General features: G+C 70.8%; 86 protein-coding genes and 6 pseudogenes. 51 read left to right on the plus strand and 41 right to left on the minus strand.

Going from position 1 to position 99,877, the window contains the following annotated elements; all coding sequences use genetic code 11:
- Positions 1-120, minus strand: a pseudogene (locus AB0D93_RS33310) (DNA-directed RNA polymerase subunit alpha); the annotation flags it as partial.
- 216 nt (positions 121-336) lie between these two features.
- Here AB0D93_RS33310 and AB0D93_RS33315 point away from each other — a divergent pair.
- On the plus strand, positions 337-558 hold the full coding sequence (locus AB0D93_RS33315) for a hypothetical protein (RefSeq protein WP_362127600.1): 222 nt from the start codon (positions 337-339) through the stop codon (positions 556-558).
- Positions 559-719: 161 nt separating this feature from the next.
- Here the strand turns inward: AB0D93_RS33315 and AB0D93_RS33320 are convergent, their stop codons facing one another.
- Entirely contained in the window at positions 720-2,171 is a 1,452-nt protein-coding gene (locus AB0D93_RS33320; protein ID WP_362127603.1) for an amidase, read from the minus strand.
- A 143-nt stretch (positions 2,172-2,314) separates the two neighbouring features.
- Between AB0D93_RS33320 and AB0D93_RS33325 the strand changes: the two genes are divergently transcribed.
- The gene (locus tag AB0D93_RS33325; RefSeq protein WP_362127606.1) at positions 2,315-3,502 is read left to right on the plus strand and encodes a cytochrome P450; all 1,188 of its coding nucleotides are present in this window, start codon (positions 2,315-2,317) and stop codon (positions 3,500-3,502) included.
- Between the two features lie 40 nt (positions 3,503-3,542).
- On the opposite strand, the gene AB0D93_RS33330 is transcribed toward AB0D93_RS33325, so the two are convergent.
- Genes AB0D93_RS33330 through AB0D93_RS33340 form a run of 3 tightly spaced genes read right to left on the minus strand, consistent with a single transcriptional unit; the run spans position 3,543 to position 7,919 of the window.
- Complete coding sequence (locus AB0D93_RS33330; protein ID WP_362127609.1) at positions 3,543-4,949, minus strand: extracellular solute-binding protein; 1,407 nt, start codon at positions 4,947-4,949, stop codon at positions 3,543-3,545.
- The gene (locus AB0D93_RS33335) at positions 4,949-7,552 is read right to left on the minus strand and encodes a substrate-binding domain-containing protein (RefSeq protein WP_362127612.1); all 2,604 of its coding nucleotides are present in this window, start codon (positions 7,550-7,552) and stop codon (positions 4,949-4,951) included. The genes AB0D93_RS33330 and AB0D93_RS33335 overlap by 1 nt, the downstream gene beginning before the upstream one ends.
- Positions 7,553-7,556: 4 nt before the next feature.
- On the minus strand, positions 7,557-7,919 hold the full coding sequence (locus AB0D93_RS33340) for a hypothetical protein (RefSeq protein WP_362127615.1): 363 nt from the start codon (positions 7,917-7,919) through the stop codon (positions 7,557-7,559).
- A gap of 220 nt (positions 7,920-8,139) precedes the next feature.
- Here AB0D93_RS33340 and AB0D93_RS33345 point away from each other — a divergent pair, with 220 nt between their 5' ends.
- Entirely contained in the window at positions 8,140-8,262 is a 123-nt protein-coding gene (locus tag AB0D93_RS33345) for a hypothetical protein (protein ID WP_362127618.1), read from the plus strand.
- 21 nt (positions 8,263-8,283) lie between these two features.
- Here the strand turns inward: AB0D93_RS33345 and AB0D93_RS33350 are convergent, their stop codons facing one another.
- A complete protein-coding gene (locus AB0D93_RS33350) occupies positions 8,284-8,706 on the minus strand; it encodes a YjbQ family protein (RefSeq protein ID WP_362127621.1) in 423 nt (140 codons plus the stop codon).
- Between the two features lie 321 nt (positions 8,707-9,027).
- Here AB0D93_RS33350 and AB0D93_RS33355 point away from each other — a divergent pair, with 321 nt between their 5' ends.
- Positions 9,028-9,486, plus strand: a complete 459-nt coding sequence (locus AB0D93_RS33355) for a DoxX family protein (RefSeq protein ID WP_362127624.1) — start codon at positions 9,028-9,030, stop codon at positions 9,484-9,486.
- A 235-nt stretch (positions 9,487-9,721) separates the two neighbouring features.
- Here the strand turns inward: AB0D93_RS33355 and AB0D93_RS33360 are convergent, their stop codons facing one another.
- Positions 9,722-10,627 (minus strand): universal stress protein, encoded by a 906-nt coding sequence (locus AB0D93_RS33360; protein ID WP_362127627.1) that lies wholly within the window; start codon positions 10,625-10,627, stop codon positions 9,722-9,724.
- Positions 10,628-10,834: 207 nt separating this feature from the next.
- On the opposite strand from AB0D93_RS33360, the gene AB0D93_RS33365 reads away from it, so the two are divergent.
- Together AB0D93_RS33365 and AB0D93_RS33370 are read left to right on the plus strand one after the other, a co-directional pair.
- On the plus strand, positions 10,835-11,491 hold the full coding sequence (locus AB0D93_RS33365; RefSeq protein WP_362127630.1) for a CBS domain-containing protein: 657 nt from the start codon (positions 10,835-10,837) through the stop codon (positions 11,489-11,491).
- A gap of 133 nt (positions 11,492-11,624) precedes the next feature.
- Complete coding sequence (locus tag AB0D93_RS33370; protein WP_362127633.1) at positions 11,625-12,317, plus strand: response regulator transcription factor; 693 nt, start codon at positions 11,625-11,627, stop codon at positions 12,315-12,317.
- A gap of 168 nt (positions 12,318-12,485) precedes the next feature.
- Here the strand turns inward: AB0D93_RS33370 and AB0D93_RS33375 are convergent, their stop codons facing one another.
- Positions 12,486-12,890, minus strand: coding sequence for an Hsp20/alpha crystallin family protein (locus AB0D93_RS33375; protein WP_362127636.1), 405 nt, complete (start codon positions 12,888-12,890; stop codon positions 12,486-12,488).
- Between the two features lie 310 nt (positions 12,891-13,200).
- Between AB0D93_RS33375 and AB0D93_RS33380 the strand changes: the two genes are divergently transcribed.
- Positions 13,201-14,280, plus strand: a complete 1,080-nt coding sequence (locus tag AB0D93_RS33380; RefSeq protein WP_362127639.1) for an NAD(P)-binding domain-containing protein — start codon at positions 13,201-13,203, stop codon at positions 14,278-14,280.
- Between the two features lie 12 nt (positions 14,281-14,292).
- On the opposite strand, the gene mltG is transcribed toward AB0D93_RS33380, so the two are convergent.
- A complete protein-coding gene (mltG, locus tag AB0D93_RS33385; protein ID WP_362127642.1) occupies positions 14,293-15,189 on the minus strand; it encodes an endolytic transglycosylase MltG in 897 nt (298 codons plus the stop codon).
- 63 nt (positions 15,190-15,252) lie between these two features.
- Positions 15,253-17,061, minus strand: coding sequence for an ABC transporter ATP-binding protein (locus tag AB0D93_RS33390; RefSeq protein ID WP_362127645.1), 1,809 nt, complete (start codon positions 17,059-17,061; stop codon positions 15,253-15,255).
- A 114-nt stretch (positions 17,062-17,175) separates the two neighbouring features.
- Between AB0D93_RS33390 and AB0D93_RS33395 the strand changes: the two genes are divergently transcribed.
- A complete protein-coding gene (locus AB0D93_RS33395) occupies positions 17,176-17,625 on the plus strand; it encodes a MarR family transcriptional regulator (protein ID WP_362127648.1) in 450 nt (149 codons plus the stop codon).
- 263 nt (positions 17,626-17,888) lie between these two features.
- Here the strand turns inward: AB0D93_RS33395 and AB0D93_RS33400 are convergent, their stop codons facing one another.
- Both AB0D93_RS33400 and AB0D93_RS33405 read right to left on the minus strand, forming a co-directional pair.
- Complete coding sequence (locus tag AB0D93_RS33400; protein WP_362127651.1) at positions 17,889-19,499, minus strand: peptide-N4-asparagine amidase; 1,611 nt, start codon at positions 19,497-19,499, stop codon at positions 17,889-17,891.
- Positions 19,500-19,818: 319 nt separating this feature from the next.
- Positions 19,819-20,556, minus strand: a complete 738-nt coding sequence (locus AB0D93_RS33405; RefSeq protein WP_362127654.1) for a L,D-transpeptidase family protein — start codon at positions 20,554-20,556, stop codon at positions 19,819-19,821.
- Positions 20,557-20,876: 320 nt separating this feature from the next.
- Here AB0D93_RS33405 and AB0D93_RS33410 point away from each other — a divergent pair, with 320 nt between their 5' ends.
- The 4 genes from AB0D93_RS33410 (at position 20,877) to AB0D93_RS33425 (ending at position 25,789) form a co-directional block, all read left to right on the plus strand.
- Positions 20,877-22,682, plus strand: coding sequence for an ABC transporter ATP-binding protein (locus AB0D93_RS33410; RefSeq protein WP_362127658.1), 1,806 nt, complete (start codon positions 20,877-20,879; stop codon positions 22,680-22,682).
- A complete protein-coding gene (locus AB0D93_RS33415) occupies positions 22,679-24,460 on the plus strand; it encodes an ABC transporter ATP-binding protein (RefSeq protein WP_362127661.1) in 1,782 nt (593 codons plus the stop codon). The genes AB0D93_RS33410 and AB0D93_RS33415 overlap by 4 nt, the downstream gene beginning before the upstream one ends.
- A gap of 553 nt (positions 24,461-25,013) precedes the next feature.
- The gene (locus AB0D93_RS33420; protein ID WP_362127664.1) at positions 25,014-25,484 is read left to right on the plus strand and encodes a DUF5709 domain-containing protein; all 471 of its coding nucleotides are present in this window, start codon (positions 25,014-25,016) and stop codon (positions 25,482-25,484) included.
- A gap of 41 nt (positions 25,485-25,525) precedes the next feature.
- Positions 25,526-25,789, plus strand: coding sequence for a type B 50S ribosomal protein L31 (locus AB0D93_RS33425; protein ID WP_362127667.1), 264 nt, complete (start codon positions 25,526-25,528; stop codon positions 25,787-25,789).
- A gap of 52 nt (positions 25,790-25,841) precedes the next feature.
- Here AB0D93_RS33425 and AB0D93_RS33430 read toward each other — a convergent pair whose 3' ends face one another.
- A complete protein-coding gene (locus AB0D93_RS33430) occupies positions 25,842-26,636 on the minus strand; it encodes a metal-dependent hydrolase (protein WP_362127670.1) in 795 nt (264 codons plus the stop codon).
- A gap of 145 nt (positions 26,637-26,781) precedes the next feature.
- On the opposite strand from AB0D93_RS33430, the gene AB0D93_RS33435 reads away from it, so the two are divergent.
- Positions 26,782-29,295 carry a DUF3516 domain-containing protein gene (locus AB0D93_RS33435; protein WP_362127673.1) on the plus strand — a complete coding sequence of 838 codons (2,514 nt, stop codon included), beginning with the start codon at positions 26,782-26,784 and terminating at the stop codon, positions 29,293-29,295.
- A gap of 40 nt (positions 29,296-29,335) precedes the next feature.
- A complete protein-coding gene (locus tag AB0D93_RS33440; protein ID WP_362127676.1) occupies positions 29,336-30,205 on the plus strand; it encodes an acyl-CoA thioesterase II in 870 nt (289 codons plus the stop codon).
- Positions 30,206-30,631: 426 nt separating this feature from the next.
- Here the strand turns inward: AB0D93_RS33440 and AB0D93_RS33445 are convergent, their stop codons facing one another.
- Positions 30,632-30,787 carry a hypothetical protein gene (locus AB0D93_RS33445; protein ID WP_362127679.1) on the minus strand — a complete coding sequence of 52 codons (156 nt, stop codon included), beginning with the start codon at positions 30,785-30,787 and terminating at the stop codon, positions 30,632-30,634.
- Positions 30,788-31,280: 493 nt separating this feature from the next.
- Between AB0D93_RS33445 and AB0D93_RS33450 the strand changes: the two genes are divergently transcribed.
- Positions 31,281-31,415, plus strand: coding sequence for a hypothetical protein (locus AB0D93_RS33450; protein WP_362127682.1), 135 nt, complete (start codon positions 31,281-31,283; stop codon positions 31,413-31,415).
- Here AB0D93_RS33450 and AB0D93_RS33455 read toward each other — a convergent pair.
- From AB0D93_RS33455 to AB0D93_RS33470, 4 genes and pseudogenes are all read right to left on the minus strand, one after another.
- Positions 31,352-31,769, minus strand: a pseudogene (locus tag AB0D93_RS33455) (VanZ family protein); the annotation flags it as partial. The gene AB0D93_RS33450 and the pseudogene AB0D93_RS33455 overlap by 64 nt on opposite strands.
- 522 nt (positions 31,770-32,291) lie before the next feature.
- Positions 32,292-32,822: a DUF2267 domain-containing protein gene (locus AB0D93_RS33460; RefSeq protein WP_362127684.1), complete on the minus strand. Its 531-nt coding sequence runs from the start codon at positions 32,820-32,822 to the stop codon at positions 32,292-32,294.
- Positions 32,823-33,045: 223 nt separating this feature from the next.
- The gene (locus AB0D93_RS33465) at positions 33,046-34,212 is read right to left on the minus strand and encodes an AI-2E family transporter (RefSeq protein ID WP_362127687.1); all 1,167 of its coding nucleotides are present in this window, start codon (positions 34,210-34,212) and stop codon (positions 33,046-33,048) included.
- Between the two features lie 170 nt (positions 34,213-34,382).
- Positions 34,383-34,559: a hypothetical protein gene (locus tag AB0D93_RS33470; protein WP_351219353.1), complete on the minus strand. Its 177-nt coding sequence runs from the start codon at positions 34,557-34,559 to the stop codon at positions 34,383-34,385.
- Positions 34,560-34,761: 202 nt separating this feature from the next.
- Here AB0D93_RS33470 and AB0D93_RS33475 point away from each other — a divergent pair, with 202 nt between their 5' ends.
- Together AB0D93_RS33475 and AB0D93_RS33480 are read left to right on the plus strand one after the other, a co-directional pair.
- Positions 34,762-35,001, plus strand: coding sequence for an STAS domain-containing protein (locus AB0D93_RS33475; RefSeq protein ID WP_362127691.1), 240 nt, complete (start codon positions 34,762-34,764; stop codon positions 34,999-35,001).
- A 237-nt stretch (positions 35,002-35,238) separates the two neighbouring features.
- Positions 35,239-35,688 (plus strand): hypothetical protein, encoded by a 450-nt coding sequence (locus tag AB0D93_RS33480; RefSeq protein WP_362127692.1) that lies wholly within the window; start codon positions 35,239-35,241, stop codon positions 35,686-35,688.
- Positions 35,689-35,981: 293 nt separating this feature from the next.
- Here AB0D93_RS33480 and AB0D93_RS33485 read toward each other — a convergent pair whose 3' ends face one another.
- The gene (locus AB0D93_RS33485; RefSeq protein ID WP_362127695.1) at positions 35,982-37,409 is read right to left on the minus strand and encodes a non-reducing end alpha-L-arabinofuranosidase family hydrolase; all 1,428 of its coding nucleotides are present in this window, start codon (positions 37,407-37,409) and stop codon (positions 35,982-35,984) included.
- A gap of 914 nt (positions 37,410-38,323) precedes the next feature.
- On the opposite strand from AB0D93_RS33485, the gene AB0D93_RS33490 reads away from it, so the two are divergent.
- The gene (locus AB0D93_RS33490) at positions 38,324-39,754 is read left to right on the plus strand and encodes an endo-1,4-beta-xylanase (protein ID WP_362127697.1); all 1,431 of its coding nucleotides are present in this window, start codon (positions 38,324-38,326) and stop codon (positions 39,752-39,754) included.
- 367 nt (positions 39,755-40,121) lie between these two features.
- Here the strand turns inward: AB0D93_RS33490 and AB0D93_RS33495 are convergent, their stop codons facing one another.
- Both AB0D93_RS33495 and AB0D93_RS33500 read right to left on the minus strand, forming a co-directional pair.
- Positions 40,122-40,526, minus strand: a complete 405-nt coding sequence (locus AB0D93_RS33495) for a cupin (RefSeq protein WP_362127700.1) — start codon at positions 40,524-40,526, stop codon at positions 40,122-40,124.
- Positions 40,523-41,971, minus strand: coding sequence for an MFS transporter (locus AB0D93_RS33500; protein WP_362127703.1), 1,449 nt, complete (start codon positions 41,969-41,971; stop codon positions 40,523-40,525). Before AB0D93_RS33500 ends, AB0D93_RS33495 begins: the two co-directional genes overlap by 4 nt.
- A 56-nt stretch (positions 41,972-42,027) precedes the next feature.
- Between AB0D93_RS33500 and AB0D93_RS33505 the strand changes: the two genes are divergently transcribed.
- Positions 42,028-42,696 (plus strand): TetR/AcrR family transcriptional regulator, encoded by a 669-nt coding sequence (locus tag AB0D93_RS33505; protein WP_362127706.1) that lies wholly within the window; start codon positions 42,028-42,030, stop codon positions 42,694-42,696.
- A gap of 439 nt (positions 42,697-43,135) precedes the next feature.
- Entirely contained in the window at positions 43,136-45,406 is a 2,271-nt protein-coding gene (locus AB0D93_RS33510; RefSeq protein ID WP_362127710.1) for a PAS domain S-box protein, read from the plus strand.
- 126 nt (positions 45,407-45,532) lie between these two features.
- Here the strand turns inward: AB0D93_RS33510 and AB0D93_RS33515 are convergent.
- A pseudogene (locus tag AB0D93_RS33515) lies at positions 45,533-45,640 on the minus strand (type I glyceraldehyde-3-phosphate dehydrogenase); the annotation flags it as partial.
- A gap of 25 nt (positions 45,641-45,665) precedes the next feature.
- Between AB0D93_RS33515 and AB0D93_RS33520 the strand changes: the two are divergent.
- Positions 45,666-45,956, plus strand: a pseudogene (locus AB0D93_RS33520) (BON domain-containing protein); the annotation flags it as partial.
- Here the strand turns inward: AB0D93_RS33520 and AB0D93_RS33525 are convergent.
- The 3 genes and pseudogenes from AB0D93_RS33525 to AB0D93_RS33535 form a co-directional block, all read right to left on the minus strand.
- Entirely contained in the window at positions 45,910-46,602 is a 693-nt protein-coding gene (locus AB0D93_RS33525; RefSeq protein WP_362127713.1) for a response regulator transcription factor, read from the minus strand. The pseudogene AB0D93_RS33520 and the gene AB0D93_RS33525 sit on opposite strands and share 47 nt — an antisense overlap.
- A gap of 516 nt (positions 46,603-47,118) precedes the next feature.
- Positions 47,119-47,901: pseudogene (locus AB0D93_RS33530) on the minus strand (DUF6397 family protein); the annotation flags it as partial.
- Positions 47,902-48,027: 126 nt separating this feature from the next.
- Positions 48,028-48,441 carry a roadblock/LC7 domain-containing protein gene (locus tag AB0D93_RS33535; RefSeq protein ID WP_362127716.1) on the minus strand — a complete coding sequence of 138 codons (414 nt, stop codon included), beginning with the start codon at positions 48,439-48,441 and terminating at the stop codon, positions 48,028-48,030.
- Positions 48,442-48,532: 91 nt separating this feature from the next.
- Between AB0D93_RS33535 and AB0D93_RS33540 the strand changes: the two genes are divergently transcribed.
- Positions 48,533-48,961, plus strand: coding sequence for a PPOX class F420-dependent oxidoreductase (locus AB0D93_RS33540; RefSeq protein ID WP_362127719.1), 429 nt, complete (start codon positions 48,533-48,535; stop codon positions 48,959-48,961).
- 8 nt (positions 48,962-48,969) lie between these two features.
- Here the strand turns inward: AB0D93_RS33540 and AB0D93_RS33545 are convergent, their stop codons facing one another.
- The 5 genes from AB0D93_RS33545 to AB0D93_RS33565 all read right to left on the minus strand — a co-directional run bounded on the left by AB0D93_RS33545 (position 48,970) and on the right by AB0D93_RS33565 (position 54,036).
- A complete protein-coding gene (locus AB0D93_RS33545) occupies positions 48,970-49,572 on the minus strand; it encodes an ATP/GTP-binding protein (RefSeq protein WP_362127722.1) in 603 nt (200 codons plus the stop codon).
- A gap of 218 nt (positions 49,573-49,790) precedes the next feature.
- A complete protein-coding gene (locus AB0D93_RS33550) occupies positions 49,791-50,201 on the minus strand; it encodes a DUF742 domain-containing protein (RefSeq protein ID WP_362127725.1) in 411 nt (136 codons plus the stop codon).
- Between the two features lie 19 nt (positions 50,202-50,220).
- Entirely contained in the window at positions 50,221-50,658 is a 438-nt protein-coding gene (locus AB0D93_RS33555; RefSeq protein WP_362127727.1) for a roadblock/LC7 domain-containing protein, read from the minus strand.
- Positions 50,655-53,222, minus strand: a complete 2,568-nt coding sequence (locus AB0D93_RS33560; RefSeq protein WP_362127730.1) for a nitrate- and nitrite sensing domain-containing protein — start codon at positions 53,220-53,222, stop codon at positions 50,655-50,657. Before AB0D93_RS33560 ends, AB0D93_RS33555 begins: the two co-directional genes overlap by 4 nt.
- A 40-nt stretch (positions 53,223-53,262) precedes the next feature.
- Complete coding sequence (locus tag AB0D93_RS33565) at positions 53,263-54,036, minus strand: MHYT domain-containing protein (protein WP_362127733.1); 774 nt, start codon at positions 54,034-54,036, stop codon at positions 53,263-53,265.
- Positions 54,037-54,187: 151 nt separating this feature from the next.
- Here AB0D93_RS33565 and AB0D93_RS33570 point away from each other — a divergent pair, with 151 nt between their 5' ends.
- Positions 54,188-54,787: a class I SAM-dependent methyltransferase gene (locus AB0D93_RS33570; RefSeq protein ID WP_362127736.1), complete on the plus strand. Its 600-nt coding sequence runs from the start codon at positions 54,188-54,190 to the stop codon at positions 54,785-54,787.
- 27 nt (positions 54,788-54,814) lie between these two features.
- Here the strand turns inward: AB0D93_RS33570 and AB0D93_RS33575 are convergent, their stop codons facing one another.
- Positions 54,815-55,570 (minus strand): alpha/beta hydrolase, encoded by a 756-nt coding sequence (locus tag AB0D93_RS33575; RefSeq protein WP_362127739.1) that lies wholly within the window; start codon positions 55,568-55,570, stop codon positions 54,815-54,817.
- 111 nt (positions 55,571-55,681) lie between these two features.
- Here AB0D93_RS33575 and AB0D93_RS33580 point away from each other — a divergent pair, with 111 nt between their 5' ends.
- The 3 genes from AB0D93_RS33580 (at position 55,682) to AB0D93_RS33590 (ending at position 57,648) form a co-directional block, all read left to right on the plus strand.
- Positions 55,682-56,227, plus strand: a complete 546-nt coding sequence (locus tag AB0D93_RS33580; RefSeq protein WP_362127836.1) for a PadR family transcriptional regulator — start codon at positions 55,682-55,684, stop codon at positions 56,225-56,227.
- A gap of 115 nt (positions 56,228-56,342) precedes the next feature.
- The gene (locus tag AB0D93_RS33585) at positions 56,343-56,648 is read left to right on the plus strand and encodes a hypothetical protein (protein ID WP_362127839.1); all 306 of its coding nucleotides are present in this window, start codon (positions 56,343-56,345) and stop codon (positions 56,646-56,648) included.
- Between the two features lie 139 nt (positions 56,649-56,787).
- Entirely contained in the window at positions 56,788-57,648 is an 861-nt protein-coding gene (locus tag AB0D93_RS33590; RefSeq protein WP_362127742.1) for a hypothetical protein, read from the plus strand.
- A 131-nt stretch (positions 57,649-57,779) separates the two neighbouring features.
- Here the strand turns inward: AB0D93_RS33590 and AB0D93_RS33595 are convergent, their stop codons facing one another.
- Entirely contained in the window at positions 57,780-57,962 is a 183-nt protein-coding gene (locus tag AB0D93_RS33595) for a hypothetical protein (RefSeq protein WP_362127745.1), read from the minus strand.
- Positions 57,963-58,266: 304 nt separating this feature from the next.
- On the opposite strand from AB0D93_RS33595, the gene AB0D93_RS33600 reads away from it, so the two are divergent.
- The 3 genes from AB0D93_RS33600 (at position 58,267) to AB0D93_RS33610 (ending at position 63,894) form a co-directional block, all read left to right on the plus strand.
- Positions 58,267-61,152, plus strand: a complete 2,886-nt coding sequence (locus AB0D93_RS33600; RefSeq protein ID WP_362127748.1) for a DEAD/DEAH box helicase — start codon at positions 58,267-58,269, stop codon at positions 61,150-61,152.
- A complete protein-coding gene (locus AB0D93_RS33605; RefSeq protein ID WP_362127750.1) occupies positions 61,149-62,423 on the plus strand; it encodes an SWF or SNF family helicase in 1,275 nt (424 codons plus the stop codon). Before AB0D93_RS33600 ends, AB0D93_RS33605 begins: the two co-directional genes overlap by 4 nt.
- Before the next feature lie 130 nt (positions 62,424-62,553).
- The gene (locus tag AB0D93_RS33610; protein WP_362127753.1) at positions 62,554-63,894 is read left to right on the plus strand and encodes an esterase-like activity of phytase family protein; all 1,341 of its coding nucleotides are present in this window, start codon (positions 62,554-62,556) and stop codon (positions 63,892-63,894) included.
- Between the two features lie 87 nt (positions 63,895-63,981).
- Here AB0D93_RS33610 and xylA read toward each other — a convergent pair whose 3' ends face one another.
- Positions 63,982-65,148 (minus strand): xylose isomerase, encoded by a 1,167-nt coding sequence (gene xylA, locus AB0D93_RS33615; RefSeq protein ID WP_362127755.1) that lies wholly within the window; start codon positions 65,146-65,148, stop codon positions 63,982-63,984.
- Positions 65,149-65,281: 133 nt separating this feature from the next.
- On the opposite strand from xylA, the gene xylB reads away from it, so the two are divergent.
- The 8 genes from xylB to AB0D93_RS33655 all read left to right on the plus strand — a co-directional run bounded on the left by xylB (position 65,282) and on the right by AB0D93_RS33655 (position 75,099).
- Positions 65,282-66,736 (plus strand): xylulokinase, encoded by a 1,455-nt coding sequence (xylB, locus tag AB0D93_RS33620; protein ID WP_362127758.1) that lies wholly within the window; start codon positions 65,282-65,284, stop codon positions 66,734-66,736.
- A 34-nt stretch (positions 66,737-66,770) separates the two neighbouring features.
- Positions 66,771-67,979 (plus strand): ROK family transcriptional regulator, encoded by a 1,209-nt coding sequence (locus AB0D93_RS33625; RefSeq protein WP_362127760.1) that lies wholly within the window; start codon positions 66,771-66,773, stop codon positions 67,977-67,979.
- 28 nt (positions 67,980-68,007) lie between these two features.
- Positions 68,008-68,502, plus strand: coding sequence for an NUDIX hydrolase (locus tag AB0D93_RS33630; RefSeq protein WP_362127764.1), 495 nt, complete (start codon positions 68,008-68,010; stop codon positions 68,500-68,502).
- Positions 68,503-68,737: 235 nt separating this feature from the next.
- Complete coding sequence (locus AB0D93_RS33635) at positions 68,738-70,222, plus strand: APC family permease (RefSeq protein ID WP_362127767.1); 1,485 nt, start codon at positions 68,738-68,740, stop codon at positions 70,220-70,222.
- A 173-nt stretch (positions 70,223-70,395) separates the two neighbouring features.
- Positions 70,396-71,409, plus strand: a complete 1,014-nt coding sequence (locus AB0D93_RS33640) for an acetamidase/formamidase family protein (RefSeq protein WP_362127770.1) — start codon at positions 70,396-70,398, stop codon at positions 71,407-71,409.
- 100 nt (positions 71,410-71,509) lie between these two features.
- Positions 71,510-72,154 (plus strand): N-acetylmuramoyl-L-alanine amidase, encoded by a 645-nt coding sequence (locus AB0D93_RS33645; protein WP_362127842.1) that lies wholly within the window; start codon positions 71,510-71,512, stop codon positions 72,152-72,154.
- 57 nt (positions 72,155-72,211) lie between these two features.
- Positions 72,212-73,519: a GAF domain-containing protein gene (locus tag AB0D93_RS33650; protein WP_362127773.1), complete on the plus strand. Its 1,308-nt coding sequence runs from the start codon at positions 72,212-72,214 to the stop codon at positions 73,517-73,519.
- Between the two features lie 56 nt (positions 73,520-73,575).
- Positions 73,576-75,099, plus strand: coding sequence for an aldehyde dehydrogenase family protein (locus tag AB0D93_RS33655; protein WP_362127776.1), 1,524 nt, complete (start codon positions 73,576-73,578; stop codon positions 75,097-75,099).
- Positions 75,100-75,156: 57 nt separating this feature from the next.
- On the opposite strand, the gene AB0D93_RS33660 is transcribed toward AB0D93_RS33655, so the two are convergent.
- The 3 genes and pseudogenes from AB0D93_RS33660 to AB0D93_RS33670 form a co-directional block, all read right to left on the minus strand.
- Complete coding sequence (locus tag AB0D93_RS33660; RefSeq protein ID WP_362127779.1) at positions 75,157-76,638, minus strand: HAMP domain-containing sensor histidine kinase; 1,482 nt, start codon at positions 76,636-76,638, stop codon at positions 75,157-75,159.
- Positions 76,635-77,138, minus strand: coding sequence for a hypothetical protein (locus AB0D93_RS33665; protein WP_362127845.1), 504 nt, complete (start codon positions 77,136-77,138; stop codon positions 76,635-76,637). The genes AB0D93_RS33660 and AB0D93_RS33665 overlap by 4 nt, the downstream gene beginning before the upstream one ends.
- A gap of 336 nt (positions 77,139-77,474) precedes the next feature.
- Positions 77,475-77,855 (minus strand): annotated as a pseudogene (locus AB0D93_RS33670) (helix-turn-helix domain-containing protein); the annotation flags it as partial.
- A gap of 318 nt (positions 77,856-78,173) precedes the next feature.
- On the opposite strand from AB0D93_RS33670, the gene AB0D93_RS33675 reads away from it, so the two are divergent.
- Positions 78,174-79,709 carry a sulfatase gene (locus AB0D93_RS33675; RefSeq protein WP_362127782.1) on the plus strand — a complete coding sequence of 512 codons (1,536 nt, stop codon included), beginning with the start codon at positions 78,174-78,176 and terminating at the stop codon, positions 79,707-79,709.
- An 89-nt stretch (positions 79,710-79,798) separates the two neighbouring features.
- On the opposite strand, the gene AB0D93_RS33680 is transcribed toward AB0D93_RS33675, so the two are convergent.
- The gene (locus AB0D93_RS33680; protein ID WP_362127784.1) at positions 79,799-81,049 is read right to left on the minus strand and encodes an ROK family protein; all 1,251 of its coding nucleotides are present in this window, start codon (positions 81,047-81,049) and stop codon (positions 79,799-79,801) included.
- A gap of 319 nt (positions 81,050-81,368) precedes the next feature.
- Between AB0D93_RS33680 and AB0D93_RS33685 the strand changes: the two genes are divergently transcribed.
- The 5 genes from AB0D93_RS33685 to AB0D93_RS33705 all read left to right on the plus strand — a co-directional run bounded on the left by AB0D93_RS33685 (position 81,369) and on the right by AB0D93_RS33705 (position 85,864).
- Positions 81,369-82,568: a beta-1,3-glucanase family protein gene (locus tag AB0D93_RS33685; RefSeq protein ID WP_362127787.1), complete on the plus strand. Its 1,200-nt coding sequence runs from the start codon at positions 81,369-81,371 to the stop codon at positions 82,566-82,568.
- Positions 82,569-82,594: 26 nt separating this feature from the next.
- Positions 82,595-83,425, plus strand: coding sequence for a thaumatin family protein (locus AB0D93_RS33690; protein WP_362127790.1), 831 nt, complete (start codon positions 82,595-82,597; stop codon positions 83,423-83,425).
- A 257-nt stretch (positions 83,426-83,682) separates the two neighbouring features.
- The gene (locus tag AB0D93_RS33695; RefSeq protein WP_362127793.1) at positions 83,683-84,402 is read left to right on the plus strand and encodes a chitinase; all 720 of its coding nucleotides are present in this window, start codon (positions 83,683-83,685) and stop codon (positions 84,400-84,402) included.
- 129 nt (positions 84,403-84,531) lie between these two features.
- Positions 84,532-85,359: a glycoside hydrolase family protein gene (locus AB0D93_RS33700; RefSeq protein ID WP_362127795.1), complete on the plus strand. Its 828-nt coding sequence runs from the start codon at positions 84,532-84,534 to the stop codon at positions 85,357-85,359.
- A gap of 70 nt (positions 85,360-85,429) precedes the next feature.
- Positions 85,430-85,864: a septal ring lytic transglycosylase RlpA family protein gene (locus tag AB0D93_RS33705; RefSeq protein ID WP_362127797.1), complete on the plus strand. Its 435-nt coding sequence runs from the start codon at positions 85,430-85,432 to the stop codon at positions 85,862-85,864.
- Positions 85,865-86,125: 261 nt separating this feature from the next.
- On the opposite strand, the gene sigJ is transcribed toward AB0D93_RS33705, so the two are convergent.
- Complete coding sequence (gene sigJ / locus AB0D93_RS33710) at positions 86,126-87,037, minus strand: RNA polymerase sigma factor SigJ (protein WP_362127800.1); 912 nt, start codon at positions 87,035-87,037, stop codon at positions 86,126-86,128.
- Between the two features lie 101 nt (positions 87,038-87,138).
- On the opposite strand from sigJ, the gene AB0D93_RS33715 reads away from it, so the two are divergent.
- On the plus strand, positions 87,139-87,567 hold the full coding sequence (locus AB0D93_RS33715) for a hypothetical protein (RefSeq protein ID WP_362127803.1): 429 nt from the start codon (positions 87,139-87,141) through the stop codon (positions 87,565-87,567).
- A gap of 83 nt (positions 87,568-87,650) precedes the next feature.
- Here AB0D93_RS33715 and AB0D93_RS33720 read toward each other — a convergent pair whose 3' ends face one another.
- The gene (locus AB0D93_RS33720) at positions 87,651-88,580 is read right to left on the minus strand and encodes a LysR family transcriptional regulator (protein WP_362127806.1); all 930 of its coding nucleotides are present in this window, start codon (positions 88,578-88,580) and stop codon (positions 87,651-87,653) included.
- A gap of 91 nt (positions 88,581-88,671) precedes the next feature.
- Between AB0D93_RS33720 and AB0D93_RS33725 the strand changes: the two genes are divergently transcribed.
- Positions 88,672-90,072 carry an MFS transporter gene (locus AB0D93_RS33725; protein ID WP_362127809.1) on the plus strand — a complete coding sequence of 467 codons (1,401 nt, stop codon included), beginning with the start codon at positions 88,672-88,674 and terminating at the stop codon, positions 90,070-90,072.
- Positions 90,073-90,139: 67 nt separating this feature from the next.
- On the opposite strand, the gene AB0D93_RS33730 is transcribed toward AB0D93_RS33725, so the two are convergent.
- Positions 90,140-90,505, minus strand: coding sequence for a hypothetical protein (locus AB0D93_RS33730; RefSeq protein ID WP_362127812.1), 366 nt, complete (start codon positions 90,503-90,505; stop codon positions 90,140-90,142).
- A 187-nt stretch (positions 90,506-90,692) separates the two neighbouring features.
- On the opposite strand from AB0D93_RS33730, the gene AB0D93_RS33735 reads away from it, so the two are divergent.
- From AB0D93_RS33735 to AB0D93_RS33745, 3 genes are read left to right on the plus strand one after another with little or no spacing between them, the layout of a single operon-like run.
- Complete coding sequence (locus AB0D93_RS33735) at positions 90,693-91,535, plus strand: vWA domain-containing protein (RefSeq protein ID WP_362127815.1); 843 nt, start codon at positions 90,693-90,695, stop codon at positions 91,533-91,535.
- A 25-nt stretch (positions 91,536-91,560) separates the two neighbouring features.
- Positions 91,561-92,415, plus strand: coding sequence for a hypothetical protein (locus AB0D93_RS33740; protein ID WP_362127819.1), 855 nt, complete (start codon positions 91,561-91,563; stop codon positions 92,413-92,415).
- Entirely contained in the window at positions 92,415-94,661 is a 2,247-nt protein-coding gene (locus AB0D93_RS33745) for a hypothetical protein (RefSeq protein WP_362127822.1), read from the plus strand. Before AB0D93_RS33740 ends, AB0D93_RS33745 begins: the two co-directional genes overlap by 1 nt.
- Before the next feature lie 419 nt (positions 94,662-95,080).
- Here AB0D93_RS33745 and AB0D93_RS33750 read toward each other — a convergent pair whose 3' ends face one another.
- On the minus strand, positions 95,081-96,322 hold the full coding sequence (locus tag AB0D93_RS33750; protein WP_362127824.1) for a SpoIIE family protein phosphatase: 1,242 nt from the start codon (positions 96,320-96,322) through the stop codon (positions 95,081-95,083).
- Positions 96,323-96,560: 238 nt separating this feature from the next.
- Here AB0D93_RS33750 and AB0D93_RS33755 point away from each other — a divergent pair, with 238 nt between their 5' ends.
- The 3 genes from AB0D93_RS33755 to AB0D93_RS33765 all read left to right on the plus strand — a co-directional run bounded on the left by AB0D93_RS33755 (position 96,561) and on the right by AB0D93_RS33765 (position 99,822).
- Positions 96,561-97,211: an HAD family hydrolase gene (locus tag AB0D93_RS33755; protein ID WP_362127827.1), complete on the plus strand. Its 651-nt coding sequence runs from the start codon at positions 96,561-96,563 to the stop codon at positions 97,209-97,211.
- A 287-nt stretch (positions 97,212-97,498) separates the two neighbouring features.
- Positions 97,499-98,125: a hypothetical protein gene (locus tag AB0D93_RS33760; RefSeq protein ID WP_362127830.1), complete on the plus strand. Its 627-nt coding sequence runs from the start codon at positions 97,499-97,501 to the stop codon at positions 98,123-98,125.
- Positions 98,126-98,361: 236 nt separating this feature from the next.
- Positions 98,362-99,822, plus strand: coding sequence for an MFS transporter (locus tag AB0D93_RS33765; RefSeq protein WP_362127833.1), 1,461 nt, complete (start codon positions 98,362-98,364; stop codon positions 99,820-99,822).
- The last annotated feature ends 55 nt before the right edge of the window (positions 99,823-99,877 follow it).

Below are 99,877 nucleotides of genomic sequence, written 5' to 3' on the forward strand. Positions count from 1 at the left end.
ACGACGGAGAGAGTTGCCGAGGGTGTAGCCGAAGCCCGGCTCCAGCGGCTCGATCACGAACCGGGAGCGGAACTCGTCGACGACCTCTTCGGTCAGTGACGGACGCTGAGCGATCAGCACGAGGTATTGCCTCCATGGTTTGGCGCCCGCTATGTGACGCCGTAGACAACACGAAGGGTACGGGCGGTTCGGTCGTCTGTGAGGCCGAACCGCCCGACCCCGTCCGTCTTCCGACCGGTCGGCGGGCTCAGCGCACACCGGAGTGAGTCCAGCGTTCAACTACTTCTGCCCCTGAGAGTCACCCTCAGGGCAGTGCGTAGGCGCATACTGGAGACAATGACAAAGCCTGCTGCACCCAAACGCCATCTGCCCACCAGCCCCTTCAAGGCCCCGGTCACGCCCGCCCCCAAGCACTTCGCGGTGGGCGACCAGGTCACGCACGACGTGTACGGACTCGGCCGAGTGATCGGCATCGAGGACGGAATCGCGGCTCTCGTGGACTTCGGATCGTCCCAAATGCGGATCTTGAGCCCGTACGCCAAGATGACCAAGCTGTAGCCCTGCCCGGACACGGCACCATCAGGCCCCCTGAGGGGCCTGCGACTGAAAGCGGACCAACCACCTCACATCGATCTGACGTCGCTGTTCTCCGCCCTGGAAGCGAGCTCAGGGCGGCGAATCGCGTGGGCGTCTCCCCCTCCATGAGGGGTCGGTACGCCCTACTCGGGTGGCTGGAAGCCGCCCATCCTCTGCTCGAGCAGTTCAGCCAGCCGAAGCGGGGTGCGGTCCCCGAACATCGGACCGATGAGCTGCACTCCCACCGGCAGGCCCTCGGGGGACCGGCCCGCTGGTACGGCGGTGGCGGGCAGGCCGGGCATGGTGGCCAGACCGGCCCAGACCAACTGGTCGAAGTAGGGGTACTCGACGCCGTCGATGTCGATCCGGCGCTCCCTCGGATCGGGACTGTGGTCGTGCGGGAACGCGGGAGTGGGTGTGACCGGCGACACCACGGCGTCGAACTCGGCGAAGAGCTGCCGCCAGCCGTGGCGGTGGAGCTCGCGACGGTTGTTCGTCTCGACCCAGTCACGGTGACTGAACACCATTCCGCGCAGCCGCGCGGCATCGAGACTCCGGTCGTCCGGGCTCAGTCCGGCGGCACGGGCGCGAAGCTGCTCGTACGGTTCGACAGGAAAACGTGCGGTGGAGCCCGAAATCAGCAAGTGCATGTACAGCTCCGCGGCTTCGGCCAGATCGGGGAGCAGCGGACTGTGCCGTTCGACGTGGGCGCCGCCGTCGGCAAGCGCGTCGGCAACCCGGTTCACGGCCGCCCGCACAGCGGACCCGGTCGGAATCATCGGGTGCTCGTCGAGGACCAGGACCCGGAAGTCGCCGAGCCGCTCGTGGCGCGCGGGCGGCAGCTTCAGGTCGTACGCCACACCGAGCGTCAGCGGATCCGGTCCGGCCATGACGTCGAGCAGGAGGGTCAGGTCGCGGGCACTGCGCGCCATCGGACCGACGACCGCGAGGTCGAGGTCGACCGGCAGTGCCGGCGCGGACGGCGCGACCATCCCACGGTTCGGAGCCAGCCCGAGGCTCGGCTTGTGTGCGTAGACACCGCAGAAATGTGCGGGGGTGCGCAGCGAACCGGCGAGGTCGGAGCCGATGGACAGGGCGCCGAATCCGGACGCCAGGGCCGCCGCTGATCCGCCGGAGGATCCACCCGACGTGCGACCGTGATCCCAAGGGTTGTTGGTGGTGCCGTAGATCTCGTTGAAGCTCTGCACGTCTTGCAGCCCCAGGGGCACATTGGTCTTGCCGAGCACCACCGCGCCTGCGGCCCTGAGCCGCAACACCTGCACCGCGTCCTCGGCCGGCAGGTAGTTCCGGTGCGGCGGCATGCCCCAGGTCGTGGGCAGCCCGGCGACGTTGTAGGACTCCTTGACCGTCACCGGGATGCCGAGCAACGGCCCGTCCTCACCGCGGGCGCGCGCTTTGTCGGCACCGCGCGCGGCGGCCCGTGCGCGGTCGAAGTCCGGCACACAGATCGCGTTGATCGCCTTGTCGTCCCGCTCGATTCGAGCGATCACCTCGTCGGTCAGTTCCACCGAGGTCACCTCACCGGCACGCAAGGCAGCCGCGAGTTCTTCGGCCGTCTGAAAAATCCGCTCCATGGGCCGGACCGTACCGGCGTCGAGAGCAGGCCACGAAATTCCTTTTCACGCAACGGGGTTGGACGTCCCCCGTCGTAGAGACGCATACGCTCTCAGTGGGCCGGGGCAGCCGGAATCCAGGAACGGGAACAGGGAGAGCTTCCATGGCGAGAGCGCACCGGTTTCCGCTCGGCTCCGCGACCACGCTCAGCGAGCTGGAGGACGACCCGCACCCCCGGCTGGCCCTGCTGCGCGCCAGCGAACCGGTTTCGTGGCTCCCCTTGCTGGGCGGCTGGCTTGTGACCCGGCGTGACATCGCACTGCGTGTGATGCGGGACGCGGCGACCTTCACGGTGGACGACCCCCGCTTCTCCACCGCGCGGGTGGTCGGCCCGAGCATGCTCTCCGTGGACGGCACCGAGCACAAACGGCACCGCGCCCCGTTCACCGACCCCTTCCGCGCGCAAGACGTCCACGACCGGTTCGCGGGGTTCGTGGAGCAGGAAGCCGCCCGGCTCGTGGAAGGCATTCGGCCGCGTGGCAGCGCCGAACTGCGCCGGGAGGTGGCCGGGCCGCTGGCCGTCGCCGTCGTTGCGGAGTCGCTGGGTCTGGTCGGCGCGGGTGCCGAGGCGGTGCTGTCCTGGTACGACGCCATCGTGAGCGCGGTCTCCGACATCACCGCCGGGCTGCCGGCGAACCCCGCCGGGGCGGCGGCGTTCGACCAGCTGCGGGGAAGGGTCGAGGCGACGGTCGCGGCAGGAAGCGAGGCGTCGCTACTGGTCAGGGTGGCCGGGAGCGAACGTCTGAAGCTGCCGGAGGTGGTCGCCAACGCTGCCGTGCTGATGTTCGGCGGTATCGAGACCACCGAGGGCATGATCGCCAACGCCGTACTGCACTTGCTGGCACACCCTGGTCAACTCGCCCTCGTGCGGGCCGACCCAGACCTGGTCGACGCGGCGATCGAGGAATCGCTCCGCCTGGAGCCCGCCGCGACGGTCGTGGACCGCTACGCGACCGCCGACGTGACGATCGGCGGCGCGGACGTGAGGCGTGGTGATCTGGTGGTCGTCTCGCTCGCCGGCGCGAACCGCGATCCCGAGATCTTCCAGGACCCCGACCGTTTCGACCTGCGGCGGGACAACTCCCGCCTCCAGCTTGCCTTCGCGCACGGCCCGCACTTCTGTCTGGGCGCCCACCTCGCCCGCCTGGAAACCCGCGCCTGCCTCCTCGCGCTCCTCGACCGTCTCCACGGCCTGCGGCTCGACTCGGCCTCGCCCAGCACGCCCAAGGGCCTGGTCTTCCGGAAGCCCCCGGCTCTGCGCGTCCGCTGGGACGTGCCGGCACAGCGCTGAGACGATGCGGGGTCACCTCCGCTGTGCGCGCGCGTGGCCCTCAGTTCGGCAACGCCCTCCGCAGCGCCCGGTCCAGGCTCTTCGCCAGTTCCGTGTCGCTCGGCGGACTGGAGCCGAAGAGGGGGCCCAGTTGGGCGTCGAAGGTCTGGGTGAAGGCTCCGTACAGCGGGGTGCGTGGGCGTTGGAGGGCGTGCTGGAGAGACGGGAGGAGGATGGTGCGGGCGTAGGCGGGGCGGCCGGCGGTGTCGCGGGGCATGCGGTCGGTCTGCTCGCCGGTCGGCGAGGCCGAGGGCGTGGTCGTCGGGCCGACGCCCGAGGGCCTCGCGGACGCGCAGGTCACGCCGTCGTCGACGTACGCACTCTGCCGGGTGGCGGCGAAACCGGCGTCCAGCAAGCAGCGTTCGCTCTCTTTGCCGGTGAGGAAACTGATCAGTTCGGACGCCTTGCCAGGCCGCTCCGACGCCTGCGTCACCGCCAGGTCCTGGCCGCCGAGCACGGCACGTCCGGGCAGCGGGGCCACGCCGAGCTGCCCGGTGCCGAAGGTCTGGTGGAGCGTGCGGTAGGCATACGGCCAGTGGCGCAGGAAGGCCGTCCTGCCGTCGGCGAAATCGTTGAGCGAGGTGGTCTCGTCGGAGTGGACGGCGTTGTCGAGGGTGTACGCCGGCTCGGTGCGGCGGCGCAGTTCGGCCACCCCGGCGGTCAGCTGGTCGACTGTGGCGGTGTAGTGGCCGGAGGAGTTGGTGAGTGCGAAGTCGGGAACGGCCGACGCGAACGCCTCGACGGCGTTCACCGTACGGCCCTCGTACCCGGCGAGCTGCGTCGTCCAGCCCTTCTCGTAGCCCTTCGGCGGGTGGCCCTCGATGCTGTCGATCAGCTCCCGCATCCGGTCCCAGGTGAGCCCGCCGCTCAGGTCGGTGTGCTGGACCCCGGCCTCGCGGAGGTAGTCGCGGCGGTAGTAGAGCAGTCCGACGTCGCTGTTGAACGGCACCGCGTACACCTTGCCGCCCCAACGTGCCGTGTCCGCCACCGACTTGATGACATCGCCGGTGTCGATCGCCGAGTCCGGCAGCGCCCGCACGAGATGTGCCTCGGCGAACTCCGGTACCCAGGTCACGTCGAGGTTGACGACGTCGTAGTGGGCGCTGCCCGACTGCAGGGCGCCCAGGAGCTGGCTGCGCTGTTCGTCGGTGGAGCCGGGCAGCTCCACCAGGCGGGCCCGGTAGTTGCTGCCCTCCTTCTCCTGCTGCCGGTTCCAGGCGTCGATGAGCTGCTGGCGAATGCCGTTCTTGCCGGTGACGTCCCGCCCGCTGGCGACCACGATCTCGCCGGGCGTGTCGGCGGGCGCCGAGGTCGTCCCGTTCCCGCCGCCGCTCGTGCAGGCGGCCGACAGCAGCAGCGCGAGGAGGACGCTCAGGCGGCGAACCACCGACGCACCTGCGTTTCTCATCAGCCCTCACCCGTCCCGGTGCGCGACACTTCGTCCTTGAGGCCGGCCCCGAGGTCGCCGCCCGCGTCCAGACACCGTCCGCCGCTCGCCTGGGAGACCCGCGCGTCGGCCTGGCCCGCGGCGCAGCCGCCGCCCGCGAGGGACACCATGGCGACCGGCACGTTCACCGCGCGTGCCTTCTTCAGGACGTCGTCGAGGCCGGCGCCCGTGAGGCGGTTGTTGTCCTCGTCGTCGGTGATGTAGACGATCAGCTGAGGGTAGTCGTCGTCGATGCCGCGGTGCGCCATCTCGTCGAGCGCGGCCAGCAGCGCCGCGTGCGGGTCGGCCTCGGCGTCCCGCACGACGGCCCTCTTGTCGATGGTGTGCTCGGCGTCCGTACGGCGATGGCGGTCGAAGGGCAGCAGGACGGTGTGGTTGGCCGCTCCGGCGGTGCCGGCCACCTCCCACACGCCGTACTCGTCCTGGTCGCCGAGTCCGACGAGCGACTGCTTCACGAGGCCGGGGCCACCGCTCGGGCCGTCCCACCAGGCACCCATCGAACCCGAACCGTCCAGCAGGAACAGCACCCTGCCGGGTCCGTTGGCGCCGCGGTACTCCGTCAGAACCGTGTCCATCGCCTGCTGTCCGGTCGTCTCGGGCAGCGGACCGGGAACGCTCACGATGCCGCCGCCGACGTGCTTGGTGTCGAGCAGGGCGTGGCCCTCCCCGGTCGAGCGGAAACCGGCGTCGGCGAACGCGGCGAGCCCCTGCCTGCCGGTCAGCCACTCACGGAAGCCGGCGACAGCCGCCTCGCGGGCCTGCCTGTCGCGGTCGGCGTCGCGCCAGCGGACCCGGACGAAGGTGGGGGTCAGGCCGGGTACGTCGTCGGGGTACTCGGCGACGCGCGGCACCCGCGTCGTACGGTCGCAGCCCACACCGCTCTTCAGCAGGAACTCGGGGGCCAGGGCGGCGGTGCGCTTGTCCACCGCGTAGTCGTCGGGCAGCGTGCACAACAGGTCGGCGGCGGTGGACGAGGGCGGCCCGGCTTGGGCGACCCGTTGTTCGGCCGCTCCCGCGTCGGTCGCCCCGGTACCGTACAGTCCGACCGTCGCCAGCAGCGCGGCATCGGTGAACTCCGGCTCGGCGCGGCGCACTTCGGCCCCCTTGTCCTTGTTGTGCAGGTCGTCCATGAAACGGGCCAGCGGGCTGCCGACCCGGTCGGCGTCCGTCGTACCGGCAGCGAGGTTCCGCGGCACGGCCAGCACGAGCGGTGAGTACGCGAAGGGGCCGGCGTCCGGGAACAGTTGGGCGTACGCGCGCGTGTCCTGTTCGGCGGTGACCCGCGCCACGTCCGTGGTGGCGGCCGGAATCCAGACGTCCGGCTGCGGACCCACGTCCCGCTGCGGGTTGGTGTCCTCGTCCCGCGGCTGCTGCCACGCGTCGGTCTGCTCGCGCAACGCGGTGACAGCGTCTGCGGCACGGGCGCTGTAGACGGTGATGCCGGTACGACGGCAGCCCTCACCGGTCGTGTTCTCCTGCGCCGTCAGATAGGCGTTCGCGGCCGTGCGTACGGTGGTCTCCAGGTCCGGGTCGGTCAGGACGCGCAATTCCAGGGGCGGGGCGCAGGCGCCGCGGGCTGCGCCGAAGACGGTGACACCGCCGAGGACGAGGCCGGCGAGCAGGCCGAGCGCGGTGGCGATGACGATGACGCGCCCGAGGACGCCGCGGCCGAGGAACCAGGTTCGGGCGGCGCGTGCCCAGGCGGCCAGGGTGGCCAGGACGGCGGCGCCGGCGTTGCGGATGGCGTTGAGGAGCCTGCGCCACCAAGGCAGGCGTGGGGATCCGGACTTGGGCTCCTCTTCCGGGTCCTGCTCCCCTGCCGGGCCTGTGGCCACCGCCAGCAGTACGTCCGCCTCCGGTTCCGTCCTGCTCTGCGGCTCCCACTTCGCGTCGCGCAGCGTCCGGTGGCCCGCCTCCTTCATCCTGGCGCGCACCGCCTCTGCAAGGTCCTGAAAGCCCCACTCCCGTCCCTCGCCGAGCAGTCGGACGAGCTCGGCGGTGAAGGGCGTCGGGGAGGTGTCGTCGCCCGCGTCGACGCGGTGGTTGGCCTGCACGCTCATCAGCAGCAGAACGCGCCGTCGGCCGGACTCGGCCTCCCACAGCCGGGCCGCGTTGCCCGCGAAGCAGCAGTCGAGAACCACCACCACGTGACGCGCCTTGGCACTTCCCAGCACGCCGAGGACGTCGGTGAACATCTCCGAGCTGCGGAACACGGCGTGATCGCCCGCGATGACACGCGCGTTGCGCAGTTGCAGGAACAGTTCGTCCGCCGCACTGGGGATGGCACCGTGCCCGGCGAAGTAGACCAGCAGCAGCCCTCTGGCCTCGTCGACGGCGGCGTGCAGGGCGTCGACGAACTCGTCCTGGGTGGGCGAGTCGGAGACGACGATCTCCGTCTCGCTCAGCACACCGCCCAGCAGCAGCGCGCGCCTCAGCTCGGTCAGGTTGTGCCGGACGGCCGGCAGGCTGCCGGGCACCCCGTGCGGCGGCTCGGTGTTGTCGTAGTCGGACACGCCGACGAGCAGCGCCCGGTTCACCTGCCCACGCGGGTCGAAGGGGTCCACCGGACTACCTCGCGTCGGGGTGCACCGGTCCGACGCTGCTGGTCGGCGGATCGCCGTCCTCCACCTCGCGGCGATTGTTCCTCCAGGCCTCCACTGCCTGTTTGACCTGGGACAACACCTCGTCGAAGATCGTCTTTGCCCCCGCGCCGACCAGGGTGAGGACGAGGTCCATGCCCACGCCCATCGGGGCGCCGTCCTCGTCCGTACGGGGCCGCTCATGGATCTGCAAGAGGCCCTCGTGCACCCGCGTCTCGATCGGTGGCTCGCGCTCCAGCCACTTCTTCAGCGCCGCGACGTCCCGCTCGCTCGCGGTCCCGTCCAGACGCACACGGATCTCCCGGTAGGCCACACCATCCCCCTCAGCCATAACTCCCCATCATGGCACTGTCGTTGGCCACCCGGGAGGGCCCGGCCCAAGCCTTACCCAAGCGCTTCACAACCGTTACGGCCGTGCGCCTGCTGCCGAGGCCGGTACATCCAGGGCCAACGGGTGCCCACGGCGGCCCGACGTCGCACGCCTGCTCATCGATCGCCCTCCGGTTCGGCCTGGCCACGGCCACGGCGGCACTCACGCTGACGGGCGCGGCGTGCAACAGCGGCGCGAGCGCGGGCTCCTCGGCAACTGGCTCGCCGCCGGGGGCCTCGGCGCACCCGGGCGGCGGCTCACCAGCGTGACCGGCCTCCACCACAACGCGGCAGCCCCGCCCTAGGCCCGCGGTTCCGACGCTGCGTCAGCCGAGGAAGCTCAGCCGCACCTGACGGTTCGGGTTGTCCTTGTTGGTGTCGACCAGGCAGACCGACTGCCAGGTGCCCAGCTCCAGACGGCCGCCGATGACGGGGAGTGTGGCGTGGGGCGGGACGATGGCCGGGAGAACGTGGTCGCGGCCGTGGCCGGGACTGCCGTGGCGGTGCTGCCAGCGGTCGTCGGCCGGGAGCAGCGTGTGCAGGGCGGCGAGGAGGTCGTCGTCACTGCCGGAGCCCGTCTCGATGACGGCGATCCCGGCCGTCGCGTGCGGGACGAAGAGATTGAGCAGGCCGTCGCGGCCGTCCGCCGCCTCCCGCAGGAAGTCCTCGCAGTCACCGGTGAGGTCGACGACGCGTTCCCGGGAACCGGTGGAGACGTGCAGTGTGCGGGTGGTGAAGGCATCTGGCATGGTCCCATCCTGACCCATACGCCGGTCTGCACGCTCCGTGGCGCGACCGTTTGCCGGTACGTGGGGTCCACGAACCGAGACCCCCATTGACCCCACTCGGTTCAGCTTCACCTCGGCCGACGGCGGTGCGGTCAGCCCACACTCGAACCGGCGACGTGGCAGACGTCGCGCCAGACCTTCTGAAAGTGCCACACCTCAGAGGAAGTTCAGAGCTTCTGGCCGCTGGCGCACACCCGCTTCCCGAGCTACACGTGAACTGTCATGTCCATGACTGAAGGCCTGAACCGCCGGCAGGCTTTCCCGACCTGAGGAGTAACCCCCATGAACTTCTCGTCGACGCCCACGTTACGCACCGTGCGCCCGGTCATGCAGGCCGCGTTCCGCCTGGTGACCGGTTTTCTGTTCGCCTGCCACGGCGCCGCGTCCCTGTTCGGCGTCCTGGGCGGAGCCCATGGCGGCGGTACCGTACCCACCCTGCAGTGGCCCGGATGGTGGGCCGCGGTCATCGAACTGGTCGGCGGGACCTTGGTGGCCCTCGGCCTGTTCACACGGACGGCGGCCGTCGTCTGTTCCGGGTCCATGGCCTACGCCTACTTCAGCGTCCACCAGTCGAACGCGCTGTTCCCGATCGACAACGGAGGCGAGCCGGCCGTCATGTTCTGCTGGACGTTCCTGCTCATCGCCTGCCTGGGGCCCGGCGCCTACGCGGCCGAGACACTGCTGAAGAGAGGCGCGACCGCCGAAGCGGACGACGGCATGGCGCCGGTACCCACCCCGTAGTCCGCACGCCCGGCCCTCGGCCGGACGTGGGGCGAGCGCACGAAGGCCCCTCGGCGTCGCCGAGGGGCCTTCGTGCGTCCGTCACACATGAAACAGCCGTGCGGGAGGGCGGATCACGAACCGCCCTTCTCCCCCGTCGCCGTGTGCGGGCGCGCTGGGTCGGGCTCATGGGCCGAAGAGCCCCGCCTGCGGTCCGGGCGGCCCGTCGACGCACTCATGGTTTCTCCTCTTCGAGTCAGCTGTGCGCGACGACCGCGACGGGAGCGGCGATGTGGTGCAGGGCGGCGTGGGCGACATGGCCGATGCGGGCACCGAACGAACTGGTGCGGATGCGCCGGCCCACGACCACGAGAGAGGCGTCGCGGGAATCGTTGACGAGGACCTGCGCGGCGCTGCCGCACCGGCTTGCCTCGGACACCTCGACGTCCGGGAACTTTTCCTTCCAGGGACGCAGCACCTTGCCCAGGAGGGCGGCCTGACCGCGCTCCATCGAGTCGTAGAGTTCGGCGTCGCCGCTGAAGCGGTAGAAGGAGGTCGGCGGTTCGGGCCAGGCGTGGACGGCCCGCAGGGGGGCTCTCCGGCGTGCGGCGGCGTCGAAGGCGAACTCCAGCAGGGTGTCGTCCGCCTGATCGATGTCCAGGCCGAGCACGACGGGTCGGAAGGGCGCCGCGACGGACGGCACTCCTGCCGGCTCCATCTTGTGCTCGTCGGCGGCCTCCTCTCCGGCGCGCACCAGTACCACGGGACGCTCGGCGCGGGCCACTACGGCCAGGCTGACCGAGCCGACCATGAATCCCTCGAGCCCGCCACGGCCTCGTGCCCCCAGCACCAGCAACTCCGCGAAGCCCGCGGCCTCGCACAGGACGTCGGCCACGGTCCCTGTGAGCTGCTCGGTGACCACCTCGATGCCCGGGTGGCGAAGCCGGATGCCCTCCGCGGTCTCGCGTGTCAGCTGCTCCGCCCAGTGCCGGTACCTCTCGGGGTCCAGCAGTGGGGTCCGGGCCACGAACCAGGGAGTCGGCTCCGAGACGTACACGATCTTGAGGGTCAGGCCACGCAGCACCGCCTCGCGCGCCGCCCACTCGGCGGCGGCCCGGCTCTCGGGAGTGTCTTCGACGCCTACGGTGATCGTTCCGGACATGGTCTCGCCTCCGGGGTGAGGTTCCCGGTACCAGCGTGGACCCGCGGCGCCGACGGCGTCAGAGGCCACCCGGCCCCATCGGGGACCGACCGACCCTCTCCGGTCCGGACGGTCCGCTCCAGGGCCGGGCGGCCCATGGCGCTTTCCCGGTTTCCCGGCACACCTTGGAAGGTGCCGGACAGTTCAGCGAGTTCCTTCGGAGTAGCCATGTACGGCACGCATCTCATCGTCAGCGATGTCATGACGCGGACCGTCGCAGTTGTCGGCCGTCGGGCCCCCTTCAAAGAGATCGTGGACCTGATGGACGACTGGCGGGTCAGCGCCCTGCCCGTGATCGAGGGCGAGGGGCGGGTGGTCGGTGTGGTCTCCGAGGCCGACCTGCTGCCCAAGGAGGAGCTGCGGGACGACCCCGACGCGGGCTGTCTCCAGTTGCGCCGGCCGGTCGACGTCGCGAAGGCCGACGCCCGCACCGCGGGCGACCTCATGTCCTCCCCCGCCGTCACGGTCCGGGCCGACGCCACCCTCGCCGAGGCCGCGCGCCTCATGGCGCGAGAAGGCGTCAAGAGGCTGCCCGTGGTGGAGGACACCGGTCTGCTGGCGGGGGTCGTCAGCCGGGCCGACCTGCTCAAGGTCTTTCTGCGAGACGACGAGGCCATCGCCGAGGAGGTGCGGCGCGAGATCGCCTCGTCCCTCTTCGCGCCGCCTGCGTCGGCCGTGCGGGTGGAGGTGAACGACGGTGTCGTGACGCTCACCGGGCGGATCCGGGACACCGCCCTCGTCCCGGTGGCGGCGCGGCTGATCAGGGCGGTCGAAGGGGTCGTCGGCGTGGAATTCGACCTTGCTCACGACAGCGCCACGCGATAGCCGGAGCGAGTTCCGCCGCATGGTGGCCGGGGCCGGTCGGTCCCGTCGGTCCCGACCTGACCGGTACGGACACATGATGACCGACCTTTGGAGCAGCGGCAGTCTGTCACCGTCCATAGAACGTGGGGCCGTCATGACTGAGACACGTACCTTCAGTGAGCGGAACCCGATCCGGGTGTTCCTGCTCGACGACCACGAGGTCGTACGACGCGGCCTGGCCGACCTCCTCGACGCCGAACCCGACATCTCCGTGGTCGGTGACGCCGACACCGCCGAACACGCGCTGGTCCTGGGCCCCGCCCTGCGCCCCCATGTGGCCGTCCTCGACGTGCGCCTGCCCGTCGGCGACGGCATCTCCGCCTGCCGGGAGCTGCGCGACCGGATGCCGGAGCTGGCGTGTCTGATGCTGACCTCGTTCGACGACGATGAGGCTCTGCTGGACGCCATCATGGCCGGCGCGTCGGGATACGTTCTGAAGCAGATCAAGGGCTCCGACCTGGTGTCGGCGGTGCGCACCGTCGCCTCGGGCCGGTCGATGCTGGACCCCGCGACGACCGCACGGCTCATGCGCTCCCTGCGCACCGACCCGGACGAGGTGCCGTCGCCGACGTCCGAACTGGCCGCTCCGTCGTCCCGCGAACGGGACATTCTGGCCCTGATCGGAGACGGCCTGACGAACCGCCAGATCAGCGAGAGGCTGTACCTGTCGGAGAACACCGTCAAGAACCACATCTCGCGGCTTCTGGCAGAACTCGGGGTGCGGCGCAGGGTCCAGGCGGCCGTCCTGGAGACTCACCTGGACCAGCACGAATGCGACCGGCGATGAACCCGGCCCGCACGAAGGAACGAGCGGATTCTTCACCTCGATGACGTGAGTGACCTCGATGATGCGGGTGACCTCGATGACGTGGGCGACACCAGCAGTCCCGGACGAGCCGACGAGCACGCCGACGGCGGGGCAGTCGGCATGCCCGCCGGCCATCGCCGGCCGGTGTCAGTCGCCGTGCCGGATCTCGATGTGCTTCGCCTCCGCCTTCTCGGCGCCCAGGCCCACGCTGATGGTGAGCATGCCGTCGGTGTAGTCGGCCCGGACGTCGTCCTCGTCCGCACCGGGCGGCAGGGTCAGGCTGCGGCTTACCGCGCCGTACCGGAGCTCGCTGTGGTGCTTGTCGATGTCCCGTTCGGTGCGCTCGGCCTCGACCGTGAGTACCCCGTCGCTGATGACGACGTCGATGTCCTCGGCCGCCATGCCGGGAAGCTCGGCGCGCATGACGTACCGGTCGTCCTCCGTGTAGTCCTCGATGCGCAGAGCGGGCATCGAGAACTTGCTGGGGATGGTCTCGAACCAGTCCGGCATGTCCGGGAACGAGAACCTCTGCCTCCGTGCCAGTGTGGCCATCGCCGTACCTCCTCGGCGGTCGTCGCGTCTGCCGACACTCCCAGTGCAGCGCCCCCGGTCCCCGGGCGCTGAGGCCGAACAGCCCATGTCCGATGCCCTGAAGTCCCTTTTCTCCCGCGTGGGCGGTCGGACCGGCGGCAAGGCAACACGATCCCGGCGGCGGGACCGGAACCCGCCCGGCCGGCCGGAGGGGCTCGGGGGGCCCCTCCGGGGACCTGTGGCCCCTGGCAGGCCGCCGGTGTCAGAGCCTTCCATGGAGCCCTGCAGAACCGCCGGGAAGATCCGCCGCGCCTTCCCGGTTGGTAGAAACGTGAACGAATTGCGTGAGGTCGAGGTCGTCGTCATCGGCGCTGGTCAGGCCGGGCTGTCCGGCGCCTATCACCTGCGGCGCGCCGGCCTCGCGCCGGACCGCGACTTCGTGGTCCTCGACCACTCCCCCGCGCCGGGCGGCGCGTGGCAGTTCCGGTGGCCGTCGCTGACGTACGGCAAGGTGCACGGGATGCACGCGCTGCCCGGCATGGAGCTGACCGACGCCGATCCCGCGCGGCCCTCGGCGGACGTGATCGGCGAGTACTTCGACCGGTACGAGCGCGCTTTCGACCTGCGCGTGCGACGCCCCGTCGACGTACGGGCGGTACGGGACGGGGGCGGTGGGCGGCTGCTCGTGGAGACCTCGGACGGCACCTGGTCGACCCGGGCGCTGATCAACGCGACCGGCACCTGGGACCGGCCCTTCTGGCCGCGGTATCCCGGTCAGGAAACCTTTCGCGGGCGGCAGTTGCACACGGCGCAGTACGCGGGGCCCGAGGAGTTCGCGGGACAGCGGGTCGTGGTCGTCGGCGGCGGCGCCTCGGGCACCCAGCACCTGCTGGAGCTGGCCCCGTACGCGGCCGCGACGACCTGGGTCACCCGGCGGCCTCCGGTGTTCCGCGAAGGCCCGTTCGGCCAGGAGGCGGGCCGGGCGGCGGTCGCGCTGGTGGAGGAGCGGGTGCGTCAGGGGCTGCCGCCACGGAGTGTGGTCTCGGTCACCGGGCTGCCCCTCAACGACGCCGTCCGGCAGGGGCTCGCGAACGGGGTCCTGGACCGGCAGCCGATGTTCGACCGCGTCACCGCGGACGGGGTGGAGTGGAACGACGGACGGCACGTCACCGCCGATGTGATCCTCTGGGCGACCGGGTTCCGGGCGGCGCTGGACCATCTCCGTCCGCTGCGGCTGCGTGAGCCGGGCGGCGGGATCCGGGTCGAGGGCACCCGGGCGGTGGCCGATCCACGCGTCCACCTCGTCGGCTACGGCCCCTCGGCCAGCACCATCGGCGCCAACCGGGCCGGCCGCTCGGCCGTCCGGGACATCAGGCGGCTGCTGGCCGAGGAGCAGCCGGTCGCCGCGTGACGCCCCACCGGCTCAGCGGGCCGAACGCTGCCGGACGACCGCGGGCCCGCCCGGGCTCGGCCTTGGGCTCCGTCCCTGCGCCGCGCCCTGGTGCAGGGCGTTGAAGTCCGCCACATTGCGCATGTGCGTCGCGTAGTCGGAGGTGAAGCGGGTGTCCCCCGGCTTGACCGTGACGAAGTACAGCCAGTCGCCCGGCGGGGGGTTGAGCGCGGCGCGCATCGCCTCCACTCCGGGGTTGTCGATCGGCGTCGGCGGCAGGCCCATGCGCTGGTAGGAGTTGTAGGGGCTCTCGATGCGGGTGTCGTCCTGGCTGGTGCGGACGGTGGCGCGGTTCAGCGCGTAGTTGATCGTCGAGTCCATCTGCAGCGGCATTCCCCGGTCCAGCCGGTTGAAGACGACCCGGGCCACCTTGCCCATGTCGTCCGGCTTCGCCGCCTCGGCCTGGACGATGCTGGCGATGGTGAGGATCTGGTACCCGTTCATCCCGCTGCGTGGCGCTCCGGCCGCGTGCGGCGCCGTGTCGAACCTCCTCTTGGCGGTCTCGACCATGGAACGCAGCAGGGACTCGGGGGTCTCTGCGTTCCGGACGGGATACGTCGCCGGGAACAGATAGCCCTCCGGGTTCCCTTGGGCGCCGGCCGGCAGCTTCAGACCGGCCTTGTCGACGGACTTGCGCGTGCTACCGGGAGGGAGCTTGAGGGCCTTGTCGATCTCGTCGTACACCTGGCTCGCGCGCAAGCCCTCCGGGACGACCAGCGCGGCGTGCGGTGTCTCGTCGGGAACGCTCTTCAGTGTCAGCAGCGGCACCGCCACGGCGGTGCCGGCCATGACGGCGCCGGCCACGACGAGGGCGAGCCTGCCCCGTCGTGTCAGTCGAATCCTGCTCCGCGGCGGAATGTGCGTCTGCATGCGGGAACGGTAATACGCATATCCCCTTAAACCCGGCATATGTTCAGCTTGTCGGCCGCAGCGTCAGCTCGTCGGTTCCAGCTGCGCGTCCCGGCGTACCAGTGCGGCGTATCGCCCGTCCCGCTCCAGCAGCTCTTCGTGGCTGCCGCGCTCGGCGACGCGGCCGGACTCGAGGACCACGATCTGGTCGGCGTCGCGGATCGTGGACAGGCGGTGCGCGATGGTGATCGTCGTGCGGTCGGCCGACAGGGCGTCGATCGCCTCCTGGACGGCGGCCTCCGTGCGCGTGTCGAGCGCGCTGGTCGCCTCGTCGAGGATGAGCACCGGCGGATCGCGCAGGATGGTGCGGGCGATCGCGAGGCGCTGCTTCTCACCACCGGAGAAGCGGTGACCGCGTTCACCGACGACCGTTTCGTAACCGTCGGGCAACGCGGCTATGTGGTCGTGTATCTGCGCGGCCTTGGCCGCCGCGTGCAGTTCCTCGTCGGTGGCGTCCGGTTTGGCGAAGCGGAGGTTGTCGGCCACCGAGGCGTGGAAGAGGTACGTCTCCTGCGAGACGACTCCGACCGCGCGGGCGAGGGTGTCGAAGTCGAGGTCCCGGACGTCGACGCCGTCCAGGGTGACGCGGCCGCCGGTGACGTCGTAGAGGCGGGGCACCAGATAGCCGAGCGTGGACTTACCGGCGCCGGTCGGGCCGACGACGGCGAGGCTGCCGCCCGCCGGCACGGTGACGTCGATGCCGTCGAGAACGGGGCGGGTCCTGTCGTCGTTGTCGTAACGGAACTCGACGTCCTCGAAGCGGACTTCGCCCTTGACCTGGTCGAGATGGACGGGCCGCGCGCGCTCGGTGATGTCGATGGGCAGGTCCAGATACTCGAAGATGCGCTGGAAGAGCGCGAGGGAGGTCTGGATCTGGACGCCGGTCGCGAGGAGACTCACGGCCGGGCGGAACAGTCCCTGCTGGAGCGAGACGAAGGCCACGATGGTGCCGAGCGAGACCTTGGGGCCGCCGAACTGCAAGGCCAGGCCTGCCGTCCAGTAGATGACGGCGGGCATCGCGGCCATCACGATCGTGATCACTGCCATGCGCCAGCGCCCGGCCATGTTCGACCTCACCTCCAGGTCGACCAGGCGCTCGGACTCCTCGGCGAAGGAGGCGGTGAGCGAGTCGGAGCGGCCCATGGTCCGGCCGAGCAGGATGCCGCTGACCGAGAGCGACTCGGTGACGGTGGCCGCCATCGCGGCCATCTGTTTCTGCCTCTCGGTGGTGATCTTCTTGCGTTCCTTGCCCACCCGCCGGCTGATCCAGACGAACACCGGGAGCAGGAGCAGCGAGACGATGGTCAGCCGCCAGTCGAGGGCGACCATCGCGACGATCGTGGCGACGACGCTGGTGGCGTTGGAGACCAGAGAGGTGGCCGTGGAGGTGACGGTGGCCTGCATACCGCCGATGTCGTTGGCGATGCGGGACTGCACCTCGCCCGTACGCGTGCGCGTGAAGAAGGCGAGCGACATGCGCTGCAGGCGGCCGTAGACGGCGGTGCGCAGGTCGTGCATGACGCGCTGGCCGACGGTGGTCGAGATCAGCGTCTGGAGCACGCCGAAGACGCTGGAGAGGACCGCGCTCAGGATCATGCCGAGCGCGAGCAGGCTGAGCAGGCCGGTGCGGCCCTGGGGTATCGCGACGTCCAGGGTCTCCTTGAGCAGGAACGGCGTGGCCACCGAGACCAGCGAGGCGGCGCCGACCAGCAGGCCGACGATCGCGAGCCGCCCGCGGTAGGGACGGAAGAGCTTCAGGATTCGGCGCACCTGCCGGGGCTGCTCCTTGGCGTCGGCAGGCGGGGTCCAGGACGTTTCACGGTCGGGATGCATGGGCTCCTACGGAGGTGAACGGGCGCCGGTCGGAGGTCGGCCGACGATGACGAACGGATCGTAGCTCATTGTTACCTATACTCACAATGAACGGCATCCTGATATTGTTCCCGCATGACCACCCCAGATCCCGACGGCCTGCTCGCCGAGCAGTTGCTGCGGCTGACCCGCCGGGTGCACCGCATCCAGAAACGCCATCTGGAACGGCACGACCTGGGCGTCACACCGGCCCAGTCCCGGCTGCTGCGCACCCTCGCGCACTACGCCTCACCCCCGCGCATGGCGGACCTCGCCGAGCGCCTGGAGGTGGTGCCGCGCGCGGTGACGACGCTGGTCGACGGTCTGGAGGCGAACGGGAAGGTACGGCGGGTGCCGGATCCGGCGAACCGGCGGGTGACCCGGATCGAGCTGACGGACGAGGGGCGCACGACCCTGCGCGAGCTGCGCGGGGCACGCCGCCTGGCGGCCGAGGAGATCCTCGCCCCGTTGACGGAGAAGGAGCGCCAGGTGCTCGGCGTGCTGCTGGACACCCTGATCGAGGGGGACGGCGGCAAGACCTGCTGAGCCCGGTGCCCCGCCCCCGGCGTACGGAGGACGGTACGCGCGGGGCGGGGCGGGTCGGGGGCCGGCGATCGCGGAGGCGGCCGCGTCGTCCGCGGTCGGCTCCGGACACGGTTTCCCGGCGGCGGTGCCTGGCGCGAGGGCAGAGACGACCCGCAGGGACTGCGACACGGGCGCGCGTAGGGGACATCGAGCCCCGCTGAGGCCACGCCCGTGTCACAGCGGTGACCATCACGCCGCGAGGGGCGCCGTGCACACCACCGCGCTCAACAGCGCTCGCGGTCCTCCGTCAGCACTCCCTGAACCGTGGTCAGCGAACGGTCGTAGCAGCCGTCGGAGCCGTACTGCCGATAGCGCTCGCTCGACGTGCCGACCGCATGCCGCTGGTCGCGCGGGACGTTGACCGCGTACGACGCGTCGCCACTGTAGGTGTCGTCGAGCCGCGACCACGCGGTACGCCGGTCCCCCTGCAGTTCGTCCACCGACGCGCGGTCGCCGAGCGTGAGCACGGTACGCAGCCGGTTGTCGCTGCCGATGGTCGTCGCGCCGTTCATGGTGTACGTCCGGTGCGTGTGCGCGGTCCGCGCGGGACCGTCTCCCGCCGCGGTGACCGTCTGGTCGTCGGTCCACGTCGCGTCCAGCCCGTCCGTGTTCTCGCCGTCGGTCCAGCGGTGGACCGAGGTGTTGGCGAGCGTCCGGGTGACCGTGGTGGTCACGCGGCCGTGCGAGGTGTCGAGGTATCCGGACAGGGTGAGCCGGTGTCCTGCCTCGGTGTTGACGCGGTTCTCCGAACCGGGCATGTAGGTGGAGGAGTTGGTGATGTCCGTCGCCTTGTCCGCGGTGAGCGCTCCGGTGACGTGGGCGCGGTGCGCGTCCTGCCAGACCAGGACGTTCACCGGCGCGCCCCAGCCCGACTGGCCGGCCGGCACACCGACGACGGAGACCTCGACACGGTGCGGACGCCCGTCGTCGAGCAGGCCCGCGAAGGGCGTGAGGTCGTACTCGATCGGCCGTACGTCGAAGGCACCCGGCGCCGGAAGCACGTACCACAGGAAGGGGTTGGACCAGCCGCCGGTCCAGACGTTCGGGAACGGCGCGGCGATTCCGGCGAGTTGGCCGTCGACCCTGACCTGCACCTCCCGGTAGGGGCCGTGATCGGCCTTGCAGGAGTACGACGCCGGGTCGGCCACGGTCAGGTACCAGAACTCCTCGCAGCCGCCACCCGAACCGGTCGCGTAGACCTCGGCGACGATCCGCTCGCTGTTGCGCGGGGTGGTGAGGGTCGTGCCGTCGGGTGTGTCGGCGAGCGTGAGGACCCGGTCGGGGGTCCGCTCGGCGGGGCGGCCCGCGTAGAAGGTCAGCGTGACGTGCACGTCGATGACGCCGGTGTAGGTGTCGTCCACGACATTACCGATGAGCATCTCGACGTCCTGCGCGCTGCGAAAGGTGTTGCTGTAGCGCGTGACGTCCTTCTCCACGTGCCATGCGATGCCGTCGGGCGAGGGCTCCGGTGTGGAGGTGCGCAGGATCTCGACCCCGCCGACGTGCAGATAGCCGAGGCGGTCGTACTGGCGGCCCTTCACCTTGCCGTCCAGGCGCAGGACGACCTTGCTCCAGTGGTCGCCGCAGCCCTCGGGCGGGGTGTACGTGCTCCGGTAGGGCGTGAAGTCGCGGAACCGGGCATCGGCGAGGGTGACCTGACAGGACTTGGCGTGCGGCCGGTCGACGGGCGGGGCCGCGGTGAGCGGGTCGTGCCAGTCGGTGCCGAACTCGGCCGGGACGTCGGCCGCTTGGGCCACCCCGACCCCGGTGCCGAAGAACGCGCTCACCAGGAGGGTCGCTCCGGCGAGCATGGACATGACTATCCGTCTTCTCATGGCCGGTGTTCTACGGGGAGTCGGGGTCGGCCCGCAATGACGCCTCGGGAGAACGGCGCGATCCGGGCCGCGCGCCGCGTGCGCGCCGAGGTGCGGTTCGGCCGCGCCGGTGCCGAGGGCCCACGGCTGACGCGAACGTGCGGGGGCGCGCCGGCATCGGGGAGCGCGCGTCGGACGCGTCCGCACCGGGGCACTTCGAACGCGCCGGTGCGGTAGGGGCACTTCGCGCGCGTCCGCACCGGGGCGCTTCACGCACGCCGATGCCGCAGCAGGGCTTCGCGTGGCCGCGTCGCCCGTGACGGCGGCGCGCGTCGACGCTTCAGGCGCGCAGTTCCGCCCGGTCCCCTATCACCATCACGGGATGCCGGGCCGGGTCGAGTGTCCGCAGCAGGAACTCCATGGCGTCCTTGGAAACACTGATGCACCCGGACGTGCCGTCGCGGTGGTCCAGGTGCAGCCAGATGCCGCCACCCTTGTAGTCACCCTCGGGGCGCGCAGCATCGTCCGGCGGGGTGCCCGGGCGCCGGTTGTAGTCGATGGCGATGACGTAGTCGAAGTCGTGCTGGTGCGCCTCGTCCCAGGTGTTCAGTGGCGCGTAGGCGTACTCGTCCCGGTCGTACGGCAGCCTGGTGCCGGGGTCGTCGAGGACTCCGCCCGCGTCGGAGAGGCCGAACACGCCGACGGGACTGCGCTCGTCACCCTCGCGGTGGTCCGTGGTCCAGCCCCTGCGGCCGTTGTGCGCCTGCCAGCCGGCCACCCGCCGCCACCGCGGGCCCTCCCGCGTGTACAGCACGGCTGTGGACTCGGGCGAGTCCACACCTTCGCCGTACACCACGACGATCTGGCCGGAGTCAGGGGGGATCCGCCCTAACAGCCGGTCACCGACGCCAGGGATTCGGGCCGGGCCGGTCGTGGGGGCGGTCGACGCCGTTGGACTGCGAGCCGCCTGGCCACGGGGTCCCGCCACACCGCCGGCGCGAGCCGGCTCGGACGCGTCGGCGCCGCACGCCGACAGAGCCGCCAGGAGAGTTCCAAAAGCCGTCACCGCGACCGTCATTCGCCGCGCCCTGTGGATCCGCACGTGACCATCGTGGCATCAGATACCGGTTGATTGTGCGCTCTTCAGGACATTCGGGTGACACGGGCATGCACCGCCCGACCGGGTCCGTCCGCCTGACCGGTGCGAGCCCGCCGGGGCGTCCCGGCCGGCGCCGGCCCCGTGCCCCTGGCCGGAAGCCGGTGGATCTCGCCGCTCCGCCGGGAAAACCGTTTGAAATTCACCACTCGGCGACGCGAACCTTTCACGGCTTGTTACCGCTTTCCTGCCATCCCCCTCCCCCCTTCCCTTCCCTCCCTGACACGAGCCACTGGGACGTCATGCAAATTCAAGACCTTCCGTACTCCGATCCGGGGGTTCCGGACGCGCGTTCGGGCCCCCGATTCCTGTGGTGGCTCTGGCGGAATCAGCTGGGTGGACAGCTGAAGTCCCTCGCCTGGGGCCTGCTTCACTTCGTCTCCGTCTCCGTCCTGCCCTTCTGCGTCGGCCTCGCCGTCCAGGCAGTCGTCGACCGCTCCGGCACCCGGCTCGCCCTGACGGGTGGTCTGATGCTGCTGTGCGGCACGGGCATCGCCCTCGGCGACACCTTCCTGCACCGGACCGCGGTCACCAACTGGATCACGGCCGCCGCCCGCGTCCAGCAACTGCTGGCACGCAAGGCCGCCCACCTGGGCTCCGCCCTCACCCGGCGGGTCGCCGCGGGCGAGGTGGTAGCGGTGTCCACCGGCGACGTCGAGAAGATCGGCTGGTTCGTCGAGGCGGTCTCCCGGTTCACCGCGGCCGCGCTGACGGTCGTCGTGGTCTGTGTCAGCCTCCTGGTCTACCAGCCCGCCCTGGGCGTGGTCGTCGCCGTCGGTCTGCCCGTCGTGGCCCTCGCGGTGCTGCCGCTGCTGCCCCGGGCGACGCGCCGCGCCGACGTGCAGCGCGAGAAGGCGGGCCGGGCCACCGAGCTGGCCTCGGACACCGTCGCCGGGCTGCGTGTGCTGCGCGGCATCGGCGGCGAGGAGCTGTTCCTCGACCGCTACCGCCGCGCCTCACAGGAGGTACGGCGAGCCGCGGTGCGCAGTGCCCGGATGTGGTCGCTCATCTCCGCCATCCAGGTGCTGCTACCCGGACTGCTGCTCATCGCCGTCGTCTGGCACGGCATCCACCTGGCCCGCCAGGGCCGGATCACCGTCGGCGAACTCGTCACCGTCTACAGCGCGATCATGGTTCTCAACTACCCGCTGCGGCACTTCGAGGAGATCGCCATGGCGTACTCCTTCTCACGCCCGTCGGCCAAACGGGCGGCCCGCGTGCTGTCGCTGGAGCGGTCCACGGCCACCGGGGGCACCCGCGCGGCGGAGGTGCCGAGCGGCGATCTGTACGACCCCGGAACCGGTCTGCTGGCTCCCGCCGGCCGTCTCACCGCGGTGGTCTGCGGCGACCCGGACGCGGCCGGCAGGCTCGCGGAGCGGCTGGGCGGCCATCCGACCGAGCCGGGCCGCTCGGTGCTGCTCGGCGGGGTCGCCCTGGACGAACTCCCCCTGGAGAGCGCCCGCACCGCGGTCCTCGTCCAGGACAAGGACCCCGTGCTGCTGTCCGGCACCCTGCGCGAGCTGCTCGACGTGCCCGCCTCGGGGACCGTACGGCCCGCGGAGGCGCTGACCGCGGCGCAGTGCGACGACGTGCTGGACGCGCTCGTCCAGGGATCGCTGGACACGGCCGACCCGATGGACGCCCGCATCACCGAGCGCGGGCGGTCCCTGTCCGGTGGCCAGCGCCAGCGGCTCGCGCTGGCCCGCTCGCTGATCACCGACCCCGAGGTGCTGGTGCTGGACGAGCCGACCTCCGCGGTCGACTCGCACACCGAGGCACGGATCGCGGACGGACTGCGCCGGCTGCGCTCGGGACGCACGACCGTGGTGTTCACTTCCTCGCCGCTGCTGCTCGACCGCGCGGACCGGGTCGCCCTGATCCATCAGGGCGAGGTCGTGGCGGTCGGGGTGCACCGAGAACTGATCGACAGCGAGCCGCGGTACCGGGCCGTGGTCACCCGGGAGACGGACGACGAACTGGCCGCGGCCGACGAGGGCGCGCTGGTGGGCGCGCGCCAGGAACGGGAAGAAATCGAGGAGAGCGCATGATCGGCGTTGCGCCGCCGGCCTACGACCCGGCGGCCCCGACGACCGCCACCACCCTGCCCGTCGGTGCGGCCACGACCGTGCGTGCCTACGTGGCGGAGCTGTTCCGCCGGCACCGTCGGGCCTTCCTGCTGCTCATCGGTGTCAACACGGTGGCCGTGATCGCCTCCATGGTGGGTCCGTACCTGCTCGGCGGTCTGGTCGAGCGGGTGTCCGACCGGTCGCGGGAGCTTCATCTGGGCCTGTCCGCCGGGTTGTTCGTGCTGGCGCTGGCCGTGCAGGCCGTGTTCGTCCGGCAGGTGCGGCTGCGGGGGGCGATGCTCGGCGAGCGCATGCTGGCCGACCTGCGCGAGGACTTCCTCGTGCGGTCGGTCGGGCTGCCGCCGGGCGTGCTGGAACGGGCCGGAACCGGCGACCTGCTCTCCCGCATCACCACCGACATCGACCGCTTGGCCAACGCGATGCGTGAGGCCGTGCCACAGCTGGCCATCGGTGTCGTATGGGCCCTGCTGCTGCTCGGCGGGCTCGTCGTGACGGCTCCGCCGCTGGCGGCAGCCGTACTGCTCGCGGTCCCGGTCCTGGTGGCCGGGTGTCGCTGGTACTTCAAACGGGCGCCTTCCGGCTACCGCTCCGAGGCCGCCGGGTACGCGGCCGTCGCCGCCGCCCTCGCCGAGACGGTGGACGCGGGCCACACCGTCGAGGCGCACCGGCTCGGCACCCGCCGCGTCACGCTGTCGGAGCGACGGATCAAGGAGTGGACGGCGTGGGAGAGGTACACGCTCTGGCTGCGGTCCGTGCTCTTCCCGGTCATCAACGCCGTCCATCTCATCGTGCTCGGCTCGGTCCTCATGGTCGGCGGCGTGTTCGTCCTGAAGGGCTGGATCGGGGTGGGTCAGCTCACCACGGGCGCCCTCGTCGCGCAGATGCTCGTCGACCCGGTGAACCTGATCCTGCGCTGGTACGACGAGGTGCAGGTGGCCCAGGTGTCGCTGGCCCGTCTGGTCGGAGTGCGCGACATCGAGCCGGACGCCGGGGACGCCATGCTGGCACCGGACGGGCGGGACGTGCACGCCGACCGTGTGCACTTCGGCTACCGCGAGGGCGTCGACGTGCTGCGCAAGGTGTCCCTGGACGTCGCCCCGGGCACCCGGCTGGCCCTGGTCGGCCCCTCGGGCGCGGGCAAGTCCACCCTGGGCAGGCTGCTCGCCGGGATCTACGCGCCCCGCGACGGCCGGATCACCCTGGGCGGCGCGGAGCTGTCCCGGATGCCGGCCGAACGCGTCCGCTCGCACGTCGCCCTCGTCAACCAGGAGCATCACGTCTTCGTGGGCTCCCTGCGCGACAACCTGCTGCTGGCGCGCACGGGCGCCACGGACGCCGAGCTGTGGGCGGCCATGGGCGCCGTCGACGCCGACGGCTGGGCGCGGGCGCTGGACGACGGACTGGACACCGAGGTCGGCTCCGGCGGTGTCGCGCTCACCCCGGCGCAGGCCCAGCAGATCGCACTGGCCCGGCTGGTGCTCGCCGATCCGCACACCCTGGTCCTGGACGAGGCGACGTCGCTGCTCGACCCGCGCGCGGCCCGCCATCTGGAACGCTCCCTGGCCCGGGTCCTGGACGGCCGCACCGTGGTCGCCATCGCCCACCGACTGCACACGGCCCATGACGCGGACGTGATCGCCGTGGTGGAGAACGGCCGCATCAGCGAGCTGGGCAGCCACGACGAGCTGGTCGCCGCGGACGGCGCGTACGCGGCCCTGTGGAGGTCCTGGCACGGGTGAGGTTCCGCTGGGCGCGCGGGCGACCGGTACTGCGGGGCAGCGCCCGCCGCCGGCACCGCAACGGCACCGCCGGCACCGGCCAGGAGCGCCGCGCGGGAGGGGGCCCGTGGCTCCGGCCGCCGGGATTCGCCGGGTGCCAGGCCCACGTCCGTCGGTCCGCGAGGCGTCCGAGCCGCGGGGAGGCGCGCGGTGAGATCGCCGGAGACGGCGGCACACGGCGGAACGGGCGCGTGGGGAGGCCCGCCGGTGCCGACGGGAGCCTGGTCGCGGCGGCCTACGTGCCGGAGGATCCGCTGACGCGGGACGCAGGCGGGCGCACCGCGCACAGGCGCGCGACGGGGTCCCTCCGGGGCCGGTTCGCGGGCGTCGGCCCTGACCAGCGCCCGTGCCGTTGCGCGGTGCCGAGCAGGGGTGGAAGGCTGGAGAGCGGCACCGGTACGGAAAAGGCCGGGGAAGCACCCGGTTCCCGGTGTGTGACATCCGTGCCGCGCGTGCCGGCGGCCCGCCACCCACTGCGGTGACACTCGGCCGTCCTCACGACCTGGAGGTACTCGTGGACAGCGCCGACGGCTGGGGGGACGACGTCTACCAGCCCGATCCCTCGGAGATCCGGGAGGACTCGGGGGTGCTCGACGTCGAGGACACACTGGATTTTGACGGCGTCGACGACCCGCTCGACCGCGGCTGGTCCCCTCCGGAGCGACCCTGGGCGGTGGAGCACACCGGGGTGACGGCTGCCGAACGCCAGGCGGGCGAGACGCTCGACCAGCGGCTTGCCGAGGAGCAGCCGGACATGGCCACGGTCGACGGCGACGGCCTCGGCGACTGCTCCAGCACCGACGGGGAACTGCTGGACAACGAGGTCGGCGATTCCCGCTCCGGTCGGCTGGTGGCCCCGGACGAGGGAGCGCACGAGGACGAGGAGGCCGCCCTCGTCGCCACCGACGTCGGCATCGACGGCGCCGCAGCCTCCGCCGAGGAGGCCGCGATGCACGTCGTCGACGAGGACTCCCTGTCCGGCTGACCCGCACGCCCCTGCCCGTCCGCCCGGCGCGAGGAGGCGCCATGCCGCAGGACAAGCACCCCGACTACCACCCCGTGGTCTTCCGTGACCGCGCCGCCGGCTACGCGTTCCTGACCCGGTCCACCGCGCAGAGCGAGCAGAGCATCGAGTGGGACGACGGCCGGACCTACCCGGTGATCGACGTGGAGATCTCCTCGGAGAGCCACCCCTTCTACACGGGCAAGGCCCGGACCGTCGACACGGAGGGCCGCATCGCCCGTTTCGAGCGCCGGTACGGCGGGGCGGAGACCGGCGAGGCGACCTGAGCCCGAGGAATCCCCTGGGCAGGTCCCGGACGCCCCGGATGCGGCGGCCGGTTCAGATCACGTTGAGGGCCGCCGCGCAGCCCACTCCGCCGAGCAGCATGAAGACCGGCATCAGCACCTTCAGCTCCACCCAGCTTCCGGCGCGGAACCGCATCGCCTTCGGGGGCCCCAGCGGATACCAGCGCTTGCGGCCCAGGGGAATCGGCCACAGGATCGGGCAGCCGGACACGGTCAGCGCGTCCCCGATGTCGTGCACCAGCGCGCCCAGCACGATCGGCAGCCCCAGCCACAGATACTGCTGGCCCGGTGCGGTGAACAGCCAGTCGGAGCCGTTGCCCGGCTTGTCCAGGACGCCCGCGAGAATCCAGGCGGTGGTCGCCGCCAGCAGCCAGACCAGGACATCGCTGCTGGAGCCCCGCGCCGCCCGCCACAGCAGGCCCTCGATCGCCAGCACCATGTGCACGAACAGGATCGCCAGCACCGCCCAGCGGCCCCCCGCGATCGCCGCCGCAGAACAGCCGGCACCGATCAGGACCGCCCACAGCCAGGTGTGCGTCAGCGTGCGGTGCCCTCCGGAGCGGCGCGGGTCGCCCTTCATCCTGGTCGCCTTGTAGACGGCGTACGACAGCTTGTCGACGATCTCGCAGATCCAGCGCGAGATCGGCCCGAAGGCACGCGAGATCGTGGCCGCCTTGTGGTCGAGGTCCGGAGCGAGCGCGGCACCGGCGCAGATCAGAGCGCCGGAGAGGAGGACCGGCCAGGGCATCGGATGCCCGGCAGCGGCAGCGGCCGCTCCGACCCCGAGCCAGGCCGCGGCCCCCGACAGTGAGTGTGCTGGTCCCATCATGGCCGCTTTCCGCCCCATTCCTCGTGTGCCGTTGTCCAGTTGACCTGGTGCGCTGACGTTCCGTCGGCGCCACAGCGTAGCGGCCGTGATCATCACCCCCGAAGCCGATTCCCCTCTCGGGGACAAGGCCAGGCAAGATGGGGGCGTGACCCTCATCGATCAGCTGCCGCCGACCGCCGACCCCGACGCCCTGTACGAAGCCTTCGAGTCGTGGGCGCAGGAGCGCGGCCTCACCCTCTACCCGCATCAGGAGGAGGCGCTGATCGAGGTGGTCTCCGGGGCGAACGTGATCGTCTCGACGCCCACCGGCTCCGGCAAGAGCATGATCGCCGCGGGCGCTCACTTCGCCGCGTTGGCCCGGGACGAGGTCACCTTCTACACGGCACCGATCAAGGCTCTGGTGTCGGAGAAGTTCTTCGAGCTGTGCAAGCTGTTCGGCACCGAGAACGTCGGCATGCTGACCGGCGATGCCTCCGTGAACGCCGACGCGCCCGTGATCTGCTGCACCGCCGAGGTGCTGGCGTCGATCGCACTGCGCGACGGCAAGAACGCGGACGTCGGCCAGGTCGTCATGGACGAGTTCCACTTCTACGCCGAGGGCGACCGCGGCTGGGCCTGGCAGATCCCCCTGCTGGAACTCCCCCAGGCGCAGTTCATCCTGATGTCGGCAACTTTGGGCGATGTGTCCTTCTTCGAGAAGGACCTCACCCGCCGCACCGGCCGGCCCACTTCGGTGGTCCGCTCGGCGACCCGCCCGGTGCCCCTCTCCTACGAGTACGAGCTCACCCCGCTCACCGAGACGCTCACCGACCTGCTGGAGAGCAGGCAGGCACCGGTGTACATCGTGCACTTCACCCAGGCGCAGGCCGTGGAGCGGGCGCAGGCGCTGATGAGCATCAACATGTGCTCGCGCGAGGAGAAGGACCAGATCGCCGAACTGATCGGCAACTTCCGCTTCACCACCAAGTTCGGCCGCAACCTCTCCCGTTACGTCCGCCATGGCATCGGCGTGCACCACGCCGGCATGCTCCCCAAGTACCGCCGCCTCGTGGAAAAGCTGGCCCAGGCCGGGCTTCTGAAGGTCATCTGCGGCACGGACACACTGGGCGTAGGTGTCAACGTGCCCATCCGCACGGTGCTGTTCACGGCCCTCACCAAGTACGACGGCAGCCGGGTGCGCACCCTGCGCGCCCGCGAGTTCCACCAGATCGCGGGCCGGGCCGGCCGGGCCGGTTTCGACACGGCGGGGCTCGTCGTGGCGCAGGCGCCGGAGCACGTCATCGAGAACGAGAAGGCGCTGGCGAAGGCGGGCGACGACCCGAAGAAGCGGCGCAAAGTGGTGCGCAAGAAGGCACCGGAGGGCTTTGTCGGCTGGACGGAGAACACCTTCCAGAAGTTGATCGATTCGGAGCCGGAGCCGCTGACCTCGCGCTTCCGGGTGACGCACACGATGCTGCTGTCGGTGATCGCCCGCCCGGGCAACGCCTTCGAGGCGATGCGTCACCTCCTGGAGGACAACCACGAGCCGCGCAGACAGCAGATCAGGCACATCCGCCGCGCGATCGCGATCTACCGCTCGCTGCTCGACGGCGGCATCGTGGAGAAGCTCGACCGGCCCGACGCGGAGGGCCGTATCGTCCGGCTCACGGTCGACCTGCAGCAGGACTTCGCGCTCAACCAGCCGCTGTCCACGTTCGCGCTCGCCGCGTTCGAACTCCTCGACCCCGAGTCGCCGTCGTACGCCCTGGACATGGTGTCCGTCGTCGAGTCCACCCTGGACGACCCGCGGCAGATCCTCGTCGCCCAGCAGAACAAGGCGCGCGGCGAGGCCGTGGCCGCGATGAAGGCGGACGGCGTCGAGTACGAGGAGCGCATGGAGCGCCTCCAGGACGTCACTTACCCGAAGCCGCTGGAAGAGCTGCTCTTCCACGCGTACAACACCTACCGCAAGAGCCACCCGTGGGTCGGTGACCACCCGCTGTCGCCGAAGTCCGTCATCCGGGACATGTACGAACGGGCGCTGTCCTTCACCGAGTTGGTGTCCTTCTACGAACTGGCCCGCACCGAGGGCATCGTGCTGCGCTACCTCGCCAGCGCCTACAAGACCCTCGACCACACCATCCCGGACGACCTGAAGTCCGAGGACCTGCAGGACCTGATCGAGTGGCTCGGCGAGATGGTGCGCCAGGTCGACTCCAGCCTGCTGGACGAGTGGGAGCAGCTCGCGAATCCGGAGGAGATGACCGCCGAGGAGGCCCAGGAGAAGGCCGACGAAGTCAAGCCGGTCACCGCCAACGCGCGCGCCTTCCGGGTGCTGGTCCGCAACGCCATGTTCCGCCGCGTGGAGCTCGCCGCGCTCGACCAGGTCGAGGAGCTCGGCGAGATGGACGCCGAGTCCGGCTGGGACGCCGACGCCTGGGGCGAGGTGATGGACAAGTACTGGGACGAGTACGAGGACCTCGGCACCGGCCCCGACGCCCGCGGTCCCAAGCTGCTGGTCATCAAGGAGGAGCCGGAGAACGGCCTCTGGCGCGTCCGCCAGATCTTCGACGACCCGAACGGCGACCACGACTGGGGCATCAGCGCGGAGATCGACCTCGCCGCCTCGGACGCCGAGGGCCGTGCGGTCGTCCGCGTCACCGATGTCGGCCAGTTGTGAGCCGTTCGCGACGAGTTGTGAGCCCAGGAGAAGCCCACCGATGACGAACCCGGCCGAGAGACTGGTCGACCTGCTCGACCTGGAGCAGATCGAGGTCAACATCTTTCGTGGGCGCAGCCCGCAGGAGTCCCTGCAGCGGGTCTTCGGCGGCCAGGTGGCGGGCCAGGCACTGGTCGCCGCCGGCCGCACCACGGACGGCGACCGCCCGGTGCACTCGCTGCACGCGTACTTCCTGCGCCCGGGCCGTCCCGGGGTGCCGATCGTGTACCAGGTGGAGCGGGTCCGCGACGGCCGGTCGTTCACCACGCGCCGGGTCACGGCCGTGCAGCACGGCCGCACGATCTTCAATCTGACCGCCTCCTTCCACAAGCCCGAGGAAGGACCGTTCGAGCACCAACTGCCGCCGGCCCGCGAGGTTCCGGCCCCGGAATCGCTGCCGACGGTCGCCGAGGAGGTGCGCGCCCACCTGGGCGCGCTGCCGGAGCAGTTGGAGCGGATGGCGCGCCGCCAGCCGTTCGACATCCGATATGTCGACCGGTTGCGCTGGACCGCCGAGGAGAGCGAGGGAGCCGAGCCGCGCAGCGCCGTGTGGATGCGCGCCGTCGGTCCGCTCGGTGACGACCCGCTCGTCCACACCTGCGCGCTGACCTACGCGAGCGACATGACCCTCCTGGACGCGGTCCGCATCCCGGTCGAACCCCTGTGGGGTCCGCGGAACTTCGACATGGCCTCGCTGGACCACGCCATGTGGTTCCACCGCCCGTTCCGCGCGGACGAGTGGTTCCTGTACGACCAGGAGTCGCCGATCGCGGTGGGTGGCCGGGGTCTGGCCCGGGGCCGCATCTACAACCTGCAGGGGCAGCTGATCGTGTCCGTGGTGCAGGAGGGACTCTTCCGCAAGCTGGGCTGACCTGCGGTTTCACCGATCGTGGACAGGCCCGCGGAGCGTCGTGCGACGCTCCGCGGGCCTGTCGTCGCAAGAATGAGTGGCCGTGGAACGGCGGTTCTGCAGGCCGGACACCAGGACTGGCCGCATCTCGCCCGCTGGGCGCCCACATACCGTGGGAGTGCGTTTACCACCCGACAGCCCATCTCATGTGTCGCGCATCGGCCTCAGCCGCTTCGGCGACCAAATGGGGTGCTACGGCGTTGCAGCCTCATCACCTTCACCACGTAGGCCGTCGGGACAGCCGTTCGGGTGACCACGGCGTCATCGCGAGCGCCGAGGGTAGGCGCGTCACTACAGCCGAAAGAACACGCCTCGCTGGGACGACCCGGCGAACCAGGAATGTCACACGGGCCGACGTAGCGGCGCGCGATCTCCGCGAGCCGGCCTTCACGTGGCTGACCGGACGGGAAAGAGAAGATGGACAACCTTGCACGACTGATCCAGCAGACGATGCGCCGCCGCCATTTGACGGCACAGGCCGTCGCCGAGCAGACCGGTATTCGCACTCCTCGGATCAAGGCATTCGCAGAAGACGGTGCCCATGGCCCCATCCATCCCACGGACGACGAGTTGAGGGTACTCGCACGCACACTCTCACTGCCGCTGTCGGCGGTTCTGGGCGTCGCACACCCCGCGGTCAAGTCGAAGGCGGCTTCCGAAGCGCGAAGGCTGCGACAGCACGCCGGTGGTCGTAAGACACCAGCCCGGAGGTCTCACTAGCATGGCGAGCTTCCGATCTTGCGTGACGCCTCACGCCGCAGTCCCGAACAGCGGGCCTCCCCCGCAGGCTCGGCGGGCGGATCGGTACGGATGGAGCGAGATGACTTCCGAAGACACCGGCGACAGCGAAGCCCCGCCCGTTGGCGTACGCCGATGTGGTGACGTCGAGACCCTGCTCGATGACCTAACACGCGGACATGGTGCCGGCTCGCCGCAGTTTCAAGCGGGAGAAGTGGCCGCATTCGAGTGGGCACTGGGACGTTCCGAGAGTTCCCCAGTCACTGGCCGGGAGGTTCCTTGCGCCCCGGACCTGGCGGTGCTGACCGCCGAACTGGACGCAGTGACAGTCCAGCTGGAGAACCCCAGCAACTCGCCCGGCAGCAGCGACTACCTGCGAGGGATCCACGCGGCGCTCAACTGGGTGTGCGGATACGACACCGGGCTGCTCTGACCCCCTGTTGGCTGCACTGCTGATGCAGTGCAGCCAACAGGGGGTCGTGTGCGCCGGCCGGATACCGGTTCGGGTTGGTCGAATGCCTCCGGGGACATGGCAGAGAGGCCGGGACACGAACCCCTGGCACGTGCGGTGGCCTGTCGTGCCGGCCATGCTCCCTGGGCTCGCATGCGGCGACGCCCCTTGAGCACAGTCGCCCCCGCCTTCATGGTGAGCGCGGGGGCGATGCGGTGCCACCAATGGCGTCGCCGTGGGTGGAACGGCTCGGCCGAGGCGGCGGCCCAGCAGCAGGTAGGCCAACAGGACGCCTGAGGTCTTGAGGAGTACATCGTCGATGTCGAAGGCCCGCCCAAGCCTCCTCGGCGACGGACCCTCCGGACCGGCGATCGTGGCAGCTCATCAACCTCGTGCCCTGTCGGTCGCAGAGGCCCGGTCATCACCGCACACCCACGCCAGAGCTGTCCGCACCCCGCGCAGGAAGTCGAGGCTGCCGGGCTGATCCTCGGGGATTTCGAGCAGAGCGGCAGCCGCGGCCAACTCGGATGTCAGTTGGGGCAGATCAAGCGGGCCCCGGCCGCCTCGACCGGTTACCGGAGGGTTCTCGATGCGCCCGAGAGCCCACTCGTATGCCGCGGCCGCTCCGATGGAGAACTGCGACGAGCGCACCCTTCCGTGGACCGCCAGGTCGTCAAGTGCACGTTCGACTTCGGCGTAGGGTCGCGCGCCCACTGGCGCGACACCGCCTCCGTTCATGTGTTCAGGCAATGTCACATCCTCGACATACCCTTCCGCGCCTGTATCCGGCTCCGCCCTTCGGGTGGGCTGGTCCAGGCGCGGCGAGTACCGGCGCAGCACCGGCCGACGAGCGGCTCGTCAGGTGCGAACCGGATGGCCGAACAGCAGTCCATAGCCGGGAGGCAGTTGGGCGAGAATCTGCTGTACAAGCTTGCTGTCGACGCAGTCCGCCACGGCGTTGAGGACCGCGCTGGTATCCCAGCGCGCAGTTTCCTCGGCTGCACCGTCGATGAGCAGAGCCACCGCCGCGACGAACTCCGTCGGTGTCATGGGCCTGGTGGCTGGCAGCGGATCGAGCAGGAGCGGCTTACACCTGGGCGGTAGCTGCGCTGCCAAGTTCGTGCGGGCTTCGCCCTCAAGTTGGGCACCCAGCGCAGCCAGGACCGCACGGACGACCCTCTCGGCCTCCTTGTCAGTGGTGTACGCGCCGCTCTCACGCACGCGGTCAAGAAACAGATCCCACGACTGGTTCATTCGAACGCCCCTTTCGCGTGTCATGTCCGTTGGGTGCGTCGCGTACCCCTTCAGCCACCACGGATGCCCTGGCTGCGCCGGTCGGGTGACGGAACGATCAGGCGGGATGCCCACCACACCCTTCACCGTCTTCACGCTGGTGCTGCTGGCCTGATCCTGCTGAGCCGGCGGATTCGGCCGGTGCGTCGCCCTGCTCTCCGTGCGGCGCCCTCACTGTCTCGGCCTTCGATGCCTGGCGCGCCGAGGCGGGTCAGAACCACAACCCAGGTGAGTGAGGGCCGCCTGGAGCCGGAACCGCCGAGGCGATCCCCGAACGGTCACTCGCGTCCGCGCCGCCGCGAGCCCCGCGTCGATGCCGTCACTTCGCGTCGGTGCCGGGAAAGACGTACTCGTCCAGCAGGATGCCGATGGCAACGGCGGCTGGTACGGCGATCAAGGCGCCGATGATGCCCAGCAGGGCGCCACCGACGAGCACACCCACGACGGTGACCACGGGATGCACGTCGACGGCGTACTTCATCGCGCGAGGCATGATCAGGTAGTCCTCGGCGAGGCGGAAGCCGACGTAGAAGCCGGCTGTGGCACCCGCGATCGGCAGGGAGACCGACAGGGCGACCAGGCTCACGGCAACCCCGGCAATCGTTGAGCCGACGACCGGGATCAGATCCATCAGCGCGACGAAGAAGCCCAGGGCGGCCGGGTACGGTACGCCGATGGCCGCGCACCAGGCGAAGGTCGCGAGCCCGGCGATGCCCGAGGTAGCGAGGTTGGCCAGCATGAAACGGCCCGTCCGGGTCAGGATCTCGTCCGTCACCGCCTCGACCCGCGCGCGCTTGCTCGCGGCGACGAAGCGGAATCCGAACTGCTTGATCTCGGGCAGGGCGACCATCAGGTAGATGGTCACGACCACGACGATGACCACCGACGTGACCAGACTGAGCACCATCTTTCCCGCACCCAGCAGCCCGCCGAGGACACTCGGGCCGCCCGAGGCCAGAGCGCTGCGGACCTTCGAGATCAGGTGGTAGCGGTCTTCCAGGTGGCCGAGGAAGGTGTGCCGGTCATGCAGCTGGGTCAGCCACTTGGGAATCGTCTTGACCAACGAGTTGACCTCGTCCGCAACCGGCTGGGCGATCAGCGCGACGAACCCCGCCAGGCACAGCACGAAACCGAGGAGCACGATCAGAACCACCCAGCCGCGACGTACGCGGTGCCTGGTCAGTAGGGCGACCAGCGGCTCCAGGCCGATCGCGACGAAGACGGCCGCCAGGAACAATGACAGCAGCTCTCCGATCTGCAAAACGGTGTGCACCAGCAGCCAGGCCAGAGTCGCACCGAGTCCCAGAGCAAAGCCCGCCCGCAGCCACGACCCCCTCCGTTCACCGGGCCGTGCCCGGATGCTTCCGAGTCCTCTCCTCCCCTGCCCGCCGATTCTTGGCGCCCTGACAGTGGCCTGGGTTCCCCGCGCCGATGTTCTCGCGGCCCGCCCACGACGGCGTGCGCGGGCGGCGTAGCTGCGTTCCATGAGCAGCCCTCCTCAGCGCGGGTCGGATGGTCTTGGTCGACGTGCCGAGCCGCGGCCCGTGCCCAGGCAGTCTTCCCATCCTCCCCGATCCTGTGTCCCTCAAGGCGTATCCGCGCGTCGGTGGCGGGCCGTCGGGGAGGTGCCGGCAGGCGGAGATCCCTGAGAGATCTTCAGCGTCTGCGGCCGCGGACGGTCCAGCCGCCTCCGAAGCCTGCGAGGTGCAAGGCCAGAACCGTGAGGCCAAGGAGCATGACGTTGGTTGAGGTGAAGGTGTGGTTGGTCGAGATGTCTGCTGCGTTGATCAAAAAGGCGATGAAGAACAGGGCAGCCGAAAAGATGGCCAGCATGGGTTTCGGTCTCCTCGTCGAGTGACGGCTGTGTTGCACTGCACTCCGAATTCCCGCGGCCTGGCAACTCACACCGTGCGGCATCGCGCAGGTCTGACGACTCTCGTCGGCGCTGCGTCGGTTGGGCGGGGACATTTAGGACAGGCGCACCTTCACGGGCGCGAACTGCGTGCCGTGGGGAATGACGGGGGAGGGCGTCTGAATGTCCAGTGTTCCTTCGGTCGCGAAGTCCCGTGTCGGCCACTGCCTGGTGGCTGCCTTCAGCGGTGACATGGATTACCTGAATGGGCCGATGTTTCGAACCGAGTTCTTGAGCCTCATCGATTTCGGCGAACGGTTCATCGTGCTGGACCTCGCCGGTGTCCCATTCTTTGGCGTTGGCCAGGGTACAGGGGCAGCCACGACAGCTACTGAAGCTCACTGGCGTCGACAGGATTCTTGACGTCTATGACGCCACGGAAGACGCCGTGACGAACCTTGCAAGCCACCGCGGTGACAATTCGCGGAATGAGAGAAATTCCGGTCCCCAAACAAGGGTCGCATCACCCAGATGACCGATCAATTCTACATATTATTCATCCCCCGCCCCAGCTCATAGCATTTTCGAACACATAGGCGGGGCTGACGCTCCTTCGGTCGGGTAAGCGCGTATTCAACGGCATCGAGGAAAGGGGAAGCCATGTCAGTGGAACCCGAACATGCCGAAGCGAGTGCTGCTGCGGAACACGTCGCCGAAGCGATGATCAAGTTGTGGCAGCAGGCCCATGCGGACGTCGCCCCCACGGTTTCCGAGGAGCAGATGCGAGGCCTGCTCGCCCTGGGCAGCGAGCCAACCGATCCTGACCAGATTGCCCGGGACCTGTGCGTCAGCGCCTCATGGGCGACCCGGTTGCTTGACCGCTTGGAGCAGTGCGCGCTGGTACGGCGCCTCCCGTCCGGCGAGTTCTCCCTCACTGGCGCCGGAAAGTGTGTGCTCGAAGCGACACGTCAGCGCCGTCGTCAGCTTCTGGAACAGACACTGGTGACCGCCGCACCACCGGACCGCCCTGTATTGCAGGACACGTTCAACCAGCTGTACGGGGTTGTGAGCCCTTTGGCGCGGGTGCCTCGTAGCCGCTCGCCGCTCTGATCGTGGTTCTTGTTTCACGGGCTGCCCCGGAGAGCTTGCGGGCAGCAGCCCGAGCGCACTGAAACAGCTGCTGCCCGCGGGTACCACTCTTGCGTGGGAAGGCAAACCCCGCTACTCAGGCGCCGCCCCTTGGACGTACGCCATGCTCAGCCCCTGTCTGAGGCCATCACAGAACCGGACCTACGGGGGGCTGCGGGTGGAGGACGACTCGTTCCTCCTGCTCTTCAACGGCCCACCGGCCCGCCTTCGGACCAGCTGAAGTACACACGCGGCACCCAGCGCCACAGGCCGGTTCAGCGCTGCAGGGTGAGGACACCCGGTCGCCACGGCAGTTGGTCGTAGGGGCCGGTCGCGGTGGGGGACTTGCCCTGGTAGAGGAACTGCAGGTTGCAGGGGTCGATGGTCATGGTCTGGTCGGGGTTGTTGCGGACCAGGTCACCGTGGCTGATGTCGTTGGTCCAGGTGGCACCGCTGTTGGCCTTGCCCGCGAAGGGGTTGCTCTCGCCGGCGGCCTGCGGAGTCCACGAACCGCTCAGGCTGGTGGCGGTGAACGAGCGGAAGTAGCGCTGCTCGTTCGCACCCCGCGCCTCGACGATCATGAGGTACTGGTTCTGACCCTGGACCTTGTAGACCTGCGGCGCCTCGAACAGGTTCTTCGTCGTGTCGCTCATGACCGTCGTGTACGACGAGCCGAAGCTGCCCGGGAAGTTCCCGATCGGCATGCTCGCCCGGTAGATGTTGCCGTTGTCACCAGCGAAGAACAGGTACATGTTCTGGCCGTCACCGATCAGGGTCTGGTCGATCGGGGCGGATCCGGGGATGCTGCCGGTGAACAGCGGCTGCGGCGCGGACCAGCCGTTGGGGTTGGTGGGGTCGCTCGACGTGCGGTAGATGAAGGGCCAGGCACCCCACTGGTACGCCAGCACCCAGATCTTCTTGGGCGCGAAGTAGAACAGCGTGGGCGCCACCGCGGACTGGCTCATTCCGGTCTGGCCGGCCGAGGCCATGTCCGACCAGTTCGTGAAGGGTTGGAACATCATCGAGCCGTACGACGATCCCGACACGTTCGACGCGTAGACCAGGTGCTTGCCGTTGTACACCACGTTGGTGAAGTCCTTCAGGGAGACCCACCCGTTCGCCGGCTGGGCCAACGCACCCGTCGACGTCCACCGGTACGTCGACGGAAGACCACACGTGCCGCCGCCCGGCGGGGTCGAGGTGCCGGACAGGCCGGTCCACTTCTGGTTGCTGCCGCCGTCGCACGTCCAGATCTGCACCGCTGTGCCGTTGGCCGTACCGGCGCCCGTGACGTCCAGGCACAGCCCGGACTCCACGCCGACGACCGTGCCGTCGAGGTTCACCCGCCACTGCTGGTTGGCACCGCCGGAACAAGTCCAGATCTGCACCCGGGTACCGGCCGCAGTGGCGTGGCCCGGAACGTCCAGGCACTTGTTGCCGTACACGGTGAGCTGGTTGCTGTCCGTCAATGTCCACTGCTGGTTGGTCCCGCCCCAGCAGTCATAGATCTGCAGGTATGTGCCGTCGGTCTGGCCGGCGCCCGGCACATCGAGACACCGGCCGGAACCAGCACCGCGCAGGGCGCCGCTGGAAGCCGCCTGGGCCGGGGCGGCGACGAGCATCGCCGCCAGCGCGGCCAGGGCCGCAACCACGGCGGCGAGCACCACAGAGGGATGTCTGCGGCTGAAGCTTCCTCGGTGCATGGACACTTCCTCCAGCTTGAGTAGGCGGTTCCGGTTGTTGACACAGCCGAAGAGGGCGGTAAGGGACGATTGGCAAGGTCATGACATACACGCTCCGAGACGTTCGTAATGTCGAACAGATGTCGGAGTGTCGAGCAATCCGAATGATAGAGAGCCAGTGAACGGCGTCAATACCTCTCGCATGCATCGCTACGAGCGCCGAAACATTCGCAGCCCCTGCGCATCGCACACAGCACATCACACCGTCAAATGACTGGCCATTACGCTACTTGACTTCGGAAGCGGTACGGACGGTGCCGACGCTCGATCGACCCTGCCACCGAGTTTCGGCCGCATCGGGGTGCCCGCCATCCGGCTATCCTGATTCCGAAAGTTTCGCATGAGGTGCCGCAATCTTTTTGTGCGGGGTGTATTGACGATCCATGGTCACCACCTCAATCATCCCTCTCTGAGAAACCGGCCCTAGTTCGAGATTCCGAACCATATCGACCTGGGCAATCCGTGCGTGCTGCATGGCAGATCCACGATCAGCCGCACGACAGATCCGCGCACCACAGCACCTGCGCCACCCCGTTTCGATCCGGTGAGGTTCGCACCAGCGCATCCTGGCTCTTCGCGCAATTTGGAGAGGTACGCGAGGCCGCGTGACGGGCCCCCGGCTGAGCCGCGATGGAGTAAACCCATGCCTGTGTCGAGACATGCCTGTGTCGAGACGCCGCCGCCCGCCGTACGTCACCCGACGGCCGGCCGGGTGCGGCCCATGCCGTTTGGGATCGTCCCGGTCCCGTAACCGCGGTGTCCGGTGATTCCGTGCTGCCCGGGCTCCGGCCCGCCCCGTCCGTCTGCCGATTGGGAGCGGACGACGCATCCCTGCACTTCAGTCCACCCGTGATTTCTACCTCGGAGGCACAGTCATGGGCTCGTATGCCCTTCCCAGAACCGTTATCCACCGGAAGATCCGCGGCCTGCTGCCGGCTCTGGTCGTCGGCGTCCTCGCTGCGGTCACCCCACTGGTCGCGCCGCCGACCGCACATGCCGCCGAGAGCACGCTCGGCGCCGCGGCGACGCAGAGCGGCCGCTACTTCGGCACCGCCATCGCCTCGGGCAGGCTGGGCGACTCGGCGTACACGACGATCGCGGGCCGTGAGTTCAACATGGTGACGGCCGAGAACGAGATGAAGATAGACGCCACCGAACCGCAGCGGGGCCAGTTCGACTTCAGCGCCGGTGACCGCGTCTACAACTGGGCTGTGCAGAACGGCAAGAAGGTGCGCGGTCACACCTTGGCCTGGCACTCCCAGCAGCCCGGCTGGATGCAGAGCCTCAGTGGCAGCTCGCTGCGCCAGGCGATGATCGACCACATCAACGGCGTGATGGGCCACTACAAGGGCAAGATCGCCCAGTGGGACGTCGTGAACGAGGCCTTTGCCGACGGCAGCTCGGGAGCCCGGCGCGACTCCAACCTGCAGCGCACCGGCAACGACTGGATCGAGGTCGCCTTCCGCACCGCGCGCGCCGCGGACCCTGCCGCGAAGCTCTGCTACAACGACTACAACATCGAGAACTGGACCTCGGCCAAAACCCAGGCCGTGTACGCCATGGTCCGAGACTTCAAGCAGCGCGGCGTGCCGATCGACTGCGTCGGCTTCCAGTCGCACTTCAACAGCGGCAGCCCCTACAACAGCAACTTCCGCACCACCCTGCAGAGCTTCGCCGCTCTCGGCGTGGACGTGGCCATCACCGAACTCGACATCCAGGGCGCCCCGGCCACGACCTACGCCAACGTGACCAACGACTGCCTGGCCGTCCCGCGCTGCCTCGGCATCACCGTCTGGGGTGTGCGCGACACCGACTCGTGGCGATCGGAGCAGACGCCGCTGCTGTTCAACGGCGACGGCAGCAAGAAGCCCGCCTACACCGCCGTCCTCAACGCACTCAACGGCGGTACCTCCACGCCCCCTTCGGATTCCGGACTGGTCAAGGGGGTCGGTTCAGGCCGCTGCCTGGACGTGCCCGGCGCCAGTACGGCCGACGGTACCCAACTCCAGCTGTGGGACTGCAACAACGGCACCAACCAGCAGTGGACGTACACCGCCGCCGGCGAACTACGGGTCTACGGCAACAAGTGCCTGGACGCCGCCGGCACCGGCAACGCCGCCAAAGTCCAGATCTACAGCTGCTGGGGCGGCGACAACCAGAAATGGCGCCTCAACTCCGACGGATCCATCGTCGGCGTCCAGTCCGGCCTCTGCCTCGACGCCGTCGCAGGCGGCACCGCCAACGGCACCCTGATCCAGCTCTACTCCTGCTCGAACGGCAGCAACCAACGCTGGACCCGCAGCTGATGCGACCTGCCACGAACGAAAGGGTGAACTGACCAAGCGCACCGCAAGGCGGCAGCGCCCCGGCTCCGTCCCGTGCACCGCAGCCGGCAGCCCCCTCCACACGAACCGCGCCGGCTAAGGTCACCTGTGCGGAGCCAATCCCTTTTACTCATGGGCGGAGAGGGTTGTTCCGACCGTGCACCATTCCCCGATATCGCTCGCCCTGACTGATCACACCGAGTATGTGACGCCCGGGGCTCTGGGCTCCAGCCGGGGTGGACGGATTCCAGGGGACTGATCAACGGGCAGGCATCCTGCGGCGACCGCTTTCCTCGAAACAGTTGCCGCAGGGTGGCCCGGCGGCAGGCGCGACCGGGCCACCGCGCTGTCAGCGAGTGTCGGTACGTTCTTCGAGGCGGGTGCCGTGGCGAAGGGTGATCGACATCAGGTCGCTGGGGGCGTCCAGTTCCAGGCGGTGCCAGCGGCCACGGGGGACGATCACGGCGGTGCCTGGCCGCAACTGCACCACGTCCTCGGTGTCGTCGGGCCTGGTGGGACGGAAGTAGAGGCGGATACCGCCGGTCAGGCAGCACACCGCCTCCTCGGCCTGCGGGTGCATCTCCCAGTGGTCGGCGTGAACATCGGCGTCGGTCTCCACGTGGAACGTCGCGACCTGCCAGGCGCCGGAGTCGCTGCCCGTCATCTGTCGTTCGGCGGCTCGGACGTCGCCGTCGGGGTGGATGTGCAGCGCCGAGGCGAACAGGTCGATGGGTGAGAGGGGTGTTGTCGTCATGACGGCGTTCCTTCCAGTCGGTTCTCTGGGGTGGTGGCGAGTTGCGGGGCAGGTGTCTCGGCCTGGCGGCGGGGCAGCACGCAGATCGCCACGATGGCCGCGAGCACGAAAAAGGCGGCGGCGATGACAAGGCCCAGGGAGTAGCCGTCGTTGATCGCGGCGGGGTCGGTTGCCGTGCCGGTGCGGTGTGCGGCGATGGTGGCCAGGGCGGCCAGACCGATGCAGCCGCCGAGTTGGCGGGAGCTGTTCATGAGGCCGGAGGCCATGCCGGACTCATGAGGGCCGACGCCGGTGGTCGCGGCGGCGACGATCGGGGCGATGACCAGTCCGACGCCGATGCCGGTGATGACGCAGGGGCCGAGCACGTCGGTGAGGAAGCCGCCGTCGGGGCTGATGCAGGCGAACCAGGCCAGGCCCGCGGCGGCCAGCAGGGCGCCGGGCACCAGGGACGCACGGGGGGTGCGTGCCGCGGTGACGCGGGTCGCGACGACGCCGCCCGCGACCAGGCTTGCGGAGAAGGGCAGGAAAGCGGCACCGGTTGCTGCGGCGCTCATGCCCAGAACCTGCTGCATGTACAGGGAGACGAAGTAGAACGCCGCGAACTGTCCAGCGGTGGAGAAGAAGACCAGCACGTTGGCGCCGGCGACCCAGCGGCTGCGCAGCAGGCCGAGGCGCAACAGCGGTGAGGGAGCCCTGGACTCGGTGACGACGAAGGCAACCAGGAGCGTGGTGGCGGCGACGAGCATCGTCCAGGTGGCCGGGGAGTCCCATCCTTGGGCGTCGGTGCGCACGACACCGGTCACCAGCAACCCGACTCCACCGGTGGCCAGGACGGCACCGAGCACATCCAGCCTCTCGCGCCGGGCGGGGCGTGCTTCGCCGGGCACGCCTGCGCGGACCAGAGCGAGAGCCACCGCGACGATGGGCAGATTGATCAGCATCACCCAGCGCCAGCCCGCGTACTGGGTCAGCAGCCCACCCGCCAGCACGCCCAGCGCTCCGCCTGCGGCGTTCACCCCGCTCCACACCCCGAGCGCGCGCACGCGCTGCGGGCCTTCGGGGAAGGCGGTGGTGAGCATCGCCAACGTGGCCGGCGTGGCCGCGGCGGCCCCCAGGCCCTGGCCGGCGCGCGCGGCGATCAGTTGCCAGGGCGCCCGGGCGAGCCCGCCCGCCAGCGAGCACAGGCCGAAAACGACCAAGCCGAGCACGAACAGCCGTCGGCGGCCGTAGAGGTCACATGCGCGGCCTCCCAGCAGCAGAAATCCGCCGAGCGTGAGCGCGTAGACATGCACGACCCACGACAGGTCGAGTGGTGCGAACTTCAGCGCGGTGCGGATCGCGGGCAGGGCGACGTTGACCACGGATAAGTCCAGGGCGACGGCGAACTGGGCGACGGCCACGGCTGCCAGCACCACTCCGGGTCGCCCTCGCGAGTTTTTATACATGTAAGGAAAGTAGCGTCAGGGATCGCCGTTGTCGACACCTGGGGGATGATGAGGGCATGCCGCAACCATCCGCACCGCGCAAGACCCTCGGTCGGCCTCCCCGTATCTCCCGCGCGGAGGTCGTCACAACGGCCCGTCGGATCGTGGACGCGGAAGGCGTGGACCGGCTGACCATGCGGCGGCTGGCCACGGAGATCGGCAGTACGCCGATGGCGCTCTACCATCACGTCCGCAACAAGGAAGAATTGCTCGTCCTGTTGCTGGACGACTACGCCACGCGGACCCTGCACCGACCCGAACTTCCCGCTCAGCCTCGCGAGCGGATCGTCGTCGCCGCTGCCACGATCCACGACGCGCTCGCAGCCTGCCCGTGGATCGTGGAGGTGCTGACGGCCGACGATCTGATGGCCACATCCGCCCTCTGGTTCGTGGAGCAGATCGTTGACGGCCTGGTCACCTGCGGCCTGTCCCCCGAGCGGGCAGTACACGGCTACCGCGCGATCTGGTACTACACCGCCGGAGAGATCGTGGTCCGTATGTCAGCGGCCCGGCGGCGCGCAGACGACGACCGTCCCACCTACCGGGAGCGAGTCTTCGCCGATCTCGACCCGAGCGAGCTGCCCCGCTTGGCGCAGGTCGCGGACCAGTGGTCACCACTGACGGCAGAGGACACCTACCTGGAGGGGCTCCGAGCTCTGGTGGACGGCCTCCTGACTCCCCGTTGACCTGCTCTTTCAGTTCACAGTCGAGCGCCGATCCGGTGCCAACCCCTCCGCCCCGGATCCTCGCGAAGCTCTCGCGCATGCCGGACAGGCAGGCGATCACGATCCGGCAGGACACCTGAACGAGGTCGCTTCGCACGGCCACGCCCGGTCCCGGCGGGGTGCACCGTCCGCCAACAGGGCATGAACCGGGGGGCGGTTGAGCACGGCATCCGACATCAGGGCTCTCCTCCAAGCCGCCGTGACCGGACGGACGCCGCCAAGGAACGGTCACCGCGGTCGTTGTCCGCGCACAAGTTCGGGCACTGGGGGCCACTACATGACTTGTCATGACAGAGCCGCCAGGTTTGCGTTGGGATGACCTGTCTCAACGTGAGCCTGGGGGGCGAGGACGGGAATGAACGACTTGACCGAAGCAGCACCACCTGATCCCGTCGGCCCGGTGGAACCTGGCACGTGCCGGTGCGCCGCCCCGGCTCCCGGTGGCGTTCCGGGTGCCGCCGAGGAGAGGTTCCGGGGGCTGCTGGAGGCGGCACCGGACGCCATGGTCATCGTCGACGACACCGGAACGATCAGACTCGTCAACGCACAGACGGAAGCCCTCTTCGGCTACCAGCGCGAAGAACTCCTGGGCCACCCCGTCGAACTCCTCGTCCCCCACCGCTTCCGCACCCACCACACCGCACACCGCAACGGCTACGCCCACAACCAGCAGGTCCGCCCCATGGGCGCCGGACTCGACCTCTACGGACTACGCAAGGACGGCACCGAGTTCCCCGTCGAAATCAGCCTCAGCCCCCTGGAAACCACCGACGGCCTCCTCGTCTCCGCCGCCGTACGCGACGTCAGCGAACGCAAAGCCGCCGAAGAGAGGTTCCGGGGACTGCTGGAGGCGGCACCGGACGCCATGGTCATCGTCGACGACACCGGAACGATCAGACTCGTCAACGCCCAGACCGAAGCCCTCTTCGGCTACCAGCGCGAAGAACTCCTGGGCCACCCCGTCGAACTCCTCGTCCCCCACCGCTTCCGCACCCACCACACCGCACACCGCAACGGCTACGCCCACAACCAGCAGGTCCGCCCCATGGGCGCCGGACTCGACCTCTACGGACTACGCAAGGACGGCACCGAGTTCCCCGTCGAAATCAGCCTCAGCCCCCTGGAAACCACCGACGGCCTCCTCGTCTCCGCCGCCGTACGCGACGTCAGCGAACGCAAAGCCGCCGAAGAGCGCATCAACGAGCTCGCCGCGCTGGTCGAATCCTCCCAGGACGCGATCCTCGCGAAGACCCTGGACGGCCGCATCACGTACTGGAACGCCGCGGCGCAGCGGTTGTACGGGTTCACGGCGGACGAGGTCCTGGGACGGCACGTGTCGGTGCTGGCGCCGTCCGCGAGGAAGAACGAGATCACCGCGCTCCTGGAACGGCTGCGCCGGGGGGAGAAGGTCGAGCACTTCGAGGCGTTGCGGCTGACCCGCTCCGGAGGGCTGCTGGACGTCGACGTCACCCTGTGGCCGACCCGGGCGGCGGACGGCTCGGTCGTGGGGGCGTGCGCGATCGTCCGGGACATCAGCGACCGCAAGCGCGCCGAGGCGGAATTGACGGAGCTGTACGAGCAGCAGCGGCACATCGCCCTGACGCTGCAGCGCAGTCTGATGGGTACGCCGCCGGCCATCCCCGGCCTCGCCACCGCTAGCCGCTACCGGCCCGCGACCCAGGGGGCCGGTGTCGGCGGTGACTGGTTCGACCTGATCCCGCTGGGCGCCGGCCGGGTGGGTGTGCTGATCGGTGATGTGATGGGCCGGGGTCTCGAGGCCGCCGCCGTCATGGGGCAACTTCGCTCGGCGGCCCACGCGTTGGCCAAGACGGGGCTGCAGCCGCGGCAACTGATGCAGGCGATGGACACCGTCGTCGCCGATCTGGACGTCCCCGACCAGCTGGTCACCTGCTGCTATCTGGTCATCGCCGCCGACACGGGGGAGGTGACCGTGTGTTCCGCCGGCCACCTGCCGGTTCTCGTCGCCGTCCCCGGCGCTCCGACCGGGACGCTGGCCGCACCGGTGAACGCCCCCCTCGGCGTCGGCGGGGTGATCTACGAGCAGGGTTGCAGCACCATCGAGCCGGGCGCCACACTCGTGCTCTACACCGACGGTCTGATAGAAACGCCCGGAACCGATATCGAGGACAAGCTCACCCAGCTCGTCGCCACCCTGGACGATCTCCCGACCGCGGTGCCCGACCTGGAGAGCGCCGCCGACCATGTCCTGACGACGCTGCTGCCCGACGCGGACGGCCACGACGACGTGACGCTGCTGCTGACGCAGCTCCCCGCGGCTCCGCTGGCCACGGCCACCACGGACCTGCCCGCCACGCCCGCCTCGGTGCCGGCGGGCCGAGACTTCCTCGCCAAGGCACTGAGCACCTGGAACTGCGGCGGCACGCCCGACGACGCGCTCCTGCTGCTCTCCGAGATCCTCACCAATGCCGTGCAGCACGCCCAGGGCCCCATCGGGGTGCACGTGTGCCGTACGGACACCGATCTCACCGTGGAGATCAGCGACCGCAGCCCCCACCTCCCCCAGCCGCGCCTCGCGGCGGAGGACGACGAGTCCGGGCGCGGCCTGCTGCTCGTCCGTGCCCTCGCCGACGACTGGGGCGTGCGTCCCACCGACGAGGGGAAGACGACGTGGTTCAGCCTCAAAGTGTGAGCACGCGCAGGAGGCCGGGTCGCCGATGACGTCGTGGGGAGACGATGCGCGCCGTCGAGACGCGCAGGATGCCGCGCAGCGGACCCCCGGACGGCGATCCCGTCCGGCGCGCATGCTCAAGGCTGGCGAGCGGGCGCGCCGCAGGTCCTTGCGGGGGCCGTCGAGCAGGGACTGGTCGTTGGTGTAGCCGTGGACGGTGGTCAGCAGGCCCCGGCCGAGGCCGAAGTTCTCGTCGGCACCGTGGCCACCGCTGGAAGCGGGCATCGTCAGCCGCGCGGGCCTGCTCAAGGTGTTCCCGCGGGACGATGAGGAGATCGCCGAGGATCCGGCGGGAGGTCGTGGCGCATCTCTTCCCTGCGCCGGTGTCAGCCGTGGAGGTGGAAGTGTGCAACGGCGTCGTGAGGCCCGTCGGCCACGCCCGGGACACGTCCCTGGCCCGGTGACTGCGCGCCTGGTCCGTGCCGTCGAGGGCGCGGTCGACGTGGAGTCCCGGCGGCCCCGGTTCAGTGCCCTTCCTGCCGCTGCCGGTCCTGGACCTGGGTGGCGATGACGGCGGCCTGGATACGGCGCTCGACGCCGAGCTTGGCCAGCAGACGGGAGATGTGATTCTTCACCGTCTTCTCCGCCAGGTACAGTCGCTGGCCGATCTGGCGGTTGGTCAGACCCTCGCCGATCAGAGCCAGGATCTCCCGCTCCCGCTCGGTCAGGCCCTGCAGTCCGTCGGGCTGCTGCTCCTCCCGCTGGCCGCCGCGCAACCGGGCCATCAGTTTGGTGGTGGCGCTGGCATCGAGGAGGGACTGGCCTCCTGCCACGGTGCGCACGGCGGACACCAGGTCCGAGCCCTGGATCTGCTTCAGGACGTATCCGGAGGCGCCCGCCATGATCGAGTCGAGCAGTGCCTCCTCGTCATCGAAGGAGGTCAGCATGAGGCAGGCCAGCTCCGGCATGCGGGAGCGCAGATCCCGGCACACGGTCACGCCGTCGCCGTCGGGCAGACGGACGTCGAGCACGGCCACCTGTGGGCGCAACGCGGGGACACGCACCAGCGCCTGCTCCACCGTGCCGGCCTCGCCGATCACCTCTATGTCCGGCTCGTCGTTCAGCAGGTCGCGGACCCCGCGCCGTACGACCTCGTGGTCGTCCAGCAGAAAGACCCGAATCGGGTTGTCGACGCCGGGCTGCTCACTGTCCGCCATCAAACTGCTCCCTGGTTCCGCGCTCCGTACCGAGTCCGCTCATGGATGGAATCGGCCCTCCCCTCCGTACAGAGATGCTTTCCCTTGTCGGGCCGAGGGGCCAGGGCCGGTCGGCCCTGTTGTCCGCCCATGGCTTCCCGCCGCCGTGCAGTAGTCAGAAGGCGTGGGCGCAGGCTGTCCCGCACGAGGACGACGGGCCGTCGGCTGCCGGCCACGACTGCCTGTGGGGGCGGACCCGACCAGGAGTCCGGCTACGGCGCCTGGGCCACGTGAGCCCAGCACCAACAGGTCGGCTTTCCCAGTCGCGCCGAGCGAGGCGGAGACGGGTTCTTCGGTGGACGGTCGGTGGTGAGCTGCAGGCCCGGTACCGCTGTCCGGCTCGGCCGGTCCGGGCTCCGCCCCGGGATCCGACCGCGGCGGCACAGTCTGCTCCACAGCTCGCGTGACCGTGCGGGTCATGGGCGGGATGGGTCGTGCGACCGCCCTCAGGACCGGCGCGGCAGGGCGGGCGGCACGGCGAGGGGCCGGTGAGAAGGCGCGGGCCTCCTCGAGCATGTGGGCCAGGTCGCTGCGCAGCCACTCGATCTCGTCCGCGTCCTGCGCCGTCGTGATCCGCTCGGCCCGGTGCGCCGCGGGCGATCCCGGGGTGCCGTGTCCGGGCAATGCGGGCCGGAACCGGTTCAGACGGGCACGCTCACAAGGGTCCTTGACGAGGTCGGCGATCTCGACGGGCGAGAGGAAGGCCGCCACGGCTCCGGCCCGGGCCCATGGCTCCTCCCCGGCCAGGCGCAGTAGGAACCCGAGGTGGCGGCCTCGCCAGTTGCGGGCGCGCAGGTCCACTCCGGCCGCCAGCTGACCGCGCAGAGTCTCGGGTGTACGCCCTTGGAGGAGGTGTGCGTTCGCGGTGTCCGAGGCGAAGGTACGCAGGTCTTCGGCCAGATGGAGCCAGACCACGGTGCGGTAGCGGGTCAGGTGCCACTTCACCGGCACGAGCAGGCCCAGACGGGCGAGTCGGGTGAACCGGCCGACAGGGATCTCCATGAGGCCGGCGCCCTCGGTGGTCCCCACCACCCGCACGCGCTCGCGCAGGGTTTCCGCGCAGTCCTCCCGCGCGCTCAGGCGGTCGATCTCCGCGCGCTCCACCCTGCGGCCTCCTCCCCCGCCCTCGTCGGGCACGGTCCGGATGTGGCCGAGATGCACGGCGAGGTCGAACTCGCCTCGTTTGAGGCCCAGTTCCCTTGCGGCCCGGCTCGGGCTGCAGGTGGCGGGCCGGGGTGGGCTGAAGGTGCTTGGCGACATGGTCGTACTCCCCCGTGGAGTCGTCGGCTCACGCCCTGCGCGTTCGCCGTGCACACACCGTAGCCAATGTGGCGCCGACCGTGGCGAGCCTGTGGACAACTCCGCAGAGGAAGGAGAAGTTGCAGGTCAGACGTCTACGATGGGGGTTCGCTCGGGCTGCCTCGCGTCGACGCCGAGGTGTTCGCCGACCCGGTTCACGAGCAGGGTCATCTCGTAGGCGATCTGGCCGATGTCGGCTTCCGCTCCGCTGAGTACGCACAGGCAGCTGCCGGTGCCCGCCGCCGTCACGAACAGCACGGCGTCGTCGTACTCGATCATGGTCTGGCGTACCCGGCCCGCGCCGAAGTGGCGTCCCGACCCCTTGGCCAGGCTGTGCAGCCCGGACGCCACGGCGGCCAGATGCTCGGCGTCCTCACGGCGTAGGCCCGTGCTCGCACCCGTGACGAGTCCGTCGTTCGACAGGACCAGTGCGTGCCGCACGTGGTCCACGCGCTCGGTCAGGTCGTCCAGGAGCCAGCCGAGTCCCTGGTTCTGCGCCATTTCCCTCTCCCCGTGCGATGTCTCCCCCTGGCTGGAGGAACTCCCAGCCAGCCTTCCCCACGACCGGCGTGCGGGCAAGCAGGATGGGCTCATGGCACAGAAGATGACCGACGAGGAATGGCGGGCGTTCGTCACCGACGGCACCCGGACCGGCAAGCTGTCCACCGTTCGCGCCGATGGGAGCCCTCATGTGGCCCCGATCTGGTTCCTGCTGGACGGCGACGAGCTGGTCTTCAACACAGGCAAAGACACCGTGAAAGGGCGCAATCTCGCCCGTGACGGACGGATCGCCCTCTGTGTGGACGACGATCGGCCGCCGTTCCACTTCGTGGTGCTGAACGGCCGGGCCAGGCTGTCGGAGGATTTGGACCAGGTGCGTCACTGGGCCACCCGGATCGCCGCCCGGTACATGGGCGAGGACCGCGCCGAGGAGTACGGTGCCCGCAACGGCGTTCCGGGTGAGCTGCTGGTCCGGGCGCCCATCGACCAGGTGGTCGCGGTGAAGGATCTGGCGGCCTGACGGCGCGCTCAGCCGACCGAGTCCAGGAGCCGGGCGGTGTGCATCCGCCCGGCGTACTCGACGAGCCGGATCAGCACCTCCTTGCCGGAGTCCCGGTCGCGCGCGTCGCACAGGACCACGGGTGTGCCGCGGTCGAGATCGAGGGCGCGGGAGACGTCGTGTGCGCCGTAGGTGCGGGCTCCCGCGAAGCAGTTGACGGCGACCACGAACGGGATGCGCCGGTGCTCGAAGTAGTCGACCGCGGGGAAGCAGTCCTCCAGGCGCCTGGTGTCCGCGAGGACGACGGCTCCGAGGGCGCCCTGGGAGAGTTCGTCCCAGAGGAACCAGAAGCGGTCCTGTCCCGGGGTGCCGAAGAGGTAGAGGGACAGACCGGAGCGGATGGTGATGCGCCCGAAGTCCATGGCGACGGTGGTGGTGACCTTCTGGTCCACCCCGTCGGTGTCGTCCACCAACTGCCCGGCCTCGCTGAGAAGTTCCTCGGTGCGCAGCGGCCGGATCTCGCTGACGGCCCCGACCAGGGTCGTCTTGCCGACGCCGAAGCCCCCGGCGACCAGTATCTTCAGTGCCAGGGCGGAGGTGTCGCCGACGGCGTCGGAGTGCTCGGTGACCATGATCACTTCTCTCGGGTGGGCCGGCTGCGGTCGGCGTCCGCCTGCTGCGGGCGTGAGGTCAGCATCATGACAACGGAACGGCGTCTCCGGGCGGTTGGACCGAAGTGCACCTGATGTGACCGACTTGCGCCCGGTCGGCGGCGCAACACGTGCGGATCGGGGAGCGACACGTACGGATCGGCATGCGACGCGGCGTACGGCGCCTTCGGAACGTCCATCTACAGAGCTCGCAATCCCGCGATGACCTCGCGCAGAATCCGCTCGTCGGGCAGGTGCGCCGGCGGCACGGGACGGCTGATGACCACACAGCCGAGTTCCAGGAGGTCGCCGAGGAGCACCCTGACGACGCCGACGGGAAGGTCGGCGTCCGCGGCGAGTTCGGCGACGGACTGCGTCTCCGTGCGGCAGAGCTCGATCAGGGTCCGGTGTTCGGGACCGAGCGGGGCATCGTCGAGCGCCGCTGCCCCGGGGTCGAGGGTGACCAGTGCGATCAGGTCGAAGCGCACCCCGGTGGGCCCCGGCTGGGTGCGCCCGCCCGTCATCGCGTAGGGGCGCACCAGCGGTCCGGCTTCGCCGTCGTACCACTGGCTTCCCGGCTCCCATGGGCCGCCGCTCTCGTTCTCGGTCATCGGTGTCGCCTTTTCGGTGTCATCCGGCAGCGGGTGGCTGTGCGGCGACGCGCGGTGCCGTGTAGAGGTGCTCGCCGACCCGCTTGACCAGGCGCGCCATCTCGTAGGCGACCAGTCCGATGTCGACGGTGACGGCGGTGAGGACGGCGAGGCAGGAACCGTCGCCGGCGGCGGCCACGAAGAGGAACGCGTCGTCCATCTCGACCATGGTCTGGCGCACGCCGCCCGCTCCGAAATGCCGTCCCGTGCCCTTGGCGAGGCTGTTGAAACCGGACGCGACGGCGGCGAGGTGCTCGGCGTCCTCCCGCGCGAGGCCGGTGGAGGCGCCGACGGCCAGTCCGTCGTTGGAGAGCACGACGGCGTGCCGTACCTCGCTGACGCGCATCACCAGGTCGTCGAGCAACCAGTCCAGTTCGCCGGAGCGCTGGCCGGCCCTCGTGTTCGGGTCCTGGATCATGCCGGGTCTCCTTCGCTGCTGTCACTGCGCGTTTCGGGTCCCGGGGCGGCGCCGCGTCCGGGCTGTCTGCCACCGCCCCGCGCCCAGCCGTCGCGGTAGGCCGCCATGCGGTCCCGTACCAGTTCGGGGGTGCGCCGTTCGTCGCCGTGCCGCGCGGCCTCCGGTTCCGGAGCCTGGTGGCGCTGCTGCCGGAGCTGGGGGGCAAGGCTCGCCTGACGCACGCGGCGGGGCAGGTCTTCGGAGGTCTCGGAGTCGTTCGGCGGCCGGTGCAGCCTCAGCGGGGTGACTCCGGTGGGCGGGGTTTCGGGGGCCGTTCCGTGCGGTCCCGGCTCGACGACTGTCGTGTGCGGGGCCGGCTCGTCGGCGGCGCCGTGGGGACCGGGAGCGGTGACCGCGAGGGCGGGCCGGTCCGACCGTGCCGCCACGGTCTCCTGGCGCCGGCTCGTGCCGGGCACGCGTGCGTGGTGGCGTTCCTGCTCGTGCGGGGCCTGCTCGGCTTGCGCCGAGGGGCGTTCCGGCGCACCGGCGTGCAGCAGGGCCGTGGGCAGCAGGACGACGGCGGTGGTGCCTCCGTAGGGGGAGGTGCGCAGGTGCACCCTGACGTCGTGCCGGGAGGCGAGCCGGCTGACCACGAAGAGCCCGAGCCGGTCGCTGTCGAACAGGTCGAGGGCCTCGGACTGCTGTATGCGACGGTTGGCCTTCGCGAGGGTCTCGGCGCCCATGCCGAGGCCCCGGTCCTCGATCTCCAGGGCGTAGCCGTTGCCGACGGGTTCGCCGGTCACGCGCACGCGCGTGTGGGGCGGTGAGAACTGTGCGGCGTTCTCCACGAGTTCTGCGAGCAGATGGGTGAGGTCGGCGACGGCGGCGCCGATGACCTGGGCCTCCGGGAGCTGGCGCACCTCCACACGCGCGTAGTCCTCCACTTCGGACACGGCGGCGCGTACGACGTTGGTCAGGGACACCGGCATGCGCCAGGCCCGGCCGGGCGCGGCACCGGAGAGGATGATCAGGCTCTCCGCATGCCGCCGCATGCGCGTGGTGAGGTGGTCCAGGCGGAACAGATCGCTCAGCTCGTTGGGGTCGTCGGAACGGCGCTCCATGCTGTCCAGGAGGCTGAGCTGACGGTGGACCAGCACCTGGCTGCGGCGGGCCAGGTTGACGAAGACGCCGGAGATGCCGCTGGCGAGCTCGGCGCGTTCCACGGCGGCGTGCAGGGCGGCGCGGTGGACGGAGGTCAGGGCTTCCGAGACCTGGGCCGCCTCGTCCTCGGCGGGTGGTCCGGCGGGCGCCTCCGCCTGGATGTCGATCTCCTCGCCGGCGCGCAGTCTGCGCATCGCTTCGGGGAGTTTGCGGCGGGCGATCTCCAGGGCGTCGTTGCGCAGGCTCACGAGTTCGACCACGAGGCCACGTCCGATGCGCACGGAGATGACGAGCGAGGCGGCGACGGCGGCCAGGCCGAGGAGTACGGCGGCACCCGCGGGACTGAGCAGCCCGCGCGTGAACGGGTCGGCATGGCCCGCGACGGCCCGGCCCGTGTCCGTCGCGATGCCCCGCATCGCGTCCTGCACGCGCGTGCGGGCGGTGTTCCAGGAGGCCTGCGATGCCGCGTCGGACGCCTTGGCGCCGGGCACGGCGTCGAGGACCTTGTCCTCGGCGGCTCCGAGTGCGCTGTAGGAGGCGCTGTCGGCCAGGTCCCGCCAGGCGGCGCGCTGGGCGTCGGGCAGATCGGCGACGGCCGCCTCGGTGAGGGTGCGGCGCGCGCCGACGGCGGCGCCGAACAGCCGTAGCCGCTCACCCTGTAGCTGCCCGGTGGTCCGTACACCGGCGACGAGGGAGTCCTCCTGGGCCAGCGCCTCGGCGGCCCGGCCGAATTCGAGCAGCACGCGCGCGTCCGAGCCGACGTCGGCCTGCTGGATGCCGGACAGGGCTCCGTCCACGGCGAAGGCCGTGCCGATGGTCTTGGTGTACTGCCCGTACACCGTCTCCCAGCCGGCCTTGTGGTCCAGTACGGCCGTACGCAGTGCGTGCAGATGCTCGGCACCGGTGACGAAGGCGGCGAGACGCCCGGAGACCCCGGCCGGCAGTTCCTCGCTGTCGGCGACGGTGTTGTTGCCGCCGAGGCGCAGCTTGGCCACGGCCCGGTCGCTGCGCGCGGCCAGGCTCTGCAGGTCGTCGGCGTCGCCCGGGCCGGGCGCGGTGGCACAGCGCACGGCCGCGGTGCGCTCGGCCTGGAGGGCGGCGACGGCCGCGGCCACCGGGGTGCGCAGTTCGGCGTCGACCCGCTGGGACTGGCGTAGCCGGGCGACGTCCTGGGCGGTGGTGACGGTGGCGTACGCCCACAGGGCGAGCAAGGAGACGACGGGCACCATGAGCAGGCTGACCACCTTGGCGCGCACGGTCCTGGGGCGCAGGTGCCGGCGGCCCGCACGCGTGCGTGCCTTGACCGTTGGTGTACCGAGCGGGCGCTCGGTGCGCTCGTCGGCGGGAGGTGCGGCGTGTGCGCGGCGGCCGCGCGGCGGGTGCGCCGGGGTGCCGGCGTTCGGGGTCGTACGGGGTGGGCGCATGGCCTCCTCGTTCGGGTCGGGGCGCTCGGGCCGGCTTCCGCTAGCGGGCGATGCTCTCGACGGCGCGCTGGGCGGAGGCGGATGCCGCTCGCTCGTCGGCCGTCGGTGAGAGGGCGACGAAGGCCGAGGTGATGAACAGGTAGGACCCGAGACCGACGGCGAGGGGGAAGATGAACTGCATCGCCGTGGCCCCGGGCAGGGTTTCGCCGGAGGGCTCCACATGCACGCTCACCGCGAACATCCCGGTGTAGTGCATGCTGCTGACGGCCGCTCCCATGACGAGGGAGGCGACGGTGACCGCGAGGGGTGACTTGATGTTCAAGCCTGCCCACAGGGCGGCGGTCGCCGCCACGACGGCGATCAGCACGGACACCCCGACAAGGACGGGGTCGTACCTGATGTCGCCGTGCAGCCGGACCGCCGCCATGCCCAGGTAGTGCATGCTGGCGACGCCCAACCCGGTGGTGAGTCCGCCGAGGAGGAGCGCCCGGTTGCGGTCACGGCTGTAGCCGACGGCGAAGACGCCGGCGCACACCACGACCATGGCGACGAGGAGGCTGAGGATGGTCAGCGGCACGTCGTAGCGGATGTCGGTGCCGGTGACGCGGAAGCCGAGCATGGCAACGAAGTGCATGGTCCAGATGCCCGTTCCGATGGCGGAGGCCGCGGTGATGAGCCAGTTGCGGCGTGAGCGGCCGGTGGTACCGAGCGCGCGGACGGTGCAGCGCAGTCCGAGCGCGGCGCCTATGCAGGCCATGACGTACGACAGCGCGGGGGTCAGCCAGCCGAAGGCGGCGTGGTCCAGGTGTCCCATGGCCAAGGGACGCTAGGGGGGCACGGGTGCACAAAGGGGGCGCATTTCGAAAGCTGTTGGAATATGACATCCGGATGCGACGGAACGATCGAGTCCGGCCCGAACATGTGCGCCTACACATCCCCCGCGACGGTGAGGAATCATGCGGAACATGAGCGACGACCACACACATGTCCAGGAGTTCTTCAGCGCTCGTGCGGCCGACTGGGACAGCCGGTTCCCCGACGACGGTCCCGCCTACGCGGCCGCCGTGACCGATCTCGGACTGCGGCCCGGCGACCGGGTACTGGATGCGGGCTGCGGCACGGGACGCGCGCTGCCGCCGCTGCGGGCCGCCGTGGGCGCGTCCGGGGTGGTGCTGGGCGCCGATCTGACGCCGGCGATGCTCGAGGCCGCCGTACGGGCGGGCCGGGACCGGCACGGTCGGCTGCTGCTCACGGATGTCGCCGCCCTGCCGCTGCGGTCCGCAACCCTGGACGCGGTGTTCGCGGCCGGTCTGATCGCCCATCTGCCGCGCCCCGAGCGGAACCTGAGGGAACTGGCCCGCGTGGTGCGGCCCGGCGGCACGCTCGCACTGTTCCACCCCATCGGGCGCGCGGCCCTGGCGGCACGTCAGGGCCGCCAGGTCACCCCGGACGACCTGCGCGCCGAGGCCAACCTCGGCCCGCTGCTCGCCCGTTCGGGATGGAGCATGTCGTCGTACGTCGACGAGGACGGCCGCTTCCTCGCCCTGGCGGGGCGCGAGGGCTGAACGTCGCGCCTGTGAGGGCCGGGCGGGTCAGTCCGTTCCGGCGACGGCCGCCGCGAAGGCGTCGGGATTGTCGAACATGACGTTGTGCCCGGCGCCAGGCACCGTGATCACGCGCACCCCGGCGGCTTCCAGGCCTTCGCGGCCTGCCAGTTCGCCACTGTGCTCGCCCTGAAGGTAGACCCGGTCGACGGGCAGCTTTTCCAGGAGCGTGCGCATCACAGGATCCGAGCCCCGGCGCAGGCCGACGGCGCTGCGGTGCAGGGCACGCGGGTCGGCCAGCCGCATGGTGGCCGCCCACAGCGGGCCGACGGTCTCCAGCACGCGCGCGTACTGCTCCTCGACGAATTCGTCCTCGCCATGGGCGGCGATTCCACTGCTGGCCGCGGTGCGTGGCGGGAAGGCGTCCAGGTTGGCCTCCACGAGGACCAGCCGGGAGGCGAGGTCGGGCCGCCGGTGGGCGAGGACGACGGCCACGGCGCCGCCCATGCTGTGCGCGATGAATTCGGCGCCGCGGACTCCGGCTTCGTCCAGCGCGGCGGCCACCGCGTCGGCATGCTGCTCGAGCGTGTATCCGAAGCCGCCGGGCCGGTCGCTGATGCCATGTCCCGGCAGGTCGACGAACAGGCTGCGCCGACCCGCGAGTTCGGGGCGGGCCGCGATGTGCGCGTGGTAGACGGCGGACATCGAGCCGAGTCCGTGCAGATACACCCGCGCCGGCTCCGCCCCCGGTGCCTCGGTCCAGCGGATCCGGCTTCCCTCGTTGTCGAACACGGCCTGCTTCACGGTGCCCTCCCCAGCGTTCTGTGACGTTCAGGACTATACATCGGGAACGAGGTATAGCTGAAAGAGAGTATGGAAGTGGCGAGGTACAGCGCCCTGCGCAAGAATGCGGCCGTGCTCGAACTCGCCATCCTCGGTTTCCTCTACGACGCCCCACTGCACGGATACGTCCTGCGCCGGCACATCGCCGCGCTCACCGGCCATGTGCGGCCCGTCGCCGAGAGCACGCTGTACCCGGCGATCAAACGGCTGGAGAAGGCGGGGCTCCTGGTCAGGGCCACCGAGCCCGGCGCGGTGGCGGCGCCGCGCCACGTACTGAGGCTGACCGAGGAGGGCGGGCGCGAGTTGAAGCGCCGGCTCGCCGAGCCCGCGCAGCGCGAGATCACCGACGAGAACAACTGGTTCACCCTGCTCGCGTTCCTGCGGCATCTGGAGGACCCCGCCGCCCAGGCGGCCGTACTGCGCCGCAGGCTGGCCTTCCTGGAGGAGCCTGCGAGCTTCTTCTACGACGGCGACCGGCCGCTGCGCGCGGAGGAACTGGACGACCCGTTCCGCCGCGGAGTCCTCACCATCGCGCGCGCCACCAGCCGGGCCGAACTGGCCTGGCTGCGCGAGACCCTCGCATCACTTGAGGGCCGGGCCGGCCGGCCCCGGTCGTAGGGGGAGCCGAACTCGCGGCGCTTCACCGCGCCTTCCCCCTTCTGCCACGGAAAGTCCAACTCTAGGTTGAAGGTAAGCAGATGAACGAACGACGATGACCCCGCTCGGGGGAAGGATGGTCCGCGTGTTCGGCCGGATACACAAGTACGCCGCCAGGCTCCGCACCTCGACGACCGCACAGCCGGCGGGTGCCCGGGAGAGGCGTGCGCACAATTTGTTCGAAGCGGCGGCCACCTATGTCGTGGCCCGTGCCGAGGACGATCAGGACCGGATCGAGGAGGCCGCCGCCTGGGTGTCGCCGGAGGCGCTGTCGTTCGGGGTGAGCGAGCTCGCCTGCCGTGCGGTGGTCGCGCTGGCGCGGGAGCGCGACGAGTCGCCCGCGACGGTGGCCCGCGACCTGCTCGGGCTGCCCTCGGATTGAGGAGACCTTGCGTGCGTCGTGGTCGTTTCGCCCCCGTCCAGGCGGAAACCTGCAGGTCCGCGTGTGTGAGGAGTCGTGACAAGCGGCTTCCGCTCGCACTAGGGTGCGCGCCGTTGGACGAACCACTGGGGAGGCAGGGATGGCCGAAGCCGACGAGGAGGCCGTCGCCGCCGCGGACGATGCGCTGTACGTACTGACGGCGGTGTTGCTGACGCCGGCACAGTTTCCGAGCGTTCTGGGCGACGACTATCCGGAGGCGTGTGCCGCGCTGGGACTGGTGCCCGTCGCCGACGGGTACGGCCTGGTGCTGGGCCAGGACGGCGTCGGCGCCCGCTGGACGGTCGTCATCGACGACGTCTCGCTCGTCGCCGTGGCGATCGCGTCCTGGGACTGCGGCATGGAGTACGAGCTGTCGCCGGACGAGCGCGCGGTCGTGACCGCCCTGCCGGGGTGGCCGCTGGCCGTCGCTGTCGCGGCGCCCGATGTCCCCGCCCCGCACGACCCGGATCCCGAGGTGGCGGACCGGCCTGCGCTGAGCCCGCCCGACACCAGCCACTGGGGGCCTGCCCAGCGCCGCCTGGGCGCGGACGAGATAGCGCTGCAGTGGGCAGCGTGGCGGGAGCAGATCAGCGACGAGAAATTCTCGGCGCGGGACGGACGGGAGGAGCCGGAGGGGCAGGAGAAGACCGAGGTGTCGTCGCCGGGGGGCGAGGAACACCGGCCTCAGGGCGGCCACCGGGGCGTCAGGCGGGTGCTCGCGGAGGCGCGTGCCTATGTCGACTCGCCGCCACCGCTCGGCCGGGTGCGCTCGTCGTTCGCCCCCGGGGACGCCCGCACGCTGCGGGCCGACGGCCCCGGCTGGTCGATCGTGGCCCGCACCGACGACATCGCCTTCGTGCTGCTCGACGAAGAGCCCGGCGAGGTCCTGCCGGTGGGCCGTGGGCCCGAGCTGCCGGGCCTGCTGGAGGCACTCGACAAGATGGCCGTACGGCCCATCTGAGGCCTGCCGGCACAGGGCCGACACCGAGGCGCCGCCGACGACGCACGACTCGGGCGGCGGGCCCGGGCCGCTCCCCTGCCCGGCAGGACGTCAGCGGCCCGCACGGGCCCTCTGCGGCCTCCGCCGCCCCCTCAGCGGCCGAGCTCTTTGCGGGTGATCCTGCGGAGCCTGCGCCGCTGCGAGGGGTCCAGTGCCAGATAGGCCGCCACCGGGACCCCGACCACGATCAGGAACGACACCCACCAGGGCAGCCAGATCAGCAGGATCAGCCCGACCGCCACACCTCCGACGGCGATCTTCGCGTTGTTGGACATGAGCGTCGCCTCCTCCGCGGCCGTTGCCGCCCTCTGCTGTGAAAACGGCCCCCAGCCGCCGGCGGTTCCAGGCCCGCCCCTGAGACATCCCTGAGGCTCGCCCCTAAGGGCCGGCTCGGCCGGCTCACCCTCACCGCACAAGACCGTGATAGCACTCCTCGTGCGCAGCGAACCATGGCCAGGACTCGAACACATTGTGAAGTGGCCCGGATCACGACCGCCAACCTGCCGGGCTCGCCCTCGACGTGGGGTACCCTCGGCGACCCCGACCCCAGTAGTCAAATTTGAGGAGTACGGCAGCGCTGTGCAGACCTCTCCCACGCCCTCACCCTCCCAGCTCTCCGAACTGGCCGGATGCCACGCCCTGTTCCTGCCGTCCGACCCGGCTCGCAAGGGCCGGTTCGCCTTCTGGCGACCGGACGGCGAGGCACCGCCCGTCGTGGCCGACGGCTCCCCGGCGGAGCTGGACCTCCTGGTGCCCTCGGCGGACGGCGGCGTCGAGCCGGTCCGTACGCCGGTACTTCTGCTGCCCGTGCACCGCGCCCTGCCGTTGCTCTCCCACGCGCGTGCGCTGCGGCACCGGCACCGCTCGGCCGGCTTCTGGGCTGCAGCCTGCCACCTGGCCCTGCACTTCCTGGCGCGTGGCCTCCTGCTGCCGGGTCTCTCCCCCGGCGATCACGACACCTGGCGGGTGGGCCCGCTGTCCGCGCGGGACACGGAGCTGATCCGTGAACTCGCCGCCGCCATGCCCCCGGAGGCCCACGCGCTACCGCTCGCGACCGCCGGAGCACCCCGGCTGCCGGCCCCCGAGCGGCTGCTGCACGCCTTCCTGGACGCGGTCGCCGACGTGCTCCCGCGGTCCCCCGCCGCCGCGTCGGTGACCGGGGGCCCCGCCTACGCGGTGCCCGAGCCGCAGCGGTTGCCCGCCCTGCGCGCGTGGGCCGACGACATCGCCGCCCGCCATGACGCCGGGGTGCGGCTGTCGCTGCGCGTGGAGGTCTCCGGTCTGGGGGACGGTCCCGACGGCGCCGTACAGCGGGACGACGCTTCCGTGCGGTACCGTGCGGTGCTGCAGGTGCACGGCGTGAGCGGGACGGCCAACGTCCTCGACGCCGCCACCCTGTGGACCGGCACGGGAGCCGCGCCGGAAGCGGTCGGTCCACGCGCGCGTGCCGAGGCGTTGCTGGCACTGCGACGTGCCGTCCACGCCTGGCCGCCCCTCACTCCGCTGCTCTCCGCCGCCGTACCCGACGCCCTGGAGCTCGCAGACGACGAGATCGCCGAACTCCTCGGAGCGGGCGCGCGGGCCCTGACCGCGGCGGGAGTCGACGTGCACTGGCCGCGGAGCCTGTCACGCGACCTCACGATGCACGCCACCGTCGGCCCGCCGGAGGACGCGGCGGCCGCCCCACAGGACGCGGCCGCGGCACCCTCGTCGATGCTCTCCTCGGACGCCACGGTCTCGTTCGGCTGGTGGTTCGCGCTGGGCGGGCGTGAGCTGTCCCGGGAGGAACTGGACCGGCTCGCGGAGGCCGAGCGCCCCCTGGTGCGGCTGCGCGACGGCTGGGTCCTGATCGACCCCCGGCAGGCGCACCACGCCCGCACCCGCCGGGGCCGCGCCCTCGCCGCGGTCGAGGCGTTGTCCGCCGCTCTGACGGGGTCGGCGGAGGTCGACGGCCACCAGGTCGACGTACGCGCGTCGGGGTGGCTGGAACGGCTCCGGGAGCGCCTCACGGACCCTCGGACCGCACGCACCGTCGGTCAGCCGCCCGGGCTGGCCGCCACGCTGCGCGACTATCAACTCCGCGGACTCGACTGGCTGGCCGACATGACCTCCCTCGGCCTGGGCGGCTGCCTGGCCGACGACATGGGCCTCGGCAAGACGGTCACGTTGATCGCGCTGCATCTGCACCGGCAGACGGACGCCTCGACCGCCGGTCCCACGCTCGTCGTCTGCCCGGCCTCCCTGCTCGGCAACTGGCAGCGCGAGATCGAACGGTTCGCTCCCGGTGTGCCGGTGCGCAGGTTCCATGGCCCCGGACGCGCCCTCGGATCCGGCGGGGACGGGGAGTTCGTCCTGACGACGTACGGCACCCTGCGCCTGGACGCCGAGCGGCTCGCCGCACCGCCGTGGGGCCTGGTCGTGGCCGACGAGGCACAGCACGTGAAGAACCCCTACTCGGCGACCGCGCGGGCACTGCGCCGCATCGGGGCACGCGCGCGCGTGGCGCTCACCGGCACCCCGGTGGAGAACAACCTCAGCGAACTGTGGGCCATCCTGGACTGGACGACCCCCGGCCTGCTCGGCCGCCTCGGCACCTTCCGTGCCCGCTATGCGCAACCGGTCGAGGGCGGACTCGACCATCTCGCCGCACAGCGGCTGGCGAAGCTCGTGCGGCCGTTCCTGCTGCGACGGCGCAAGTCGGACCCGGGCATCGCACCCGAGCTGCCGCCGAAGACCGAGAGCGATCACCCGGTGGCGCTCACCCCGGAACAGGTGGGCCTGTACGAGGCGCTGGTGCGCGAGACGCTGGACCGGATCGCGGCGGCCGACGGCATGGGCCGCCGCGGCCTGATCGTGGGGTTGCTGACCGGCCTGAAGCAGATCTGCAACCACCCGGCGCAGTTCCTCAAGGAGGACGAGCCCCGGCTCACTGGGCGTTCGGGCAAGCTGGAACTGCTCGACGAACTCCTCGGCACCATCCTCGCGGAGGGTTCGGGGGTACTCGTCTTCACCCAGTACGTGCGCATGGCCCGCCTGCTCGAACGGCATCTGACGACCCGTGGGGTGCCCTCGCTGCTGCTGCACGGCGGGACTCCGGTCGCCGCGCGCGAGGAGCTGGTACGGCGTTTCCAGGACGGCGAGGCACCGGTCTTCCTGCTGTCCCTGAAGGCCGCCGGGACGGGTCTGAACCTCACCCGGGCCGAGCATGTCGTGCACTACGACCGCTGGTGGAATCCGGCGGTCGAGGCCCAGGCCACCGACCGCGCGTACCGCATCGGGCAGAACCGCCCGGTGCAGGTGCACCGGCTGATCGCCGAGGGAACCCTGGAGGACCGCATCGCCGATCTGCTGGACCGCAAACGGGAGTTGGCGGAGGCGGTGCTGGGAACCGGCGAGGCCGCGCTGACGGAACTGTCGGACGCGGAACTGGCCGCACTGGTGGAACTGCGCGGGGAGGCACGATGAGCCGCCACGGCGACGAGCAAGACCGGGAGACGGGGCGCACCTTCGCCGCGTTGCCACCCGCGCGCGGGCGTGGATTCGCGCAGAGCTGGTGGGGGCGCGCCTGGCTGCGCGCCCTGGAGGACGGCGCGCTGGACGGCGCGGCGGTCAAGGCGGGCCGCCGGCTCGCGCGGGTGGGCGGAGTGGGCGCGGTGACCGTGCGACCGGGCCGTGTCACCGCCGTCGTGCGCGAGCCCGGGGGCGCGGCCCACCGGGCCGACGTCCTCGTGCCGGAGCTGTCCGAAGCGCAGTGGGGACGGTTCCTGGACGTGACCGTGGAGCAGGCGGGTCACATGGCCGCGCTCCTCGACGGGGAGTTGCCCCCACTGCTGGTCGAGGACGCCGCGGTCGGCGGCCTCGAGTTGCTGCCCGGTCCGGGTGATCTGGAGCCCGAGTGCGGCTGCGGGACGTGGGACCACTGCGGGCACACCGCCGCGCTGTGCCATCAGATGGCGCGACTGCTCGATGAAGATCCGTTTCTGCTTCTGCTGCTGCGCGGGCGCGCCAAGGACGCGTTCCTGGCGGAGCTGCATGTGCGCAGCACGGCGCCCTCCGCCTTTCGGGCCGCGGGCGTGGACGCTGCGGAGGCCTGGGCGGCCGGGGACATCCTGCCTACGCTGCCCGAGCTGCCGGGTCTCCCGCAGGCGCCGGGCACGCCGCCGTCCCTCACCGCCGGGACGGCGCCGGCACCCGGGATCGATCCCGTGGCGCTGGAGCACCTGGCGGGCCGTACCGCCGTGGAGGCCTACCGGCTCCTCGCGGAGTTGCTCCGCCCGGGCCCGCGGGACGGCACGTCCCTGACCGCCGCCCAGGACGCCGTGCGTCTCGCGTGCGAAGCGCCCTGCGACGCCGTCGTCGAGCGGCTCGCGGAGGGGTCGGGGCGCGGCCGTGAGGGATGGGCGGCGGCCGTCCGCGCCTGGCGCGTGGGGGGTCCGGCAGCCCTGGCCGTGCTCGACGAGGAGTGGCAGGTGGACGGGGTGGCGCTGGCACGCGCGCGTGCGGCGCTCGAGACTGCCTGGGAGACGGACGAGCGGCCCCCGTTCCACAGAAGCGCCAACCGGTGGACCGTCCGGGGCGAAGAAGTCCAACTGCGCCTCGGCCGCGACGGGCGCTGGTGGCCGTACCGCGATGAGGCCGGCTGCTGGCTGCCGGCGGGCGGCCCGGACGATGACCCGGCGACGGCGCTGGCAGCGGCACGGCTCGGCGCCGATCCGGAGGCCGCGGAGGACGTGTGACGGGCCGCCACCAGGAAATCACCGCGATCCGACGAACGGCCGCCGCCGGTTGTTCACCCCGAGGTCGTACCACGTTCCTCACGGGGCTCAAATCTGGCCGCTGTCAACGAACTTGTGCCCAGGAGGCCCGATGTCCCCGCACCCCGCCGGCCGGCGCCGCGTCCACCGTTCCGTCGCCACGGGCCTGCCCCTCGCCCTGGCCGCCGCCCTCGTGGCCGCGGGAACGGCCGTGGCGACGCCGTCCCGGGACGCTCGTGTCGTGCGCACGGCGACGCTCGGCGAGATCCCGCTCGGTGCTTTCAGCAACGCGCTGCTGCCCGGCAGCGTCGACGACGACCACGGGGTCAAGCTCGGCGGGATCGGCAGTGACATCTACCCGGCGGGCCGCGAGGGCGAGTACTGGACGGTGACCGACCGCGGCCCCAACGGGCAGATCAAGGTGGACGGCAAGAAGCGCCGCACCTTCCCGGTACCGGGATTCGATCCGGCGATCGTGAGGATCCGGGTCTGTGGGGACGAGGTCCGGGTCATCGACGCGATCCCGCTGACCACCTCCGCCGGGAAGGCGGTCACCGGGCTGCCGGACCAGCAGAGCCGCGACGAGGCGCCGTACACCTACGACGCGAAGACGCCGCTCTCCTACAACGCGAACGGCCTTGACACCGAAGGCATCGTGCGGGCCGGGGACGGCACGTTCTGGCTCGTCGACGAGTACGGCCCGTCCCTCGTCCACGTCTCCGCGCGCGGGCAGGTGCTCACCCGGTACGTCCCCAAGGGGCTCGGCCTGACGGGCACGGACTACCCGGTGGTGGAGGCCCTGCCGTCGATCTTCCTGCACCGCAAGATCAACCGGGGTTTCGAAGGGTTGGCGCAGCTTCCCGACGGTGACCTGGTGATGGCCCTGCAGAGTCCGCTGTCGCTGCCGGACGCCGACGCCGGGGACGCCTCGCGCACCACGCGGCTGCTGCGCTTCTCGCCGCGCGAGCAGGCCGTCACCGCGGAGTACGCCTACCGGTTCGACCCGGTGGACGTGGTCGACCCCAGCGAGGACGACACCTCCGAGTTGAAGATCTCCTCCGTGGTGGCCGTGGGCGGCGACCGGCTGCTCGTCGAGGAGCGCACGGACAAGGCGTCCCGGCTGCAACTGGTCCGGCTGGGGCGGGGGTCGAGCATTCTGGGCGGTCCCTGGGACGACGACACGACCTCGCCGTCCCTGGAGCAGCTGGACGATCCGGCGTCCGCCGGCGTGCCGGTCCTGGACAAGCGGCTCGTGGTCGACCTGAACAAGGTCGACGGGGTGCAGCAGAAGGTCGAGGGCATCGCGCGTGTGGACCACGACACGCTCGCCCTCGTCAACGACAACGACTTCGGGATGACCGACGGCGCGGGCGCCTTCGACGCGCAGGGGCGACTTGTCGACAGCGGCATCAAGACGACCGTCGTGTACGTCCGGCTGCCCGAGGGACTGTGAGGCTCCCGACCGGGACGGTCCGGCCGGCGGACTGACGGAGGGGCCGGGGTGGTGGCGCAGTGCCGCGCGCCCCGGCCCTCCTCGCGTTCAGCCCCGAGCGCCCAGCAGGTGGTCCATGGCGAGCTGGTCGAGACGCTCGAAGGCCATCCCGCGCGCGGCCGCCGCCTCCACGTCGAAGTCCTCGAAGGCCGCGCGGTCGGCGAGCAGAGCCTGCAGGCCGTCCGCGGCGGTGGGCCGGGCCAGCTGGTCCAGGAGCGAGGCGCGCAGGGCTTCCTGGACCTCCGGGTCCGCGCGGAACGCCGCCGCGCGCTCCTTGAGGATGAGGTAGTTGCGCATGCAGCCCGCGGCCGAGGCCCACACGCCGTCGAGGTCCTCGGTCCGCGGCGGCTTGAAGTCGAAATGGCGGGGGCCGTCGTAGCCGGCGCTCTCCAGCAGGTCGACCAGCCAGAACGCCGCCCGCAGGTCACCGGCGCCGAACCGCAGGTCCTGGTCGTACTTGATGCCGGACTGTCCGTTGAGGTCGATGTGGAACAGCTTGCCCGCCCACAGGGCCTGGGCGATGCCGTGCGGGAAGTTCAGGCCGGCCATCTGCTCGTGCCCGACCTCGGGGTTGACGCCGTACAGCTCGGGGCGCTCCAGGCGCTCGATGAAGGCCAGCGCGTGGCCGACGGTGGGCAGCAGGATGTCGCCGCGCGGCTCGTTCGGCTTGGGCTCGATGGCGAAGCGCAGGTCGTAGCCCTGGGAGGTGACGTACTCACCGAGGAGGTCGAAGGCCTCCTTCATACGGTCCAGGGCGGCCCGTACGTCCTTGGCGGCGCCGGACTCCGCGCCCTCGCGGCCGCCCCAGGCGACGTACGTCTTCGCTCCCAGCTCGACCGCCAGGTCGATGTTGCGGATCGTCTTGCGCAGCGCGTACCGGCGCACGTCACGGTCGTTGGCGGTGAACGCGCCGTCCTTGAAGACCGGGTGGGTGAACAGGTTGGTCGTGGCCATCGGGACGGTCATGCCCGTGGCGTCCAGGGCCTGCCGGAACCGCTTGATGTGCGACTCGCGCTCGGCGTCCGAGGAGCCGAAGGGGATCAGGTCGTCGTCGTGGAAGGTCACCCCGTGGGCGCCCAGCGCGGCCAGGCGCTGCACCGTCTCGACCGGGTCGAGGGCACGACGGGTGGCGTCGCCGAACGGGTCCCTTCCCTGCCAGCCGACGGTCCACAGGCCGAAGGTGAACCTGTCCTCGGGGGTGGGCTGGTAGCTCATGCCGTTGCTCCTTGCTGCGCTCGACTATTTCGTCATGGCCGTTTACAAATTAGTATGCGCTCGCACCTCTGGGAAGAGACAAGATGTCTTTGTCCCGCCGAGTCGCGGAATGTCGCGGAAAAGGGAGAGCCCGATGTCAGCAGCCGAGGGTCCGCTCGTCGTCGGCGTGGACACGTCCACCCAGTCCACGAAGGCACTGGTCGTCGACGCGGCCACCGGCCAGGTGGTGGCGAGCGGCCAGGCGCCGCACACGGTGTCCTCCGGGGCGGGCCGCGAGAGTGATCCGCGTCAGTGGTGGGACGCGTTGTGCGAGGCCCTGCACCAGTGCGGTGACGCGGCGCACGAGGCGGCGGCCGTGTCGATCGGCGGCCAGCAGCACGGCCTGGTCACCCTGGACGAGCGGGGCGAGCCGGTGCGCCCTGCACTGCTGTGGAACGACGTGCGCTCGGCGCCGCAGGCCCGCCGGCTGGTGGAGGAACTGGGTGGTCCCAAGGCCTGGGCGGAACGCACCGGCAGCGTGCCCGGCGCGTCGTTCACGGTCACGAAGTGGGCCTGGCTGGCCGAGAACGAACCGGAGTCGGTCCACGCGACGAAGGCGGTACGACTCCCCCACGACTACCTCACCGAGCGCCTGACCGGGCAGGGCACGACCGACCGGGGCGACGCGTCCGGCACCGGCTGGTGGGCGTCCGGCACCGAGGCGTACGACCCCGAGACCCTCGCGCACGTCGGTCTCGACCCGGCGCTGCTGCCCCGGGTGGTGCGGCCCGGAGAGGTGGCCGGCACCGTGCGCGACAGCCACGACCTGCCGTTCTCCAAGGGCACGCTGGTCGCCCCCGGCACCGGCGACAACGCGGCGGCGGCACTGGGCCTCGGCCTCCGGCCCGGCACCCCGGTACTCAGCCTCGGCACGTCCGGCACGGTGTACGCCGTCTCCAGGCACCGCCCGGCCGATCCGACCGGCACGGTGGCGGGGTTCGCCGACGCGCACGGAGACTGGCTGCCCCTGGCCTGCACCCTGAACTGCACGCTCGCCGTGGACCGCGTCGCGACACTGCTGGGCCGGGACCGCGAGGCGGTGGAGTCCGGCGGCTCGGTGACCCTGCTGCCGTACCTGGACGGCGAGCGCACCCCGAACCTGCCGAACGCCTCGGGTCTGCTGCACGGCCTGCGTCACGACACGACCGCCGGACAGCTGCTGCAGGCCGCGTACGACGGTGCCGTGCACGCGCTGCTCGGCGCCCTTGACCTGGTCCTGGACGAGGACGCGGACCGCAGCACGCCGCTGCTCCTGATCGGCGGCGGGGCACGGGGTACGGCCTGGCAGCAGACCGTACGGCGGCTGTCGGGACGGCCGGTCCAGGTCCCGGAGGCCGGGGAACTGGTCGCCCTCGGTGCCGCGGCCCAGGCCGCCGGGCTGCTCACCGGCGAGGACCCCGCCGCGGTGGCCCGCCGCTGGAACACGGCCGCGGGCCCGGTGCTGGAGGCCGTGGAGCGGGACCAGGAGAGGCTGGACCGGATCACCGGGGTACTCTCCGACGCGGCCCCGCTGCTGCGGCGGGGGACACGGACCACACCGCGCGCATGAGCCGGGCGGCAGACAGCGAGGATCGACTTCAGGCATGACCGCACCGCTGCACGAGGCCCGCCCGCCGGGTGCCGGCCGGACCCTGCCGGACACCCAGCAGGGCATGCGCCGACGCAATCTGGCCCGGGTGATGCACGCCGTCAGCGCCGCGGGTTCGCTGTCGCGGGCCGCGGTCGCCTCGCGCATCGGGCTGACACGGGCGTCCGTGTCGACGCTGGTGGACGAGCTGATCCGGTGGGGGCTGCTGGAGGAGCTGGGCCCGGAGCGGCCCGGCCGGGTGGGCCGGCCCGGCTCGGCGCTCGCGGTGAGCGGCCGTGGCCCGGCCGGGATCGGCGCCGAGATAGGCGTCGACCACCTCGCGGTCTGCGCGGTCGACCTGCGCGGGGCGGTCCGCGCGCGGGCCGTGCGGCACGGGACGAACCGGGGGCGCGCGCCCGGACCGGTGGTCGAGGAGCTGACGGAGCTGGCGGGCCGAGTCGTCGCGGAGGCGGAGCGAGAGGAACTGTGGCCCGCCGGGCTCGCGGTCGCCGTGCCCGGACTCGTGGCACGGGACGGCCGCACCGTCGTACGCGCCCCGAACCTGGACTGGCAGGACACCGACCTCGGCGCCCTGCTGCCCGGTGAGTGGCCCCTGACCGTGGACAACGAGGCCAACTTCGGCGCGCTCGCGGAGCTGTGGCTCGGCAACGGCGCTCCGCGTGACTTCCTGCACGTGTCGGCGGAGATCGGCATCGGCGCGGCGGTCGTCGTGGACGGCGGCCTGCTGCGCGGCACCCGTGGCTTCGCCGGAGAGCTGGGCCACGTACCCGTCCGGCCGGACGGCCCGCCCTGCCCCTGTGGCGGCCGGGGCTGCCTCGAACAGTACGCCGGCGAGGAGGCGGTACTGCGCGCGGCGGGGCTGGAGCCACGCGAGGACCTGGTGGGCCTGCTCGCGGACCGCGCCGAACAGGGCGACGAGAACGTACGGGCCGCGCTGCGCGACGCCGGTACGGCACTGGGCATCGCCCTGACCGGGGCGGTGAACCTCCTCGACCCCGAGACGGTGGTCCTGGGCGGCGCCCTGGCCGGCCTCTCCCCCTGGCTGCTGCCGTCCCTGGAGACGGAGCTGACGGGCCGTACGGCGGGGCCGCCCTGCCCGGTGACGGTGTCCCGGCTGGGCCCGCAGGGTCCGCTGCTCGGCGCGGCGCACTCGGTCGTCCGAGGCGTACTGGACGATCCGGCGGTGGTGGCGGAACGATCCTGACGTCCCCTCTGTGCTGACAGGAGGCCGGGTGACGGACTGGGTGCCGCGAGCGGAATGGATCAGGACACAGCCACAGGCGCTGCTCGCCTCGTGCGTGCTGATGCGCGACCGGGAGGCCCGTCTCCTGCTGCTGCGCCACGGGCCGGGCAACCCGTACGCGGGGTCGTGGTGGCTGCCGGGCGGCATGCTGGACCACGGTGAGGACCCCTGGGCCGCGGCGCGCCGGGAGATGCGCGAGGAGACCGGCATCGAGATCGGTCCGGAGCCGGTGCTGGTCGGTATCGACCACCGGGTGGACGTCCTCGGCACCGGGCCGGTGCTCGACTGCTTCTTCGACGGCGGCACCCTGACGGACGAGACCCGCGTGCGGCTGAGCCAGGAACACGACCGGCACGGCCTGTTCTCGCTCGACGAGCTGGACGGACTGCGGCTCACGGCCCGGCGAGTCACGCTGACGGCCCTGCACGCGGCGGCGCGGACCGGGAACGTGGTGTGTCTGCGGGAGGGTCTGCCGCTGCGCTGAGCCGGGCTCGCACGGCCCGGGGACCCGGTGTTCACCCGATCGGGTGGGCGGGTTTTCCACAGGTGATGGCTTCTCCACGGAACCGGTGCGCGCTCTTCTGCCCGACCCGCCCGAGCCGTACCGTGATTCACGCGAGGCGCAGCCGACGGCCCGTCAAGGGCGAAGCGTGCCGCGCGGTTGACGGTATCTCACACACATCGGGTGGCACTGGGCTGACGGGCATCGGGGGACGGACATGCACGAGGAGACGACCGGGGCGCTGCGGCGCGACGCCATCGGGTTGCGCGAGGTGCTGTTCCAGAGCGTCACGGCGATGGCGCCGGCCGCGGCGGTGGCCGCGTCGATTCCGGCCGGTGCCGCGTTCGCGGGCGGCAGCCTGCCGCTGGCGGTGCTGGTCGCCCTGGTGGCCTGCCTGTTCACCGCGTCGTGCGTGGCCGAGCTGGCCCGGGAACTGCCCGCGGCAGGGTCGGTGGCCACGTATGCGGCGCGCGGACTGCACCCCGCCGTCGGCTTCCTCGTCGGCTGGGGCTACGTCTTCGTGGAGATGCTGGTCCCACCGCTGCTCCTGCTGCAGCTGGGTTTCACGGCCGCGGGCACGCTGCACGAGGAGTGGTCGTGGTATCCGGGGGATCTGTGGTGGCCGTGGTCCCTGGCGGGGGCCGGCGTGATCGCCGTCGCCGGTTACCTGGGCGTCCGCGCCTCGGCCCATTTCGGCACCGTCCTCGGCGTCTTCGAGATCCTCGTCTTCCTGGTGTTCGCGGTCCTGCTCATCGGCAAGGCGGGCGGCGCCAACACCCTGTCGGTGTTCGGCACCTCGCACACCGCCGACGGCTACGCCGGAATCAGCGGGGTTTTCGCCGGGTCCGTGTACACGGTGCTGGCGTTCGCGGGGTTCGAGGCGGCGGCGCCGCTCGCCGAGGAGACACGCGATCCCCGGCGCACGATGCACCGCGCGGTTCTCGGGGCGGCCCTGGGTATCGGTCTGTTCTACGTGCTCACGACGTATGCGATGACCGTCTACTTCGGCCCGGACCGCTTCGCGAAGTTCGGTGCCTCGGGCCCGGCGTCCTGGGACGGCGTCGCCCGGGCCTCCTTCAGCCTGTTCTGGGTGCTGGTGTTCCTCGCGGTGATCAACTCCACGATCGCCAACGCCAACGCGTGCGCCAACGTCTCGACCCGCACGGCGTTCGCCCTGGCCCGCATCCGGGTGCTGCCCCGGATGCTCGCCACGCTCCACCCCCGGCATCGCTCACCGGTGGCCGGTATCGCGCTGCAGACCCTCGTGGCGGTGGGTGCGGTGCTGGGGCTCGGTTTCGGCTACGACCCGGTGACCGCGTTCCTGCTGCTCGCCACCGTGATCGTCACGGTCGTCGTCGGTGTCTACATCGTGGTGAACCTCGCCTGCGCCGGGTACTTCCTGCGGGCCGGGCGGGCAGCCCTCAAGCCGGTGCGGCATCTGCTGTTCCCGGTACTCGGCATCGCGGCCTTCGTCCCCGCCCTGCTGACGTCCGCCGGCCTCCCGGTCTTCGACTTCGTCTCCGAACTGACGGCTCCGGTTTCCTACGCCGGCCCCGTCGTCGGCGTCTGGATGGCGGCGGGCGTGGTGATCCTGCTCCTGCTGATACGACGTCACCCCGAGCGCGTGGCCGAGACCGCCCGGGTGCACCTCGAGGCGCACGACCCGGCAGGGCAGCGGCAGGACGGGACCGTGCCCGGCTGAGCCCTCGGTACCCGCAGCAACCCGCTCCGCCGAGAAGGCGCCGCTCTGCAGAAGCCCGGCCCGCTGAGAAACCGACGCCCCGAAAGCCCCCGCCGCAAGCGCGGCGCCCGGGGCAGGCCGCTCCGCCGCAAGACCCGCTGCCGACCGCCCCGTCAGAAGGGACCACCTCCACGATGACCGACCCCCGGATCCTCACCGTGCGCCCGCAACCGGACGAGTTCGCCTGGACGTTCGGCGGCGCGCCGCCCGTGGCGCGGATCGCTCCCGGCACGGTGCTCGACCTGTACACGGAGGACTGTTTCGCCGGGCGGGTGCGTTCCGTGAAGGACCTCGTCTCGGAGGTCTGCGAGTTCCCGTTCCTCAATCCGCAGACCGGCCCCTTCCACATCGAGGGCGCCGAGCCCGGTGACACCGTGGCCGTGCACTTCGTGTCGATCGAGCCGGCCCGCGACTGGGCCGCGTCGACGACCGTCCCGCTCTTCGGCGCACTCACCTCCACGCACACCACGGCCACGCTGCAGCCCCCGCTGCCGGAGCGCGTCTGGATCTGGCAGCTGGACCGCGTGCGGCGCACCGCCCTGTTCCAGGCGCAGGACAGCGACATAGAGGTGGAGCTACCCCTGGATCCCATGCACGGCACGGTGGGCGTGGCGCCGGCGAATCTGGAGGTGCGCTCGGCCCTGGTCCCGGACGCGCACGGCGGGAACATGGACACGCCCGAGATGCGGGCCGGGGTCACCTGCTATCTGGGCGTCAACGTCGAGGGCGCCCTGCTCAGCCTCGGCGACGGGCACGCCCGGCAGGGGGAGGGCGAGACCTGCGGGGTGGCCGTGGAGTGCGCGATGAACACCGTGGTGGTCGTGGACCTCCTCAAGGACGTCGTCACGCCGTGGCCGCGGCTGGAGTCGGACACTCACATCATCTCGACCGGCTCGGCGCGCCCGCTGGAGGACGCGTTCCGGATATCGCAGCTCGACCTGGTGCAGTGGCTGGTGCGCGACTACGGGTTCAGTGAGCCGGACGCGTACCAGTTCGCAACCCAGGCGGTCGAATCGCCGTTGGCCAACGTGTGCGACACGAACTACACCTGCGTGGCCAAGCTCCGCAAGGAGTGGCTGCCGACGCGCGAGACGTACCGCGGCGTGCACGCGCGGCTGCGGGAGACCGCACGGGCGTTGCGCGGCTGACGCCGCGGACGTCGCCGTGAGGACCCTCCGCCCTCGGCCTCACCACGCCCCACAACCCCTGGCATCCCCCCACACCCGCGAAAGGTACCCGCCGATGGACATGGACCCGGCCGGCCCGCCGCAGTCGAGAGAGCCGGCACCGCCGGCGAGACCGGCACAGCCGCACGTGAGCAGACGACGGCTGCTGAAGGGCGCGGCGCTCGCCGCCGTCCCCTACGCGCTGCTCCCCGACCCCCGGGCCGGTGCACGGACCGAGGCCGTCGACTACCCGCCGGCCGAGTGGCAGCCGGCCAGCGGTTCCAACTACACCGCGTCCGACCGCCCCGGCGACTACTTCATCGACCGCGTGATCATCCACGTCACCCAGGAGACGTACGCCGACGCGCTGGCGATCTTCGCCAACCCTCAGAAGAAGGTGTCCCCGCACTATCTCGTCCGCTCGGCGGACGGTCACGTGGCGCAGTGCGTGCACGAGGCCGACATCGCCTGGCACGCGGGGAACTGGGACTACAACACCCGCAGCATCGGCATCGAGCACGAAGGATGGGTGGACCGGCCCGCCTACTTCACCAACGCCCTCTACGAGCAGTCCGCGCAGCTCACGGCCGCGATCTGCGACAAGTACGGCATCCCGAAGGACAGGGAGCACATCATCGGTCACTATCAGGTACCGGGCACCGACCACACCGACCCGGGCCCGAACTGGGACTGGGTCCGCTACCTGAGACTGGTCAACTTCGCCTAGCCGGAAGACGATGGTCGCAGGACCGACGTCAGCGTTTCACCATCCGGGGAGGCCGAGTTGACCGATCCGTGGGTGGCCCTGGAACCGGGGGCCGACCCCGCCGAACGGGTACGCGCGCTGCGCAGGGCGCACGAGACGTTCACCACGGCGGGCACGGTGCCGCGCCCGGTGCGGTCGGTGGTGGCGGAGTCGTGGCGGCGCAGCGCGCGGGCCGGTGTCGGGCCGGAGGGCACCGCGAGCGTCGAGCTGTCCGACGGCGACCTCGGCGCGTACCGGGCGGAGCACCCGCTGGCCCGGGTGATGCCACTGTTCCGGGAGTTGATGGGCACGTTCGCCGCCGACGGCGAGCATCTGCTGGCGGTGTGCGACGCGCACGGCAGGCTGCTGTGGGTCGAAGGCCACCGGGCGACCCGGAGCCGGGCGGACGGAATGAACTTCGTGCCCGGGGCGTGCTGGTCGGAGAGCGCGGTCGGCACCAACGCGCCGGGCACCGCCGTGGCCGTGGACCGGCCGGTGCAGGTGTTCGCGGCGGAGCACTTCATACGGCGGGTGCAGCCCTGGACGTGCGCGGCGGCCCCCGTGCACGATCCGCGTACCGGCCGGGTCCTGGGCGCCGTGGACATCACCGGTGGGGACGGTCTGGCGCATCCCCACAGCCTCGGCTTCGTGCAGGCGGTGGCGCGGGCCGCCGAGGCACAGCTCGCGCTGCTCGCGCCGCCCCGGACGGCCCCGGAAGTGCCGCTGCTCGGTGCGCTGGGCCGGGACGAGGCCGAGCTCGTCCTGGACGGCCGCCGGGTCCGGCTCAGCCGCCGGCACAGTGAGATCCTCGTTCTGCTCGCCCGGCATCCCGAGGGGTTGAGCGGTGACGAGTTGCTGTGTGCGCTGTACGCGGACGAGTCGGTGACCCCGGTGACGCTGCGGGCCGAACTGGCGCGGCTGCGCAGGCTGCTGGGTCCGGACGTGCTCGCTTCGCGGCCGTACCGGCTCGCCGCCGCGGTCGAGTCGGACGTCACGGTGGTGGAGCGCCGCCTGCGGGCGGGGGCGGTCACCTCGGCGGCGGAGGCGTACACCGGTCCGTTGCTGCCCGGTTCGCAGGCGCCGGCGATCGTACGGCTGCGGGAACGCCTCGCCGACGGGCTGCGAACGGCCTTGATCGCGCACCGGGACCCGGACCTGCTGGCCGACTGGGCGCACGCGCCGTGGGGCGAGGACGACCTCGCGGTATGGCGGGCGCTCGCCGCGGTGCGGCCAACGGCACCGGTGCGGGCCCGGCTCGCCGCGCTGGAGGACGAGCTGACGGCACCGGCCGGCCGGGCACCGGGACGGGCCGGCGGCGCAACGTGGTTGCAACGTCCGCCCGCCTAGCCTCGCGCCGAGAGCTGCCCAACGGCGGGCAGCGCTGCACCGGGAGGCAGACCAGCATGACTCGTTACGCGGCGCCGGGCACCGAAGGCGCGATCGTCTCCTACCAGGCGCGCTACGACCACTTCATCGGCGGGGAGTACGTCCCGCCGCTGCGCGGGCAGTACTTCGAGAACCCGTCGCCGGTCAACGGTCAGCCGTTCACCGAGATCGCGCGCGGCACCGCGGAGGACGTCGAGCGGGCGTTGGACGCGGCGCACGAGGCCGCACCGGGGTGGGGCCGTACACCGGTGGCGGAGCGCTCCGACATCCTGCTGAAGATCGCCGACCGCATGGCGGCCCACCTCGAGCCGCTGGCGGTGGCCGAGAGCTGGGAGAACGGCAAGCCGGTGCGCGAGACTCTGGCGGCCGACATCCCGCTGGCGATCGACCACTTCCGGTACTTCGCAGGCGCGATCCGGGCGCAGGAGGGGTCGCTCGGCGAGATCGACGACGACACGGTGGCGTACCACTTCCACGAGCCGCTCGGGGTAGTCGCGCAGATCATCCCGTGGAACTTCCCGATCCTGATGGCGGCGTGGAAGCTGGCGCCGGCGCTCGCCGCGGGCAACGCGGTCGTCCTCAAGCCGGCCGAGCAGACCCCGGCCTCCATCCACTACTGGGTCGGTCTGATCGCGGACCTGCTGCCGCCCGGGGTGCTGAACATCGTCAACGGCTTCGGCGTGGAGGCGGGCAAGCCGCTGGCCTCCAGTCCGCGGGTGGCGAAGGTCGCGTTCACCGGGGAGACCACGACCGGGCGGCTGATCATGCAGTACGCCTCCGAGAACATCAAGCCCGTCACCCTGGAGCTCGGCGGCAAGTCGCCGAACATCTTCTTCGACGACGTGTGGGCGCACGACGACGACTTCCGCGACAAGGCGCTCGAGGGCTTCACGATGTTCGCGCTCAACCAGGGCGAGGTCTGCACCTGCCCGTCCCGGGCGCTGGTCCAGCGGGGCAACTACGCGGAGTTCCTGCAGGCGGCGGTCGAACGCACCCGGCAGATCAAGCCCGGTCACCCGCTCGACACCGAGACCATGATCGGCGCGCAGGCCTCCAACGACCAGCTGGAGAAGATCCTCTCCTACCTCGACATCGGCCGGCAGGAGGGCGCGAAGGTCCTCACCGGCGGCGAACGCGTCGAGTACGACGGCGAGTTGAAGGGCGGCTACTACGTCCAGCCGACCATCTTCGAGGGCGACAACCGCATGCGGATCTTCCAGGAGGAGATCTTCGGCCCGGTCGTCTCGGTGACGTCGTTCGACGACTTCGACGACGCGATCAAGATCGCCAACGACACGCTGTACGGGCTGGGCGCGGGTGTGTGGACCCGGGACGCGACCACCGCCTACCGCGCGGGCAGGGCCATCCAGGCGGGTCGCGTGTGGACCAACTGCTACCACGCCTACCCGGCGCACGCGGCGTTCGGCGGCTACAAGCAGTCCGGGATCGGCCGCGAGACGCACAAGATGATGCTGGAGCACTACCAGCAGACGAAGAACCTGCTGGTGTCGTACTCGCCGAAGAGGCTCGGCTTCTTCTAGAGGCCAAGAAGAGGCGCCTGCCCGGTCCTTCTGCAGGTCAGGCGCCTCGTACGCGTTTCACTCGGAGCAGCCGCGGCTCTCGACAGTACTGGTCAGCCAGTCCCGGTGCAGTAGTGGCAGGGTGTGCTCCACGTCCCGGACGGTGGCGGCCGGCAGCCGTACCTCGAAGCGTGTGCCCGGGCGGCGGTCAGGACGGTCCTGCACGGTGATCCGGCCCCGGTGCAGGGCGACCTGCTGGGCGACCAGGGTCAGGCCGAGACCGGAGCCGGGGCTGTCCGGGCCCCGGCGGAATCGCTGGAAGATCTCCTCGTGGCGTTCGGAAGGGATGCCGGGTCCGTGGTCGTCCACGGTGAGCACCGCGGCCGGCTGGTGCGGATCGCTGGACGAACGCAGGGTCACTTCGATGCGGGCGACGCCGTCTTCGGCACGGGCGTGGGTCCAGGCATTGACCAGCAGGTTGTCCACCGCCGAGCGCAGGCCCTGCTCCCAGCCGTGTACGCGCACCTCCGCGGCGGCACGCACGGAAACGTCGGCGTCGGGGTGCGTACGCCGCAGGTCGCGGACCGCCGCGTCCACGAGCTCCGCGAGATCCAGCGACGTGAAGGCGTCCGCCTCGATCAGATCACCCTGCGCGAGTGCCTTCAGCATCACCAGCAGACCGAGCAGCCGGGCGTGCTCGCGCCCGAGGTCCCCGAGCACCTCCACCCGGTCCTCGGGGTCGAGACCGGGATGGTCGGCGAGGATGTCGAGGTTGGTGCGCATGCTCATCAGGGGGGTACGCAGCTCGTGGGAGGCGGTCGCGGCGAACGCGCGAGCGGTGGCCAGTGCTTCCCCGGTGCGTGCGACCTGTTCGTCGTAGCGGGCGAGCACGGTCTGCACCGTGTACGCCAGGTCGTCGACCTCGGCGACACCCGACGGCGTGTGTTCCAGGCGCGTGGAGTTCGTCCGGGGGTCGAGACCGCTGGTACGCCTCTGCAGCCGCCGCAGCGGACGAACCGCCCGGGCGGCGATGGCCCAGGCGGTGACCCCGGCCAGTGGCGCCGCCAGCAGCGCCCCGGTCAGCACACGTCGGCGGACCAGTGCCAGCTCGTCCTCGGCGGTGTCCGGTGACAGCAGCCACAGATTCGGCGTGGTGCCCTCCTTCGCGGCGCCGACGCGCAGCGACAGGACCACCCAGTCCTTGCCGTCACGGGTCACGGTGACCGGGTCCGGGGCACTGCGGGGCAGCGTGGGGAACGGGTCGGGCTGCGGGCCCGCCGAGATCGTGCCCCCCGGTATGGTCAGCCGGACGCCCACGTCCCGCGCGGAGTTGACCAGTCGCCGCCGCCGGACCTGTTCCAGCAGCGGGTGGTCGGTCCCGGCGACGTCGAGGTAGGCCTTGGCGTTCTTGGCGACGACCGTCGCCCGGGCACGCAACTGATCGTCCTGGTGTGCGCGCAGGTCGCCGGCGACCAGGTGCACCAGGAGCCAGCCGGAGGCGAGGACCAGCACGGGCACGCTCGCGCCGACCGCGAGCGCGATACGGGTGGTGAGTTTCACGACGCGTCCTGGGGGTGCCGGTGCCCGCCCTCGGTGCGCGGGACGAAGCCGGCTTCGCGCAGGGTGTGCGGGATCCGGGGCCGGCCGCCTGCTTTCGCCTCGCTTCGCGGATGATGGACGCAGGTGTCCACCGCGCCGCGTACCCGGACGTCGCAGCTCTGCGGTAGGGCAGGCCGCGCTGGAGGCGTCACCTGGTCCAGCGGCCGCCCCTGGGTGAAGCCGGTGCCGGAGTTCTCGCCCCTGCCTTCCCGCGGACCGGCCACCCGGTCGGCCACGCCGTCCGGTGCGGAGTGCATCGGCACCGGCATGTCGTCGCGGTCGGCGCGCGGATCCCTGCACACGTCGATGCCGTTGTGGTCGGGGCGGGCCTCCGCCAGACCGGAGTGACCGCCGTCGGCGAGTGCCACCCGGAATCCGTTCACCCTGGGTTCTCGCTCCAGGAACCGCCGTGCGGCCGCGTCGTCGTCGGCGACCAGCATCCGTCTGGGCTTGCCTGCCATGTACACCTCGGTTTCGCCGCGTTGAACGAGTCCTGCCGGAGGGATCCCATCACAGCATCGGTAGGGCCCCGGACTTCGGGCCGAACAGCATCCGACCGTAGTCCTCAGCGACGGTGCGGGGCTGAACCATGGGTGGGGCGTGACGACCGCCACGTGGCGCCGGAAGCGCCACAGCGAGCAGGCCCGTTCCGGGAAGTCCTTTGCACCTGGAATGCACACCTCCTGGTCACCGATCGAGCTCCGTGGGGCTTCAGGCACGTGTCGCCCGATACTGGGACGGCGTGCACCCCATGATTCGCCGGAAGCTCCGCGCAAAATGCTCCCGGAGAATCCACAGCGCTGACCTATGCGGGCGATCGAGTCGTTGCCGCTCTCCAGATATGTGCGAGCCAGGTCGATCCGGAGTTCGGTGAGGTAGCGATACGGAGTCGAACCCGTGGTGGCCCTGAAACATCGTACGAAGTGAAAGCGACTGAAAGAGATCCGGGACGCATGAGAATCGTCTCCAGTTGCCGCGGATTCAGCGCCCCGGCGGACTGCGCCGAACCTGCGAAGTGCGGAGAAAGGACATGGGCGGCGATGAACCGTCGCGGGCTCGTCTCCCTTCGGTGCGACGATCAGCGTCCGGCCGAGCCCCGGAGGGATGATGCACACGTCGTCGGGGAGCGGAATCGTCTCTTTTTCCGCAACCCTTCCCAGGTCCTCGCGGATTCCCATCCGACCGCTCAGGTGAACGTTCAGCGTGATTCCCGATGAAGACGGTAGAGCGTGTGGACGCCCTTTTGAAACGTTCGCTTCCACACCTGAAGGCAGCGCCACCTTCCTGCGCCCATCCCGCTGACCACCTCCAAGGCCCGGTTTCCTCTCTGCCGTTTCCCTCCGGCTCTCGACTCACGCTCTGCATGGAGAATGCAGCCACGACGGAAGCGGTCGCAAGGCGCCCCGCGCCGGATTAATTCGCCTCGACTCCGGAACAATTCCGCCGAGGCCAATCGGATATTGACCGCTGCAGAATCACACTGGCACGCTGCTCGCATGATTCGCACTCGTCAATTGCTGACAGGGACCGTCGGCGTGGCGGCGCTGGTGGTCGCCGCCCAGAGCGGAGTGAGTGCGGCGACGACCAGCGCCGCCGTCACCACCCCGACCACGACCCGCACGCCGACCTCCGTCACGCAGCCGGCCGCAGCCGCGGCGAAACGACCGAACATCGTCTTCGTGCTCACCGACGACATGTCCTCCAACCTCCTGCCGTACATGCCTCAGGTACGGAAACTTCAGTCCCAGGGCATGACGTTCAACGACAACGTGGTCAGCAACTCGCTCTGCTGCCCCTCCCGTTCGACCATCTTCACCGGCCAGTACCCCCACAACACCGGAGTCCTCGGCAACGACGGACCGAACGGCGGTTTCGACGCCTTCCACAAGAACGGACTGGAGCGGGACACCTTCGCCACGGCCCTGAAGGCCAAGGGCTACCGGACCGCGATGATGGGCAAGTACCTGAACGGGTACGACCCCATGGCCACCGTCGACGGACAGCAGCCGTACGTGCCACCGGGCTGGAGCCAGTGGGACGTCGTCGGCAACGGGTACAAGGGGTACGACTACAAGCTCGCCCACAACCACAAGATCGAGCCGCACGGCAACAAGACCAAGGACTATCTGACCGACGTCCTGAGCGAGAAGGGCCAGTCGTTCATCAAGAAGTCCGCGGCGGCGCACAAGCCGTTCATGCTGGAGGTCGCCCTCTTCACCCCGCACGGACCGTCCGTCCCGGCCCGCCGGGACAAGCACGACTTCCCCGGTCTGAAGGCGCCGCAGGGCCCCGCCTTCGACAGGCTGCCGACCAACGCCCCGCCGTGGCTGGCCAGGCAGAACCCACTGACCCAGAGTGAGAAGAACACGATCGACAAGAAGTTCCGCAAGCGCGCGCAGTCGCTCCAGGCGGTCGACAAGATGGTGGGCAAGCTGCGCGACACCTTGGCCAGGGCCGGCGTCGCCGACGACACCTACATCGTCTTCAGCTCCGACAACGGCTTCCACCTGGGTGAGTACCGGCTCAAGGCGGGCAAGCAGACGGCCTTCGACACCGACGTCCGGGTGCCGCTGGTGATCGCCGGTCCGGGTGTCGCGGCCGGCAGGACCAGCAACGCCCAGGTGTCGAACATCGACTTCGCGCCCACCTTCCAGAGGATCGGCGGCGCCCCGGTGTCGTCCCGGGTGGACGGGCACAGCCTGCTCCCGCTCCTGGACGGCGGATCGGACGCCGACTGGCGCACCGCCAACCTCATCGAGCACCGCCACGCCAAGAAGTCGCCGGACGACCCCGACAACCACGGCGGGGAAAGCATCAGCCCGCCGAACTACCATGCCATGCGCACCATTTCCTACACGTACGTCGAGTACGACAGTGGTGCGAAGGAGTACTACGACCTGCGTACCGACCCCAACGAGCTGCACAACACCGTCGGCCGGTTGAGCAGGGCCCGCCTCGCTGAACTGCACGATGCGCTGAGCCGCCTGAAGGACTGCCGCGGCGAAGCCTGCTGGAGCGCCGGGCACCCGTAGCCCTTCCTGCTCCCAGGTCATCAGGTGGCCTGGGAGCATCACCCTGTCCTCACGCAGCGGCCTATGCCGGGCCGCGTCAGGACGAGTTCTCACCCCAAGAGGAGCGACAAGGGACCACGTGGTGCCCGGGCTGCCCCCCGCAGCCCGGGCACCACGTCGTTCATGTGCTGGTGGAGCAGGGCTATGGCGCCGAGGGCTGCGCCGTAATCACCGAGCCCGGCCGGACGCACCCGCAGCGGCCCGCACGAGCCGCGCAGCACGGTCGAGTTCAGCGTGCGTTCGATCGGCTCCATCAGGGCCGGCCCGGCCTCCACCAGCTCACCGCCCACGACGATCACGTCCGGGCCCACGGCATGGCACACATCCGCCAGCGCCCTCCCGGCATGTGCGCCGGCCTGCGCCAGAACCGCATGCGCGGTCCGGTCGCCCGAGTCCAGCGCGGCCACCAGCTCGTGTACATCCGCCGCTGCGCCCCCGGCGGTGCGGTAGGCGTCCAGCACGGCCCCGACCGAGGCCACCGTCTCCAGGCACCCCGTTCCGCCGCACGCGCACCGCACACCGTCCGGGTCCACGGATACGTGGCCGAACTCCCCGGAGGCGCCGTGAGCGCCCCGGTGCAGTGCCCCGGCCACCACGAGACCGCCACCGACGCCGTGCGACAACCGCAGGTACAGCACGTCCTGTTCGCCCGCGGCGGCACCCCAGACCGTCTCGGCCAACGCGGCCAGCCGTGTGCTCTTGTCGATCAGCGCCGGTACTCCGAAGCGCTCGCGCACCAGCGCGGCGACGGTGGCGTGCGGGGGCGTCCGCCCTGCGCAGCGGTCCGGCGAACCGGCCGGTCCGCACACCCCCACGCCGATGCCGTTCAGAGCGCCCGATCGCAGCGTCCCGCCCGTCAGCGCGTCCGCCAGCCGCCACGCGGTGTCGACACGGTCCTGCCACGGGGTGTCGGAAGCTTGCGGCTCCCCCGCGGTACCGACGATCTCGTGGCCCGCGTCCATCGCGGCCACCCGCACGGCCCGTCGCGCGAATTCGATGCCGAGCACGTGTCCGGCCGCGGAGTTGAGGGCCAGTAACTCCGCCGGGCGGCCCCGCTTGCGCCGGGCCGCCTCCGGTACCGAGGCAACGACGGTGCCGTTGTCCATGAGCGCCGCGACGACGTCGTAGAGCGTGGTGCGGGACAGGCCGCACAGGGTCCCCAACTGCCCCCGCGTCAGCGGACCGTGCTCGCGCAACAGACGCAGCACCAGGGCTTCATGTCCTGCCCGTGACCGGGCCGGCGGGTCCTGTCGGCGCGGTACGGCGGTCGAGACGGAGGACCGTGTCATCTCAGTCAACATCGCGGAAGGTATGTCCCCTCTGTGATCACAGCTGTGACGCGCTGGGACGGATGCGAGTCCGTCGCTTGTGGCGCGAGGAAGCTAGAGGGCGTTCTTGTGCGAATTCTGTGATCTTCCGGTGTGCCGACCGGCCGACTGTGACGCGCCCCTCACCGTTTCGCGGCACGTCATTTCTGTCACCACTTGGCGGAAAAATTCACGCTGCGTAACGTCCATTCTCGCCGGTGGCCGTTCCCGCCGGATCCCAAGGGGTGCCCTGTGCACGCCCGTTCCCGCCCGTCTTCCGTCCTGCGCGGTGCAAGGAGAGAGGAACCCCTGTATGACCCCGCCCGACCCCTACGTGTTCACCCGCCGGAGCCTGCTCGGCTCGATGGCCGCTGCCGCCGTAGCGGGATCCGCGATCGTCTCCGCCGCCCCACGCGCCTTCGCCGACACCGACGGCGACCTGGCCGCCGAGGCCGGCCACGGGCTGCCGCTGACGGTCCTCAACAACAGCGGAGAGTTCGCCAACCGTTCGGTCCACCTGTACATCGTGGGCACCAAGGGAGACCGGCAGGTGCGGGTCACCCGGCACGGCACCCTGGCACCCGTCAAGCTCTCCGACAACCACGCGGGCGGCTTCACCGACTACGCCATCCCCCTGGCCGCCCGGGGAAAGACCACGCTGCGGCTGCCGTTCATGTCCGGTCGCATCTACGTCGCGCTGGGCCACAAGCTGAAGTTCAAGGCCGTCACGGGCGCGGACGGCAAGGTCGCCCTCCAGTACCCCGCGGGCTGGGTGGAGTCCGACCCCAACTACCCCGTGCTGCACGACTTCGTCGAGTTCACCCACACCGCGTCCGGCATGTTCTGCAACACCACCATGGTCGACATGTTCAGCGTGCCGATGATGATCCAGCTGAACGGGACGAAGGACCACAGCACCGGCAGGCTGCGCGACGGCGGCCGCGCCCAGGTCTTCCACACCTTGAAGAACGACCCGGACTTCTCTCGCCTGGTCGTCGGCGACCGGCGCATCATCGCCCCGAGTCACGGCCTCGACGCCGGCCGGTTCCCCCAGCACTACTTCGACGCCTACATCGACAAGGTCTGGCACACCTACCGGAACAAGAACCTCGTCGTCAGGACGAACGCCGGAACCTTCACCGGCCGGGTGAAGGACCACAGGCTCACCTTCAGCGGCCCCGCACCGGTGTCCTTCGCCAAGCCCTCCACCCGCGACGTGCTGTACTGCGACGGCGCACTCGCCGCTCCCAACGACGGAACCACCGGCCCCGTGGCCGCCGTCCTGGGCGCCGGCTTCAACCGTTCGACGCTGCTGAGCCACAGCAAGCAGCCGACAACCCACGCGGCCGCCTTCTACGACACCGCCGTCACCAACCACTACGCCAAGGCCATCCACGCCGCGACCACCAACGGCAAGGCCTACGGCTTCGCCTTCGACGACGTCGCCGACTGGGCCTCCTACATCCAGGACCCCAGGCCCCGGCACATGCACCTGACGCTGACCGCGTTCTGAACCGTGCGACCGTCCAGGGAGTACCAGTGAAGAAGTTCCGTGAGTTGCTCGCCGCGGCCGTCCTGTGTCTCGCGCCGGCCGCCGCGACCGCCGGCGCCGTACACGCCGCCGTGGCCGACGACTTCCGTGCCGCGCCCACAGCCGCCTCGCCCACCGCCGCCTCGCCCGAGACCGGTGCGGCAGCAGCGGTTCCCCACACGGTGACGTTCGTCAACCGCTCCGGCAAGAAGCTCTGGATCGGCAGCACCGTGAACAAGGGAGAACCCGACGGCGATTCGAAGAGCCTGAAGTCGCTGCCCACGCTGAAGCCCGGGCAGTCGGCGACCGTGAAGATCCCGGAGAACACGGCGCCCCATCACTGGCGTGGCAAGTTCTTCGCCCGCCAGGGGTGTTCCGGCAAGGACGGGAGTACGTTCCACTGCACCGTGGGCGACTGCGGCAGGTTCGCCGGGCGATGCGTAACGGGGGAACAACCGGTCAGCCTGGCGGAATTCAACTTCGACATGAAGGACCGCGACGCCCCCTGGTACGACGTCAGCTATGTCAACGCGTTCTCACTGCCCATCACCATTGCGCCCAGGGGCGCCGAGAACGTCACCAAGAACGGCTCGTGCTCGAAGCAGGGCTGCAAGAAGAGCCTGCTCCGTTACTGCCCCGAGAACGACCGGGTGCACAACGCCGCCGGAAAGGTGGTGCTGTGCGTGAACCCCAGCCGTGACGCTCGGAGCGCCTACAGCAACGCCATCGAGAAGCACTGCCCCAAGGCATATGCCTGGTCCAAGCAGGACGCGGAGACCGGCAACAGGACGATGCGCCAGTGCAGTCGGTGCAAGGGCTTCGTCGTCACCTTCTGGTAGTCGCCCAGAGCACGTCGCGTGGACGGCCCTGGTGCGCCTCAAAAAGACGTACCGACCCATCAGCCGGGTTGCGAACTATTGCCATGCGACGGCCCATTCTTGCGCTCACGCGTCGAGCAACAACTGCCGCTTGCGCAGCAATTTCTGACCATTGTCTCCGGGCTTCGACAGGTAGCTTCATCGCCGGATGCCCGCAGAGCAACCCGCTTTGAGCAACCCGCTTTGAGCGACCCGCTTCTATTCCGAGGAGTTTTGTCATGCGAAAGCCACGCGCTATCTACGCCGTGCTCACCGCCGTACTGGTTGCCGTTGCAGCGGTCGATCTGACCGCCACCACGGCGTCGGCCGCGGAGCACCGGGGTGGCTTCGTCGTCAGCAAGGCGCAGTACAACAAGATGTTCCCGAGGCACAAGAAGGTCTACAGCTACCAGGGCCTGGTCAAGGCGATGAAGGCCTTCCCGGCGTTCGCGCACACCGGCGACGCGAAGACCAGGAAGCGTGAGGCCGCCGCGTTCCTCGCGAACGTGAGCCACGAGACCAGCGGGCTGATCTACATCAATGAGCAGAACAAGGCCGCCTGGCCGACCTACTGCGCCGACGAACCGTACGGCTGCCCGGCCGGCCAGTCCGCGTACCACGGCCGTGGCCCGCTCCAGATCAGCTGGAACTACAACTACAAGGCCGCCGGCGACGCGTTCCACGTCGACCTGCTGCACCACCCGAACCTCGCGGCGAAGAACCCCACCGTGACCTGGGAGTTGGCGCTCTGGTACTGGATGACCCAGTCCGGTCCGGGCACCATGTCGTCGCACCACGCGATGGTCAAGAGCCGCGGTTTCGGCGAGACGATCCGCAGCATCAACGGCAGCGTCGAGTGCAACGGCGGCAACCCGGCCGAGGTGCACGACCGGATCGCGAAGTACAAGAAGTTCACCAAGGTGCTCCACGTCAGCACGGGCGGAAACCTCAGCTGCTGACGCCCCCGTGACCGCGGCGGCACGTCGAGATTCTCCGTGCATCGCTGATTCACCCATAGCTGACCGGCGCCTCGCGGCGCCCGTCAGCCGCTTGGAGACGCCATGCGAAAATTACGCACCCTAGCCCTGATGCTCGTGCTGACCGCGGTATTCGCGGTCAGTGGTCCGGGCGGCACATCCACGGCGCTCGCGTCCGGCAGCCATACCGCTTCCTCCGCCGCCCCGGTGAAGAAGAAGGGCATCAGTGCCTGGAACTTCCATGGGGTCACCAAGGCACTGGCTGATGCGAATATCGGCTGGTTCTACACCTGGTCCTCGGGCAAGGAGGGAATCAAGGCTCCGCGCGGTGTCGAGTTCGTCCCCATGATCCACGACGCGGGCTCGGTGACCGAGAGGGAACTCGACCGGGCCAAGAAGCAGGGCGGGACGTTGCTCGGCTTCAATGAACCCGACCGGCCGGATCAGGCACACATGACGGTACGTCAGGCACTCGACCTGTGGCCCCGGTTGCAGTCGACCGGTATGCGGCTCGGTGCGCCCGCCGTGGCCACCGGGGGCGATGTCGCCGGTGGCTGGCTGGACCGGTTCATGAAGGGTGCCGCCGCTCGTCACTACCGGGTCGATTTCATCCCCCTGCACTGGTACGGCGCGGACTTCAACGCCCAGCGCGCGACGGCACAGTTGCGCAGCTACCTCCAAGCCGTGCACCAGCGCTACAAGAAGCCGATCTGGCTCACCGAATACGCGCTGACCGACTTCTCCGCCGGCTCCCCGCGCTATCCGACAAAGGCGCAGCAGGCCGCGTTCGTGAAGCAGTCGACGGCCATGCTCCAGAACCTGTCCTACGTCCACCGGTACGCATGGTTCACCCTCTCCACTAACCGCGGCGACGGCACCGGTCTTTACCACGGCGCGAAGGCCAACCGAGTGGGCGCCGCCTACCGCGTGGCGGGCTGAACGGAACACGCGCCCCAGAACCCACTCACTCCCACCCCGATCCAACTGCAAGGGAAACGAGGCAAGAAACATGAGTAAGCGGATCCTGCGACTCTCGCTCGCGACCGGCGTCGCCGCGCTGACCGCGACGGTGGCACTCGCTCCGGCGAGTTCGGCCGCCCCCGACTCCGCGCAGGCCCACAGGAGGACGTGCTGGGCGACGCACTACGGCCCAATACCCGCCGGCAGCCAGACCTCCAACGGCGACATCTTCGACAACAGCAAGAACACCGCGGCGACATCGCTGACCCGCAACCCCCAGCTGCCGTACGGCACCAAAGTGAAGGTCACCAACGTGGCCAACGGCAAGTCCCTGGTCGTGCGCATCAACGACCGGGGCACCTTCCGGCGGACGAAGCAGATACCCCTGTGCCTGGACCTGACCGACGGAGCCTTCCGCCGCCTCGGCGGCAGCCTCAACCCCGACGCCGGGCACATCGTCGTCCGGCAGAAGGTGCTGAGGTGACCTCCACCGCGGTGTCCGGCTGACGGAACACCCGAACAGCGCGGCGCCCGTCCCCGGGCTCGGGGACGGGCACGTGGTGACGGCGGCCGACCGGTCGGCCTCTGGAGCTGGTTTTTGAGCCTCCATCGTGCCCAACTGAGCTGCACGGGCGAGGAGGCGTGACGCCTGGTCGGCGCTGTCCGGTCTCACCTTCGGCCGGCGACGAGCCCGCGCCGTCCGCCGCATCCACCGGCCCCACCGGCCCCACCGGCCGCCTCGTTGCTACCGAGCCCACGGACGTAGCTTCTCCGGGTTGCGGACCGCCCAGATCCGGGTCACGCGCCCGCCGGAGACATCGAACGACGCCACGGTCATGACGACGCCGTCGCGCTGGGCCACCAGGCCCGGCACGCCGTTGACCGACCGCTCCAGGAGTTCGAGTCCCGGGGCCTTGTCCGCGATCGCCACCATGTACTGGGCGATGCGCGCGCCACCCTCCACCGGGCGCAGCACTGTGCCGACCATGCCGCCGCCGTCAGCGGTCATCACGGCGGCCGGGTCGAGGAGACCGACGAGGGCGGCGATGTCCTTGTGCTCCCATGCCTCTTTGACGCGCCGCACCGTGTCGGCCCGGCCGGTCGGCGTCGCCGGAGTGCGCGCGACGCTCACCCGCCGCCGGGCGGACGCCGCCAGCTGCTTGCTGGCCGCAGGGGTCCGGCCGAGAATTTCGGCGATCTCGGCGAACGGGTACCGGAAGACGTCGTGCAGGACGAACGCCACCCGCTCGGCGGGCGTCATCGACTCCAGGACGACGAGGAAGGCCATGGCCACCGACTCGTCCAGGACGATCTGGTCGGCCGGGTCTGAGGGGCCGGTCGGGACGGCGCCGCCCTCGTGGCCCCACTCGGTGCGGTCGGGGAGCGGTTCCGGCAGCCACGCGCCGACATAGCGTTCACGGCGGGCCCGCGCCGAGCCGAGCCGGTCCAGGCAGATGCGGCTGGTCACCGTCGTCAGCCAGGCGCCCGGGGACAGGATCTCCTCCCGCCGGCTTCGTGGCAGCCCGTACCAGCGGGCGTAGGCATCCTGTACGGCGTCCTCAGCCTCGGTCACAGAACCGAGCAACCGGTAAGCGACGTTGATCAGTTGGTGTCGCTCGCCCGCTATCCCATCCGTACCGGTGCCGACGTTCCCCATGCTTGCGCCCGCCCCCTCGCCTTACCTTTCGCAGGCCCGCGTCGTCGAGCCTGTGAGACCTTATCGATCTACTGCCCGAGGGCGGAAAAGGGGACCGTGACATGGCCACCCAGGGGACGACGACGGGCAGTGCGCGGCGCAGCGCCTCGCTCGTGCAGGCCGCGATCGCCTTGCAGACCCTGACCATCTTCTTTCAGGCGGTCTCCGCCGGACTGCTGCTGACCTCGTCCTACGGAGAGACGCTGCACGGTGTCGGAGCCCGGGTGATGTACGGGGCGTCGATGCTGTACGTGCTCGCGGCGGTGCTGGCCTGGAAGCCGGGCGGCGGATCGGTCCGGCCCGTCTGGCAGGCGTCAGGTTTCCTCGTCCTCGCCTCGGTCCAGGTGGTGCTGGGCATCGCGCACGTCCCGTCGGTTCACCTCCCCCTGGGTGTCCTGATGTTCGGGCTGAGTGTGCTGGCGCTGGCCCGGGCGCCGAGGTTCGTTACGGGGTCCACCGGGAGCAACCGGGGCCGCCCGAGGGGCGCGTGACCCGTAGCGCCGGGGCCTCAACGGTTCGCTGGGGGCGTGGGGGCTTTCGCCCCGTTCCGGAGCGGGGCCTCCCGTCGGCCCGATCAGGAAGCCCGCGCCGTGCGTGCCGCGCGGGTCACCTCGGGCAGCGGGTCGGCTCGGCGGGCCACGTCGAGCAGGGCGTGCAGGGTACTCTCGGCCGAACCCAGCCGCGGCCGCCACTGGGCGACGATGCTGACCGGGCGGATCCGCTCGGCCAGCCGCAGCTCGATCAGCTCCCCCTCCTGCAGCTCCCGGGTCACCGCCAGCGCCGGCAGCAGCGACACCCCGTGTCCGTGCCCGGTCAGCCGCAGCAGCGCGGACAACGAGCCCTGGATCATGGCGAGTTGGGCGCCGGCCAGCAGGTCCCGGCCGAAGCGGTCCACCAGCATCTCCGAGGTGCACCCGGGCTCTGCCACCAGGAAGTCGTACTGCAGCATCTCCTCGGGTGTCACGACCTCCTTGCGGGCCAGCGGATGGCTCGGCGCCGCCACCAGCACCGTCCGATCGTGCCCGACGACCGCATGCGAACCGAGCGTCCGGATGCCGTTGTCGTACTGGAAGACGAGGTCCAACTCCCCGGCGGCGAAAGCCTCTTCCAGCGTCCGCCGGTTGGCGACCGTCAGCTTCACGTCCGCGCCGCCGACCGTGCCGCCCGCCCCGTACTCCAGCGCGGCCAGCACGTCCGGCATCCACACGTGCGCCAGCGACTCCTGCGCCCCGATCCGCAGCCGCGGCCGGTCGCCGCGCGCCGCCCGGCGCATCCGCTCCTCCAGCTCCAGGGCCTCGTGGGCGTGCGGCAGCAGCCGGGCACCGGCCTCCGTGAGCACGGCCCCGGTGCCCGCGCGCACCAGCACGCTCACCCCGAGATCCGCCTCCAGCCGCTTGATCTGGGCACTGAGGCTGGACTGCGCGTACCCCAGGGCCTGTGCGGCGGCGGAGATGCCGCCGTGGTCGGCGACCGCGACGAAAGCGCGCAGATAGCGAGAGTCCACGTCAGGCAGCATAACCGCCATCGGACTTTCCGATGGGGGTATCGGATTTACGGCGTCGCAGGTCAGCGAGCTGTTGGGACACGCTGCAGCCATGACTACAGCCGATCCCCTTTCCCGCCCCTGTGGCGTCGCCGCGCCGGACGCGCCCGCCGGGACGCCCCCGGCGTCCAAGTTCCTCTCCAAGCTGACGTTCGCCGGCATCGCCACCGGCAACCTGCTCGTCCTGCTGGACACCTCGATCCTCAACGTGGCCGTGCCCGACGTGCAGAAGTCCCTGCATCCGGCCGCCGCCGCACTGCCCTGGGCCGTCGACGCCTACACCGTCGTCTTCGCCGGGCTGCTGCTCGCCGGCGGCGTCATCGCCGACCGGTGGGGTGCCCGGCGCGTGTACGCCACCGCGCTCGGCCTGTTCGCCGCCCTGTCCGTGGTGTGCGCCCTCGCGCCCGACGTGGGCTCCCTCATCGCCGGCCGTGCGCTGCTCGGTGCCGCGGGCGCCGGCCTGGTGCCCGCCTCCCTGGCGCTGCTGATCCACCTGAACCCCGACCCCGCCCGCCGCACCCGCGCCATCGGCGCCTGGACCGCGCTCAGCGGCCTGGGGGCCGCCGCCGGACCCGTGCTCGGCGGTGCCCTGGTCGAACTCGGCGGCTGGCGGCTGGTGTTCCTCGTCAACCCGCCGATCGCGCTGGCCGCGCTGCTCCTCGCCCGCCGGCTGCCCGTGCCGCCGGTGCGCGCCACCCGCGCCCTGGACCGTCCGGGCCTCACCCTGTCCACCGCCGGACTCGGTCTGCTCACCTTCGGCCTGGTCGAGGCCGGCATCGAGGGCTGGGGCTCGCCGCAGGCCCTGATTCCCGTCGCGGCCGCGCTGGTCTGCTTCGTCGCCGTCGCCCTCGTGGAGCGCCGGGTGGCCTCCCCGGTCCTGCCGCCGGCCCTGCTGGCCCTGCCGAAGGTGCGGGCGGCGATGGTCGCCGCCGCGGTGTCCTGCTTCGCCTACTTCGGCGGAATGTACATGTTCGCGGTGTGGCTGCAGCACACCTACCACCTGACCCCGTTCAAGGCCGGTGCCGCCTCGCTGCCGATCGCCTTCCCGGTCTGCGTCATGCCGTTCTTCACCGGCCGGCTCGTCGCCCGCTACGGCTCCCGCCCGATCCTGCTGACCGGCATGTCGTTCGCCGTCGTCTCCGGTGTGCTGCTGGCCTTCGCGGTGGGCCACCACCCGCCGCTGCCGCTGATCCTCGCCGCCGAGCTGACCCTCGCCGCGACCGGCACCCTGTCCATCCCCGGTGCCGCCGCCGCGATGGCCGTCTCCGCCCCGCCGGAGTACGCCGCGACGAGCCAGGGCGCGCTGAACGGCGTCCGCCAGGCCGGCTCAGCCCTCGGTGTCGCGGTGCTCGGCACGCTCGGTGCGCTCACCGTCTCCGGTTGCGTCCTGATCGGCATCGGCCTGGTGGCCGTACTGCTGGTGGCGAAGGCGACGACGGAGCGGAGCGCCTGACGACCCGGCACGTCGGGTCTGCGACGCGCACGGACCTGATCCGGTGGTGACCCGTCGCGGGCCGAGCTCAGTGCTTGTTCTCCTTGAAGCAGACGACGTAACTCGTGGAGCCGACCTGTGTCAGGGAGCCCGTGGCTCCCTTCACGTCCCAGCAGGTCATGTCGGTGACGGCGTCCTTGAACCGCTTCAGCACTTTGTAGTCGGCGCGGGCGTCATCGCAGTCGTGCTTCTTGATGTGGGGGTCCTTCTCGGTGCCGGTGTTCTCGAAGCAGTCGCCCGCCTGCACGCTGTCGGCGTCTCCGTGGCCGCTGCTGAGACCGTTGACCGCGAAGGACGCGGCGATCGCGGCGACGAAGAGCCCGAGGATGATCCTGTTTCGGATGACCTTGCGGCGGTCCGGCTGGGACACGTCGAGCGGCGGCAGGGTGGTCAAGGAATTCCCCCGAGATCATGGTGGTGCCGGATGCTGAGCGCCGAAGACTAACCGAGGTCGAGGGGCGGCACCCAACTCACCCCTTGTTCCATGGCGACGGTCAACTCCCCAGCACCGAGACCGTGAAGACGGTGTGAAAGTGCTGGTCATTCGATAGGGTGATGCCCTTCGAAGCAAGGGGGGCGCAGTGCCGTACACCGCTGAGATCAGCCGGACCAATCCGGGTTGCTTCATCTTCCTCGTGGACCAGTCCGCCTCCATGAGCGACCCCATGGGCGCCGGTGAGGTCACCCAGCAGCGGGCCGAGGTCGTCTCCGACGCGATCAACCGGCTGCTGACCGAACTGTCCGTCAAGTGCGCCAAGGAGGAAGGCGTACGGGACTACTTCCACGTGGCCGTGATCGGGTACGGACACAGTCACGTGGGCTCCGCGTTCCAGGGGGCGCTGGCCGGGCGCGACCTCGTTCCGCTGAGCGAGGTCGCCAACAACCCCGCGCGGGTGGAGAGTCGTACCAAGAAGGTGCCGGACGGCGCCGGCGGCCTGGTCGAGACCTCGGTGCAGTTCCCGGTGTGGATGGACCCGGTGACCAACGGCGGTACGCCCATGACACGCGCCCTCGGCTACGCGGACAGCCTCGTGGCGAACTGGGTCGAGGCGCACCCGGGCGGCTTCCCGCCGATCGTGCTCAACCTCACCGACGGCGAGTCCACCGACGGCGACCCCACCAGCGCCGCCATCGCGCTGGCCTCGCACGCCACCGCGGATGGCGCGGTCCTCCTGTTCAACCTCCACGTGTCCGGCAGCGGCGGCACACCGGTCACCTTCCCGGACAGCGAGGAGGGGCTTCCGGACACGTACGCCCGGCTGCTGTTCCAGATGTCCAGCGTGCTGCCCAGCCACATGCGTTCCTACGCGGCCTCGCAGGGTCACCGGGTCAGCGAGACCACCCGGGGCTTCGTCTACAACGCGGACATCACCTCCATCGTGGAGTTCCTCGACATCGGCACCCGCGCCACCGAGCTGCGCTGACCACCGAGACGGAGCTGCGCTGACCATGGAGGACGTTTCGGCGCCGCCGGAATGCCGGCTGCTGCGGGTACCCAAGGCGGGCAACACGCTCAAGGAGTGCGAGGACGCCGGTCGGTCCTGGGTCGGGGACACACGCGCCGACGACCAGGGCCGTACCGTCCTCCCGCTGTACGCGGCGGTGTCCGACGGTGCCTCGGAGAGCCTGCTCGCGGGCGCCTGGGCGGAGCGTCTCGTCGCGGACGCCGTCGAGTCGATGTCCCTCGGCCGTGACTGGTGGGACGACGTGGACACGTTCGTCGTCGACCTCATGGGGCGGTCCGCGCCCCGCTGGGAGGCGTACCTCGAGTGGTACCGGGCGGAGCGCGACGCCCGTGGCAGGCCCATCACCTGGTACGAGCAACCCGGCCTGGAGAAGGGCGCGTTCGCGACCGTGTTGGGGGCGGAGGTGCGAGCCACCGTGTCCGGTGACGGTAGGACCGACTGGTCCTGGCACGCCTTCGCCCTGGGCGACAGCTGCCTGTTCCACCTGCGGGACGGTGTGGTCCGGCGGGCCTTCCCCGTCGAGGACGTCGAGGACTTCGGCATCACCCCCCAGCTCCTCGGCAGCCGTAACCACGACACGGCCCTGGTGGCCGGGCGGCTGCGGCTCGCCCACGGCACCCTGGCGCCGGGCGACGAGGTGCTGCTGGCCAGCGACGCGCTCGCCGCCTGGCTGCTGTCCCCTCACCACGGGCACCGGGCGCCCGGCACCGTGCTGGCCACGCTCGCCGAGGTGGGCGACGAGCCCTTCGCGGAGTGGGTGGAGGACCAGCGGGCGCGCGGGCTCATGCGCAACGACGACGTGACCCTGATCCGGATCCGGGTGAGAACGGAGGCGTGATGGCTGTGTCCCGCGGCGGTCGCCCCGCCACCGGAACCGGCGCGGTCCGGAAGTTCCCCACGGGCGCGAACTACGCGGAGGCCCTGCAGCACCCCGAACTCTGCTTCCGCGATCCCGATCTCCGGCACGGAACCGTCCAGCAGAGCCCCGTCCTCGGACCCAAGGCGATCTCCGGCAACTTCGCCAGCGTCTTCTCCGTCACCGCCCGGGACGGGCAGCGCTACGCGCTCAAGTGCTTCACCCGGGACACCTCCGCCATCGGCGTCCGTTACACGGCGATCAGCGCAGCCCTGCGCGCGCTCGACACCGCTGGCCTCTCCCAGCCGTGGCCCGTGCGCTTCGAGTTCCTGGAGCAGGGCGTGCTGGCTCTCGGCGACTGGTTCCCGGTGGTCCGGATGGCGTGGGTGCAGGGCACCGACCTCATCTCATGGATCGACCGCCACCGCCACGACTCGGCCGCCGTCCACGCCCTCGCCGACCGCTTCCTCGCGATGGCGGGCGACCTGGAGGACCACGGCATCGCCCACGGCGACCTGCAGCACGGCAACATCCTCGTGGCGGACGACAACACCCTCCGGCTCGTCGACTACGACGGCATGTACGTCCCCGCCCTCAAGGGCGAGGCGGCGACGGAGAACGGCCACCGCAACTACCAGTCGCCGCAGCGCGGCGCCGCCGACTTCGGGCCCGCCATGGACCGCTTCTCGGCCTGGCTCATCCACCTCTCCCTGCTCGCCGTCGCCACCGACCCCGGCCTGTGGACCCAGCTCCACGACACCCAGGGCGAGTACCTGATCCTCTCCGAGTCCGACTTCGCGGACCCGGCGACCTCGCTGGCCTGGCCCCTGCTCCTCGGCCACTCCGACCAACGGCTCCGCGCGGAGGCGGACCGTGTCCGGGGCTTCCTCGGGCAACCCTGCTCTGCGCTGCCCCGCCTGACCGCCGGCGCGCTCACGCTGCCTGCCCCGCGCCGCAAGGGGAACGGCGGTGCTCCGGCTCCGACGGCGACCGGCGGTACGACGAGCGCGGCCGCCCCGGCGACCGCCCCATCCGGGGCCATCCCGGCCTGGCTGGTGGACCGCGTGCAGCCCGCCGCCAGAGCGGTGCCGACCAGCGCTCCGGCCCCCGCCACCACGGGCTTCACCGGGCGCCGCCCCCGCGACCTGGCGGCCGCGGCCACCGCCGTGCTGAGCACCGCCGCCCCCGGCGTGCTCACGGTCACCGTCGGGCAGCCGGCGGGCTACCTGCCCGCCGCGCAGGGGGCCGCCCTGCTGGCCTCGGCCGCCCTGATCGGCGTGGGCCGGCGGCTCAGGCCGGAGTGCCGCACGGCCCGCCAACGGGTCCGGGGACTACGTCGCCGGGCCCGCGAACTCAAGGATCCGGCGGGCGCCCACCGGCGGCTGGAGCAGGAGATCCAGAAGCTGGACGCCGCCACCGCCAAGGACGGCGCGGCCACCGACAAGCGCGTCCAGACCCTCCAGACCGACCTGCGCGACGGACTGGCCCGCATCACCATGGAGCTGAACCGCCGCACCGACCAGTCCCGCAAGCGCAAGGCGGAACTGCCCGCCAAGGAGCAGACCATGATCGCCGCCGCGCTGGAACCGGCGGTGCGCCAGCACGTCGAGGCGAAGCTGCGCGCCACCTCGATCCAGGAAGCGCGGTCACTGCCGAACATGGGCGCCAAGACGGTCGGGGCGCTGGTGCAGGCGGGTATCCGCACCGCGGCCGACTTCACGGGGGTGTCGTACTCCCAGAGCCAGGGTTCCGGGAGCCGTGTCGCCTACTTCGTCCGCCCGGGCGGCCACCACGTCCGCGTGTCCGGCGTGGGCGAAGCGCGGGCGAGCGCGCTCGACGCATGGCGCCGGTCCCTGGAGCAGCGGGCCAGGGCCTCCGCGCCCGCCAAGCTGCCCGGGCCCGCCCTGACGAGGATCCGCGCGGAGATCGCCACGCTGCGGGCGCAGTACGACCGGGAGGTGAAGCAGGCGGAGAGCAAGGCCCAGCAGGACCGGGACGCCCTCCAGAAGCGGATCTCCGACGAACGGCAGCGGCTCACGGCCGACCGCCGGCAGCGCGCCGTGGAGACCCAGCGCAAGCGTGCCGAGCTGTTGCAACGCCAGAAGCAGCTGAGCGGCGCCGAGGCGGAACGAGCGAGAGTGAAGGGCGAACTGAGCGCCGCACGGACGGAGACCCGCCGCGACCTCGGTGTCCGGAAGTACGTCGCGTTCCTGCTGACGGGCCGCTGAGGCCGCTGGTGGTGCGTCGATCCATGCACGCCTCACCCGGCGAGACGCCGGCGGAGCGGCTGCGCACGGCTGGTGGATGCGGGTCTCCCTGAGAAGCGGACGCAGGAAACACCGCCGCTCCGCCACGAGCACGGGGGCCTCGTGTCCGGCGCGCGTCGACAGCCGCATCGCGGCGGTTTCGCTGCCCGGCAGGGGGACGGTGAACTCCGTTCCCGCGGAGGGGAGTCGGCCGCCGCCGGGCACCTGGCGCACGGTCTCCACGGTCTCGCGCGCACGGCGCAGGGGCCGGGCGAAGGGTACTCCGTGCGGCCCCTCGATCACCTGGGGGCCGAACGATCCGAGGCCGAGCGGAGCCGAGGGCCGACCTGTGTTCGCCTCCCGGTGGCCGCTGGACCGCTTGCACCCGCCGTGTCCGGGCCCTACAGGCGGACGATGATCAAGGCGATGTCGTCGTGTCCGCCGCCGCTGACGCCGAGGCGGGACAGCAGGACGTCGGCCAGGTGGTCCGGGCCGAGGCGGGGGTTGTCGGCGAGGGTCTCGGTGAGCCGGTGCAGACCGGTGTCGATGTCCTCTTCGCGGCGTTCGATGAGCCCGTCGGTGTAGAGGACGAGGGTGTCGCCGGGTGCGTAGGGTACGGCGGCCTGGGGGCGCGGGACATGGTGCGGGCGGGCTCCCAGGGGCGGGTCGGTGGCCTGGTCGAGCAGGACGAAGGTGCCGTCGGGGCGGGCGAGGACCGGCGGGGGGTGGCCGGCGCTGCTGTAGGTGATGTGCCGGCCGCGGGTGTCGACGACGGCCTTGACTGCGGTGGTCGCGCACGCGCCTTCCACCGACCGGGCGTAAAGGCCCAGGACCTCCATGGCCCTGGCCGGCCCGCGCAGGGCACGGACGGCGGCGGACAGGGCGCTGCGGAGCATGCCCATGGCGGCGGCGGCCTCCAGGCCGTGCCCGACCACGTCGCCCACCGCGACGGAGAAGGCGCCGTCGGGGAGGTCCACGACGTCGTACCAGTCGCCGCACACGTTGAGACCTTTGGCCGCCGGCAGGTAGCGCACCGCGATGTCCGGGTGGTTGGCCAGGTCCGGCGACTGCATCATCGCTTCCTGGAGGGTGACGGCGATCTTCCGTTCCCGGGCGTGGGCCTTGCGCAGCTGCTCGTTCACGAGTTGGAGTTCCCGCGCCCGCGCGTACAGTTCGGCCTCCATGGCCTCGCGCTCGCTGAGTGCCTGACCGGGCTGTGTCCGGGCGCCGTGGGAGAGCACGAATTCGGTGACGTCTTCCACCCTGTGGATGATCCAGGCCACCTCTTCGTCCGGCCCGAGTACGGGAGTGTTGATCGGGGACCACCATCGTTCCTCGAACGCTCCGGGGCGGTCGAGCACGGGGATGTCGTACTTCTGCACCGCCATGGTGTCCGGCTGCTTCGAGCGCAGGACCCGGTGCAGGGAGGCACTGAGGTTGCGCACCCCGTCGGCGTTGGGGTCGGCCGGGTTGTCGGGGAACGCGTTGAAGAGGTACTGGCCGATGAGGTCTGCCCGGGGCCGGCCGGTCGCCCGGCAGTAGGCCGCGTTGACGTCGAGGATCACGAGATCGGGGCCCAGTACCAGGTAGGGGCTGGGGGTGGCGGCGAACAGCGCGTGGTAGTCGATCGGCGGTGTGGACACAGGCGCTCGCCCCTTCCTCCGGTCCCCCTCCGTTCCGTACGCGGCTGCCTTCCGCCATTCGAGCACCTCGCCGTGGCCCGGTCGAGGGCTTTCCGGCCTGGCGGCAACATGGGTGACCACGGTGTGTGCCGTTCATATCACACTGCGCGATCACCGACGCGCACCGCAGGCGCACGGGATTCTCGGTCGCCCCTCGACTCCCTCGCGGTTCGTGCGGGGATCGCCCTATCCTGCTCCGATGATCAAGCCGATCGAACTGGTGATATTCGACTGCGACGGGGTCCTGGTCGACAGCGAGCGCATCGCCGTGCGGGTCCAGGTGGCCCTCGGAGCGCAGCTGGGCTGGCCGCTCGGCGAAGACGAGGTGGTGGCCCGGTTCATCGGGCGGTCGCACGCAGCCATCCGCGAGCAGGTCGCTGAGCGGCTCGGTCAGGAGACGGCCGCGGTCTGGGCGGAGCGGTTCGAGCAGTTGCACCGTGAGGCTGTGGACGCCGCGCTGGTTCCGGTGGACGGGCTGCTCGAAGCGCTCGACGAGATCACTCTGCCGACCTGTGTGGCCTCCAGCGGCTCCCACGAGAAGATGCGCCACACCTTGGGCCGCACCGGACTGTACGAGCGTTTCGAGGGCCGTATTCACAGCTCCACGGAAGTGGCGCGCGGCAAGCCCGCTTCCGACCTGTTCCTGTACGCCGCCGAGCGGATGGGCGTCGCTCCGGCCGCGTGCGTGGTGGTCGAAGACAGCCGCCCCGGCGTCCAGGCCGCCCGCGCCGCCAGCATGCGCGCCCTCGGCTACGCCGGTGGGCTCACCTCCGCCGAACACCTCGAAGGCGCCGGCACCGTCGTCTTCCACGACATGCGCAAGCTTCCCGCCCTGCTGCAGGCGATGTGACGATCCGTCAGGCGTGTCGTGCCGGCTGGGTGGCGTAGTGGAGGAGACCGTGAGCGAGAGCAGGAAGCCGTGTGACGCATACGCCGTTCTGCGGACCGCGAGGGGCCGGCGTCGTGCGGCGGCTGTCGTTCGTCGGCGAGCACGCAGACAGTGCCCCTATGGGGTCACCGTTGGAGCGGTCCCGCTCCGACTCTTTCCGGCCCCGTTCATGACACCGGCCCCGGCCACGAACGCGCAGCCGAAACTTCAGCCGGTCGCCATCGATGGGCCACGTTAGTCTTCCGATCATGGCCTTGCGACCTGATGAGTTCTACGACCACGCACGTGCGGCCGCGGACGGTGAGCTTCGGCTTCCCTTGGCGCGGATGACCGGCTGGGACATAAGTCCCTTCGAGCCCGACGGACTTCGCGTCGCGCCGCTGCGCCCGCCCGTTCTGCCCGAGCCGGAACGGCACGGTGAGGACCCGGCGAAGTGCGACGTGTGCCGTGCCCGAGACGAAGGTGTCTGGTTCGACGAGCGCTGGCGACTGGCCCGGATCACGGGCGTCGGTGTGCCGCTGGTGCTGATGCTGTATCCCCGCGACCACTACGACATGGCGGATCTGCCCGACGAGTTGGCCGGCGAACTCGGCGTCCTCACCACGCACGTCGTCCGCCATGTCCAGGCACTGCCGCACATCTCCCGGGCCCACGTCTACCGGATCGGCGACGGAGCCGCACACCTGCACATCTGGTTCTTCGCCCGGCCCGAGGGGCAGGCCCAGCTGTACGGGTCGTGGATGCCCGTCTGGGACGACCTGCTGCCGGAGTACCCGGCGGACGTGGCCGACGCGGACGCGGCGGCCGTCGCTGACGCGTTGGTCGCCTCGTACGGCGGCCGTCGCTCGGCGACCGACGGGGAGACGCACGCCTGAGCCTGCCGCACGATCTCCCAGGCCACGGTCTCGCCGCCGGCTCCGCACGGCGAGGTTCCCGCTTCTCGGGCGAGACCGCGGCCCGAAGACGGAGGGGGGCCAGAGACGGCGGTGGGGCGCAACCCGTGCCGCATGGCACTTTCGTGGTATGTCCCCGGCTCACCGCTCCTCCCTAGCATGAGATTCGACTATTCACGTCAATCGAACGCATTCCCCACGTCACATGGAGATCGACCATGGCCACCGATGAAGGCGTAGCAGCGCCGCCCCGCGGCTCCGCCGCTCCCCCTACGCCGGGCGACGCCACCAAGAAAGCGCGACTCGCCTTTCTCGTCATCTCGGCCGGATTCTTCCTTGCCCAACTCGACACCCTGATCGTCAACGTCGCACTCCCCACGATCAACCGGGACTTCCACGGCAGCACGCTCTCCGGTTTGTCATGGACACTTAATGGCTACGCCATCGTCCTGGCCGCCCTGATGGTGCCGGCGGGGCGCTGGGCCGACCGGATCGGACGCAAGAACGTCTTCCTCATCGGTGTCGCCCTGTTCACCGTGGCCTCCCTGCTGTGCGGCATCGCGACGAACGTCACCTTCCTCGTCGTCGCCCGTGTGCTGCAGGCCATGGGCGCCGCCGCTCTCGTGCCGACCTCGCTGGGCCTCCTGCTCGCCGCCTCCCCGCCCGAGGGCCGTGCCAAGGCGGTGAGCGCGTGGGCCGCCATCGGTGGTTCGGCGCCCGCCTTCGGCTCGCTCGTCGGCGGTGTGCTGCTGCAGGCCGACTGGCGCTGGCTGTTCCTCATCAACCTGCCCATCGGTGTCTTCGCGGTCATCGCGGGTCTGCGCGCGCTGCCCACCGAGGAGAAGCCCGAGCAGGGGTCCTTCCCGGACGTCTTCGGCGCGGTGCTGCTCATGATCTCCATCAGCGCCGTCACGCTCGCCCTGGTCAAGGCGCCCGAGTGGAACGCGACCCGGATCACGGTCCTGGTCTTCCTCTCCGCGGTCGTCCTCGCGTGGTTCGTCCTCCGCTGCAGCCGCCACCAGAGTCCGCTGATCGATCTCGCGCTGCTGCGCATCCCGGCCTTCACGATGGCCAACGTCAGCGCTCTGCTGTACAGCATCAGCTTCGCCGCTCTCGTGTTCTCGTTCATGCAGTGGTGCCAGGACGTGTGGGGCTGGTCCGGCATCCGGACCGGGCTCGCCATGCTGCCGGGCCTCGCCCTCGTCCCCATCGCCGCCCGGCTGGCGGCGCCCGTCGTGAAGGCGATCGGCGCCGCCTCGGCCGTCGCGGCCGGCTGCCTGGCCATGACCATCGGCGTCGTGTGGTGGATCGCCACCGCCGAACTCCACCCGCAGTACGTGAAGGTGCTGCTGCCCGGCGTCCTGCTGTTCGGCGCCGGTTCCGCCCTCGCCATCACGGCGCTCATGAACGCCGCCACGGCCGGCCTCCCGCCCACCGCCTTCGCCACGGGCTCGGCCATCGTCAACATGGTGCGCCAGCTGGGCATGGCGCTCGGCGTCTCGCTGTTCATCGCCCTGCTGGGCACGCCCCACACGCCGGACGAGGCCCGGACTGCGTTCGACCACGGCTGGATCCTCACCGCCGCGTCCGGCGGCGTGGCCGCGGTCGTCTCCCTGGCGCTCGGGCTCTGGCTGCGCCGTGCGGCCGCACGCCAGGCGGCACCGGCCACCGGCGCGTGAGCGGCGGATAGCCACCGGCTCCCAAGGCGTCGGGCCCGTACGACCGCGGTCGTAC

Source organism: Streptomyces sp. NPDC048191 (assembly GCF_040652655.1).
GTDB lineage: Bacteria > Actinomycetota > Actinomycetes > Streptomycetales > Streptomycetaceae > Streptomyces.

What these genes read in the sequence shown, in the direction of transcription:
- AB0D93_RS33315 (WP_362127600.1), top strand. Translation starts at nt 337, where the DNA reads ATGACAAAGCCTGCTGCACCCAAACGCCATCTGCCCACCAGCCCCTTC.
- AB0D93_RS33320 (WP_362127603.1), bottom strand. Translation starts at nt 2,171, where the DNA reads ATGGAGCGGATTTTTCAGACGGCCGAAGAACTCGCGGCTGCCTTGCGT.
- AB0D93_RS33325 (WP_362127606.1), top strand. Translation starts at nt 2,315, where the DNA reads ATGGCGAGAGCGCACCGGTTTCCGCTCGGCTCCGCGACCACGCTCAGC.
- AB0D93_RS33330 (WP_362127609.1), bottom strand. Translation starts at nt 4,949, where the DNA reads ATGAGAAACGCAGGTGCGTCGGTGGTTCGCCGCCTGAGCGTCCTCCTC.
- AB0D93_RS33340 (WP_362127615.1), bottom strand. Translation starts at nt 7,919, where the DNA reads ATGGCTGAGGGGGATGGTGTGGCCTACCGGGAGATCCGTGTGCGTCTG.
- AB0D93_RS33350 (WP_362127621.1), bottom strand. Translation starts at nt 8,706, where the DNA reads ATGCCAGATGCCTTCACCACCCGCACACTGCACGTCTCCACCGGTTCC.
- AB0D93_RS33355 (WP_362127624.1), top strand. Translation starts at nt 9,028, where the DNA reads ATGAACTTCTCGTCGACGCCCACGTTACGCACCGTGCGCCCGGTCATG.
- AB0D93_RS33360 (WP_362127627.1), bottom strand. Translation starts at nt 10,627, where the DNA reads ATGTCCGGAACGATCACCGTAGGCGTCGAAGACACTCCCGAGAGCCGG.
- AB0D93_RS33365 (WP_362127630.1), top strand. Translation starts at nt 10,835, where the DNA reads ATGTACGGCACGCATCTCATCGTCAGCGATGTCATGACGCGGACCGTC.
- AB0D93_RS33370 (WP_362127633.1), top strand. Translation starts at nt 11,625, where the DNA reads ATGACTGAGACACGTACCTTCAGTGAGCGGAACCCGATCCGGGTGTTC.
- AB0D93_RS33375 (WP_362127636.1), bottom strand. Translation starts at nt 12,890, where the DNA reads ATGGCCACACTGGCACGGAGGCAGAGGTTCTCGTTCCCGGACATGCCG.
- mltG (WP_362127642.1), bottom strand. Translation starts at nt 15,189, where the DNA reads ATGCAGACGCACATTCCGCCGCGGAGCAGGATTCGACTGACACGACGG.
- AB0D93_RS33390 (WP_362127645.1), bottom strand. Translation starts at nt 17,061, where the DNA reads ATGCATCCCGACCGTGAAACGTCCTGGACCCCGCCTGCCGACGCCAAG.
- AB0D93_RS33395 (WP_362127648.1), top strand. Translation starts at nt 17,176, where the DNA reads ATGACCACCCCAGATCCCGACGGCCTGCTCGCCGAGCAGTTGCTGCGG.
- AB0D93_RS33400 (WP_362127651.1), bottom strand. Translation starts at nt 19,499, where the DNA reads ATGAGAAGACGGATAGTCATGTCCATGCTCGCCGGAGCGACCCTCCTG.
- AB0D93_RS33405 (WP_362127654.1), bottom strand. Translation starts at nt 20,556, where the DNA reads ATGACGGTCGCGGTGACGGCTTTTGGAACTCTCCTGGCGGCTCTGTCG.
- AB0D93_RS33410 (WP_362127658.1), top strand. Translation starts at nt 20,877, where the DNA reads ATGCAAATTCAAGACCTTCCGTACTCCGATCCGGGGGTTCCGGACGCG.
- AB0D93_RS33415 (WP_362127661.1), top strand. Translation starts at nt 22,679, where the DNA reads ATGATCGGCGTTGCGCCGCCGGCCTACGACCCGGCGGCCCCGACGACC.
- AB0D93_RS33425 (WP_362127667.1), top strand. Translation starts at nt 25,526, where the DNA reads ATGCCGCAGGACAAGCACCCCGACTACCACCCCGTGGTCTTCCGTGAC.
- AB0D93_RS33430 (WP_362127670.1), bottom strand. Translation starts at nt 26,636, where the DNA reads ATGATGGGACCAGCACACTCACTGTCGGGGGCCGCGGCCTGGCTCGGG.
- AB0D93_RS33440 (WP_362127676.1), top strand. Translation starts at nt 29,336, where the DNA reads ATGACGAACCCGGCCGAGAGACTGGTCGACCTGCTCGACCTGGAGCAG.
- AB0D93_RS33445 (WP_362127679.1), bottom strand. Translation starts at nt 30,787, where the DNA reads ATGGGCACCGTCTTCTGCGAATGCCTTGATCCGAGGAGTGCGAATACC.
- AB0D93_RS33465 (WP_362127687.1), bottom strand. Translation starts at nt 34,212, where the DNA reads ATGGAACGCAGCTACGCCGCCCGCGCACGCCGTCGTGGGCGGGCCGCG.
- AB0D93_RS33470 (WP_351219353.1), bottom strand. Translation starts at nt 34,559, where the DNA reads ATGCTGGCCATCTTTTCGGCTGCCCTGTTCTTCATCGCCTTTTTGATC.
- AB0D93_RS33475 (WP_362127691.1), top strand. Translation starts at nt 34,762, where the DNA reads ATGTCCAGTGTTCCTTCGGTCGCGAAGTCCCGTGTCGGCCACTGCCTG.
- AB0D93_RS33480 (WP_362127692.1), top strand. Translation starts at nt 35,239, where the DNA reads ATGTCAGTGGAACCCGAACATGCCGAAGCGAGTGCTGCTGCGGAACAC.
- AB0D93_RS33485 (WP_362127695.1), bottom strand. Translation starts at nt 37,409, where the DNA reads ATGCACCGAGGAAGCTTCAGCCGCAGACATCCCTCTGTGGTGCTCGCC.
- AB0D93_RS33490 (WP_362127697.1), top strand. Translation starts at nt 38,324, where the DNA reads ATGGGCTCGTATGCCCTTCCCAGAACCGTTATCCACCGGAAGATCCGC.
- AB0D93_RS33495 (WP_362127700.1), bottom strand. Translation starts at nt 40,526, where the DNA reads ATGACGACAACACCCCTCTCACCCATCGACCTGTTCGCCTCGGCGCTG.
- AB0D93_RS33500 (WP_362127703.1), bottom strand. Translation starts at nt 41,971, where the DNA reads ATGTATAAAAACTCGCGAGGGCGACCCGGAGTGGTGCTGGCAGCCGTG.
- AB0D93_RS33505 (WP_362127706.1), top strand. Translation starts at nt 42,028, where the DNA reads ATGCCGCAACCATCCGCACCGCGCAAGACCCTCGGTCGGCCTCCCCGT.
- AB0D93_RS33525 (WP_362127713.1), bottom strand. Translation starts at nt 46,602, where the DNA reads ATGGCGGACAGTGAGCAGCCCGGCGTCGACAACCCGATTCGGGTCTTT.
- AB0D93_RS33535 (WP_362127716.1), bottom strand. Translation starts at nt 48,441, where the DNA reads ATGGCGCAGAACCAGGGACTCGGCTGGCTCCTGGACGACCTGACCGAG.
- AB0D93_RS33540 (WP_362127719.1), top strand. Translation starts at nt 48,533, where the DNA reads ATGGCACAGAAGATGACCGACGAGGAATGGCGGGCGTTCGTCACCGAC.
- AB0D93_RS33545 (WP_362127722.1), bottom strand. Translation starts at nt 49,572, where the DNA reads ATGGTCACCGAGCACTCCGACGCCGTCGGCGACACCTCCGCCCTGGCA.
- AB0D93_RS33550 (WP_362127725.1), bottom strand. Translation starts at nt 50,201, where the DNA reads ATGACCGAGAACGAGAGCGGCGGCCCATGGGAGCCGGGAAGCCAGTGG.
- AB0D93_RS33555 (WP_362127727.1), bottom strand. Translation starts at nt 50,658, where the DNA reads ATGATCCAGGACCCGAACACGAGGGCCGGCCAGCGCTCCGGCGAACTG.
- AB0D93_RS33560 (WP_362127730.1), bottom strand. Translation starts at nt 53,222, where the DNA reads ATGCGCCCACCCCGTACGACCCCGAACGCCGGCACCCCGGCGCACCCG.
- AB0D93_RS33565 (WP_362127733.1), bottom strand. Translation starts at nt 54,036, where the DNA reads ATGGGACACCTGGACCACGCCGCCTTCGGCTGGCTGACCCCCGCGCTG.
- AB0D93_RS33570 (WP_362127736.1), top strand. Translation starts at nt 54,188, where the DNA reads ATGAGCGACGACCACACACATGTCCAGGAGTTCTTCAGCGCTCGTGCG.
- AB0D93_RS33585 (WP_362127839.1), top strand. Translation starts at nt 56,343, where the DNA reads ATGGTCCGCGTGTTCGGCCGGATACACAAGTACGCCGCCAGGCTCCGC.
- AB0D93_RS33590 (WP_362127742.1), top strand. Translation starts at nt 56,788, where the DNA reads ATGGCCGAAGCCGACGAGGAGGCCGTCGCCGCCGCGGACGATGCGCTG.
- AB0D93_RS33595 (WP_362127745.1), bottom strand. Translation starts at nt 57,962, where the DNA reads ATGTCCAACAACGCGAAGATCGCCGTCGGAGGTGTGGCGGTCGGGCTG.
- AB0D93_RS33605 (WP_362127750.1), top strand. Translation starts at nt 61,149, where the DNA reads ATGAGCCGCCACGGCGACGAGCAAGACCGGGAGACGGGGCGCACCTTC.
- AB0D93_RS33610 (WP_362127753.1), top strand. Translation starts at nt 62,554, where the DNA reads ATGTCCCCGCACCCCGCCGGCCGGCGCCGCGTCCACCGTTCCGTCGCC.
- xylA (WP_362127755.1), bottom strand. Translation starts at nt 65,148, where the DNA reads ATGAGCTACCAGCCCACCCCCGAGGACAGGTTCACCTTCGGCCTGTGG.
- xylB (WP_362127758.1), top strand. Translation starts at nt 65,282, where the DNA reads ATGTCAGCAGCCGAGGGTCCGCTCGTCGTCGGCGTGGACACGTCCACC.
- AB0D93_RS33625 (WP_362127760.1), top strand. Translation starts at nt 66,771, where the DNA reads ATGACCGCACCGCTGCACGAGGCCCGCCCGCCGGGTGCCGGCCGGACC.
- AB0D93_RS33635 (WP_362127767.1), top strand. Translation starts at nt 68,738, where the DNA reads ATGCACGAGGAGACGACCGGGGCGCTGCGGCGCGACGCCATCGGGTTG.
- AB0D93_RS33640 (WP_362127770.1), top strand. Translation starts at nt 70,396, where the DNA reads ATGACCGACCCCCGGATCCTCACCGTGCGCCCGCAACCGGACGAGTTC.
- AB0D93_RS33645 (WP_362127842.1), top strand. Translation starts at nt 71,510, where the DNA reads ATGGACCCGGCCGGCCCGCCGCAGTCGAGAGAGCCGGCACCGCCGGCG.
- AB0D93_RS33655 (WP_362127776.1), top strand. Translation starts at nt 73,576, where the DNA reads ATGACTCGTTACGCGGCGCCGGGCACCGAAGGCGCGATCGTCTCCTAC.
- AB0D93_RS33665 (WP_362127845.1), bottom strand. Translation starts at nt 77,138, where the DNA reads ATGGCAGGCAAGCCCAGACGGATGCTGGTCGCCGACGACGACGCGGCC.
- AB0D93_RS33675 (WP_362127782.1), top strand. Translation starts at nt 78,174, where the DNA reads ATGATTCGCACTCGTCAATTGCTGACAGGGACCGTCGGCGTGGCGGCG.
- AB0D93_RS33680 (WP_362127784.1), bottom strand. Translation starts at nt 81,049, where the DNA reads ATGTTGACTGAGATGACACGGTCCTCCGTCTCGACCGCCGTACCGCGC.
- AB0D93_RS33685 (WP_362127787.1), top strand. Translation starts at nt 81,369, where the DNA reads ATGACCCCGCCCGACCCCTACGTGTTCACCCGCCGGAGCCTGCTCGGC.
- AB0D93_RS33695 (WP_362127793.1), top strand. Translation starts at nt 83,683, where the DNA reads ATGCGAAAGCCACGCGCTATCTACGCCGTGCTCACCGCCGTACTGGTT.
- AB0D93_RS33700 (WP_362127795.1), top strand. Translation starts at nt 84,532, where the DNA reads ATGCTCGTGCTGACCGCGGTATTCGCGGTCAGTGGTCCGGGCGGCACA.
- AB0D93_RS33705 (WP_362127797.1), top strand. Translation starts at nt 85,430, where the DNA reads ATGAGTAAGCGGATCCTGCGACTCTCGCTCGCGACCGGCGTCGCCGCG.
- sigJ (WP_362127800.1), bottom strand. Translation starts at nt 87,037, where the DNA reads ATGGGGAACGTCGGCACCGGTACGGATGGGATAGCGGGCGAGCGACAC.
- AB0D93_RS33715 (WP_362127803.1), top strand. Translation starts at nt 87,139, where the DNA reads ATGGCCACCCAGGGGACGACGACGGGCAGTGCGCGGCGCAGCGCCTCG.
- AB0D93_RS33725 (WP_362127809.1), top strand. Translation starts at nt 88,672, where the DNA reads ATGACTACAGCCGATCCCCTTTCCCGCCCCTGTGGCGTCGCCGCGCCG.
- AB0D93_RS33740 (WP_362127819.1), top strand. Translation starts at nt 91,561, where the DNA reads ATGGAGGACGTTTCGGCGCCGCCGGAATGCCGGCTGCTGCGGGTACCC.
- AB0D93_RS33745 (WP_362127822.1), top strand. Translation starts at nt 92,415, where the DNA reads ATGGCTGTGTCCCGCGGCGGTCGCCCCGCCACCGGAACCGGCGCGGTC.
- AB0D93_RS33755 (WP_362127827.1), top strand. Translation starts at nt 96,561, where the DNA reads ATGATCAAGCCGATCGAACTGGTGATATTCGACTGCGACGGGGTCCTG.
- AB0D93_RS33760 (WP_362127830.1), top strand. Translation starts at nt 97,499, where the DNA reads ATGGCCTTGCGACCTGATGAGTTCTACGACCACGCACGTGCGGCCGCG.
- AB0D93_RS33765 (WP_362127833.1), top strand. Translation starts at nt 98,362, where the DNA reads ATGGCCACCGATGAAGGCGTAGCAGCGCCGCCCCGCGGCTCCGCCGCT.